Here is a 115,343-nt window from a genome sequence, read left to right as displayed (position 1 = left end):
CACGAATTGGTGCCGATGTGATCATCGCAGATCCTGCGCGACGCGCAGGAGGCACCCGTATTGTTAAACCTGAAGATTTATTGCCTTCGCTGCCAGATTTACTTACCCAATATCAAGATGCAGAACTGGCGATTAAATGCGCACCCGGGTTGGATTTTTCCAAGTGGGAGGGACTTGTCAGCGTTGTCAGTGTTGCCGGTGGAGTCAAAGAGGCGTGTTTATATACGCCAGGGTTAGCGCAAGGTGTGCGTCGAGAAGCAGTGGTCATCGGCAACGCCAATGGCCAAGAAATCATTGATGTGATCACCGATGCAACAGATGCATCGGTCGAAAGTGGCGAACCTGGGCGCTATATTCTGGATCCTGATGGAGCGATTGTGCGCGCCGGGTTGGTGCAGCATTATGCAGCACGTGAAGGATTATGGATGTTGGATCCACGAATTGCCTACCTCACAGGCGAGCGATTGCCGGCGCATACCAGCGGGTTTGAATATCGCGAGACGGTGCCAATTAAGCGGTTGAAGGCAGCATTACGTAATCATGATGCTGGCAGCATTGAAATTTTAGTTCGGGGTGTGCAATATGATCCTGACCAATTACGCAAGAAACTCGCGCTTAAGGGGAGTCAGGCATGTACGGTGGTGCTCACGCGCATTGGAAGCCAAGGGGTGGCGATGATTTGTGGGCCACGTGTTCAGAGTCAAGCGTAAGGTGACAATTGCAGGTACAGAGATGATAAAAGTACATGCTTCAGGTTAAACTGGGATGTTTGAACGATCTGCATGACATCTGTATGTATAGGTGTAAAGCAAAAATATAGGTAACACACTTCTGAAGCTAAGGGATGATACGGTATGCCAGCAATTGTTGTGTTGGTGAAAAATGTTCCTGATACGTGGTCAGTGAAAACACTTGATGAGGATTTCACCCTGGATCGACACACGGTCGATAACGTATTAGATGAAATTAATGAGTTTGCAGTTGAGCAGGCGTTGCGTCTCAAAGAGCAAGCAGACCAGCAGATGAGCGTCATTGCCCTCTCGGCCAGCCCAGCTGGTGGTGACCAAGCATTGCGGAAAGCATTGGCGATGGGTGCCGATGCGGCGTACGCATTACAAGATGAGGCACTTGCAGGTTCTGATCTGCTTGGTACTGCATGGGCGTTATCGCAAGCCATCCGCACTATTGAGGATGTACAACTGGTTATTACTGGTGTCGCATCCTCTGATGGTGCTACCGGTGCTTTGCCTGGCATGATCGCGGAGTATTTGACATTACCAGCGTTGACGTCGGTCAAATCAGTCTCGTTAGAGGGAACCACTGTTCGTGCGGTTCGTGAAACCCATGATGGTGATTATGATCTACGTGCGGCATTACCAGCATTAATTTCGGTAAATGATAAAGCTGATAAGCCACGCTACCCGAATTTCAAGGGCATTATGGCTGCGAAGAAGGCTGAATTGCAGATTCTTGATTTAGCAACAATTGGTGTGGCTCCAGAACAAGTTGGGTTAGCACATTCTGCAACGCAAGTTGTGGCGACAACCACGCATCCTGCGCGTAGCCAAGGTGAAATGGTGTATGGCGATGTGGATTCTCAAGCTCAAGCAATTGTCGATTTCCTGGTAGCCGAGAAACTCGTCTAAGACTTATCGAAGAAGGAACAAACGTTTATGTCACATGCATATGTTTTAGTTGAGTATTCTGGCCAGCAGGTACAACCAGCCACAGCTGAGCTGATTACTGCTGCAAAAGTCTTCGGTGCCGTGTACACCATTGTGGTTGGCCCACAAGGAGTACATGAAGCATTAGTGCCGCAACTGACTGCACTTGGTGCAGATGCTATTTATGCAGCGTATGGTGAAGATATCGCACAACGAATGATTCTTCCGGCAGTTGATGCACTTTCCTTGTTAGCGGCACAAACACCTGGCCCAATTTTGATTGGTGCAGGTATCGAAGGCAACGAGATCGCTGGCCGTTTGGCAGCCCGATTGGCATCAGGTGTGCTGTGCAACGTGGTCGCTATACATGCCGATCGTAGTGCTGAGCATTCCATTTTTGGCGATGCTGTCACAGCAACTGCTGTAGTTGGTGGTACATCACCGATTTACACGCTCCGACCTGGTATGGTGACTGCCGCTCAGTTCCCAGAGAATGCGCAAGTACCAGTACAAAGTTTTGAACTTCCAGCGGCAACTGTTAAAGATGTGGTCGTTGAAAATGTCATTCCGGGAGTCAAAGGTGATCGTCCTGATCTGATCCAAGCAAAGGTTGTTGTTGCTGGTGGTCGTGGTGTCGAAAGTGCGGAAAACTTCGCAACACTTGTAGAACCTTTGGCAGATCGTTTTGGTGGTGCTGTTGGTGCCACTCGCGATGTGGTTGATCTCGGCTGGTACGCACCGCAATACCAAGTTGGGCAAACTGGTGTATCAGTAAGCCCAGATCTGTATATCGGTCTTGGTATTTCTGGTGCCATTCAGCACACAAGTGGCATGCAAACCGCACGTCGGATCATTGTGATTAATAATGATGAAGATGCACCATTTTTCCAGATTGCTGATCTCGGTGTGGTTGCAGATATTCACCAGATCGTACCAAAGGTGCTCGAAAAGTTAGAGCAATTAGGCTAGAGGTTCATGAAAGATTCCTTGAGGCGCGCAAAACAGTGCCTCGAGGATTTTTCTTCCCTCAAGACCAACCTTATTGCAGCCTGCCAAGTGGCAGAGGTGAGAGGAACCAAAGCGATGTTGTATTTTGATCATGCGGCAACCACACCAATGCGCGAGATCACCAAGCAAACCTGGCTGGAAATGAGCAGCCACTATAATCCTGCGGGGCAATATGGCTTAGGCCGTCGGGCACGCTCAGTGCTTGACGACGCTCGCGAGCAGGTTGCAGCCTTACTTGGCTGTGAACCAATCGAAGTGATTTTCACCTCTAGCGGTACCGAAGCAGATAATATTGCAATCCGCGGACTGTATCACAGCCGAGAATCCTATCAGCGAGTCATTACCACCAGTATTGAACATGCTGCAGTGTACGAAACTGCCAAAAGCTTGCGTGCTTTCGGGGCAGACGTGCAGTTTTTACCGGTCACCGACAACGGTATTGTCCATGATCCAGCAGGACTGCTGAGCCAACCTGCGGCAGTGATAAGTTGCATGTGGGCAAATAATGAAACCGGCGCACTCCAACCATTGGAGGAAATTATTGCACCAGCAACCGCAACTGGGACACCAGTGCATGTTGATGCAGTCCAAGTAGCCGGTAAACTCGCAATTGATTTTGCGGCACTGGGTGCAACAACGTTAGCAATTAGTGGTCATAAGTTCGGCGGCCCACGTGGGGTCGGTGTACTTATTGCTAAGCGAAGTCCAGCACCAGCAGCAGTGCTCACAGGTGGTGGCCAAGAACGCGGTATTCGACCAGGTACGGTTGATGTTGCAGGCGCTGCAGCTTTTGCTGCCGCATTAGCCGAAGCTGATACTCAGCGTGAAGCAGAGCAAGCACGTCTTGGTCAATTGAAAGAACTGCTACGATCGGCCATTTTGGCAACCATTGATGATGTGCGGATTAATACTCCAGAACATTCGTTGGCAACGCATTTGAATGTATCGTTTCCAGGCTGCGAAGGCGATAGCTTGATTATGCTGCTTGATTCCTTCGGGTTTGCAACCGCAACTGGTTCTGCCTGCGCAAATGGTGTAAACCGGGCATCACGTGTGTTATTGTCCCAAGGTGTTCCAGAAGCTGTCGCACGTGGCACCTTGCGGTTAACCATGGGGTATACCACCACCCAGGCAGACGTCGAAAAGCTTGTAGAAGTACTGCCAAAAGCTGTTGCCTTAGCACGCCAAGCTGGAATGGCCTCACACACGCTGTAGGAATTGCCAACACAAAATTATTGGCGTGCCAGTATGAACACTTGCACGCCAATAGTTGAAATTACTGTTGCGTTTCGTAAGGCAGTTGGTGCAGTTTTTCTTCTGGCACTACTAGCGGAGTTTCGGCTGCGCGCGAGCCAATCGTTGGCTGCTCATCGGCAATACCAAAACCTTTGGCATACACTGGCCAAGAATCCTTCATATCCTGTTCCCAATATTGCCAGGTATGCACGCCATGATTCCGGAAATTAAAGGTGGCCGGAATATCCAGACGCGCCAATTTCACCTGCAAATCATGCGTGCAAGAATTCGTGGCAGCCTCAATTGCGCCACCTCCAATTAGTACATTGCTCGAACTGTCAAACGCCTCTGAAGATTGACGATTACCATTCAACAAAGCCGAATACATCTCGGTATCACCAACAAAACCCGAACCGTTGGAAATATATACAGTCTTGCCACGCAACCCCTCAGCTTGCACGAGAGCATCATGAGCCAGATTCGTCTCAGAACCTAGCGGACCCCATATCATCGCAGGAGTAGCATCGTCACGCTCGACAGTCAGTTTTGCAAACATTGACGGGAGCAACCGGCTTGTCGAAGCACACCCTGAATACGAACCGACAACCGAATAAAAATCACCATTGCGCTCAGCCAACAGCAATGAGGAAGTAGCTGACATACTCAAACCAACAATGCCGCGTTTGGAAGTATCAGCATGCAAAATTTCAGTTTCTAATACTTGCGGTAATTCCCTGGTTAAGAAGGTTTCCCACTTTTGAGGGCCTTTCAAATACTTACCAGTTCCAGGTGGCTCTTCCAACCAGTCCACATAATAGGAATATGCACCACGCATTGGAATCACAACGTTAATATTCTTCTTCCAATAAAAATCCAAAACGGAAGTATTCGTCGGCCAGGTGACAGTTTCTTCGCCACCACCTGCACCATTGAGTAAATACAGGGTTGGACGATTTTCATCACGAGCACGAATGACCACTAATGGAATTTCACGATTATTCATCGCAGGAGAAGTCGCCCAATACTCTTGAATACGATCATCGCCATGATAGGCATTTGTCGTATCCACATAATTGCGCCATAGCGTGTCATTAAATTGAACTGTTTGCTCCCGATCAGCAGGTAACACTCGACGAATCACTGATTGTGGTACTGCTCCAGCTGCAGTTGCCATTGGCGCTGGCTCTGCATGAAGCGTAATAGCATCAGTTGATGAGGGAGTACTTGAGACCGTGCTTGTTGATGGTAGTGCAGTGCTTGGTTCGAGCGAATCAGATAACTGTACTGATGATGCTGCAGCGGTCTGATTTGCGGTTGTCGTTGCAGCAGCAGTGGTGGTCGGCATCGTTGGTGAAGTGGTTGTATGTTCTGCTTCCACAGCTACCACCAATGGATATGCCAGTGTACAACTTGCAGCACACGCAGCAATGACAACTCCAGTTAAATGTTTGCGCATATTCGTCTTCAAATCCTTCTACACCAATGTGCTCGTTGATTGAATATTAATAGCTAGCGTACCAAAGACTGTTAAGGTGCGATCGGAATCGCAGAAAACAAGCAGTAATGCGCATGAAGATGTGATGATGTAATTAGGAAGGTGAGCAATCGGCGTCGAAAAGCACGCGACCAGAGCTTGCAAAACGACGCACCCACATATCATCTTTGTAGTGAGCTGGCACAGCGCCATGCAGTAATGCTCGAGTACACGCTGCAGCATATGCATCGACCGGCAGTTGTGATTTCGCTCCGAACAAAATGATATTGCCATAGCGACGACCTTTGAGCATCGGCGGATCGGCAATAACCGCCAAATACGGAAATACCTCAGCCATTGTCGCTAATTCATTTTTCGCCAATTGTAAATCAGAATGATCTCCACAATTGGCAATATAGAGACCATGCTCAGACAAACTTGTGGCAACCTGACGACAAAACTCAACAGTCGTGAGATTCGCTGGCGTAACAGCTCCGGCAAAAACATCACGAATCACAATATCGCGACTGTGTGGCACAAAACTGTCTGTAACTGTACGAGCATCCCCAACACGAATTTTTAACTGCGGAGCACGTGGTAAATCAAACCAACGACGCACCAATGTTGCTAATTCAGCATCAAGTTCTACAACTGTATTGCGTGAATGTGGATATTTTGCCACCATGTAGCGCGCCAAGGTGCATGCGCCACCACCTAAATGCGTGATGCGAAGCTTAGTCGGATCAAGATGTTGATCAATATAAGTATTCGCACCTACTGTAATCCAGCGCATATATTCATAGGCTAGCTCCAATGGATCTGCTGAAATATGGCTCGAGGGAACCCCATTGACATACACCTCATAACTATGGGCTTGAAAAGGGTCAATGCGCAGCTCTACGTTTCCCGTTGAAGAAGGATAAATACCTGCGAGTGGACCATGAGCATCAGTTGGTTGATCCGCACCACGAATCCGGCCACGTTTGCGTCCCACAGCAATCAGCACTCCTTGCAAAATGTCAGAGCAGCCGGCAATACTGCTGTTGATCGTTGTCTGAGCCGTACATCAACAAATAGTGGAAAATGCGAACATGCGCAATTACCACAATAGGTTTAGAATGAAAGTTTCGAGAATAAGCCAGAAATAGGTAAGGGTTGAATCGTGAGAGTACTTGCAGCAATGAGTGGTGGCGTTGATTCCGCCGTCGCAGCAGCACGCGCTGTCGCTGCCGGACACGAAGTTATTGGCGTGCACCTTGCGTTAAGTCGTGATCCACAGTCCGTGCGCGAGTCTTCCCGTGGCTGCTGTTCCTTAGAAGACTCAGCCGACGCGCGCCGGGTATGCGACAAACTTGGAATCCCATTTTATGTGTGGGATTTTTCGGATCGTTTTCAAGCAGATGTCATTGATGATTTCGTGGATTCCTACGCGCGCGGAGAAACCCCAAATCCGTGCCTACGGTGTAATGAAAAAATTAAATTCGAAGCCTTGCTCGAACGCGGCATTGCACTTGGTTTCGACGCGGTTGTAACAGGGCACTATGCGCAATTAACCCAGGTTGCCGATGGTGGCGATGGGTATTTGCGCCGCGGTATTGATCCTGAAAAAGACCAATCCTATGTGCTTGGTGTGTTGGGGGCACATGAAATTGCTCATTGCATGTTCCCAGTGGGGGATACACTCAAGCCAGAGATTCGGAAAGAAGCTGCAGAGATGGGATTTTCTGTGGCAACGAAACCTGATTCTTATGATATTTGTTTTATCCCAGACGGTAATACTCAAGCCTTTTTGGGCAAACGCATTGGATTGCGCCCGGGCATGATTGTCGATACCAAAGGTACTGTGCTCAAAGAACATGATGGTGCCTGGAATTATACGATCGGGCAACGCAAAGGGCTTGATATTAAGCAACCAGCTGCTGATGGCCGGCCGCGATATGTCACAGATATTGATGCTGCATCAGGGACGGTAACCGTTGGATCGAGAGAAGATCTTGACGTACACCGCATTGAAGCTGACCGCTTAAAATATTTACACCCAGCGATGCAGGCAAGTTTTGCCGCTGAAGTCCAAGTACGCGCCCACGGTGAAGCCGTTCCATGTCAGGTTACTGTTGATCAAGCATCTGATCGGATGGAAATTGTATTAGCAACACCGTTATATGGTGTTGCTCGTGGTCAGGCAGCAGTTATTTATCTGCCAGATGCTGCAGGCGATATCGTGGCAGGTTCAGGAACTATCATCGGAACCGCCTAATGGTTGCCTATTTATCTGGCAGTCTGCCAGGTCAAGACCTTGTGGCTGCTGCGGATGTGATTGCCAGTGAAACTGGCAATCTTCGCACTATCGCGCATTTGCCTGCACGTGGGCTTCTCGACGATGCCTATGCAGCCTCATTGCGCATGATTCCAGATCTTGCAGTTGAACAAGGACCACGAAGCTGGCGAATCTCGACTCGTCCGCAACTGATCAGCCGGCGCATGTGGGATGTCTATGAACGTGATCTCGACGTGTATGAGCAACTGTGGGGAAGCTCGAATCTCTCTGTGTGTATCAGTATGCACGGTCCGTGGTCCATCGCAACTGCTTTAGAATTACAATCTGGGCATCGAGCAGTGACTGATAATGGTGCGCGGAACGATATTTTTGAAATTATTGCAGGCAGTATGCGAGAGCATTGTCAGTATCTGCGCAAGCGATTTGGCGGTGAAGTTGTACTCGATTTGTACGAACCTGCATTAGCACATCTGATTGCTGGAACGGTGCAAGGGACCAGCCAATTTGATACGATCGCGGCGATTCCTGTGCAAAATATTGGCGAAAAGCTGCATACCTTGATTCGCGAGATTGACACTGCAACAGTTGTACTCAGCGGTGAACGCAATGCGCATCTTTTGGCAGCATCGATTGCCCAACCTGCATATACCACCGTGGCAGTACAATCACAGCAGTCAGTAGCAGTATTGGATACTCTCGGTGCTTTAGTTGAATCTGGTGTGGGACTTTCATGGGCGGCAGCCGCACTTGGCGATTTTGTTGATGGTGATCGAAACCGTCCACGAGCATTAGCGCGCGAAATTATCCAGCATTATGATCTCATCGGTTTATCTCGGCAGCACGTTCACCAGAATCTACATGTCACCACCACTCGAACCTTGGCAGGTGGCAGTCTGCTTCAAGCAGCCCATGCTTTAGGCTGTGCCAGAGTTATTGGCGAGATTCTGGAACGAGACGCAGGAGATTTATAGCGGCACATCACAGCCAGAAACTTCCGATGCCACTATGGCTGGTTGAAGTGCAGCTGCAGAAGTACAGTTGTTTGAAACTTTTAGATGAACAATGTCGTGCCGATAGTTTTTGGGGAATGCGGGCAGATGCGAACGTTACATCAGTGCATGTCAAGATGTACCTGAAGCTGGGAACTCAAGCAGCACTTCATTCTTAGTTATCACATACGAGTGCACAGGTTAGCGTTGGGTTTGCATTGGCCACGAAGTATTGACTGTAGCAGCGTTATCTGCACGTCCTGCTTGTTGCAAATGGCTGCGGAATCCTGCTTGCACCTCGTAGTAGCCAACTGCTTGGCGTTCCATAAGTTCAGCAAGCGTGAGCTGGTTAATGGTGCTATGGAATGTGTGTGTTGCTTGCTTCCATGCAATTCGAGCTGCGGCTAAGGCATCGGCAGAGGCATTATGCGCTTGTTCAAGTTTGACCGCGTAATGCTCAGAAAGTGCGGTTAATGTGCGTTTTCCTTTACGGTAGCGATCGAGAATTTTGTCGATGACATATGGATCGTATACCGGACCTTCCACCAAGAAACTCGGGTCTAGTTGGTGCAGTACCGTGAGATCATAAGCAGCGTTATAAACAACTAAGGTATAACCTTGTTTCCACGCAGTACGAATAGTTTCAATGGTTTCAGCTAACACATCTTCATGTGGCCTGCCATGTTCACGTGCGTACTCAGTGGTAATTCCGTGAACTTCTTGAGCTTCGAGTGGAATCTCCACACCAGGATCAGCCATGATCTCATGTGGATGTGATCCTGAACTATCAATCCGCACTAATGCAGAGGTAACAATGCGTGCCTCAAAAGGGTTGACAGAAGTAGTTTCTAAGTCAAAGCTCAACACACGCAATGGGTTAAAAGATTCTTGGTAGATCTCTGGAGAAGAAGTCATAGCTCTAACAGTAGTATTTTGTTTTTCCATTCGGCGAAAACGTGTGCAAGCACTCAAGATAATCGCATGTAGTAAAGAAAATTTGACTATGTTCGTCGAGAAGCAGCACAGCGGAACAAGTTCTGCTTTGTGACGATAAGTTGGCATAACAGTGTGCGAGAGTGCTGAAACAGGGTAAATGTGCGTTGAGATAGCTTGAAGTTCACCCTATTGACTAAGCTGTGAATCTATGAACACGACGCCGGAGTCTTATGATCGCGAACCTTCGAAAACTTGGCAGGAACTTGTTGCGCAGATCCGACACCATAATGATCTGTACTACAACGCTATGCCAGTCATCAGTGATGCAGAATTCGATCAGTTGATGCTCCAACTACGGCATCTCGAAGCACAATATCCTGATTTGGTGCAACCAGAAAGTCCAACTCAGGTTGTTGGTATACCGATGGGACAATCGAGTTTTGCCAATGTGGAACATTTGGAAAAAATGTTGAGTTTGGACAACGTGTTTAGCGGACAAGAGCTGGCTGAATGGTTGGAAAAAACTCCAGCTGAGCAATATCTCACTGAGTTGAAAATTGATGGTGTCTCGTTGTCGTTGGTGTATCGCAATGGTGTGTTAGAACGGGCAGCTACTCGTGGTAGCGGCGTCATTGGTGAAGATGTGACCGAAAATGCCAAAGTTATTCACGGCATTCCGATTGAGCTCCAACACAGTCATGATCATCCAATTCCACCTGTGATTGAAATTCGTGGTGAGGTGTTCATTGCTGTGGAAGATTTCAGCTTGGTCAATGAACAACGCCAATTAGAAGGTGGAAAGCCTTTTGCCAATCCACGAAATGCTGCTTCGGGGTCATTACGACAAAAAGATGTAGCTGCCGTAGCCAAGCGTCGATTGCAGATCTTGTGTCATGGTATTGGCTATAGCGAAGGATTTGAGGCCGTTTCTCAATCGCAAGCCTATGAAGCACTCCAGGCTTGGGGATTACCAGTGTCGCCATATAATACAGTGGTCGATTCTGCGGAAAATGTTCATACTCAGGTGCAACATTGGGAAAAGCATCGCGCTGAGCCACCATTTGAGACCGATGGGTTGGTTATTAAAGTCGATCATCGAAGTGCACAGAAAGCATATGGGGCAACGTCACGCGCACCGCGCTGGGCGATTGCGTATAAGTACCCACCAGAAGAAGTCACGACGAAACTGTTGGATATTCAAGTCGGAGTGGGTCGAACTGGTCGAGTGACTCCGTATGCAGTGATGGAACCAGTGTATGTTGCAGGTACGACGGTAGAAATGGCTACCTTGCACAACCAAACTGAGGTCAAGCGCAAAGGCGTGCTCATTGGCGATACAGTGGTGGTGCGCAAAGCTGGTGAGATTATTCCGGAAGTTCTTGGCCCGGTTGCGGAACTGCGCGATGGTACAGAACGGGCATTCGTATTTCCAAAAGAATGTCCATCGTGTGGTTCGATACTCGCGCCGCAAAAAGAAGATGATGCCGATTGGCGCTGCCCAAATACGCGTTCGTGTGCTGCACAATTAGCTGCTCGACTAAGTTATATCGCAGGTCGTGGTGCATTTGATATTGAGGCTTTGGGTGAAAAAGCTGCTATTGATTTAATTTCCTCAGGTGTGCTTGTCGACGAAGCTGAGTTATTTAATCTCACCGAAGAAGATTTGCTTAAGACCTCGGTCTATACCACGAAAAAAGGTACCTTGAATCGTACTGGCAGCAAGTTGCTTCAGAATCTGCAACGTGCAAAGCAGACTGATTTATGGCGAGTGATTGTGGCACTTTCGATTCGTCATGTTGGTCCAATTGCAGCACGTGCGCTGGCGAAACGATATCAAAGTTTAGAAGCCGCAATGGCTGCTGATATTGCTGATATTGCAGAAACTGAAGGCGTGGGGCTGGTTATTGCTGAAAGCTTTAAGCAATGGTTTAGCGTGGATTGGCATCGCAATATTGTGCAAACCTGGGCTGCAAGTGGTGTCACGATGGAAGAAGTTCCAACTGAGCAACTTGAACAAACCTTGGCGGGCAAAACTGTGGTGGTTACAGGCACGTTGGAGCATTATTCCCGTGATGCTGCCAAAGAGGCGATTGTGGCACGCGGCGGTAAAGCATCTGGATCTGTGTCAAAGAAGACCGATGTGGTTGTTGTTGGCGCACAAGCCGGTTCAAAAGAAGCTAAAGCACGAGAATTAGGCTTGGTCATCATACAAGAAGCCGAATTTACGAAACTTTTAGAAACTGGTAGCTGGGAGTAACACGTTAGCGTGTGAAGTAAGTTCAGCTTGATATACGCATGTGGGCCACACTTTTCGAGGGAAAGTATGGCCCACATGTTGAGAAGAGGATTACGAGTTTTGTAGTGAACATTATTGGCAGGAGAGTTGCTCGATCGCTGGTGAAATTCGATAACCTTGGTGCGTCACTGCCAGTGAGCAGGCCTTAGACAGCGCGTAGCTCCTTGCCGGCTGATTAGTCGCGTAGCATCCTGGATAAAACCGTACCGAAGTGTCCCAAGTGATCAACTTCGCTCGGTAAATAATCAGGACCGCCAACGCGTCCAAGAATCAACACCATGCCTGTTTTCCCAAGCGGTGCTGCTGCCAAGGAAGAATCTAAAATTGTCCACGACTCAGGCAACCATGCATCGTTTTCTGGCGATAGAATTCGTGCGGCATCAATATCGAGTGCTGCTGGGTGTGATCCATCATCTGCAGGGGCTGCATCTGAGGCAGTTACACGTTGCACCGGTACATCAGTGCGCAATAAAATTGCCCAAGTAGATGTCAGTGTATATGGAATGGTGTCGATGAGCTTGGCGATGGCATCAGAATTTGATGAAGCGCCAGCGACTTTTGCCAACATTTCGATTTGGCCACGACGATCAACCGTGCCGGAAAATGGTCGCACAGAATCTACCAGGACGCCGTCAATGGTCTGTGCTGCGGTGAGTAATGAATCAACCATTACACCTTTGGGAATCGAAACCACCATGTCGTCCATAACCGTACCATCGGTAAAAGTTTGGACAACATCAACGGAACGGATATCTGCACCAATTCCGCCAATTGCGTCCGCCAGTCTGCCAAGACTACCAGGGGTATCAGGGAGGAGGACACGAAGGAGAAACGCCATCGGAAGTCACATCCTTTCGGTCAATCACATAAGGTGTGATGGTGGGTGAGAAGTGACACACTCAACTACAAGTCTCGTATGTGTCACTGATTTTATCGGCACTGGATTTTTCCTGCAGCCTATATATTACTCATAGTAGGTATAATTTTCACGTTTTCGATATTATGCAGTCTGTAGTATTTCACCTCTTTGAAGCGATGGAAATGCGAGGCTACTCATAAGTGGCATAGATTTTGAGTGCTATTGTTGCAGTTGCGAGCGTGAATATTTAATAAATAACCTGCTGTGAACGGGGTATTTTGAAAGGGTGGATGCGGTCATTTTTACCTAAAAATAGGATATGTTGCACACTAGTCAAGTAATAAAAATGGAATAATATATACCTATTTATAGGTTGACCCAAACTAAATAATTTTATTCACTTACATATGAGCAATTGACTATGAAGTGCTGACGTAAGGATGGCAACACTATGTCGCTTGCGTTGGTTGTTGGAGAAGTATGTCATGGGAACCTATAAACGTGAGTCAGTTGAGACGTATCGGCATCTGGTTGGGGTATGTCACCTCGTAGCAGCTAGTAATCGACGTGCTATGTCATATACCTGGCAAGTATGTGTGCATGTAGATTGTGAGATGTAGATAATTTGCAAAGATTTTGGCTGTACAATACGCAACAGTGATGGACTTGCAATGTTTATCCCTCGAATGTTTACCAATCTTGCTAAAGTAAGACAGTTAGAACACCTGAACCGACTTCACTTTAAGGATACGACGAAAGTGCCTGAAATTTCGCGCGACGAGGTCGCCCACTTGGCTAAGCTTGCACGCTTAACATTTACCGATGCTGAACTCGATCAATTTGCTGAGCAGATTGACGGAATTATTCGCAATGTTTCGGCTGTGCAGAAAGTTGCCACCGAAGGCGTAGTAGCAATGAGCCATCCGCATGCAATTCAAACTACGATGCGAGAAGACGTCGAAGAAAAGACCTTGACCGCTGAGCAGGCTTTGGATCAAGCACCTGCAGTAGCTGAACAACGCTTTGTTGTTCCACAGATTTTGGGAGAATAAACCATGACAAATAAATATCTGGTTGGTGCGCAAGAAGCTCCTGAACTTACCAGCATGACTGCAGCTGAACTTGCTGCAAAAATTCATGCTCGCGAAGTAAGCTCAGTTGAAGTTACGCAAGCACACTTGGATCGTATTGCTGCAATTGATACCGAGCTGCATGCCTTCTTACATGTTGGTGCCGAGAATGCACTTGCTGCTGCTCGTCAAGTTGATGAAAGCTTAGACAAAGGTGAAGCCCCAGCGTCACCGTTGGCAGGCGTGCCATTGGCATTAAAAGACGTCTTTACCACAACCGATGCTCCTACTACCTGTGCTTCGAAGATCTTGGAAGGCTATATGTCGCCATATGATGCGACAGTTACCCGCAAGATCCGCGAAGCAGGCATTCCAATTTTGGGTAAAACCAATATGGACGAGTTCGCAATGGGCTCATCCACAGAAAACTCTGCATATGGCCCAACCCGTAACCCATGGGATTTGGAGCGCACTGCAGGTGGCTCTGGTGGTGGTTCTTCGGCTGCCTTGGCATCTGGTGAAGCACCACTTGCCATTGGTACCGATACCGGCGGTTCGATTCGTCAGCCTGCTGCACTCACCAACACTGTCGGCGTGAAGCCAACCTATGGCACGGTTTCTCGTTATGGCTTGGTTGCGTGTGCATCCTCATTGGATCAAGGTGGCCCAACTGCGCGTACTGTTCTTGATACCGCTTTGCTGCATGAAGTTATTGCTGGACACGATCATTTCGATGCAACCAGCGTGAACCGTCCAGTAGCGCCAGTGGTTGCAGCTGCACGTGAAGGTGCCAATGGTGAACTCCGCGGGGTAAAGGTGGGCGTCGTCAAGCAATTCGACCGTGAAGGCTACCAGCCAGGCGTGCTTGAGCAATTCCACAAGGCTGTGGCACAGCTGCAATCTCAAGGTGCAGAAGTTGTTGAAGTTGATTGCCCGCACTTTGATGATGCGTTGGCAGCATACTACTTGATTCTGCCATGTGAGGTTTCTTCAAACCTGGCACGTTTCGATGGCATGCGATATGGCTTGCGTGTTGGTGATGACGGCACGCATTCAGCTGAAGAAGTTATGGCAATGACCCGTGCGGCTGGCTTCGGCCCTGAGGTCAAGCGTCGTATTATCTTGGGCACCTATGCGTTGTCTGTTGGCTACTACGACGCTTATTACCTGCAAGCCCAGCGTGTACGAACCTTGATTGCACAAGATTTCGCAAAGGCTTATGAACAGTGTGATGTCTTGGTTTCCCCAACGACTCCAACAACTGCCTTCAAGCTTGGCGAAAAGGTGTCCGATCCGTTGGCAATGTACAACTTCGATCTGTGCACCTTGCCGCTGAACCTTGCTGGTCTTTGTGGTATGTCACTGCCTGCAGGATTGGCAAGTGACACGAATTTGCCAGTCGGTTTGCAAATCATGGCACCAGCGTTTGCCGATGATCGTTTGTACCGTGTAGGCGCAGCGTTCGAAGCTGGTCAGCGCGGCTAAAACATTTGTCAATATAAACTTCCTTGTTTTGTTCCCAAAGGTGCAAGGCAGGGAAGTTTTACTTTTTCCGATGCTGCTTTACGACGCGCCCGTTCACGCGTGAATCTCTGCGTTGAAATGTTCGCGATGGCATAGTATCGCGTGCATGCGATGTGGCGGATAAACGGCGATGCAACGGATGCAAAAACCTGCACGTTTGTGAATAAAACGTACAGGTTTTGTAATTTCGTGTGATCTACGGAATTAGTCGCGCAGGTCAGAAAGCAGGCAAGCAGCGCCAGAAGCAACAGAGGTTACAACTGCGACAGCAGGCCAAGGACCAATCTTTTTAGCCAATGGGTGCGACAAGCCAAACGCGCCAACATAGGTTGCAGTAAGACCAGCAGCCAATGGGATTCCACCCTTGGCATACCAGGAACGAGCTGCCCAGATGCCAGCAGCACCTAAAATGACGCCACCAATTGGACGAACACCAGTTTCCCGAGCCGTTAACCAACCGCCAACTAAACCAGTAATCACAACAGAAGCAGTGCTGACCTTGTCAGCTTTTTTTAAAGAACAATTCATGGACACAAGGCTACGCTAAAAATTGTTGTTATGGGAGCGGTAATGCAAAATATCCCCAATTAGCACATGTATAACTCGAGGTTGTTTTAATTGTGTGCATGCTCAAAAGAAGTTGTGATGGTAAAAGTGTGTCACGGCATATATTACGGTATGTGCCTATTTACCCACAGGCGTTTGAATATGCAGCACGCTCATGCACGAGAACAATGAATGTATCAAAAGCAATGGCAGGCGGTCGTGAGTTCTTTTTTTTGAAAGGCAGGGGATGGATGGGATTCACCTAGATCAAAAGATTGCAATAGCCTCAGGCTTAGGCATATAGAACTGGCATGCAACCGAGAGTCAGATGAAACTCATTGATAATAACCATGCATCTGCAAAGGTGTACTATCGTTTCAGTGACGAACCAAGATAGACAGCATACTCAAGCACCAATCAACGCGCCTGCGATGATTCCTGAGTCACAGGCATGGCGCGCATTGGCAACGTTGTGCATTGGATTTTTTATGATCTTGTTAGATCAAACCGTCGTTGCTGTTGCCACTGTGCAATTTCAAATCCAATTGCAGGCATCACTGAATCAAGTGGTGTGGATTACAAGTATCTATTTACTGTTTTTCGCAGTGCCGCTATTAGTCACTGGACGTCTCGGAGACCGATTCGGGCAGCGAAATGTTTATATCGCTGGCATGGTACTGTTTGTGGTGAGTTCTTTATTATGTGGGCTTGCTCCAAGCATTGAATATTTAATTGCTGCTCGTGCATTGCAAGGCTTAGGTGCTGCGATTTTATCCCCGCAGCCGATGAGCGTGATTAACCGCATTTTTGTTCGCGAACGCCGCGGTGCTGCAATGGGTGTGTGGGGAGCTGTTGCAGGTTTAGCAACCTTAGTTGGTCCTATTCTTGGTGCTGTCCTGGTACACCATGCAGGTTGGCGCTGGATTTTCTTTATTAATGTGCCACTGGGGTTACTATCCATTGCGTTGGTTTTTCTGTGGGTGCCACGTATGCCACATATGGTGCGATCGTTGGATCTGACAGGTGTATGGATCTCAATTGTGGCAATGTCCGCACTTGTCTTTGCTATTCAGCAAGGCCCAGAATTGCAATGGCCATGGTGGCTGTGGTCAGTATTTGGCTGCGGCATTGTAGCAACCGGCATATTCTTCAAGCATCAAGCTCAATTGCATGCCAAAGGCGAAGAACCACTGGTGCCATTGAATATTTTTCGCCATCGGAATTTTTCACTGGGCACATTTTCAATTGCAACCATGAGCTTTGCAGTTGCAAGCCTGTTTTTACCCATGATGATCTTTTTGCAGCAAGGTCATGGGCTCAACCCGCAACAAGCCGGTTTATTCTTAACACCAATGGCAATTATCGCTGGAGTGCTAGCTCCTTTTGTTGGACGATTATCCGATAAACTCGCGCCACGAATCTTATCGACGATCGGATTTAGCGCGATGGTCGTTGCCACATTCTTCTTAGTTGGCGTGATGCGTGAAGGTATCAGCTACTGGTGGATTATTGTGCCAGTGATATTACTCGGGTTTGGTAATGGATTCGTGTGGTCGCCAAACTCTGCAACCAGTCTACGAGATATGCCAATGACTGATATTGGTGCTGCCAGTGGTGTATATGCGGCTGCACGTCAGTTAGGATCCGTGCTTGGTACAGCAGTAGTTGGGGCTGCGATGCAACATGGTCTTTTGATTGGTTTACCAGTGACAACGGCAATGGGAATGTCGCTCATTGTGGCCGGTATCGCTTTGATTTTTGGTTTAGTTGCGGTGACTCGGTTTACCGAGCATCAGTTTATGCGAGAAAACTCACAAAAATAAGTATTGCCAGCTCAGCATAGAAATGCTCATTTTCCCCGATCGGACATTTCTGCCAACTTGGACTAGGATAAGTTACATGCGAATTGCTACTCTGACCTCCGGCGGCGACTGCCCCGGACTGAATGCTGTTATCCGTGGTATCGTGCGTACCGCAACTGAGTACGGATCTACCGTCGTTGGCTACCAAGATGGGTGGGTCGGCTTGATGGAAGATCGTCGTGTCCAGTTATATGACGACGAGAGCATCGACCGTATCTTGCTACGTGGCGGTACTATCCTAGGTACGGGCCGTTTACACCCAGATCGTTTTAAAAATGGTTTGGACCAAATCAAAGCTAACCTTGAAGATGCCGGTATTGACGCTCTGATTCCAATCGGTGGTGAAGGTACCCTCAAGGGCGCAAAATGGCTCTCTGATAATGGTATTCCAGTCGTTGGCGTGCCAAAGACCATTGATAATGACGTCAATGGCACCGACTACACATTCGGTTTCGACACAGCTGTCTCGGTTGCAACTGATGCAATTGACCGTCTGCATACTACTGCTGAATCACACAACCGCGTGATGATTGTGGAAGTTATGGGTCGCCATGTTGGTTGGATTGCACTACATGCCGGTATGGCTGGTGGTGCCCACTACATCGTGATTCCAGAAGCACCATTCGATATTGCCGAGATTTGTAAAGCCATGGAACGTCGATTCCAGATGGGCGAGAAGTACGGCATTATCGTGGTTGCTGAAGGTGCATTGCCAAAGCCTGGCACCATGGACTTTGCCGAAGGCGAAGTTGACCAATTCGGACACCAAACCTTCACAGGTATCGGACAAGTTATTGGCGATGAAATTAAAAAGCGCTTAGGCCATGACGTTCGTACCTCTGTATTGGGTCATATTCAACGTGGTGGCACTCCAACTTCTTTCGACCGCGTGCTTGCAACCCGCTATGGTGTGCATGCTGCACGTGCCTGCCATACTGATAATTTCGGTAAGTGTGTTGCACTGCGTGGCGAACACATTGAACTTATGGACCTTGAAGAGGCTGTTGGACAGCTGAAGACGGTTTCGTTGTCACGCTACCGTACTGCACAGTCACTGTTCGGATAATTCACTGTAATAACTCGAATAGTTTCTGAACCTAAGATCTACAACCACCTTGAGCGTAGGTGCTGATTTCCAATCTTTTGATCGGGAATTACGGCACTCAAGGTGGTTGTGCTGTATCACGAGCAGTTTTGTGAGCAGGTGAGCGTCGAAAAGCAATGTGAAAAAGGACACTCCAGTTCATCTGATAAAACCAGTGGTGCTTGGTCACAATCATGGGTGAGTTGAGGTGTTTGCTGCGCTAATTTTGGAGAAAAACGGTATAGTTTTACGGTATGACTGCAGCATATGACGAATTGATGGATTACGACGAGGTTCTTGAAAAGTTTGAGCCGGTAATGGGCATGGAAGTGCACGTTGAGCTGGCCACGGAAACGAAAATGTTTTCGGCTTCTTCTGCACACTTTGGTGCAGATCCAAACACTCACGTAGATCCGGTTTCTTTGGGTTTGCCTGGTGCTCTTCCAGTGGTAAACGCTAAGGGCGTGGAATGGGCAATTAAGATTGGTTTGGCGCTGAATTGCAAGATTGCCGAGTCCTCTCGCTTTGCGCGTAAAAACTACTTCTATCCTGATCAGCCAAAAAATTATCAAATTTCTCAGTACGACGAGCCAATCGCATATGACGGTTATCTTGATGTCGTGCTCGAAGACGGCACTCCATGGCGCATTGAAATCGAACGTGCGCATATGGAAGAAGACACCGGTAAATTGACCCACCTAGGTGGCGCTGATGGTCGTATTCACGGTGCAACAAGTTCCTTGGTTGACTGCAACCGTGCAGGTATTCCGTTGATTGAGATCGTGACAAAACCAATTGTTGGCGCTGGCGAGCGTGCTCCAGAAGTTGCAAAAGCATATGTTTCTGCATTGCGTGACTTGGTGAAGTCTCTTGGTGTTTCTGATGCACGTATGGATCAAGGTTCTATGCGCGTTGACTCCAACGTGTCACTGAATCGCAAAGGTGCACAAGAATTTGGTACGCGTACAGAAACGAAGAATATTAACTCGTTGAAGTCTGTGGAGCAGGCTGTACGGTTTGAAATGATGCGTCAAGCAGCAGTAATTGAAGCAGGCGGTGAGATTTTGCAAGAAACTCGCCACTATCAAGAAACTGATGGCACGACCACCTCCGGCCGTATTAAGGAAACTGCCGAGGATTATCGTTACTTCAACGATCCAGACTTGCCTCCAGTGATTGCACCACGCGAGTGGGTTGAAGAAATCCGTGCAACCTTGCCAGAACTGCCATGGGTACGCAAGGCACGTATTCAACAAGAATGGGAGCTTTCCGACGCTGAGATGCGCGATCTGGTGAATGCTGGCGCACTCGAGCTAATTATTGCAACCGTTGAAGCTGGTGCAACCTCCGGTGAAGCTCGTTCTTGGTGGGTTTCCTACTTGGCTCAAAAAGCTAAGGAAGCCGGCGTTGAACTTGAGCAGCTTGCGATTACTCCGGCACAGGTCGCACGTGTGGTTGTGCTGATTAACGAAGGCAAGCTCACTAACAAGTTGGCACGTCAAGCTGTTGATGGTGTGTTGGCAGGCGAAGGCGATGTTGATGCAGTGGTTGCTGCTCGTGGCTTGGAAGTTGTTCGCGATGATGGAGCTATTGAAAAGGCTGTGGATGAAGCACTTGCTGCAAATCCAGACATCGTTGAAAAGTATAAAGCTGGTAATACCAAGGTGGTTGGTGCCATTGTTGGTCAGGTTATGAAAGCAACTCGCGGTAAGGCTGATCCTGGTCAAGTGAACCAGTTGATTGCAAAGAAGCTGAACGGCTAATTGCAAGCTCAGACTCGCAGCTGATAGCTGAGCGTTATTGAGCATACGAACAGCGGTAGGGTAGTTTGATTCCTACCGCTGTTTGCATTCTTTATAGAACGTTCACGCGAACACGAATTTTGGCACATGGTATTGCAACAACATTTCTGCATGATAGCTGGCAAGGCGTGTGCCAGTGATAAGCACATGAGCTGCACTGCGGCCAACCTTGGTTACCGTATACCAGTTATCCGCGTATGAAGTGGAAATACCAGCAACGGTGGCTGCGTCGTCAAGCATTTAGAAGCTAGATACCCGTAAAACGTGGTACTTGGTGGCAGTGTTAGTGAATAATAACGCGAACACACATTACTGCCATGATGATTCCAATAGCGAAGTTGATCACTCGCCAAGCTTGTGGGCGGGCAAGAATATGGGAGAATCTTGCGGCACCATAGCCAAGCAGCGGGAACCACAATAATGAGGCAAGTAACGCACCGGCTGCAAAATACCAGCGACCTGTAGAGCCATGTTGATTTGCCATGCCACCAAGCATGACCAATGCATCAATATAGGCAGCTGGATTTAACCAAGTAAATGCTAGTGCTGCCAAGACAGGTTTTTTCCAAGTCTTCGTAACCGTGCTTTGCTGGACTTGAGGTTTAGTAGCAATAGAGGTGGTAGCAGAACCTGATCCAGAGGACGTATATGCCTGTAGATCGTCGTTATGCTGCTGAATCACAATGGAATCGCCAGAGCGCTTGAATGCGTCTTTGAAACATAACAATCCGAACCACGCAAGATAAGCAGCCCCTGCCCATTTCAGGATCGTAAGGATTATCGGAGCTTGCTCAATGAGTACGCCAACACCTGCGGTGCCACCGAGAATCAGAAAAACATCGCTGATTAAGCACACTGCAACAACTGCAGTAATGGCTTCGCGTTTAATGCCTTGGCGGATAATGAGGGCATTCTGCGGACCGATTGCCACAATTAAGGAAATTCCGAGTAGAAATCCTGCTACCACAATACTCATAGAAAATAGTTTCCACTTTCGGCTATATTAAGTAAAATTACATTTTTTAAACTTAGATTAGGAATGCTTCATGAAGCCGATTCACCTGCAAACCTTATTAACCATTATTGATGAAGGAAGCTTTGAACACGCTGCTTTAAGTTTGGGGATTTCACCTTCAGCAGTGAGCCAGCGTATTCGAGCGTTAGAAAAAGAAGCCGGTCGAGTGGTGGTTCGGCGAACCAGCCCAGTGACAGCTACCAGCGCAGGGGAAGTGTTGGTGCAAGCAGCTCGGCAAATGGCTTTGTTGGAAGCTGAAACGATGGCGGCGTTAAGTGGTAGAATCGAAAAGGTTCCATTAAGCGTTGCGGTGAATGCTGACTCTTTAGCAACCTGGTTTCAACCTGTGCTTGCAGATGTTGCGTCGTGGGAAAATACGACATTGCATCTTCGGATTGAAGATGAAGCGCACTCATTGAATCTTCTGCGTCGTGGTGATGTATTAGGCGTGGTTACGCGCGAGTCGCATCCAGTACCTGGATGTGACTCGGTGAGTTTAGGAACCATGCAATATGTTTCTGTCGCCAATCCGCAGCTTCTTGCCCGTTATACGTTTAATGGCGTTGTTGATTGGGAAAAGATGCCAGCGCTTCGATTTGGCCCACGAGATGCACTGCAACATGAAGATTTAAAAAATCGCGTGCAACAGCTACCAAGTACGCGACGTGTTTCGCAAATTCCTTCAGCGGCTGCATTTGTGGAAGCCACCCGCGTTGGTTTGGGTTGGTCATTGCTACCGATTCAAGATGCACAGCCATTATTAGATCGCAACGAGATTGTGCTTCTCGACGATCGTGTGCTCGATGTTGCACTTTATTGGCAACGTTGGCGTTTGGAATCGCCGTCATTATTGAAGCTTACTGAGTCGGTCTACAATGCGGCTGAACAGCTCCGGAAAAATGTTAAAGCGATTGTTTAGAATACACAATCGTGAAAAATATTGTAGTGACGTTTGGAAATGTGAACCGTGCTTGGATGCGCATGTCTATATTCGTTGTGATTGCGGTGTGGGGACTAAACGCATGTAGTTGGGGTGAGCCGCTGGCATCTGATGAAGCAACACTTGAGATCCTGGCGTCAACTTCGCAGCTGCCGGTTGCCACGCCGGAAGCTGCTGTTGCAGTGCCGGATCAGCCGGTTGTAACGCCGGAGGATTCACAGGCAACGCCAGATGCCGACGAGTCAGGTGCTGAGGAGCCGGAACAACCGGTAGACAGTGCTTTGCAAAACGTCTCTGAGCAACTTGCAGCGTTAGAGAGTCTGCCTATTCGCGAGTGGGAGACCACCGTACCAAAATATCACCGTGATGCTTTTGGGCAACGGTGGAGTGATGATGTTGATGCACCACTTGGGCATAATGGCTGTGATACGCGCAATGATATTCTCAATCGAGATCTTAAAGATGTGGTTTACAAGCCTAAAACGCATAACTGTGTGGTCCTGAGCGGTGTGCTGAATGATCCTTATACTGGTGAAACCCATCAATTCGTGCGTGGCCAAGGTACGAGTGAACTGGTACCAATCGATCATGTTGTCGCCCTTGCGGATGCGTGGTATGCCGGAGCATGGAAATGGGATGCTGTAACGCGTCAAAAGTTTGCAAATGATCCATTGAATTTGCAAGCAACCACGCGCGCTGCCAATACAGACAAGAGTGCTAAGGCGGCTGATAGGTGGATGCCTCCAGCGTCAAATTATCGCTGTGAGTATGCGCGTCGTCAGGTGCAGATTAAATATATCTATGGTCTAGCCGTCTTGCCACAAGAAAAAGACACACTTGTTCAAGTACTTTCAAAGTGCTAAATACTGCGAGTCGTCCACAGAATTGTGCTGCTGTAGCATAGTCTTAATTAGTATGAGTGAGAATTTAACCCCTGATCGCGCGACTGACTTTGATGAGGTACCAGCCTATACAAAGCCTTCGATGAATGAGATTTATCAGCGAGCTGGTCGTGCAGCGCCTCAAGCAATACCAAATGGTGCTATCACCCAACCTGCTGGAGTGGCCACACCGCCTATCGCTGTGCCAGAACCTACGGAGACACTGGCACAGCAACCAGGAGTTGGAAACGTGGCTACCCCGCAAGTTCAGGCATCTGAAACCTTGGTACATGCATCACAAGGTGCAGCAACGGAGATCTTGCAAACAGTGGTACCAACTACCGTATTAGCGTCTGATGCGCCGACCACTGCGTATGATCAACCTCCAATGCCTGAAGCTCCAACTCAGGTCTTTGATTTTGCACCACTTGATTCTTCACTGCCACCAGCAGAATCTTCATCGCAAATGGCACAAGTTGGAGTAGCAGGAGAGACTGCGGCAGGTGAATTCGCGGCAGCTGCATTACCAGTGGCAGGATCTGCAGATACCGCATTCGTTGAACAAGCAAAGCGCGGCACCATTGATGTTGGTTTGTTGTTGCTACGCCTTGTTGTAGGTGGGTTCTTAATTGCAGATTCTGTGATTAACCTCTTTAAAGTTGATGGTGGTTCGTTAATAGAACTTGAGCAATCTTTCCAGACTTTCGGATACGCCTACCCACATGTTCTCAGCGTGGCTCTTCCTTCAATGGAATTAGCTGCGGGTGTGTTTATTCTCTTTGGTTTAGTTACTCCGGTGGCAGCTGCATTGGCGGTAGCATCACTGAGCTTTATGGCGGTGCATGCCTATGTGACAACCGCTTCTGACTGGTCCTTGGGCTATATTTGGAAGTCAGTTATCCCAACACTTGGATTCCCACTGATGATGGCGCTGATCTTGCAGTTTACCGGTCCTGGTTATTATTCCTTCGATACTTCTCGTAGCTGGGCAAAGCGACCATTGATTTCAAGTTGGTTGTTCTTATTCGTCGGCATTGGCATTGCCGTTGCAATGTGGCTGTTCGGTGTAGCCGTGAATCCACTTCATGCACCAGCAGTTGTGCCTGCAGCTTAGTAGTACAACCATACATATTTAGTACACAACAAAAATAGTCGCTATTCCCAGTTGTAATGTGGGGATAGCGACTTTTGTTAGTGTGAGGCAGCCGTTGGTCGAAATAGTGATTCTCGTAATGTGGTCATCGTTCCAATATGAATCACCATCATTATGACTAATCCAAGAGCCCAGAAGAAATAGTCATTCATTAGCATTTTCATGTAGAAAATTTGGTCGAAGGCTTGATTACTTTTCCCTTTTCCAAGCCACCAGTGTGGTGGAACAGTAAGCATTAAGAACGTCATAATTTCACCAGTGATCACCATTGCTTGATTGTGTAGTGCCCGAGAATAGTAGAACAGTACTGCTAACCAGATTGGCCACCATACCCAGTGATGTGACCATGAAATTGGCGAAATAAGCAGCATTAGGGCTGTATTTACTAAGGCTGCTTCGAAGAATAAGCCGTGCTGTAAAATCACTCGAATAATGACAAAAAATATGCCGACAAGCAGTACCGAGCCAAGCAACCATAAGAGCGTAATCGTACTTGTTGCTGCTTGTGCTGCTTCATGAGAGCTCCACAACCGAGTTAAAACCCCCTTCAGTGACTGATTTGTCACGTAGCCAATATTGACGCCAATTTTGGAATTATCATTCAGTACAAAAATCGCATTGGTATAAAAGTCGCGGGTCTGGCTTGGATTATGAATCGTTCCAATCAACGTTGCTGAAGTTGCGCCGATAACTGCCATCAGTAATGCTCGCAAATCACGTCGGATCAAGAAAACCAAGAGCATGACAGCAGGAGTGAGCTTGATAGCAGCAGCAATGCCAATCAGCCAGCCTTGTGGGATTCGCCGACTTCTTGGCACGATATCTAAAAACACCAAAAAGGCAACCACCATATTAATCTGCCCAAAATTGGCATTATTTCGCAACGGTTCTAATACAAGCGCAACGCCCCATGCCCAAGAAGTAAACAGTAAGGCGTCGGCATCGTTGACAAACAAATATCGTGCAGTGAACCACAGCGCAATTGCTAAGAGCACTGCTGATAGAACCATGATGATAAGACCTGCAGTATATCCATCAACGAGAGTGAATGGGCTTAGCAGAAGCGCTGCAAATGGTGGATAAATAAATGGCAAGCGGATTCCTGCTACCTCAAAAGGCTGATCGTACAACGAGCCGCCAGCAAGATACTCTCGTGCACCAGCCTGATACACGAGCATGTCAATTGGCGTAGGTGCGAGCCACATCGTGCCAATTAAAATCGTAATTGACACAAGAAAGCCTAAATAGGTAAGTGGTCGTTGAAAACGCAAGAACACGGTGTGATCCCTTATATAAAAAACTCCGCAGTGTTCAATAGTGCTGATACAGCCTGCGGAGCTTATGCGAAATGTCAATTAAATTTGTCGTACAGCACCTTTATCCGCTGACGTTGCCATCTTAGCGTAGGCCTGCAGTGCTTTGGAAACCTTGCGGTCACGGCTAATCGGGGTCCATGGATGCGGACGGGCTTCTTGTGCTTGTCGACGCTTTTCAATTTCTTCATCAGAAATATTGAGCGTCAAGGCACGGTTCTGGACGGAAATCGTAATGCTATCGCCATCTTCAATCAAGCCGATCAGACCTTTATGGGCTGCTTCTGGCGACATATGTCCAATGGACAAGCCACTGGTGCCACCAGAAAAGCGACCATCGGTAATCAACGCACATTTCTTGCCAAGGCCGGCACCTTTTAAGAATGAGGTCGGGTGGAGCATTTCTTGCATGCCTGGACCACCGGATGGGCCTTCATAGCGAATCACCACGACCTCACCAGGTTGTACTTCGCCTTTTAAGATGGTTGATACTGCATCTTCTTGAGACTCACAGACCCTCGCTGGACCAGTGAATTCCCAGAGTTCTTGTTCGACACCAGCGGTTTTTAATACGGCGCCATCTGGAGCTAAGTTGCCTCGCAGGATGACCAAACCGCCATCAATGGAATATGCATGTTCAATATCGTGGATACAACCATGCTCGACATCAAGATCTAAAGATTCCCAGCGCGTATTCTGGCTAAATGGTTCAGTGGTACGCACGCCGCCAGGAGCAGCGTGGAAAAGCTCAATTGCCTGATCAATGGTTTTACCACTGCGAATATCCCAATCATTGAGCCACCCATCGACAGTGTCATACGCAATGGTATGCACGGATTCGTCGAGAAGCCCTGCTCGACGCAGCTCACCTAAGATTGCTGGAATTCCGCCTGCTCGGTGGACGTCCTCAATATGATAGGTACCATTTGGTGCCACTTTGGAAATACACGGGATACGGTGGGAGAGCTCGTCGATATCAGCGAGTGTGAAATCAACTTCACCTTCTTGTGCAGCCGCTAAGGTGTGCAAGATGGTATTGGTAGATCCGCCCATTGCCATATCAAGTGCCATTGCATTGCGGAAAGCAGCTTTGGTGGCAACACTACGAGGCAAGACGGAATCGTCTTCTTCGCCGTAATAGCGTTGGCACATGTCTACAATCATTTCACCAGCTTGCTCAAAGAGCTGTTTACGTGCAACATGTGTCGCGAGTGTCGTGCCGTTACCTGGTAGCGACAGTCCAAGTGCTTCGGTGAGGCAGTTCATAGAGTTTGCAGTGAACATGCCAGAGCATGAACCGCATGTCGGGCAAGCAGATTCTTCAATACGTGTGAGATCTGCATCGGAAATTGCAGAATTTGCTGAAGCTGTAATTGCTGTAATTAAGTCTGTTGGTGCATGCGCGATGCCGTCAACTGCAACTACTTTGCCGGCTTCCATTGGGCCACCGGAGACAAAGATTGCTGGAATATTTAAGCGAAGTGCTGCATTGAGCATGCCTGGGGTAATTTTGTCGCAGTTCGAGATGCAAACCATGGCATCGGCCGTGTGAGCGTTGACCATGTATTCCACTGAGTCTGCGATGATTTCGCGAGATGGCAGGGAATAGAGCATGCCGCCGTGACCCATTGCAATACCGTCATCGACTGCGATGGTATGAAATTCTTTTGGTACACCGCCTGCTTTACGCACTGCGTCTGCAACGATGTCACCGACGTTTTTAAGGTGCACATGGCCAGGGACAAACTGCGTATAAGAATTGACGATGGCAACAATTGGCTTGCCAAATTCGTGTTCTTGTGTGCCAGTTGCACGCCAGAGTGCACGAGCACCGGATGCATTACGCCCAATGGTGGTGATACGGGAACGAAGTGGATACATAGTGTTTAGTCCTTATGTTGAGCGTCAAATTCTTCCTTGGACATCAGCACTTGGTGGCCGTCTTTGTGTACGACCAGTACTTTCCCGTCTGCAGCTTTGTGAGCTTGCGTAAGAGCGTCTGGAATACGGCCCTGGGAAGCTTCTTCGAGCTTGGGTAAAGAATTAAAGCTTACGCCAGGCAATGTGTACGTTTTCTCATCAGTGGTGGCAATAAAACTGCGTGAGCGCTGAAAACCAATTCCTTGGAACTGCTCCCAAGGAATTGAAACTGGTGCCCGAAACGCATATTGAATTGTAATGCCCTGAGCATCAACGATGGTTTTGGAACGTAACACCCACACAATGAAAATAATCGGCACCAGTGGTAGCCAGAATAGTTGCAGTGGGGCAGCTCCCATCACAAGAAGCAAAATACATACCATAATGCCAGCGCCTAACAGATGTGTGCGGTCAGGAGTCAACACTGCTGGTGTGGATGCTTGTGATGGTTGTTGAGTACTCATTCGCCCAATCTTATTAGATTTCTTTGACAAACGCGGAATTTCTGGCTACGGGTATGCCCGCGAGGTAAAAACATTCACCTGCCGAAGGGTGCACATTCAACAAGGCTATCGCCAGCATTTGCTATCTATGTTGCGTAGCATATGCCACCATGTATGGGTCGTACATGCTACTAAGGTGTTTGCGTGGAGGAAGATTCTTGAAGAGTCGTAGGGGCAAGGATTCCATTTGAGTATTCTGCGGAAGTATCCAAGCTCACGGCTTTTAAGAGTGTGAGAGCACATAAACTTGCAATTAAAATCGTGGTGGATATTCTGGTGCGACCTCCAATAGAAAAGAGACGTTCCCAACCTTGAGGCTTTACCGGAATCAACGTTTCTGCGGTGGTGTTTGGAATCGCAGGATCATCACTGTCTAATAAGCCGCGTTCGGTTTGATCAGTAACATCTGCACCAGCAAGAGCATCGGCGTCGACGGCTAGTGCATCAGTATCGGGCAATTCAGTAGGTTCGTGGCCTTCGAGTGATTGAATGGCGATGCTGCGACCATCTGGAGTAGAGGCAGAGCCATATTCTTGCCAGAATTCTTCAATAATTCGCACCCGCATGGCGCGTTCAACTTTCCACTGCGCACCTGGGGTGACTTGCGCTAAGAAACGCATGTCCACTGTCCAGGGTAAGCCGACGGTGGCTGGTTCACGAATCTCGACTGCTTCATGCACTGTTAATGGGCCTAATACCACTGGGCGAATATCAGGACTGTACAGCGCGCGGTTGGCAGCGGTACTTGCACGTTCGATTGCTTGGTGTATGGAATGCGAACTATGCAACGGAATTGGCATCGTTACTAATGCTGAAGACCAGTGGTTGGAATTATTAATAGCAACACCAGCTTTGGAATTAGGGATGATCACGGTTTCTTCAGCTAGGGTGCGAATCCGAGTTGAGCGCATGGTGATTTGAATAACGGTGCCTTCGACAACTGTTGCACCGCCTTCAAAACGTACCCAGTCACCAACGCCATATTGTTTTTCCGAGAGAATGAAAAAACCTGCGAGGAAATCAGCGATGATCGATTGGGCGCCAAGACCAATGGCAGCAGATGCAGCAGTAGCAGGAATTGCGGCTCCTGCTAAGGAGAAGCCAATGGCTTGCAAGAATAAGACAAAGACTAAGAAATAGGCCAAAATCTGCACAATATACACAGCTGCTCCAGTGAGAGCGAGCTGAGTCTTGTGCTGGTCTTGTGTATCTGTAATGAGTTTATTGGCAATGATGTACATCGCTAGGCGGCCAGCACGTGGAATAAGGAAGGCCGCGATGATGATTATTCCTAAAGTTGAACCGGTGGTGGCGATCCACGTCCAGATTTGTAAGGCGATATAACTCAAAGGCATGCCTTTGAGACTAGTCTAAAGCTGGGTGCAAAGGTTTCGGGTGTTAGGAATGTTGTTTATCGTGGACAAACACTGAATGGTTCACGTATGCACTTGGGAATGGGGGTAGTGATGGGGGTGTGAACTATGGAGTCGTCAGATGACCTTGTAAGCTGTACCACTATGAACATTATTGGACTTGTGGTAGTACTTCCCGGTGCGGCGTTTGCCCACGCGGCTTGCTAACAAGTCCCGAATTCAAGCGCCCTCGATACAAGCACCATAAGTGCAATGTACCGAGGGTTTTGGTTTAATGGCTCATTTTTATCGCGGTTTTGTCGTCGTCAAGCATCGCACCCTGGATGCTTTCGATGCTGAAAGTGCGTGAAACGATACCCTAGCTAACTAATTCCTACCAAGGAGTATGAAGTCGTGGTAGTTTCCTCGCAACACACACCTGCTACGGTTGCGCAACGCAATCGGCAGGCCCAGCCTGAGCGAATCACAGGAGCTGACGCTATTGTTCGTTCGCTGGAGCTACTCGGTACAGAGGTTGTTTTCGGCCTTCCAGGTGGGGCAGTGCTTCCGCTTTATGACGCCTTGTATAAGGCGAAATATTTGCGACATGTGCTCGTACGACATGAACAAGGTGCAGGACACGCAGCTACCGGCTACGCCCAAGTGTCTGGCAAAGTCGGTGTCTGTATTGCAACTTCGGGCCCAGGTGCTACGAACTTGGTCACACCTTTAGCTGATGCTCATCTTGACTCGGTGCCAGTGGTGGCAATTACAGGGCAAGTGGGTCGGCAGATGCTTGGCACTGATGCATTCCAAGAAGCTGATATTCGTGGTATTACGCTGCCGGTAACGAAGCATAATTTTATGATTACCGAGCCGGAGCAGATTCCGCGAGTAATCGCTGAAGCCTTCCATCTCGCGGCAACTGGACGTCCAGGGCCGGTCTTGATCGACGTGCCTAAAGATATTCAAGCCATGGAGCTTGACTTTATCTGGCCGCCGGTGGTTGACTTACCAGGATATAAGCCAGTGACTACACCACATAGCCGCTCAATTGATCAAGCAATTAAATTAATTTCTCAATCAAAGCGCCCTGTGCTGTATATCGGTGGCGGTGTCATTAAGGCCAATGCCACAGCAGAATTGCGTGCCTTTGCTGAAGCCACTGGTATTCCAGTGGTGACGACCCTCATGGCACGTGGTGCGTTCCCAGATTCACACCCACTGCATTTGGGTATGCCTGGTATGCACGGCACCGTTTCTGCTGTTGGAGCGATGCAAGGTTCTGATTTGTTAATCACCATTGGTGCACGATTCGATGACCGTGTCACAGGTCGAACCGATTTGTTCGCTCCAGATGCAAAGGTTATTCACGCAGATATTGATCCTGCCGAGATCGGCAAGATTCGTGCTGCAGATGTTCCAATCGTCGGTGATGCACGAGAAGTTTTGCAGTGCTTGTTAGAGCAGTTCCAACGCCAAGTTCCACAAGGTATAGACATCCAACAGTGGATGAAACATGTGGTCTCGCTTCGAGAGCGATTCCCACGTGGTTACGAACGCACTGATGATGGGCTCTTGGAACCACAGCGTGTGATCGAAACACTTTCACGCATTGTTGGCCCAGATGCCATCTATTGTGCAGGTGTGGGTCAGCACCAGATGTGGTCTGCTCAGTTTATTGATTTTGAACAGCCACGTACCTGGCTGAACTCTGGTGGCTTGGGCACTATGGGCTACGCTATTCCGGCTGCTCTTGGTGCAAAAGCTGCAGCACCTGAAAAAGAAGTGTGGGCTATTGATGGTGATGGCTGTTTCCAGATGACCAATCAGGAATTAACAACCGCTGCAGTTGAAGGCTTCCCAATTAAAGTTGCATTAATTAATAATGGCAATTTGGGCATGGTTCGCCAGTGGCAGACACTGTTTTATGAAGGCAATTATTCACATACGAAATTACGTGAACAGCATCAGTACATGCCAGATTTTGTGGGTCTGGCACAAGCACAAGGCTGTGTTGCATTCCGTGTGACAAATGAAGACGAATTAGAAGAAGCAATCCATAAAGCGCGTGAAATTAATGATCGTCCAGTGGTCATTGACTTTATCGTGGGACAAGATGCACAAGTTTGGCCAATGGTTGCAGTAGGACATTCGAATTCCGATATTGAATACGCACGTGGTCTGCGACCATTTTTCGAGTCCGATCCATCTGTGATTGACACGGATGACACTGATGAACAACCACACGAAGGGTAAGGGAGCACCGATGACGCAACCACAAATCTCTCGACATGTTTTAAGTGTTTTAGTTGTCGATGCAGATAGTATCTTGTCGCGTGTGGCAGGCATGTTCACCAGGCGTAGCTTTACGTTGGTCTCAGTGGTCTCAGCTACCACCGAGACCAAAGGCATTAACCGTTTGACGATCAGCGTTGATGCTGACGAAGTGGCAATTGAGCAGATCATCAAGCAGTTGAACAAACTGGTTCCAGTGTTAAAAGTGGTACGTTTTGATCAAGAAACCATGATTTCACGTGTCATGATGCTGGTGAAGGTTTCTGCTGATGCGACAAACCGACCACAAGTTGTCGATGCTGCCAATATTTTCCGGGCGCGCATTGTTGACGTTGCACCAGAATCTGTTGTGATTGAAGCAACTGGTCCGGAAGCAAAGCTACGTGCATTACTCGACATCCTGGAACCATTTGGTATTCGCGAGGTCATGACCTCTGGTCAAATTGCTTTGGGTCGTGGTCCGAAGACCATGCTTCCGAACAACCGTTTTTAACCTGCATAAACAGGTTGTAACATTTTTATATTCGTGCGTTTGAGCGACGTACGTGAGAAAAACTGTTCAATATTTTCTTCTGTGGTTTCCACTGTGCATCCTTCATACAGGTGCGTTTGGAACAAGAAACGATATTGACAGAAAAAGATTTTTGAAAGGCACACATATTATGGCTATTGAACTTTTGTATGATGCAGACGCAGATCTGTCTTTGATCCAAGACCGCAAGGTTGCTGTTTTAGGTTACGGCTCCCAGGGGCACGCACACGCACAAAACTTGCGTGATTCCGGCGTTGAGGTCGTCGTGGGTCTGCGCGAAGGCTCGAAGTCTGCAGTGAAGGCAGAAGAAGCTGGCTTCCAAGTGTTATCCAATGCTGAGGCTGTGGCTTGGGCAGACGTCGTGATGATTCTGGTGCCAGATACCACTGCACCAAAACTGTACGCTGAGGAAATTGCACCGAATTTGAAAGATGGCGCGACGATTCTGTTCGGTCATGGCTTAAATATTCATTTCGGCCTGATTCAGCCAGCGGAAAACATCACTGTTGGTATGGTTGCACCAAAAGGCCCTGGCCACTTGGTGCGCCGTCAATTCGTAGATGGCAAAGGTGTGCCATGTTTGATCGCTGTTGACCAAGATCCAAAGGGTGAAGGTAAGGCATTGTGCCTGTCCTATGCCGCAGCACTTGGTGGTGCTCGCGCTGGCGTGATCCCAACGACTTTTGAAGCAGAAACTGTCACTGACCTCTTCGGCGAGCAGGCAGTGCTGTGTGGCGGCACTGAAGAACTGGTGAAGGTTGGCTTCGAGGTTCTTGTTGAAGCAGGTTACGAGCCGGAAATGGCGTATTTCGAATGCCTGCATGAGTTGAAGTTGATCGTCGACTTGATGTTTGAGGGCGGCATTGCCAATATGAACTACTCGGTTTCTGATACCGCAGAGTTCGGTGGCTACCTTTCTGGCCCACGTGTCATCGATGCTGCAACCAAGCAGCGCATGAAGGATATCCTCAACGATATTCAAGATGGCACCTTCACCAAGCGTTTGATTGCCAATGTGGAAGGCGGCAACAAGGAACTCGAGCAACTTCGCGCTTCCTACGCCACCCATCAGATCGAAGAAACTGGCACCAAGCTGCGCGATTTGATGAGCTGGGTGAAAAACCCACTCGATGCAACTGCATAAGCAGGATTAGCGTTTGCTTCTAGGCTCTACTGCACTCCCTATCACAGCTTTTGTGGTGGGGAGTTTCGCATCTCAAGCCTAGTTCTTATTACCGCGAACTATAAGCAGTGGCTGAACACGATAGCAAACGCGCGATTTCATCTGAATGCGTTTTGTGTATGAGCTTGACGACGCTTGTCACACTGGTCACGTTGAGTTTCAAGTGTCCGCCCGCGTTGCTGGAAATACTGGTAGATGGACTGCCAATGATTGTAGACAGTGCAGGTTATGGTGTTGTATGTGATGGGAAACTGCGTCGTCAAGCAAGCTTGCACGAGTAGTTGTGATCGTGGCGAGGAGATGGGGAATACAATAAGATGTGACCATATCGCAGCATGAAATATAGGTATGCGTAGCAGGTATATATTTTCAATAACTAGGCTTTAATGAAAATGTAGGTTAGGGTAAAGAGATCATGACCGCTCAGCAGAATCACAAGCACCATCGGGAATCTATGGCGTCACTGCAAGCACGCTTGAATACCGCAGATGCGCATACGCATAATCGCAAGCGCTCCTATGAGCATGAGTGGGAAGCATATCAACATATACGGCTTCGTCCATCTACTCCAGTACCTGTCACACGTGTAGAAAATCCTGTTCAGCAAGCTCAACGTCGTTTGAAGGCAACTCGTACACTTATGCCAAGAGACAATATTTTGACCACTGCAGCTACTCATTCGGCGAACGCACAACACGGCGAACATCAAGGTTGTCACGAGCATTCCCACGGCGGGCATCAGCACTCGGCACATGCGCATGCTGATGGTCGTGGTCATGACCATACAGATAACCACGATCATGACCATAAGCATGTCCCGAATAGCTTAAAAGCGTTGTTTACGGTTTTGACTTTTACCGCGACCATCTTTTTTGCTGAGATCATTGGCGGCTACTATTCCGGCTCATTGGCATTGATTTCTGATGCTATGCATATGCTTTCGGATACCACAGGCCTGGTGGTTGCAGCCGTCGCGATCGTGTTTGGACGCAAAGCCGCATCACGCACAGCCACCTACGGGTATAAGCGCATTGAAGTTATTGCCGCACTCGCTAATGCTTTAAGCGTGTCGATCATTTCTGTCTGGATTCTGTTTGAAGCAGTCGAACGTTTTTCAAATGGCCAAGTTGTCAATTCCACAACGATGTTGGTCGTAGGCGTGATTGGTTTTATTGCCAACTTATTCGGCGCGTTTATTTTGCATCAACATTCCCACGAAAATCTGAATATGAAAGGTGCATACCTTCATGTTCTTGTCGATTTATTCGGTTCAGTTGCCGTAATTATTGCCGCAGTGGTGATGAAACAATTTAATATTATGTGGGCGGATACGGTTGCCTCCTTATTAATCGCAAGTTTGATTTTGCCGCGGTCTCTGAAACTCGCGTGGGAATCATTACGAGTGTTGTTAGAACAAGCGCCAAGTAAGGCTAATACCCAAGAGATTTTGCAAGCATTACGCAAACTTGATGAAGTCGTGGCTGTTCATGATCTGCATGTGTGGTCGCTTGATGGTAGCGAGTTGATTGCAACCTGTCATATGGTTGTGGATATGCAAGTCCCAGCAGCCGGATGTGACGTACTTGACCGCGTGCAAAAAGAGCTGCGTAAGTTCGGTATTGAACATTCTACAGTCCAGTTGGAAACCCCACATCATCACACGCATGAGACGACTTGTTAGGTTGTAGTCTAGACTGGATCCATGGGCTTTTCGACTCCAAGTTATGATCTTTTAGACCTATTTAACCGCGTTGATCGTGGTGACCTTCAATTACCAGACTTTCAGCGTGAGTTCTGCTGGGACGTCGACCGAATCCGCTCCTTAGTGATCACGGTCTTACGTGGCTATCCAATTGGCTCCATTATGGCGTTAGATACCCGTAATGAACCAGTGCGATTCCGTCCACGTCCATTATCGGGCGCGCCACTGACAACTGAGCCACCTGGGTTATTGCTACTTGATGGCCAGCAGCGCATGACGACCTTGTATCACTGTTTGAAAGGTACGGGTCTGGTCGAAAGTGTTGATTTTCGCCAGAAAAAAGTCAAGCGACGTTTCTTTGTTGACGTTCAAAAAGCTATCTCAGCTGATGTTTTACCAGATGAGGCGGTCATCGCTGTTGATGAGCGTGGTGTGATTCAGTCTCACTTCGCACCTCAGATTGATTTGAGCTCTCGCGAAGCCGCCTTGCAAAATGGCTATATTCCAGTTTCTGATCTGCTTTTCGACGCCGGTACTGACTTGCTCTTTGATATTGCAGCATCCAGTTCTCACGATATTGCAAAGAAGTTTTATACCCGAGTGGTCAAACCATTGGTTCGCTACAGTGTGCCAATGATCCGACTTGATCGTACGACGTCGCGTGCAGGTATCGGTTCGATCTTTGCATCAGTGAACACGTTGGGCCTGCAAATGGATGTCTTTGAATTGCTCACAGCCGTCTTTGCAGTGGAAGACCCAGATTTCCGATTGCAAGATGATTGGGAAAAAACAGCAGCAACCTTACGCGAGCATCCAGCATTGGCACATATCACTCGCACTGATTTCTTAAGCGCAGTTGCACTGTACGTCACGCATAAAAAAGGCCATGCCTCCGGTTTCCGTGAGACTGTGCTTGATCTTACACTTGCAGAATATATTCCAGCAGCTGAGAAGATCCGCGCGGGATTCGTAGAAGTCGCTACCTTCTTGCATACGCGCTATATTCACTCTGCTGAACAAATCCCATATGTTGCACAGCTCGTACCACTAGCAGTGATTATTACTGTCCTGACTGAAGATGGCGTGAGCTTAGAACATCAAAGTGCGTGGGATCGTATCAATCGTTGGTTCTGGTGTGGTGTATTTGGCGAACTCTATGGCTCACCAGCCGTGATGGCACGAACTGGTAGTGACGTTGATGAAGTCACCGCATGGGTACGAGATATCCATGGACATGCAGGTGTTCCAATACCACGATCAATTTCACAAGCTCGCTTTGTGGAATCTCGTCTGCACACTGCCTTGCCTAATTCTGGTTTGTACAAAGGCATTTATGCCTTACTCATGGCGCGTGGCGCACAAGATTGGCGCACAGGTTTACGCTTTGATGCGCAAACCTTCTTTGAACTTGGCACGAAAGTTCGCAAAATCTTCCCAGCATCGTGGTGCGAAGATAATAATATCGAGCCATTCTTAGAAGAATCCGTGTTGAATCAAACGCCAATGTCGCGTCGCACATACGTCATGGTAGAAGGAAGTTCGCCAGCGCGTTATCTGCATCGCATCCAATCAAAGAGTTTGCTTGACGACGAAGAATTCGATCAAATCTTGCACACGCACTTAATCGAACCATCATTGTTGCTCAGTGCCCGTGCTCAAGAATTCTTCACGGATCGCCGCCGCAAGTTCGTCGAAATTATCGAACAAGCAATGGGACAACCAGCGGTTCATGACGTCGATGAATCCAACTTGTTTGGTGGCGAAGAAGGGCCAAGCGCATTCGTTCGTTCTTAACACAATGCTGTGGGTGGGGAGTAGTTGTCGCCCTGAGCATCAGCGGCTGCAGCACTCCACCACACTCACCACAAGTATCTTCGCAAGTCGCGAAAGATTTGAAGCAAGCACGCAGCAATAACCGCAATCGACATGTCGCAATTCGTTTTGACGATCATCCGAGCGTGCTTGACGACGATGGCACTGGCATTGTAGCTACGCAAAAATTCTTCGAAGCGTCAGAAACCGTCGTTATTGCAGATGACCAACTCGACCATCAACTTCGAGCCGCATCAATTGCTGTCGTCAGTCATGCCCCAATGCTGATCATGCTGCCAGGCACACGTGATGCAATTATCCAAGAAATCACACGGCTGAATGCGCGATATATACTGCTTGTCGGTGATGTGAGTCTTGCCACCACAACTGGTACGACTACAGTGCTGCATGATCCACTTTCCTATGAAGCAATAGGAGAGATGACGGCCTTTCAATTCGCGCCTAAGCGCATCTCACGACCAGAGTTCGTCAAGTCTGCAGTTACTGCACTGAGTAGTGAACGCCCAACGCTCTTAATACCAGACTGGATACCTGCGACCGAAGCACTCCAAGATGAACCAGCACGAGCGTTTCCAGCCCAATCAAAACGCGATGCTTCCACGGCACCGATTGTGATTGCTTCTCAAGGCTCAAGTATTGCAGCGATTGCGTCAGCACGATCATTCGGCGCTGAAGTTCGCTTTTTGGAGTATCCAGATCCGCGTGATACGCGAAACTCACTTGAGGCAGTTGCCGGTCTTGGTGAACAACCTCTCATCGCACTTGGTGCAGAATTTGGCACGGATGCTCAACTTCAACACCGTATTGAACTGGGTGAACATGCCAGTCTTTACCAACCAGGTAATCGAGTACGCGGCTTGATCTTCCCGAAACGACGACTGCTTGCCACCACAATTGATATGAGCACAACAGCGCATAATCTTGAAACTACTTTCGACGAGATGAAAGCACTCGTGTCTGAGCATACCCGGCGCGAAGATCTCCAAATCACACCAGTGATGATGCTTCAACATGCTGATGCTGACCGAGTCCAAACGCGTGCATGGTTAACTGCGTGCCAAGAACATGAAGCTTATTGTGTAATAGTTGTCGACAGTCTTGCGCAAGCACAGACGCTTGAGCACCTTCTGAAAATGGCGCATACAGGCGTGTTTGTGACTGCCGATGCTGCTGAAACTGGCAGAGTCGCCAAGTGGTTAGCAGAGTTCGTCGCAAAGCAAAAACTAGCGCAAACCCTCTTTATCAGCACCACGGTCGCTGGAGGACATGCCTATGACGAACTTGCCTATGTGCTGCTTGCCGCTGGGCAAGAGGAGTATCAGAGACAAGTGGAGATGGTGCCAGAACATTATTATTTGGGTCTGAATCTAGCATCGAATCCTACAATGAGCATTGAAGATGTCCTGCAATTAGAGCCGCGACCATGGTTGATTCACCGTGGGGAACATCGGCTACAGGTACCAACTTCATGAGTAGTTTTCTTATGAAAATGGGCGTTTAAGAAAATTGGTCTAAACTAATAAATAGTCATGTGCCAGCGAAAGACAAGGTACGGACACGGGCTTGAAGGTGACGCGGTCGTGCCACTTCAAGAACGGACATCCTTTGGTAAAACCAGGAGTAAGTAACGTGAGCCGAAATGGCCTTCCTGTAGTTCTTATTGCAGATAAACTCGCCCAGTCTACAGTCGACGCACTTGGTGACGCTGTGGAAGTACGTTGGGTTGATGGGCCAAATCGCCCAGAACTTCTTGCCGCAGTGGCTGAAGCAGACGCCCTGCTGGTACGTTCAGCAACCACCGTTGATCGTGAAGTATTAGAAGCAGCCCCACACTTAAAGATCGTTGGGCGCGCCGGGGTTGGCCTTGATAATGTCGATATTGCTGCTGCAACTGAGCGTGGTGTGATGGTTGCAAATGCTCCGACTTCAAATATTCACTCTGCGTGTGAACACGCAATTTCCTTGCTGCTATCGACTGCTCGTCAAATTCCTGCCGCTGATAAAACGTTGCGTGAAGCCACGTGGAAGCGTTCATCCTTTAATGGTGTAGAAATTTTTGGCAAGACAGTTGGCATTATTGGCTTTGGCCATATTGGACAGTTGTTTGCGCAGCGCCTCGCTGCATTTGAAACCAAGATTATTGCGTTTGACCCATATGCGAACCCAGCAAAAGCTGCGCAGCTTGGTGTTGAGCTCACTGATCTTGAATCCTTGATGGCACGTGCTGATTTTGTGACTATTCACTTGCCAAAGACCAAAGAAACAGCTGGCATGATTAATGCGAAGTTGTTGGCAAAGGCAAAGAAGGGTCAGATTATTATCAATGCGGCTCGTGGTGGGCTGGTTGATGAGCAAGCCTTGGCAGATGCTATTACCGCTGGTCATATTCGTGGTGCTGGTTTTGACGTCTTTGAAACTGAGCCTTGCACGGATTCGCCATTATTTGCACTCGATCAGGTTGTTGTCACACCTCACTTGGGTGCTTCGACAGAAGAAGCACAAGATCGTGCGGGTACTGACGTTGCAGCTTCTGTTTTAAAGGCGCTCGCTGGTGAATTTGTTGCAGATGCAGTCAATGTTTCTGGCGGCAAGGTTGATGAAGAAGTAGCTTTGTGGCTTGAACTTGCACGCAAGCTTGGCCTGGTAGCTGGTCATATGCTGGCACAGGCACCGGTTCGATTGGAAGTTGAAGCACGCGGTGAACTTTCAACTGAAGCTGTGGACGTATTAGGGCTTTCTGCAGTGCGTGGTCTGTACTCGGGCATTATCGACGAGCCTGTGACTTTCGTGAATGCTCCACAGATTGCAGCTGATCGTGGCCTAGCGTATGAAGTTACGACTGCTTCTGAATCGGTATCACATCGCTCGGTCTTGGAAGTTGTTGCAATTGCTGCTGATGGCACCCGTGCGTCTGTAATCGGTGCATTGACTGGCTTGGATCGTGTGGAAAAAATTGTGCGTATGAATGGCCGAGGCTTGGATTTGCGTGCGACTGGTCGGAATGTGTTCTTCCATTATGCTGACATTCCAGGTGCATTAGGCAAGGTTGGTACTGCAATGGGTGCGCGTGGCATTAATATTGATGCTGCTGCATTGACGCAGGACAATGATGGTGAAACCGCGAATCTGGTCATCCGTGTGGATCATGAAGTACCGCAGGATCTGCTCGAGAATCTCAAGGTTGAGATGCAAGCAGAAGTTTTCCAGCTTGATTTGAGCTAAAGTATCCAGTTTGCTGTAAGCATGAAGCTCTTGGTTTTGACGAAAGCATATTCGTCAAAACCAAGAGCATTTTTGTTGAGAGCGTCTCGAGTTCAGTGCAGACTATTCGCTATGCGACGCAGCTTGAGAGATGCTGCGCAGCATTTCGACACGTTCTTCCAAGCTAGATTCAGCAGGAACAGTGATCTTTGCGCCTAAGAAGCTCACACCGGTTGCTGCTTGCGCATCACGTGCAATACGTTCCATGGTCATGCCTGAAGTTGGCTCATGCACAGCGCTTGGAAGATGGCCATCCCCCCATGGGCCAGCATAAATTGTTTGCGATGGGGAAGCGCCGGAGAAAATTACACCAGCCAAGAGCCCTTCAGCGCTTGCCTGGGTGATCTGTTCAAACGGTAGGTCAAAATCACGTGCCTCAAGTGCCGAACGACCCCAGTTTACGACGAGTTTCAAGTCTAATTCTTTGGCGATTGAAAGTTCCTCGGCAAAACTTAAAAACCCTTTTTCTGGTGCATGGTCATTACTGTAAACATCGCAGTGTTCAATCAGAATCGTCAGATCTCCCCACGAGCATACTTCTTGCAATGACTCGACAAATGCTTCGCGTTGCGCAAATTTCGTTGGAGCCGAGTGCACTTCAAGCGCATCAGCGCCAATAGCCTCAGCGGCACGATAGATTGCTTTGGTATATTCCAATGCTGCTTGACGACCCTCTTCATTTGGACTTGCCAAGCCAAAGTATGGATTTTGTCCAATATTGCCCATTGTGCCAGGAATCGCGGTGACCACCACGAACGGGAAACGCTTGGTTTGAGTTGCTAAAAATTCACGTTCGGTTTCGTCTGCGAGTTGGCCAGGATATGGCACTTCGAGGCCTGAAACAAACCCAGAATTCAGCAGTAAATCATAGTATTGTTGCTGGCCGGCGTGGTCGGCAGGCATAGATGCATATGCGCCAATAATAAAAGGTAAAGTCATGGCGAGCCTTTCAGTGCAGAGAACTTGTCTGATGTCTGTTAGTCTAGTCTCTTTTTTCGTATTTGTCGGTAGGAAAAAACTGTGAACTAGTGCTAGACTTCCAAATCGTAGATGTTTCACTATGTGGAAAGGTAGTTCCGTGGCATGAAATTAGCAGTTATTGGTGGCGACGGTATTGGTCCCGAAGTTACAGCAGAAGCGCTGAAAGTCTTACAGGCTGTACGCAGCGATATTACTGTTACTGACTATGATTTAGGCGCACGTCGATACCTAAAAACACAAGAATTGCTGACTGAAGACGATTTAGCCTCCTTGCGCGAGCATGACGCGATTCTCTTAGGCGCAATTGGAGCACCTGATCAGGTAGCGCCAGGTGTACTCGAACGCGGCTTGCTGCTCAAGATGCGTTTTGCACTCGATCATCACGTGAATTTACGCCCTGCAAAGCTGTATCCAAGCGCAAGCTCACCACTGGCAAACCCAGGCGAAATCGATTTCGTTGTGGTTCGTGAAGGCACTGAAGGTTTGTACTGTGGCAACGGTGGTGTGCTCCGCGAGAATACACCACACGAGGTAGCCTCTGAAGTGTCTCAAAATACTCGATTCGGAGTAGAGCGCGTTGTCCGCGATGCATTTGCTCGAGCAGCGGCTCGCAAGCAACATCTCACCTTGGTGCACAAAACAAATGTGTTAGTGTTTGCTGGCTCCTTGTGGCAGCGCACTGTAGCGGAGGTATCCAAGGAATATCCGCAGGTTCGCGTGGACTACCAGCATATTGATGCCGCAACGATTTATATGGTGACGAATCCAAGCCAGTATGACGTCATTGTCACCGATAATCTTTTTGGCGATATTCTCACCGATCTTGCAGGTGCGGTGACAGGTGGCATTGGTCTTGCCGCAAGTGGCAATATCGACGCAACTGGTACCAATCCATCCATGTTTGAACCAGTGCATGGTTCCGCTCCTGATATCGCAGGAAAAGGCATTGCTGATCCAACAGCAGCAATCTTGTCCGCAGCAATGCTGTTGCGCCATCTTGGTGATACCGAAAATGCCGATCGCATTGAAGCTGCCGTGGCAGAAGATGTCAATAACCGCGGCGATGAACCGATTGTGACCACAGCAATTGGTGATCGTATCGCTGCTGCTTTGCGACGCTAACCGCATGCAACGCAATCGTTTGTAAACAACAATCTTTTATCTCGAAAAGCCACGATCAGTTTGGTTCTGATCGTGGCTTTTCGGGTTGCTACAACTTAGCCTTGGTAGGTGCGCTTAACGCAAACGAGGCAGTTTAATACGTGAATGCTTGAACATTTCTGTGACCGTTGGAATCAAACCAGCAAGCACGCCCAGGACAAAGGTCACAATGCCAATAATGATTGTGAACGGGGATGAACCTTGCGCGTTATTGCTTGACAGCGATGCTGGTGCTGGGGCAGTGGTGGTGACTGTCACTGCTGGTTTTGGTTGAGCAGTTGCCGTTACGGTCACGGTTGGTTTTGGTGTTGCTAACTGCTTATTTAACTGTGCACGAGCTTGTGCTAAAGCTGCTTGCAATATGTGAATCTTTTGCTGTGCTGCGTTTAAGTCAGCGATAGTTTGTTGCAAACGCGCAGCGTCCACGGCATTTCGCATCAATTCTGCGATTTTTGCATGAGCTGCAGTGAGCTCCTGATCACGTTGGGCTAGCATGGCCTTTGTGTCACGCAGCTCGGTTTGAGCCGCTGCAAGATCTGTTTGTAATCCTTGCTTTTCACCTTCAAGTTGTTGAATACGCGTGGTATTTGTTGCTGTATCTTGACGTAACCGAGCAATTTCAGTTTCGAGATCATTAATCTGTGTTGCAAGCTTAGTTGCACGCGTTTCAGCTGCTAGGCGTTGTTGGTTTGCTGTCTCAGCAGCTTCACGAAGTGTCGTGATGCGTTGCGTGAGCGCCGTGGCGGCATCGGTAGTGGTGGTATTTTCCAAAGCCGTGTTCACAGCTGCTTCAAGTTCAGCCAGCTGCTTTTGTGCTTCTTCTAATTCCTCAGTCTTTTCTGCAATCTGACGCTTTGCTTCAGCTTCTTGCTGTTTTTGCTTTTCAAGAAGAGTTTCGTATTCAGCAGGAGATGGGAGATTTGCACCAAAGGTTGTTGCAGATAACGTCTCACTTTGGACTCGCTTGTCGAATAATGCTGCAAGTGGGACATCTTTAACCACATAGTGCTCATTGGACGGATATTCAACGGTATTTGCGTTGACATCGTGACGATACACTTTGACTACCGAATACTCTTCCCCGAGGAAAGTGCGAATATCAGCGCCGAGCGTTTGTCCGATATAGCCTTTACCCGGTACCCAGTTTGGACCGCCAGAGTCGCCAAAATCTGATGCAGTATCGGAGGTTTGAATAATACGTTCATCAAGCCGCATTACCTCACCGCAGTACACGAGGCGATTATTTCCTAACTCAGCACCGGTTGTATCACCATAGCGGCATACCCGATCACCAACAACTGGATCATAGACACGATCACCCGAGAAAACGTTTTCTCCAGTTACTTCAGGATGCGCGGAAAAATCGACATAGGCAAGGTCATATGTACGGTAATAGTCGACGCTAGCATTCTCATCGGGCAGCGGAACCCCAGCGTTATCCAGGGTTACTGAGAACTTATGCTTCAGCGTTCCGATTGGTACGACGTTCTCAGCACTTGATTGTGGATCTTTGATGGAAAAGAATACTGTGGCATTGTTATCACCGCAGTGTCCGGCTGTCCAAATGCGTTTGGCTACCTTATCAATAAACCCTGCAGTGCACTTCGATGCTGTGGATTCTGAGGCTTGAATTAATATCGGATCACCTTGATTGACAACAACACTTGAGGTTTGTGCCGAAACTACCTGGGTCAGGCTTTGAGTAGCGCACAGTGCTAGAGACGTGCATACTAATGCGGTTTTTTTCAATCGATTCATGGAATGATGTCCTTTTCATTTATTTATAATTTCTATAATAAATACAAGATTGTTGAACACGCTAATTATTCCAAGCATTGTGGTGTATCTCTCTATGGATTGCGAAATATGAACATGAGTATGCAGAGACCAGCGTCGACAAGCAAAATATGCAAGGTTACCCCTGGGGTGAGCGTCACATGACAACTCTGCAGACGTATTCAGGGGCAATTGACATCATGTAAGAGTGGTTGCGTGTAAGATGCCAAGGTATGCGTTTTGGACGAATAGCAACCCCAGATGGAATGTTTTTTTGCACTGTCGAAGAGCATGACGGTGCAGATATTTGTAAAGTGATTGAAGGAACTCCGTTTACTGAGCCAGTATTTATCGGGAAACAGTACCCACTTGAACAAGTGCGCTTACTTGCACCAATGTTGCCAAGTAAGATTGTGGCCATTGGTCGTAACTATGCCGATCACGTCGCAGAAGTGTTCCAGCAATCAGCTGAACACTTACCACCAACACTGTTTTTAAAGCCACCGACTGCAGTTGTCGGCCCAGGTGCTGCGATTAAAATTCCTGATTTTGCCACCAAAGTGGAATTCGAAGGTGAACTTGCCCTGGTAATTTCGCGACCATGTAAAAAGGTTAAGGCAGCCGACTGGAAGTCAGTAGTCTTGGGCTACACCATTATTAATGATGTTTCGTCACGTGATCTGCAATTTGCTGATGGTCAGTGGGCACGTGCGAAAGGTATTGATACTTTTGCGCCACTAGGTCCGTGGATTGAAACTGACCTTGACGCAATTGATATTACGAATTTGCCAATTAAAGCACACTTAACTCATGAAGGCGTGACTGAAACCAAGCAGGATTCCAACTCGAATCAAATGATTATGAGCATTGGTGAAATCTTGGAGTTTATTACCGCCTCTATGACGTTGCTGCCAGGTGACATTATTTGTACTGGTTCTCCAGCCGGAACTGCAGCGATGTTCCCAGGAGATTTTATTGAAATTGAGATTCCAGGCATTGGTAGATTAGGTAATCCAGTCGAACGCGCATAAGACAGCGTCAGACAACGAAGGATTGTTAGCAAGGAAATTATAGTAAAGCCCGTGATCATCAAGATATGATCACGGGCTTTACTATCTGTAAGTAGCAGTAAAATTATTCCGTTGGGTCGGCTTGTACCTGGACGGTCTGTGTTTGTCGCTGGAATTGGGAAGCATTATTTGCCAATTTAATGCTGATACGCCAGAGCAGGATAACCGTAAATATTCCAAATACGTATAAAGCCATCAGCAAGAACAAACGAATGTCTTCGGGACTTTCGTAGTTCCACGCAAAGTGAATACCAAAGCCTAGACCGAAACCGCTGAATGCGGCGAATATTCGTTTAATAAGCGACAATCCTGGAGTTGAGATTGCGTAGCTGAGGCCGAAACCAACAATTGCAGAAAAGATCATATGTAAACCGCCACCAATGATGAGACGATTCATCCATGATCCAGCAACGCCTAAAAGATCGCTATTGCCGTGTTCAATCGCGCCGAAGAATCCATATTGGATATTCTCGATCAACTCAAACCCAAGACCAACAAATAATCCTAAGAAAAGACCATCCCATGGGCGGTTGAAACGATTACGGGCCATGACGATGATCAGCAAGATGCCGACACCTTTGCCAGTTTCTTCTGGCCATGCACCAGCAAATGATGAATATGCTGCTTCCCAATTCAAATCTAGAATGACTTCAGTAATAGCGTCACTGGTGAAAACTGCGAACATAATAGGAGCAGTCATTCCCCAAACGATTGCAGCAACTGCCCACCATGGTGAAGCTTGCCAAAGCTTTGAATATGAAAGCACAAGATAGATAATGCTAGCTAACAGCAACGCAATGCCGACACCGATCACAAACGCAATTGGTGAAATGGTGGCGAGAAAGAACAGGTCAGGAAATGACCACACGGCACCCATCGCAACAAATACAGCAAAGACCAGTGCAGCAGAATAATTCAAACGAGTATCAACATGACTCATGATGCATCATCTCCAGCTGGATGTTTCTCAAAGCTCAACGTATCAGTGATAGTGGTAGTTACTTGCTGCAATTGTGCAACCTCAGCGTCGTAGTTATCGCTGTCCTCGAATTTCCGCCGCACACTCATTGCGATGCCAAAAACATCTTCATCAGTTGCTGGAATATTATCCGTTAATGGAATCGATGGATCGAGCACGATAATGGTTTGTGTCACTGAACATCCACTTATGTCATCGCATGTCCCAAGATCTTGAACATCAGAGACAAACATATGCGGATGACTACCAGCGGTTGAAGCAATGAGCATGCCGTTGTCAGTGACTTCATTGGAGAACAAAAATGCTCGAGTTGCTCGGAAACTCGCGAGTTTCAGATCAGTGAGATAATCAATGTCACGAGCATCAATCGTGGTGTCATCACATTTAAAAATGGTGTGTGACGGATCGTCGGCAAGCTCGCGGGTACAGCCTTGTGCTTCCCAAACGATCGTGTCTCCATCAATAGTGGTGATCTTTGGATGTTCCACCTCTTCGAGGGTGGTTTCAAGCTCGTTGGTATTTTGATCAGCGTGTGTTGTAGCAACTGGCGAATCACCAAGGAGATGGGCAAGCGAAATCGGGCCAAAAATAACAGCGAGAATCACGAGGATCACGCTTGCTGTGGCGCGAAGATCGCGAAGAATATGTGTTTGTTTCATTGTGTCTTAAGCCTAACACTATTTGCACAGCAGGCGGCGAGTCTTGTGGCAAAGAATAGTTATACTGGCGGTTATGAAACCTGAACATGACATGTACCACGGCCATAACGGTCGCATTTGGAGCGGAAATCCAAATGATGCGCTGATGAAATACGCAACTGATGTCGTAGGAAATACTGCTCTTGATATCGGTGCAGGAGAAGGTGCTGATAGTGCGTGGTTACTGACACATGATTTTGCTGTCACGGCGGTCGAACCATCACCGATTGCGGCTGCAGTGTTACGAGAACAAGCACCAACGGCACATGTTCTGCAAACTACATTTGAACAAGCAGAACTTGCAACCTATGATCTGGTGACTGCCTTTTATACGCCGTTATTAGATACCGCCACAACAGTGACGAAACTGCTTGAGGCGGTTGCTCGTGGTGGCACCTTGCTTGTGGTGCATCATGACGATATTTCTAAAATGGCTGCTCATTTCGGACGCAGTATTGATGAGTTTTTATTGCCACCAGTGTTGGCAAAGCATTTGGAACAACGCGATGATTTCGAAATTCTTGCCAACGAACAATCCTCGCGTGAAGTCACAACAGGCCAAGGAGCTGCATACCGAATTGATCTAGTGCTCAAGGCCAAGCGCACGTAGGATTGTGCGCAGCTTTGCAGTAGTTTCTGCAACTTCTTCGTCTGGATCGGAGCTGGCTACCAGTCCACCTCCGGCCCAGGTACGCAAGTGGGTATCGTGTACTTCAGCGCACCGAATGGCAACCATATATTCGCCATCGCCAAACGCATCGCACCAGCCAACTGCACCTGCATAAAAACCACGGTCAACTGGTTCAGCTTCTTCAATCACCGTACGTGCCAAATACGCAGGAGTACCGCAAATCGCAGGAGTTGGATGCAACTTCATCGCCAAATCCAAAGCATTAATTGCCGCAGGATCTTTTAATGTGCCAGTAATAGGAGTAGCTAGATGCCACATTTCGGCAGTGCTGGTTAATTCAGGCGTATCAGGTGCAGACACGCTGACGCACAGGGGACGTAAAATATCCAGAATATGATTCACGACGAATTGATGTTCGTGTAAGTTTTTCGCACTCGCTAATAGATCTTGGCTGACAACATGATCCCGCGCCTGGTTCTGCTGCCGTGGAGCAGAACCTGCCAATGGGTAGCACGTGACCGTTGAGCCTTGACGACGCACTAATACTTCTGGTGAGGAACCAACGAGCCAGTGAGACATTTCTGGTACGTCAGCTTGCGTGATATCGGCCAAGAACCCATTGAAATCAGGGGAAAGCATAATTAATTTTGCAGCGATGGCGCGTGGATCGACAGCTGCGTCGAAAAGAATATCGAGACTGCGAGCTAAGACAATTTTGTCTACTTTTCCGGTTGCAATCGTGGCAATTGCGGCAGCAACATTATTGCGATGCTGTGCTTCACTGGGATTTTCTGCGGTAACTTGAGCAAAGGGGAGTTGCGCTAGGCGATAATACGCTGGTGGTTCAAGGGGGCCATCGGTTCGGGTAATGGTCTTTGGTACACGCAATGCAGCTGGTAATGCAGGATCAAACGGTAATGCGCCAACTACCATAGGAACGAGGTTGTGTTTTAACGCATGCGAGGCAATATAGGGATCGCGAAAAGTCTGAACGACTCCTTGGGTGTGAACAGAACCATGTGCTCGTGAGAGTAGAAAATCAGGAGCTGTTGCTGGGCGTGCATGCATAAGTTGCAAGTTTAGTAGCCTGTTGGGAAAACCATAAACCCTCGATGTATTAAGATGAGTAACCATGTCTGAAATTCGTGTACGTTTTTGTCCATCACCAACCGGAACTCCCCATGTGGGAATGGTGCGTACTGCCTTATTTAACTGGGCACATGCGCGTCATACCGGCGGTAAATTAGTATTCCGCATCGAAGATACCGATGCGGCGCGTGACTCCGAAGAGTCCTACCAAGCAATTATCGATTCCCTCAAGTGGTTGGGAATGGATTGGGACGAAGGCGTTGTGACTGGCGGTCCGCATGAGCCATATCGTCAATCGCAGCGAATGGATATTTATGCCGATGTGCTAGAAAAGCTCAAAGCTGCAGGGTATGTCTACCCAGCGTATTCCACTGCTGAAGAAGTTGAAGAGCGTCATAAGGCAGCAGGTCGAGATCCAAAACTAGGATATGACAATTACGATCGCGATCTCACCCCAGAACAAATTGCAGCATTTGAAGCTGAAGGTCGTCAGCCAGTATGGCGTTTGCGCATGCCAGATCAAGACTGGAAGTGGAATGACTTGGTTCGTGGTGAGATGGAATTTAAATCCTTCACGCAGCCTGACTATGTGGTGGCACGTTCAAATGGTGCACCGTTGTATACGTTAGTGAATCCAGTTGATGATGCGCTGATGGGTATTACGCACGTCTTGCGTGGCGAAGATCTTTTGCCGTCGACACCACGCCAGCTGGCACTGTATGAAGCATTAAAAGCAATTGGTATTGCCAAGCAGACACCAGTATTTGCACACCTGCCATTTGTGATGGGTGAAGGCAATAAGAAACTCTCGAAGCGTGATCCGCAGTCGAATCTGTTTAATCACCGCGATAACGGCATTATTCCAGAAGGCATGCTGAACTACTTGGCATTGCTTGGCTGGTCCTTAGCAGCTGATAAGGATATTTTCTCGGTTGAAGAGTTGGTTGCAAACTTCGATGTTGCAAATGTACTGCGTAATCCAGCACGTTTTGATCAAAAGAAGCTAGAAGCTATCAATGCAGATCATATTCGTTTGCTTGAACCAGCTGATTTCGCCGCTCGTTTGCGCAGCTACTTGGCTGAATATTTTGAGTTTCCAGCTGACTATCCAGCCGATAAGTTCAACTTTGCAGCTGAGTTAGTACAAACTCGCATTAAGACGTTGTCGGAAGCTTGGGATCTGTTGCGTTTCTTAGTAACCGCCGATGAGGATCTGGTGCTGGATGAAAAGTCCGCAAAGAAGAACCTCAAAGAAACCGCAATTGTGCCACTCGATGCCGGCATTGCTGCATTAGAAGCTGTGACTGAATGGGACACTGCACATATTGAAGAGGCATTGAGCACTGCGCTGATTGAAAAGTTGGAATTGAAGCCGCGTATTGCATACGGTGCACTGCGAGTTGCTATCTCTGGTGCAGCAGTTTCGCCACCATTATTTGAATCAATGGAGCTGCTTGGCAAAGAATCAACCTTGGTACGTTTGCGTGCCGCTCGGAGCCAAACCCCATTTGTGCCAACCGAAGCATAATGTTGGTTGCATAACGCAGCGTTTGAGCTTCAGTAAAGAAGCGTGAAAAAGGCTTGAGAAGTAAAATACTTCCCAAGTCTTTTTCACTATTGAAATTATGTAGCTTGCACTGCAGCTTCACGCTGGATTTTCAGCCATACGAAGAAACCCCACAGCACGAATACTCCATAGACGATGTATAACACTGCAGAAGGGTAGTAACCAGCTTTTAATAGCAGTGGGACACCGACAATATCAACGCCGATCCAAATCAACCAGAACTCGGTCCAGCCACGTGCCATGCCATAGGTTGCAAGCATGGAACCGGTGAAGATCCATGCGTCGGCAAGCGGGCCCCACGAGCCAAGACTTGTGAAAATAATTGCGAACAGTGCAGTGCCACCAATGGCTGCGATGATAATGCCAATGCGTTCTTGACGAGTCGCCCAGCGTGGTTGCACAGCTGCGGTATCTTCATGCGGTTCAGTCACAATCGAACGAGAAGGATCAGTATGATTTGGTTCGCTTATGCCGCGACGATGCGCGCGTGACCACGACCACCAACCGTAACTGCTGACGATTAAGAACATGACCTGACGACCGGCTTGACCGTATAAGTCGAGATTTTGTGGCGTATGGAACACGCCACCAAGGAATACGGTAAACAGTAAGAGGTTGCCGATGATACCAATTGGCCAAGCCCAAACGACGCGACGCATGCCGCCGATCGCTGAGGCAAGACCGAAGGCGTTACCGATAATTTCACGCCAGAGAATAGGTACGCCACTGATAATCAGGGTGGCATCGAGAAGTTTGGTGAGAAAATCCACTGTGAGAGCTCCTTTAAGAAGACAGCGTTTGTGTCGACAGAGATATTCTCAAGGGCTATTGTACGGATTTTCAGTGTGATACTGATCAGCCAGAAAACGCAAAAGAACTAGCAGGTACATACTGCTAGTTCTCAAGAACACGTCATAGTTTCTGGACGATCATACTTTCAGGTGTACTTTCCAACGGTTTGTGAAAACACACCTTCAACAATGAAATATCCAGCTCTCTTGCATCCGGACTATACCGTCGGCTCTGGAATCGCACCAAAATCTGCTTGACCTGTCATTGTCGTGTAGAACAATCACAGCGCTCGCGGGCTAAAATATTTGATGGCAAATATTTATTACCGCCGGTGGGGAATTTCACCCCGCCCTGAGAACGTACTGTCAAATTGTAGTCCTGTTGCTGCAGGTATACCAAGTTTGAGAGTAAGGATGACAGGAGCTGCTGAGAATTTTTTAGGATTGGTTGCGTCGTGGCGTCAACCGCTCTTGGCAGGTATTACACTACATTACGATGAGAAAACACAGGTCTACACGAGTTCACCAGCGTCGCAGGCTGCGCCGGAGTTATCCTTTGGCGATCCTGAACGCGGTCTTGTTTGGCGTGGTGATCTTGGTAACTTTGCAAGTTGCAGGGGAGTTATATAGCCACCCACAAGTATTGTCTGGAACAGTTGGGCGACAGGTGGAGCCAGAAGTATCTCAAGAGGTTGAACCGGCATCTCCAACGCCAGCAGAGTATGTGCCGCAAACGCCGTTTGTGGCAGCAGGGGAGACTCAAACACTTCAGCTGGTGGATGCAAGCGGGCAGCAGCGAGAATATGTGTTGCATGTTGGTACACATTACGACGTGAATAATCCACAACCGATGCCGGTAATGTTTGCGTTTCATGGGTGGAAAGTACAAGCGCGTCAATTTGCTGGCGACTCGGGCTTTGATCGCACGGCTGCTTGGGATGAGGCAATGGTGGTATTTCCGCAAGGTTTGGAACAGTCTTGGCCAGGTGCGCCGTATTCGGTGACATCGTTTGAGAATGAAGATGCATTTGTGCATACCATCTTGGCGGAATTAGATGCTCATTATGCTATTGATCGTGCGCGTGTGTATCTGACGGGGATGAGCAATGGCGGCGGCTATGCCTACTCGCTTGGATGTCGACAACCGCATACCTTTGCTGCAATGGCACTTGTCTCAGGTGCGTATTATTTGCCGGTGACGCACAATTGTGAGGATTATCAGTTGCCTACGCTGCTGGTTCATGGCGAACAAGATCAAATTATTCACTATGAAGGTGGACAGCGTCATGAGGCTGAATATGTTGCTCCACGTGCTGCTGCTGATATGCAAGCGATGCGCAATCGTTGTGTAGCAGTTGATCCGCAGCCACTTGAAGAAGATGGCATGCAGCGGTTTATCTATCCTCATTGTGTAGTTGAAATGGAACACTGGAAGTTTATCGGCAAGCGCCATGTGTGGTTGTTGCAGGATGAAATGCCTGCAGAGATTTGGGATTTCTTGCAAAGACAATTTAACCCAGAGCAGATTGTATAAGGCGTTGTTTTTGAATAGCGATGTAGGGGCATAGCCTGCGGATTTGCCTTTTGTGCGGAAAGCTGGTTATATATCTCTCGTTGCAAGGTAATAAACCTGCTTGTAACAATGGCCTATGGTGTAATTGGCAACACAAGGGTTTCTGGTACCCTCATTCTAGGTTCGAGTCCTGGTAGGCCAGCTGGTGGAACTTTCCACTATACCGTATGCCCCGTTCGTCTAGCGGCCTAGGACGTCGGCCTCTCACGCCGGTAACACGGGTTCAAATCCCGTACGGGGTACAAATGAAAACCTCCAAGATACGAAATCTTGGAGGTTTTCGCATTTGTGCGAACGCATAGAAAACGACGCAGCGGAAAGAAACCACTCTTGAGAATGTGATCTCTAGGATGTAAATGGCATCTTGGAAAACGCCAACCGTACAACAACGCCGTCACTATATCTTCAGGTGAATAACCTCAACAGAGCAGGGTAGTCGAGGAAAACAACAATGCTCAAGAAGCTCACGCAGTTTTCTCGTTGATGTTGTACCCTGCAATGAGCTGATTGTTATCAAAAATTACTGATCGGCCATAGTCCACCCCTGCACCCTCATCGTAGGTAGCGCTAAGGTAAGTACCAATTTGCTCAAGAGAGGCAAATTTCAAGGCCTGATACGGTTGATCAAAGGCAAGCTTTTCGACGAACAGCCAGCCATTGCCGTCTGGTACCGCTACACCTGCATGCCCAACAAATAATGCAGCTGGATCTTCTAGCGTATCGTGCATAAATACCGTGATCATATGGACGTTTGGATTCGTGAACCTAATGCCTTGTGCTTGGAAGAACTCGGCAATATCTGCAACGTGAGTGCCAGTTTCAAGTGCTTTGGTTGTTGGAACTTTACTAAACAACCTATGGAATAATTCATGTTCGTCTGCAGGAAACAGCGGCGGCTGCTTCTGCGTGATTGCGTCATCGTCGATAAACAGCAAACTTGGATCTGCAAGACGGTGCTTCGTATCAAAATTCAGGAGAGATTTTAACAATGTAAACGTCGTAATCCTGCAGTTCGTGCCAGGATAGGTGGGATAAGTGTTGAGCCAGCTTTGGATGATACCTGCAGAATCGTAATGAACTTCTCCCGGTGTGTAAGGAACAAAACCAGCTTGCACTAGAGAATCGTGTGGCACGTGTTGGTTAAAATCATCGACTTGGGCAATGAAATTACGAATATCGGCATCGGGAATGCCTGCTGCCGCAAACAAGGTATGTATTTCTGCTTGTGAATCTTGATCGACAAGATTTGAATACTGTATGCCGGTAAGTGCGTTGCTCAAGTCATTCTGCGTTGACGTTGTCGAGTCTTGCTGCGAACTGTTTGTGCTGTCCTGAGATGAAGTCGTCGGCGTTACTGTCGTTGAGATGAAAGCGGGCTGATCCGTAGTTCCACAGCTGGTAAGCCCGGCGCTGCATGCGATGCAAAGCAGAAGAGTTGAGGTTCGCTTCATGATTGTAAGTTTACGCTTTCATCATAACTTCGACTATCGCTGTTTGTGTACTAAGAACAGCGTATTTGTATTTTTATGAATATCTCGATTATAGTTGCAACACGTACCAAGTGTTACATACGCCCCGTTCGTCTAGCGGCCTAGGACGTCGGCCTCTCACGCCGGTAACACGGGTTCAAATCCCGTACGGGGTACAAATCATAACCTCCAAGATTGTATATCTTGGAGGTTTTTTCACGTTCGCCAAAAGTTTCCTCTGTTTTCCAGCCACGCGCCATGCTTGACGACGCGTATCGCGGGAATAATGCTCTCTTTCATACCTGATATCAACTGATATATATCGCATGTATGGTGATCAGCGAATACGTGCGCTCGTATACGCAATGCATGTTCAACAGGTATCACGAGTGTTCTATAGTAGAAAAACCTTTTCGTAGTGGATGGCTGCAGTGGTAATGCGGCAGAGTACTTTTGAAAGAAAAGAGGAGCAAAGAAGTTTCATGATGGTTTCGCAACGAGTACTCGCCGCGTTAAATTTTGCTAGCTGGGCGCATCGTCATCAATATCGAAAAGGCACGCAGATTCCGTATATCAGCCATCCTGTAGCTGTGATGCTGATTGTGGAAACTATGACCGATGATGAAGACGTGCGAATTGCAGCGTTATTGCATGACGTGTTAGAAGATGCGGCTGATGAAGTATCGACTGAGCTGTTGACGCAGAAGTTTGGTGAAACTGTGACGCTTTTGGTACAAGCTGTGACGAAACGACGTGATCTACACTCGTGGGAGCAACGCGCGCAGGACTATCTAACACGCCTTGCACAAGCAGAACCAGAAGTCGCAATGATTGTGTTAGCCGATAAGCTGCATAATCTTCAATCGACATTGGACGATTACGATGCGATGGGCGATGAAGTGTGGCATCGCTTCCGTACAGGCTACAACGGGCAACTCTGGTGGTATGAGCGTATTTGTGAACATCTATCGCAACAGCTGCCAGATCTTGAACACATGAAATCCTTCACTGCGATGGTGGCACGTTTGAAAAATCTATAACCATCGCAGGATCTGCATCTGTCGCAAAAGAATAGCGACGCGGTGTGCTAGAGGCGTTCTGACAACGCGCTTGCGGCTTGCGTTAAAACATCAGCCCACTTTTTCGGTGATGGTTTGAATCGTTCAGCAGGACCTGAGATTGATAGTGCTGCTAATAATAGACCTTCTTTGTGAAACACCGGTGCAGTAATAGAGGCTAATCCCACTTCACGTTCGGCAATTGATTCCGCCCAACCTTGTTCTTTCACAAGGTGGAGATCTTCAATGGTGAATTGGGTGTCATCTTTTTCTAAAATCGAGTCACGTAAGTTCGGAGAGGAATAGGCCAAGAATACTTTTGCGGCACTGCCAGCGGAAAGCGGAAGGCGAGAGCCGACTGGCACAGTATTTTGAAGTCCAAATGGTGGTTCTTGTGCTGCAATGCATACGCGAGTAGTACCTGCGAGTTGATACAGCTGAATGGATTCGCCGGTTGTTTCCATCAAATTGGCCATAATCGGCGCGGCGGCGTCGATAAGCTGTGTGGAACTTCCAGCACCGAGGCTGGATAGCACAGTTCCAATCGCCCACTTGCCATCAGAGGTACGAGTCAAAATATTATGTGCTTCTAAAGCCGTTGCGAGTCGATGAGCGGTTGCACGTGGGAGAGCAGTGGCCTCACAAAGTTCGCTTAATGATCGTGGCTGTTTCGCAACTGTGAGCAGAATATGCACTGCACGATCAAGTACTTTAATGCCACTAGAGTGTGAAGATTCTGAATTTATCTGTCCCATGCTATGATACTAACATTCCAATTGGTGAGATGGTAAATGGTATTTAAGAAGAAGTAGGTGAAGATAATTCATGACCAGCCCCGTGGATCGTCCGCAGAAACTGACATTGGCCGAAAAAGTTTGGCGTGATCATGTTGTTTCCCAAGGAAAAAATGGCGAACCGGACCTGATTTTCATTGATCTTCAGCTGTTGCATGAAGTCACCAGCCCACAGGCGTTTGATGGTCTGCGTTTAGCTGGACGTCGTATGCGACACCCCGAACTTCACCTTGCCACAGAAGATCATAACGTACCAACTGCGGGAATTCAGACTGGTTCCCTGTTAGAAATCAATGACATGATTTCACGTACCCAGGTGGCGACGTTGCGTAAAAATTGTGAAGAATTCGGCGTTCGTTTGCACGCTATGGGTGATGTGCAGCAAGGTATTGTGCACCAGGTAGGACCGCAACTTGGCGTCACTCAGCCTGGCATGACCATTGTGTGTGGTGATTCGCATACTTCCACGCACGGTGCTTTTGGTGCAATGGCATTTGGTATTGGAACTTCTGAGGTCGAACATGTCATGGCAACGCAGACATTGTCGTTAAAGCCATTTAAGACTATGGCCATTGAAGTAAGTGGTACTTTGCAGCCTGGTGTGACTGCCAAAGATTTGATCTTGGCGATTATTGCAAAAATTGGTACCGGCGGCGGTCAAGGACATGTGATTGAATACCGTGGTGAAGCAATCTCGGCATTGAGCATGGAAGCTCGTATGACGATTTGTAATATGTCGATCGAAGCTGGTGCCCGTGCTGGCATGATTGCACCAGATCAAACAACGTTTGACTATATTTATGGTCGAGAATTGGCACCAAAAGGCCAAGACTGGGAAGATGCAGTAGCGTACTGGAAGACGTTGCCAACCGATGAAGGTGCAACATTTGATACCGTTGTCGAAATTGATGGCTCAGCACTCCGACCATTTGTAACATGGGGAACAAATCCTGGTCAGGGTGTCACGCTTGATGCAGCTGTGCCATTCCCTGAGGAATTCACCAACGACAATGATCGCATTGCTGCAGAACAAGCATTGCAATATATGGATTTAACGCCGGGTACCAAACTGAAAGACATTAAGATTGACACTGTCTTTTTAGGATCCTGTACAAATGCTCGTTTGGAAGACTTGCGTGAAGCAGCAGCTGTGTTACGGGATCGTAAAATTGCTGAATCCGTGCGCATGATGGTGGTGCCAGCAACTGCGTTGGTCAAGCGATTGGCAGAAGAAGAAGGGCTGCATGAAGTGTTCATGGCAGCTGGTGCGGAATGGCGTTCTGCAGGATGTTCGATGTGTCTGGGCATGAACCCAGATCAATTGCGCCCAGGTGAGCGTTCTGCTTCTACTTCCAATCGAAACTTTGAAGGTCGGCAAGGCCCAGGTGGGCGCACTCACTTGGTGTCGCCACAGGTAGCAGCGGCAACTGCGGTACTCGGTACGCTTGCGGATCCAAGTGATTTACCTGCAGTAGGCGCGTGCTGATCAGGTTGACGACTAAGCAAAAGGTAGCAAGGGGTTAATATGGAAAAATTTCACACGCATACAGGTGTAGCTGTCCCATTGACACGATCAAATGTTGATACTGATCAAATCATTCCAGCTGTATATCTCAAGCGCGTCACACGTACTGGATTTGAAGATGGCTTGTTTCATAACTGGCGCACTCAAGAAGCAGACTTCGTTTTGAATCGTCCAGAGTATGCCAATGGTTCTGTTTTGGTTGCCGGACCAGATTTTGGAACTGGTTCCTCGCGCGAACACGCAGTGTGGGCGCTGATGGATTATGGATTCAAAGTGGTATTTTCCTCGCGATTTGCCGATATTTTCCGTGGCAACTCTGGGAAATCTGGCTTGCTTGCAGCAATTATGGAACAAGAAGATATCGAGCTGCTGTGGAAACAACTGCAACAGAATCCAGGCGTGGCTGTTACCGTTGATCTTGAGCACAAACGTGTTACCTGTGAGGCGAATACGTATAGCTTCGAGGTTGATGATTACACTCGATGGCGCTTAATGGAAGGTTTGGACGATATTGGTTTAACACTTCGCAAAGAGGCTGAGATTACGAGCTTTGAAGCGAAACGACCAAGTTTTAAACCACGCGTGCAATAACTGATCTGGCTGATAAACAACCGATAGATCATCCATAACTTGAGGTAATTGCGCTAAAAAGCGTGAGCGTCGATTGGAGTAGAAATATCTCATACTTCCGTCACGCTCACGCTTTTTATGTTCTGCAGCGTTTGGTCCAGCTGTCGTGCAGGTTCGCGCTATGCCAGGTCCAGCTGCCGTGTTTGACCCAGCCATTTCATGTTGCGCTCGCTTGCGCTATTTCACCGGCAAAACAGATGCGTAATAATCAGCACCAACGAATGCGTCACCGGCAAACGAAAGTACCCAGATCGACCCTTTTTTCGCTGGTGTTGCTTCCAGTACATGATCCATTTGTCGTGAGAGATGCTCGACAACAGCTTTGACCACTGGCCCTTCTGCAACCACAATATGCGTACCTGGAATCTGCCTATGTGCGAGAATGTGCTCGATACAAGCAGTTGGATCTGTGTTCAAACAATCACTCTCAAGTGCTGGATCTTCAACCATTGATACGCCAATCGCCGCAGCCAGTGGCTCAGCGGTTCGTACACAGCGACGAATTGGAGTACTCGTGACTGTTGTGGCATGAAACGGCGGCAGAGTTTCTGCAAGCAATTCCACTTGCCGCAAACCTTTGCGATCAAGCGGGCGCTTCTTGTCGTCGCCAAGCCATGTTGCTCGTTGCTTCGCGCGAGCATGTCGAATCAGAACAATCCTACTGGTTACGTTTCGCTGTATTGCAGCATCTGCTGTGGCCAACACCGCATGATCAACTTCATACGTGAGTAGTTCCAAAGCGTCTTGTATTGGTAACCAGCGAATTTCATCAACTTCATTATTCGGAAGAAAATCACCACCTATGACGTTGGCAAGCCAGTAGTACACAACTTTGGTGCGATCATGAATCGGGTAGTACACGTGCCCAAGTAAGCGTTGGAGTTGAATCTGATACCCAGTTTCCTCAGTGATCTCGCGTGCTGCAGTCATTATGAGGTTTTCGTTTGGATCCAGTTTGCCTTTGGCAAGTGACCAGTCATCATAATGAGGGCGGTGAATACATGCGTATTCCACAGTTCCGACGTCACTTAGCCGCCACAGCACAGCGCCAGCAGCAAGCACCGTCCGCGGAAACTCGTGAGCAGGATCTTTGACAATCTCCTGAAATAATTTTCCTAAACGATCATGGCCATGTGTACCGTGAGCAGGTACGAATGTGTGAGAAGAATTCATAGTACTGACGAGTTTAGAGCCATACGCCCATTTCCTGCTTGTCATTATTCACAAGTCGGAAAAGTTTTTTCACCCTCGTGTCGCATCTGAGCGCAACGTCGCTAAGCATGCCAAATGATGAACATACTTGCGTGATCGTTGCTTGACGACGCTTGAGCGCCAACCATTTGCGAGACAATGATTGTGAGACATCGCAGGTGCGTTGGCACTATTAGCTGTTGCAATCATAGCGTACGGCATGAAAATTTCTATTCATGTGATTGCCATCGGTGGTATGGTAAACACCAAGGTAAACTCACCAATGATGGGCAATTGGCAAGCAATGCTGGTGTGCATCGGTATCGCTGCGGATGCAGTTCGCAGTACACTGAGTTGGCACATTGTCATTGGCCAATGTGGGCTTCTTTTGGGAGATAGAAGAAAGAATAGCGGGACACGTTGCAATGAAAATAGCAGTAATGGGTGCAGGTAGCTGGGGGACCACCTTAGCGAAAGTATGCGCTGATGCAGGAAACTCAGTTTCGCTATGGGCTAGGCGTCCAGAAGTCGCCAGTTTTATTAATAGTCATCACCGTAATCCAGACTATTTAAGTGACATTCAGCTGCCGGATTCTATTGTGGCAACGGCATCAGCTGCTGAGGCTCTTGATGGCGTTGATACGGTGGTCTTAGCTGTTCCGAGTCAAACCTTACGCTCCAATCTGACTGCCTGGGCTGAAGTATTTCCTGCTGATTGCACATTAGTGTCATTGGCAAAAGGTGTGGAGCAAGGCTCTTTTTTGCGTATGAGTCAGGTCATTGCAGAAGTCACCGGAATCTCTGAAGATCGCATCGCTGTGCTCACTGGCCCTAATTTGGCTCGAGAAATTGCGTTAGAACAACCAGCTGCCACAGTGATCGCCTGTGTAGATGAACAACGCGCGCAGCGAGTACAAGATGCGTTTGCAACATCGTATTTTCGCCCGTATACCAATACCGATGTAGTCGGCTGTGAAATTTCTGGCGCATGTAAAAATGTCATTGCGCTGGCTTGTGGTATGGCAGCTGGTCGTGGTCTGGGGGAAAATACCGTCGCAAGTCTTATCACTCGTGGTCTTGCTGAAATTAGCCGATTAGGTATCGCCTTGGGAGCAAATCCGTTATCATTTGCCGGATTAGCAGGCTTAGGAGATCTCGTGGCTACTTGTTCTTCACCATTATCGCGTAACCGTTCCTTTGGTGCTCGTTTAGGTCAAGGCGGCACGCTAGAGCAAGCTCGTGAAGCAACACATGGGCAAGTTGCAGAGGGGGTAATTTCATCTGCTTCTATTTTCGCACTTTCACAGCAACTTGGTGTGGAGATGCCACTGACACATGCAGTGTATGCAGTTTGCCATCAGGGAATGGCTGTGAGTGATATGGTGGCAGCACTGATGGGCCGGTCCAAAAAATCTGAACAAGAAATAATAAGGTAGGATATCTTTTCATGGCTTCTTCTGACACACGTATTACTATTGCTGTAATTTATGGTGGACAAAGTTCGGAACACTCAGTTTCTTGTGTTTCAGCTGGTGAAATTATGTCGCACCTTGACCCACAACGATACAAAGTTATCCCAATTGGCATTACTGTCGATGGCACGTGGACAGTTGGTGAATCAGATCCGACTCAGCTACGAACAATCGATCGCGTCATGCCAACAGTAACATTGACACAAGAAGTGTCATTAAGCGTTGATCCGGCACGTCGTGGTGAATTCCGCTTAAACGACGGCACGTTGTTCGCCAAGGCTGATGTTATTTTCCCAGTCCTGCACGGTATGTATGGCGAAGATGGCACGATCCAAGGACTCTTCGAGCTTTCAGGTATTCCATATGTTGGTACCGGTGTTCTGTCATCTGCCTGCGGCATGGATAAAGAATATACGAAGAAACTTCTAGCAGCAGAGGATTTACCAGTTGGGAAAGAAGTCATTCTTCGCGGGCATCGTGCGATCACCGATGCGGAGAAGCACTATCTGGGACTGCCAGTATTTGTGAAACCTGCACGTGGTGGATCTTCCATTGGTATTTCAAAAGTCACTTCGTGGGATGACTTCCCTGAAGCCTACGAATTGGCATATTCGCATGACACTAAGGTTATTGTGGAATCTGAAATCATCGGTGCAGAAGTGGAATGCGGTGTCCTGCAATACCCTGATGGTTCGATTGACGTCTCTGTACCAGCACAATTGCTCGATATCGAAGAATCTACCGAAGGCTTCTATGGATTCGATACGAAATACTTAGACAATGTCGTATCTGCGAAAATCCCAGCTCCTTTGGGAGATTCCACGATCCAGACTATCCAAGCATTGTCCAAGCGTGCGTTCAGAGCATTAAATTGTGAAGGACTTGCTCGAGTGGATTTCTTCGTGACAGAAGAAGGTCCACTTATTAACGAAATCAATACCATGCCTGGTTTCACTTCGATTTCTATGTATCCGCAGGTATTCCAAGCAAGTGGGGTTGCCTACGAGGAACTGCTGAGCATTCTCGTCGACACTGCATTGGCACACGCTCGCGCCTAAGGAAACGATGTTCTTCGTTACGAAGATTGCACTACCTCGGTACAGGTAAGCATGTGGTAATCATGGAAAAAGGCCGTTGGTAAAAACACTGAATGTTTTTACCAACGGCCTTTTTCCATCACTCCTGCGATAATTGCGTGTTATCTGCTGGAAAATGCTGTGTCAAGATCTTGCCAAGTGATACCAGCGCAACCGCACTGCTGTCTTGTGGAGCAGAAATTACTCCAATATGTGTACGCCCTAATCCATACCAGTAACTTGCCGTAGTTCCATTGCCTAAGAGCGTATCTTCGAACCACACCATCTCATCTACTTGATGCAATCTCGCACCTGGCTGATAATGCTGTGGAAACTCTACTCCACACCGTAACACAATAGGCTCATAGCCTTGTGCTACCCATGCGGCCATCAAAGGTTGATCGGCAATATCACGGCGAGTATAGGAAACGGAATCACCAAGGGTTGCTGGTAAATGCTGCATGACTTGCTTGCAAGCAGCCGCACTGGCTGGATCTTCCGGAAGATCTGCTAATGGTAATGGATACGGCTGTGGTTGGGTCAGATCGAGTTTCGATAAGGCCTCTCCAAGCTGTGCGACAGGAAACTTTTCTTTCGCAAAGCCTTGGTCGTCAGTGGTAACAGCCACCACTTTTGCAAGATTTACTGTATACCACGTCTGTAACGTCGAGCTTGGTGTGGTATCCATTACTGGCAACCATTGCACTCCATTGACATCGATAGTCTCGCTTAATGCTGAATACTGCAACGGTAATTGCACGCCACAGCGCAACGTAATTTGCTCTGTCGATGACTTTCGCCAGACAGCAGTTCCAGGAGGTACTGGCGCCACAATTTCAGCTCGCGGAAAACCCTCGAGAGTATCCGGTAGATGTTTCACCAACGTAGCGCATTGTTCGCTGGCTGCCTCTGGTGTATCTAAAGCTGCAAGCGCGACTGGCTGTTGTGCAACTCGATCATAAACTGCCTTGGCGCCGATAAGGACCCCAATGACTAAACACAACGCTAATCCAAGAGCAATGAAAATTGGTACTTTGGCAAATTCAATACCAGAACCAAGAGATTCGGAAGGATCAGAATCATGAGAATATACGGCAGCATCAGACATAGCCCAATAGTCTAATACAGCTTGAGAAAACCTACTCGCACGTAGTTCTGTAACTATAAGAACCATCTCTGACAACTGATACGACTAGCTTCGACAATGACCGTGGTATCTCCAGCACTGTTATAAATCTTGAATTGTGGAACTTCCCCGAAACGCTTGATGGAGCATACGAAAAACGACAACGTGAGACTCGGTAATTCTGTTCCATATGTTCTGCATGTTCAGTATGGAAAATCCGCGCTAGAATACACATACTTGCTTGCCGTCACATAGATTCAAGGATGCTACCGTGGAAGACTTTCCCCCAAACCGCACGCTCGCCGAACTCGGTGAACACACAGTCATTCAAGAAATCATGCGTCATGCGCCAAGCAAGCTTAACGGCGATGATGCTGCAGTGTTAAATCATACAGCGCCGAACTCACGCTGCGTGGTGACAACCGATGCATTGGTACACAACCGTCATTTTCGACTCGACTGGTCCACACCAGCTGAAATTGGCAACAAAGTCGTCACCCAAAACTTTGCAGATATCGAAGCAATGGGTGCGCGACCAACTGCAGGATTGCTCGCACTTTCTATCCCACATACCATGCCCATTGGCTTTGTTAGTGACTTAAGCAAGGGCATTCATCAACGACTCAAAGCCTACGGAGCTGAACTTGTTGGTGGCGATATCACTGATTCCGACACGCTTGTGATTAGCTTTACCGCGATTGGACAACTTGGCGGTAACTTGCCACCTTTGTATCTCGATCAGGTCCGCCCTGGACAACATCTCATTGCTAGTGGTGATATTGGTGCATCAGCAGCCGGACTTGCACTCTTACAACGCATGCCGCGTGCTGACATTCCAGCGGTCTTTGACCCCCTCATCCAAGCACACTGTGCAACAACTATGCCGCCAGGACGTGGATTTGTTGCACGTGCAGCAGGTGTAACAGCAATGACCGACAACTCCGATGGATTAATCGCAGATTTACTCACACTTGCTCGCCGCTCACGAGTTGCGATCGAACTATTCCCGCATGCACTCGAGCCAAGCCCTCTTATTACGCAAGCCGCAGCCTATGTTGGAGACGACCCTTGGCAATACGTCCTCGCCGGTGGGGAAGACCACACACTGCTTGCAAGCACCTACCAACCAACCCCAACAGGCTTTCGAGTCATTGGAATGGTAAGTAAAAATCATTGTGATTCAACAGTCACAGTCGGTGGGAAAACACCAGCCTATACCCACGGATGGACAAGCTTTTAACACAATAATATAGAGAGAACTGTGTGTTTTCTCAACATCTACGTATTCAGACATGGCTTGAACAACGCCTGCCGAATCACTACTGCTCAATACCGAACAACAATTCTTACTTGATCACCAACATCGATACCATAACCACCCATGACATACTTTGACACCTTACCCATCCACCCTAAATGGAAAACCGCGTTGCTACCAGTAGCAACCACCATTAACACCATCGGTGAATATCTCACCGCTCAACGCACCCAAGGCTGCACAATTTTGCCAGCACCAGAACATATCTGGCGTGCATTTACTACCGACCCAGACACCATCACCGTCTTAATTGTTGGGCAAGATCCATACCCAACCCCAGGCCATGCCACTGGTTTAGCATTTAGTCTCAACCCAGAGGTTCGCCCGCTGGCACGCAGCTTAGTAAATATCTACACAGAGCTTCACGACGACCTCGGCATCACACCACCAACACATGGTGATCTCACAGCTTGGACACACCAAGGAGTCATGCTCTTAAACAAAGTACTCACCGTCGAAGCCGGACAAGCTGGCAGCCACCGTAATATCGGCTGGGAAATCGTCACAGCACAAGCAATTACTACTTTGACGCAACGTAAAACCACACCACTTGTTGCAATCCTATGGGGCAAAGATGCACAAAAACTGCGCCCTCAACTTGAACAATCCCCACACACCCAGATCATTGCCTCCGCACACCCATCGCCGCTCTCGGCACGACGCGGATTCTTTGGTTCTCGCCCATTTAGCAAAACTAACACCTATCTCACCCAAACAGGGTTCGCGCCAATCTCATGGCAACTGTAGAATAAAAAATCTCATGGCTTCTTTAACCTCGCACTCAAACGCTTCTGCAATCACAGGCACCACCCTCGTCGAATGGGTACGCCGTGCAGTGCGAGAACTTCATGCGCGCCGGGTTGAAATCAATGCGTTAAATGTGTTTCCAGTTCCTGATGCTGATACTGGCTCAAATCTTGCGCATACGATGGACGCTGCACTTCAAGCAATCGAACAACTTCCGGTCGCTGAACAAGCGTCTACGAAAGCAGTTGCCGCAGCACTGGCCTTAGGATCCGCTAAGGGAGCAAGAGGTAATTCAGGTGTAGTCTTAAGTCAAGTTTTGCGCGGTATTGCGCAGCATCTTGATGGTGCTGAAGCAGATGGTGCATTAATTCAACGTAGTTTACGCACAGGTTATGACTACGTCATGAAGGCATTGACTGAGCCAGTTGAAGGTACAGTCGTCACGGTACTCCGATCCGCAGCGATTGCAGCCGAACAAGATCCACGAGAAAGTATGATCGATGTGCTAACCAGTGCAACTGAGGCAGCACGCACCGCATTAGCGCATACTCCTTCGCAGTTGCCAGTGTTACGCGAAGCCGGTGTGGTCGATGCTGGCGGTCGTGGATTGGTGATTTTGTTGGAGACCTTGCTCGCACAGTTGCAGGACCAGCAAGCACTTCGGCCAGCGCATCATGTTGGGATTACCGATTTAGGTTCACTGGTCGGTGCCACGATTGTGGGGCAGCAGCGCGTACCTGCACGCGAATCATTTGGGCATCCGATGAATCTTGCGCAGTTGGCGAAAGTCTATGATGATGCATCAACGCACGATGATACTTCTGCGCCAGCACCAGAGCACTCCGCTCCAATTACAACATCAGCTGCAATGACTACGGATTATGAAGCTGCAGCAACGACAGCATTGTCTGTGGACACTGAAGCTACGCTGGCAAAGTGTGGTTCCGCTGATGCTCAGGTTTGTGCTCATACCCAGCCATGTCATGAACATGAATCTCACACCAGCGATCGTCGCGATTACCTTGAGGTGATGTTTTTTATTGCCGACGCAGATCTGGATGCGCTGCGTACACAATTACAACATTTAGGTGATAGCTTAATTGTCGCAGAAGTAATGCCAGGCGCGGCAACAGTTCATATCCATTCGCATCAAGCAGCGACTGTTATTGAAACTGCCTACGCTAATGGTTCGGTGACGGACTTGAGACTTGAAATATTACCTGCTGCTGAAGAACATGTAATACCGCAAGGCCGGACGATCATTGCAGTGACCCCGCCTGGTAGTCTTGCAAAACTGTATCAACAAGCAGGTGCGACAGTTGTAGCGTATGATCCCGCACAAACACATGATGTGGTCTTAGATGTTGTCACTGCGGCTCGCGAGACTCACGCTGCAGAGATTATTTTGTTGCCCAATGGCATGCTCACACGCTCTGAATTAGCAAGTGTGGAACGATCCACGCAAGCGTTTGATCAATCTGTCACCATATTACCAACTGGTTGTTTGGTCAACGGCCTAGCTGCAATTGCCGTGCATGATGAGCAGCAGTCGTTAGCTGTCGATGCCTATGCCATGTCTGAAGCAGTCAGCGCGATGCGCTATGCTCGGATTATTCCAGCACAAAAAGCTCGATTAACTCATGCAGGGCCATGTGCAAAAGATGATGTGTTGGTGATAACGCATGAGGAAGTTATCGCGGTGACTGACTCTGTTCTGACTGCATGTATTCAATGCGTTCGCGCCTTATTTAAACCTGGCGATGAGCAAATTACCGTGTTACTTGATCCCGATTATGTCACTGATATCCAATCTGAGCAGATTGCTGCTGGATTACCACCGCATGTCCAGGTGGATATTTCGATCTATCCTGCAACACAGTTGGGATCCTTTGCAGAAATTGGAGTGGAGTAGGAACCATGTTGCTGGGATGGCATGATTCGCGTGCATTATCTACAATCTTGCCGGCAAAAGAATCGCGTGCTCTTGCCCAACACTTTGGATACAAAACTGTCGCCCAACTACTCGGACATTTTCCGCGCAAGCTTGTGAATCATCGTTGCTCTGAAGCACTCGATAGCTTAGAAGAAGGCGAGATTGTCACCTGTATCGGTGAGGTCGTGCAGGTAGAACAACGCGATACAGGTCAAACATTCATTGTAACGGTCACCATTTATGACGGTGTGCAATATATCAAAGCAGCATTTTTTCGTGCTCGCTGGTTGACGAAAATTCTGACCAAGGGAACTTGGGCAATGTTCACCGGAAAATTGAAGTATTTTCGCAATGAACCACAGTTGCAACATCCGGATTATATTGTGTTGCCAACAGCCGAGAATACGCAGCGTATGCGCGGGAATGCAGGATTAGTTGCAGCTACTTTGTATGGGGAACCAGAAGCCTTCACGCAGTTTCTCACGAGTTTAGACAAGCTTCCGATCTATCCTGCCACAAAAGCTGTACCTACCTGGAGAATCCTTGCTGCAGTAGCGGAAACATTGAAACGTACTCCTGTTATTCCTGATCCATTGGGGGACTTTGCCCCAGCCGATCTTCCCAGTTTTGATGCCGCGCTGCGTGGGATGCATCAGCAAGACTGCAGCGAGGAAAGTCCGTATCGTGCGCGGTTTATCTATGACGAAGCGTTAGCATTACAGCTGGTTATGGCTTTACGACGCCGTGAAGCCAAGCGTCGTCAAGCATATGCATTGCAAGCACATCAAACTGGGTATGTGGCAACCTTGATCGAGCGTTTGCCTTATACCTTAACAAGCGGCCAGCAACAGGTTGTTGCAGATATTGCTGCTGATATGGCACATGAATACCCGATGCAACGGCTGCTGCAAGGCGAAGTTGGAAGTGGTAAAACGATTGTCAGTGTTATCGCGATGTTGCAAGCAATTGATAATAACAAGCAAGCTGCATTACTCGCGCCTACGGAAGTACTGGCACAGCAACATGGCCGGTCGGTAACGGAAGTGCTCCATGCTGTAGGGTTACGTGATATTCGTGTTGTTGTACTGACTGGCAGTATGTCAGTTGCTGCGAAAAAGCAGGCATTATTGGATATTATTTCCGGCGAAGCCGATATCGTCATCGGTACCCATGCACTGTTGCAAGCGTCAGTTGATTTCTTTGATCTTGCGCTATGCGTTGTCGATGAGCAGCATCGTTTTGGCGTGGAACAACGTGATGCATTGCGTACAAAAGGTCGCGATGGTACAACTCCACACGTCTTAGTGATGACAGCCACACCGATCCCACGGACCGTTGCAATGACATATTTCGGTGATCTTGAACAATCTCAACTCACAGAATTGCCAGGTGGGCGCAAACCGATTACCAGCTATTGCGTTCCTGCGATGCGTCCGACATGGTTTCAACGCGTCTGGCAAGTCGTACGCGAACATGTTGCAAATGGCCAGCAAGCATATGTGGTGTGCCCTCGGATTCAACAAGACGGTGGCGTTGAAGCAGTATTTGCCCGCTTAGAAGCCTATGAACTGCAAGGCCTTCGTCTTGGAATGTTACATGGGCAGATGCATGCGGATGATAAAGAAGCTGTGATTCAAGCGTATTCGCAAGGTGAACTTGATGTGCTCGTGTCGACAACTGTGATCGAGGTTGGCATTGATGTTGCGAATGCTTCGGTGATGGTTGTGCTTGAAGCCGAAAAATTTGGTGCCTCCCAGCTGCATCAGCTCCGTGGACGTGTTGGCCGTGGCAGTATTGCGTCGTTATGCTTTTTTGTCACCAATGCGGAGGAAGCATCGCCAAGTTTTACGCGAATTTCGCAATTAGCTGCAACAACGGATGGATTTGAAGTTGCTGCGCTCGATTTAGCGATTCGCAAAGAAGGCGATGTGCTCGGAGCACAGCAATCAGGCGCAACGCGCAATATCCAGTTCTTAGATGTCGTCAAACATAGTGAGATCATTCAACGTGCGCATCATGATGCAGCGGTGTTGGTTGCAGAGCATAATTTGCTTGCCCAGCATCTCGTGGCCGATTTTGATGAGACGCAGCAAGAATTTTTGACCAAAACCTAATGGTTGCCAGCTGCTCTCAATGTAGGAAACGGTTAATGCTAGAGTAGGACGCATGGAAATTTACGCGCCATTTGCTGGCATCGTCCACTACAAAGTTGCAGTGGGAGATACTGTTGTTGCAGGTCAAGAGCTTGCAAGTGTAGAAGCAGTGAAATTGGAAGTTGCAGTTGTTGCGCCCGGACCTGGCGTGGTGGACAGCGTAGCAAAATCTGAATTCAGTGATGTCGTTGGTGGCGAACTGCTACTGGTTGTGCGAAAGGGATAAGAAGATGGGAATGACGCGTATTATTTCAGGCGATGCACGTGGTCGTAAAATCAAAGTACCACCAGAAGGTACTCGGCCAACTTCTGATCGTGCACGTGAAGGGCTTTTTTCTTCATTGCAAGTTCGATTCGGTTTTCAACAAGCTGTTGTGCTTGACCTCTTTGCAGGTTCTGGAGCACTGGGTCTAGAAGCTGCCAGTCGTGGTGCAGTTGAAGTCGTGCTTGTTGAAAATAACCCCAAAGCATGTGCCATTATTCGCGACAACATAGCAGTTGTTGGACATGCGAATTGCAAGGTTGCAGAAATGAAAGCATCAACCTATCTCGCAACCGCCCCGCGCGAATATTTTGATATGGTCATTGCAGATCCCCCATATGATTTAGCTGATGAAGCAATTCAAGAAATGCTCGCAGCCTTAGTACCAACGCTTGTCGACGGCGCTGCAGTGGTCATCGAACGGCATAAAGATTCCGCTCCAACGCAATGGCCTGCTGGTTTTAGTCCAACACCACAGAAATTGAAAAAGCGCACCTTCGGTATTGCGCGGATGGATATGGCTGTGTTTTGGAAAGATGATCAGGTAGAACAGGAAACTGTCGCATGATGAACGGCGCACTGCATAAAGCAGTCTGCCCGGGTTCTTTTGACCCCGTGACATTGGGGCATCTGGATGTGTTTACCCGTGTGGCGCAACAATTCGATGAAGTTGTTGTATTGGTGACCGGTAATCCGAATAAACCTTCTGGTTTGTTTAGTATTGCTGAGCGTGTGGAATTGATTCGGAAAGCAGTTGCCGGTATTGATAATATTTCAGTTGATTGGTGGTCCGGCTTGCTGGTGGATTACACCACCAAACATGATATTGGTGTAATTGCCAAAGGGCTGCGTTCTTCGTTGGATTATGAATATGAACTGCCGATGGCACAAATGAATCGCAAATTAAGTGGTGTGGACACGATCTTTTTAATGACCAGTCCAGCGTATTCCCATATTTCTTCTACGCTCTGTAAAGAAGTTGTGCGTCTTGGCGGTCGGGTAGATGATGCCCTGCCGGCCCATGTTGTTGATGCGTTGGTTGAAAAATACCAGCAATGATTGCATCAAGGGCGTTGGTATGGCAATGCTCTTGCGTATTGCATAAAGTGGGGGAGTCGTTGATGCCTTCGCGATTCCTCAGTGGGCAGGTTGTAGGGTATCAATGGTATTTATCGTGAGTGTCGCGTGTACCTCAACGCATTGCTAAGAAGGGAAAGAAAGGTGAAAAGCATGACAGTTCTCGGTGACTTCTTAGTGTTTTTTGGCGCTTTAGGAATTCCTGCAGCGATCGCAGTTGGCCTGTGGCTGGCAGTCAAGCATTTTCATGCCTATGACGATGAAGGCAATAAACTTCACTGACGAGTTAAAAAGGAGTGTGGCGCTGAGACAAACTCTCAGCGCCACACTCCTTGTAACTGGTAAAACCTATAAAATACTCGAGAGGAATTCTTGGGTACGAGGCTGCTGTGGATTATCCAATACTTGCGCTGGTGTACCAGATTCGATTGCGACACCGCCGTCCATGAATACCACCTGATCAGAGACTTCGCGCGCAAAGCCCATCTCGTGAGTCACAACCAGCATGGTCATGCCAGCATGTGCGAGATCACGCATTACGCGCAAAACTTCTCCGACTAATTCAGGATCGAGCGCTGAAGTTGGCTCGTCGAAAAGCATAAGTTTTGGTTCCATCGCAACTGCGCGAGCAATTGCCACACGCTGCTGCTGGCCGCCGGAAAGCTGACTTGGATAGGCATCTGCTTTATGCGCTAAGCCGACCTGCGTGAGAAGTTCATGGGCCTTTTCACGCGCAGCTTCAGGGGCGACACCTTTGACATGGATCGGTGCTTCAATAATATTTTCCAACACAGTGCGATGCGGGAAAAGATTGAAGTTTTGAAAGACCATACCAATATCAGAGCGCTGTTGCGCTGCCTGCTTTTCGGAGATCTCGTAGAGCACACCATTTTTTTCACGGTAGCCAATAAGATCACCATCAACATAGAGCCTGCCAGCAGAAATTTTTTCGAGATGATTCACACACCGCAAAAACGTTGACTTGCCCGAACCAGAAGGCCCAATTAAACAAGTGACAGAACCTTTGGGAACTTGCAGATTAATGCCTTTGAGTACCTGTAGACCAGAGTACGACTTATAAACTTCCTGAGCATCGACCATCAGGGGAATAGAGTGTGACATGTGATGATCTTCTTTCTAGTCAGTTGGACGTTTCTTGGGAGGTTCCGGAACAATATGAACATTCTTTGGCAAGGTGCCTTCTGCATCAGCTAACGCAACGAGCTGTCGTTGCGTTAATTCACGCGTAGCGCCTTTATCGAAGTACTTTTCTAAGTAGTACTGGCCGATCATAAATAATGAGGTAATAACCAAATACCAGGTGGCTGCAACCAGTAATAATGGAATCGGCTTAAATAACGCATTCGCAATATCGATTGAGCGTCCATACAGTTCGTGTGAATATGGAATCGCAACAACCAACGAAGTTGTTTTCAGTAGGGAAATAAACTCATTGCCAGTTGGTGGAATGATAATGCGCATCGCCTGTGGCAAGATGGTGCGACGGATCGTCATCCACCAGCTCATGCCTAGGGCTTTCGACGCTTCAGTCTGCCCTTCAGGAACAGCTTGAATACCAGATCGCACGATTTCGGCCATATAAGCGGCTTCGTTTAAGCCTAAGCCGATAACTGCGAGTACGAAGGTATTTTTCAACATTTCTTGTAGATCAATTTGCGCAAAACCAACGTTAATGGATTGAAACAACGTGCCGGCAAGTCCCCAGAATACCAGCTGAACATATACTGGCGTACCACGGAAAATCCATAAATAACCCCATGCGAAACCACGCATGACCGGATTAGGGGACATACGTAAAATTGCCATGGTTGAACCCAACACCACACCAATGAGCATGGCAAGTGCTGTCAGTGCAATAGTGTGGAGAGACGCCATGGCGATACGGGTATCAAAAAGATATTGGAAATACGTTTCCCATCCAAAAGCTGGGTTCTGGCTCGCAGAATACACAAACCAGATGACGATCATCAACAGTAAAGTGGCGGCGATCCAGCGGCCAGGATGTTTGAGTGACTTCGCCTCAATAAGGTTTGGAGTGGAGGTGCTATGCATAGTTGTTCTTCCATATGAAAGAGCTTTTCTTAAGACCATGTGATTGGCAGATACCAGAAAGGTCTCAGGAAAAGCTCATACGTGTGTAAAGCAGGTACGTGTGCAGTCTAGTTGATCGATGCACCATTAATCAGTGCGGCTTCGACTTTACCGTTCGTTAAACCCCACTGTGCCAGAATCTTGTCATAATCGCCGGAGTCGATCAGATGCTGGAGTGCTTTTGCCAGCACAGGGGCTAGCTCGGAGCCTTTTGGTACCGGCCAACCATAATGGGCTGCGTCGAAAACGTCTCCAGTCAAGATCATCTTGCCTTGTGAACGCTCGACTGCCCAAGCACTAATTGGTGAATCGCCAGAAAACGCATCGGCTTGACCTAAAATCACAGCGTTTGCTGCAGTATCAGAGGTATCGAAGGCCAATTTATTAATTGGTTCTTTGCCTTCAGCAACGCATTTTGCAGAACGATTATCAACATCGACGGTGTCAGAAACTGTTGTGCGCTGCACGGCTACTGTGGCACCACATGCATTATCTGGGTCGATCTTTTTCTCTGGGGTGGTTGCCCACTGAATGCCAGCGTTGAAATAGTTCACAAAGTCGAAACTCTTGCGACGTTCTTCATTATCGGTGAAACCAGAAGCACCAAAATCAACGGTACCGGCATCGACCTGTGGCAGGATTAAGGAGAAGTCTAGATCTTGAACTTCAAGTTCCAAGCCAAGTACAGCAGCAACTGCACGTGCTAAGTCAATATCGAAACCAATCACATTGCCTTGTGCGTCTTTAAACTCAACAGGAGCAAAAGGTGGATTCGTGCCGATGGAAATCTTGCCATCTGCTGCAATTTCTGCTGGCACGAGGGCCGCAAGTTCATCTACTTTAGCTGGCTTAATCTCAGTCCAGCCAGCCGGCAAGCCGCTTTCTGCACCTGGCAGAGTTTCGCCAGAAGCATTGGTGGTGCCGCCTTCAGTATTCGTGACGCAACCAGTCAGCAGAGTAGCAGAAGCGGTTGCAAGAAGTGCGACGCGGTAACGGTGTGAAATCTTTTTGTATAAAGTCATGAAGTGACTATAACACGATGGTTGAATATTTACAACTGGGCGAAAATATTTATCAGCGGTGTGGGTTGTAGTATTAGGTGTTCTGAATGTATCTAGCTGGCCATTTATGGGCGGTTGTACTACGAAAACTAAAAGTTTTACATTAATATTATGAACAAGTTTACCGCACTTCTATGCATAATTTATGCGCTACTGTGCAGGTTATGTAATCAAAAAATGTGCCTCACACATATGGTGAGGCACATTCGAAATATTTCAGTACTGCAGTTTGCTTGAAGTTGCGAAAAACTACTGGTTTGAGAATTTTTCTATGAAAATAAAACCAGTCGCAATGACGCCGCCTAAAATTATCATGCCGCCAAGCCACAGTAGATCGCCCTGAGGTGCGAGTAATCCAGCTTGCTCTGTTTGCCAAGGCCATAATGCACGTAAGGAACCCAGCATAAATCCAGCCATAGTTGCCATCGTAATGGTGTGGTGGTTGTTCATGAGGTATTTCAGCACACGAATAAACAGCGCTAATCCAGTGAGGGCGCCTGCAACAAACACTGCGATGACCAGCATATTACGATCGCTCACTGCACCGAGCACACTTTGGTACAGGCCCATTGCGAGGAGCATGAATGAACCTGAAACACCTGGAAGAATAAGTGCGCACACAGCAATTGCAGCGGCGGCAAAAATCATAATCAATGGTGGTTCAGTTTTTTCGGCGGCAGTGTAGCCGGTAATGATGAAAATAAAGATCGCGGAGAGACAGAAACTCAGAATCGCAGCTATACGATGTTTTTGGAAATTTTGCAGACCAATCATCCGAATTGGCACAGCCAGTGAAACGACAATCATGCCTAAAAATAGCGCACGTGCGGTTTGTGGTGAGTCTGCCACAAAGGTATGCATGACTTCCGAAAGTGCAAATACAGTTGCAATCATTCCGAAGCCGACACTGAGTAAGAATGGCCACTCTACGCGTCGAAAAGCAGCTGCTAGTTGGCTGCGATCGCGAAGCAAGCAGCGCACGACGTTGAGTAGTGCATCGCCGTTGGCAATCGCGCGTTCATAAATGCCAGTTGCCAGCGCAACAGTGCCGCCTGAAACACCTGGTACTAATTCTGCCAGGCCAATGCCTGCGCCGATGAAGGCATGCAGAAGATATGTCAAAGGATTCTTATGAGACACACGAGGGTTTGCCATAATCTTGCTTTCGTTTGGTTGGTAAATGCGTTACTCACACTACCGCGTATCTATGAGGCGGTGGTGGATCCCACTGTCGGAACGAGAAGGTATTTCGGTTGCAGGGCGCCGAGACGGTGTATGCGCATAGCAAAAACCGCCAATCTTGTGGTGATCATGATCGGCGGTTTGAAATTGTGCCCCAGGTGAGACTCGAACTCACACTGGACGGGTTTTGAATCCGTTGCCTCTGCCAATTGGGCTACTGGGGCGCAAGAAGAAATATTAGTACAGTTTTGCCGGATAGTGAAATTATGGCTTTGACCTGCGTAGATTGGAAGATTTTGGAAAGGCTTATGATCGATCTCCAAGCTATATGCATTCTCGGCTACACTTAAAAACGTGACTGAAACAAAGAAAAGACTTATGCTTATCGACGGCCATTCCTTGGCGTTTCGTGCGTTTTTTGCATTACCAGCGGATAATTTTGCAACCGCCAGTGGGCAGCATACCAACGCTGTTTATGGATTCTTATCCATGCTCGCGAACTTGTTGAAAGAGGAACAGCCTTCGCATATTGCAGTCGCGTTCGATGTTGGACGTCATACGTTCCGTTCTGAAATATTTCCGGAGTACAAGGCTCAGCGTGCTGCAACGCCTGAAGAGTTCAAAGGCCAGGTGCCACTGATACAAAAAGTTCTCACAACTTTAGGTATCACTACTTTGGAAAAGCCAGAGTTTGAAGCAGACGATATTATTGCAACCTTGGCAACTGCTGCGCGTCCGTTGGGCTTTGAAACGCTCATTGTGACCGGCGATCGAGATTCTTTCCAGTTGGTCAACGACACCACAACGGTGTTGTACCCAATGAAGGGCGTTTCGGTTTTGCATCGGTTTACTCCACAGGCAGTGGAGGAAAAATATGGTCTTGCGCCGCAACAGTATCCAGACTTTGCGGCACTGCGTGGGGATCCTTCTGATAATTTGCCATCGGTGCCAAAAGTTGGTGAAAAAACTGCGACCAAATGGATTCAGCAATACGGCAGTTTAGAAGCACTACTCGAGCATGCGGATGAGCTTAAAGGTGTGGTTGGTAATAATTTGCGCGAGCGTATTGATCAAGTTCGGTTGAACCGGACGCTCACGCAAATGATTCTGGATGTGGAATTGCCAGTCACCCCAGATCAACTAGAGTTCAAGCCTGCTAACTTGACTGAGTTATTAACTCAATTTAAAGAGTTGGAATTTGGTCGCACATTGCGTGAACGAATTTTCACTGCGATGCAGCTCGAACAACAAACACAGTCTTCTGTTTCGGTTGAGACTCCAGACTTAGTTGTTGCAACGGATACACATATTGGAGACTGGCTCAACGCGCGTCGCGCACAATGGTCGCAAGGTTTTGCAGTTGTGGTCACTGGCACAGCAACGCCAGGATTTGGTGATGCTGTTGCAATTGGCATCGTCGATGATCAATACCATGGTGTCACCGCGAGTTTTGAAAATTTCACCCCAGCAGATGAAGCCGTCGTGGCGGAATATTTATCATCCACTGCGCCGAAGTTCTTCCACCAAGCCAAAGCTGTCTACCATATGCTGGCTGGTCGCGGTATTCAGTTGCGGGGAGTTGCACATGACACTGCCATTGCTGCGTATGTGCTCAATCCTGGTCAACGTAGCTATGAGCTTAACGACGTGGTCCAGCGGTATTGTTCTCGAGAACTCCAGACCGCCGATACTGGTCAATTGAGCTTGCTAGATGAAGTCAATGGCCAAGAACTTGTGGAACAAGCAGGTGCTATTCGTGAACTCGTAGCGATACTGACTGAGCAGTTGCAACAGATTGAATCCTATGAGCTCTATCAAGACTTAGAACTGCCGCTAACAACTGTATTGGCCAAGATGGAACATATTGGTATTGCAGTTGACGTCGAAAAGCTTGAGCAACAATGCAATGAATTTCAAGCATTGGTGCAGCAAGAAGAATTTGCTGCACGTGAGCTCGCAGGAGATCCGGAGTTATTGCTGACATCGCCAAAACAGTTGCAAGTGGTGCTATTTGAAACGCTGGGTCTGCCGAAAACCAAAAAGACTAAGACGGGATATTCGACTGCGGCAAAAGAAATTGAAACACTTGCGATCACGCATCCACATCCGTTCTTGGATCATTTGTTGGCGCATCGTGAGTATCAAAAAATGAAAACGACGCTCGAAGGGCTGATCAAAGCCGTTGCTGATGATGGGCGTATTCATACTACGTTCCATCAGACGGTGACTTCGACCGGTCGCTTATCGTCTGCTGATCCGAACTTGCAAAATATTCCAGTGCGCACGATGCATGGACAAAAGATTCGAGCTGCTTTTGTCGTTGGAGATGGCTACGAAGCCCTTTTGACGGCGGATTATTCCCAGATTGAAATGCGTGTGATGGCGCATCTTTCTGGTGATGCAGGTTTGATTCAGGCCTATAACGATGGGGAAGACTTACATAATTATGTGGGTTCTCGCGTGTTTGATGTGCCGGTATCGGAAGTGACGCCAGAATTGCGTCGTCGGGTCAAGGCAATGTCCTATGGTTTGGTTTATGGTCTTTCAGCGTTTGGTTTATCCCAGCAATTAAGTATTTCGCCTGGGGAAGCCAAGGTGATTATGGAAAACTACTTCAAACGCTTTGGTGGAGTGAAGCACTATCTTGATTCGGTTGTTGCACAAGCGCGCCAAGATGGTTTTACCCAAACCCTTTTTGGACGTCGACGCTACTTGCCAGAGTTAGGTTCCACCAACCGAATCATGCGAGAGAATGCAGAACGAGCTGCGTTAAATGCCCCAATTCAAGGAACCGCGGCCGATATTATCAAAGTGGCCATGTTGCGCGTCGATAAGCGTTTAACGCAAGCACAGGTACAGTCTCGAGTTTTACTGCAGGTCCATGATGAACTTGTGGTGGAAATTGCACCAGGTGAAGCTGAGATGGTGGCCAAGATTGTGGAACAAGAAATGGATGCCGCAATCAAACTTTCCGTGCCATTAGAAGTTTCTGCGGGTATTGGTTCGAACTGGCAAGAAGCTGCACACTAGCCAGGTACACGTAGGGTATCGATACGCGCTCACAACTTCTATGCAGCGAGTGCTTCTTGCTTAAGCGCTAGCAGTAGTTGTGGGCGCTATCGGTAGTTGTGGGTGCTATCGGTGTGCCTGTTTTTGTGCGATGAAAATAGCAGTGCCTGGGAAAATCTTGCCACGCAATGGTGACCATTGTCCCCAGGTTTGGGTTAATTCCGGTGGCCAGATTGGTTCGATCATACGCTCGAGGTGGAAACCAGCTGCGTGTAATGCATTGATATGATCGCTCATGGTGTGCTGGTATTCCGCGTATTGTAATTCGCCAGTGGTTTCATCGAATTCTGTATAGCTGGATTCGAAATAGGAATTTGCTGCAAATAGACCCAGTTGACCAGGATCGTCGAGAAACACCCAGCGCATTGGATGGTTTGTGGCATAGATGAAACGACCGTTTGGCTGTAATAATTCTGCGCAATTCTGGAAAAGACTTGTGAGATCTTCAATAAAAGGTATTGCACCAAAAGCAGAAAAGATTGTGTCGAATGACGCTGGTGCAAATGGAAGAGCTAATGCATCTGCTTGTACTAAAGGTGTTGATCCCGTGCTGTGACGCAGCATAGAAAGAGATAAATCGCATCCAATAACAGTGGCATCAGGATAAGTAGTGCGTAACCAATTTGCACATGGTGCTGAACCGCAGCCAATTTCTAGGACTCGTTGGCTGGAAATATCGCCAAGGAGTTGTGCATCTGATTCGTGCAGCATTTCTGGGCACCAGTAGAAACTGGATAGATATTCAGGATGTGTCTCATGATAATCCGCTGCATCGCTATCCCAGTATTTTCGGTTTGCGTGGGAGGCGGGTGTAGCTGTAAACGATTGTGCAGTTGTGACAGGTGTGGTTGGAGTTATTGTTGCTGGCAGTGGGGTAGAAGGATTCTCAGACACAAGCGGTAGTATATTTGATCTTGCTGGTCAAATCGTGTATTATGGGCAAAGCGTGTCTATGTTTGATGCATTATCTTTTTTATGTAGGAGATTCAGATAATGCGTGAAATGAGATTAAATATGCCGTTATACAGCATATTTGAAAGATACGAGTTACTGTCCATCAACGATTCCTACGTATTTCGGAGCACTTTTACATATGACCTCCAATAATGTACCTCAGGTTGCCATCAACGATATTGGCACCGCTGAGGATTTCCTCGCAGCTGTCGATGCCACCATCAAGTACTTCAACGATGGCGACATCGTTGAAGGTACCGTGGTGAAGGTTGACCACGATGAGGTTTTGCTCGATATCGGATATAAGACCGAAGGTGTTATTCCAGTTCGCGAGCTTTCCATCAAGCATGACGTTGACCCAGACCAGGTTGTCGAGGTTGGCGATCAAATTGACGCTCTTGTTCTCACCAAAGAGGACAAGGAAGGTCGTTTGATCCTTTCCAAGAAGCGTGCTCAGTACGAGCGTGCTTGGGGCGCAATCGAAGAACTCAAGGAGAAGGACGAGCCAGTTACTGGTACCGTCATCGAAGTTGTCAAGGGTGGTCTCATCCTCGACATCGGTCTGCGTGGCTTCCTGCCAGCATCCTTGGTTGAGATGCGTCGCGTTCGTGAGCTCGACCCATACATCGGTCAGCAGATCGAAGCAAAGATCATCGAGCTCGACAAGCAGCGCAACAACGTTGTTTTGTCCCGCCGCGCATGGCTTGAGCAGAACCAGTCTGAGGTTCGCTCTGAGTTCCTGCACCAGCTCCAAAAGGGCCAGGTTCGCAAGGGTCACGTTTCCTCCATCGTCAACTTCGGTGCATTCGTTGATCTCGGTGGTGTAGACGGTCTCGTACACGTTTCTGAGCTTTCTTGGAAGCACATCGATCACCCATCTGAGGTTGTTACCGTTGGCGACGAAGTCACCGTTGAGGTTCTCGACGTTGATCTCGACCGCGAGCGCGTTTCCCTTTCCTTGAAGGCAACTCAGGAAGATCCATGGCGTGTATTCGCTCGTACCCACGCTGTTGGCCAGATCGTTCCTGGTAAGGTCACCAAGCTGGTTCCATTCGGCGCATTCGTTCGCGTTGAAGAGGGCATCGAGGGTCTGGTACACATCTCTGAGTTGGCTCAGCGCCACGTAGAGGTTCCTGATCAGGTTGTGAAGGTTGGCGAAGAGGCAATGGTTAAGGTCATCGACATTGACCTTGAGCGTCGTCGTATCTCCCTTTCCCTCAAGCAAGCTGATGAGGACTACACCGAAGAGTTCGATCCATCCAAGTACGGTATGGCTGACTCCTACGATGAGCAGGGTAACTACATCTTCCCAGAAGGTTTCGATTCCGAGACCAACGAATGGCTCGAGGGCTTCGATGCTCAGCGCCAGGAGTGGGAAGCACGTTACGCTGAGTCCGAGCGTCGCTTCAACCTGCACACCGCTCAAATCGAGCGTAACCGTGCAGCAGCCGCTGAAGCTGCAGCTGCTGGTGAATCTGCAAACAACTACTCTTCTGAAACCGCTGAGGCAGCTCCGGCCGCAGCTGAGGAAGCAGCTGTTGAGGGCGGTTCCTTGGCTTCCGACGAGCAGCTTGCTGCTCTGCGCGAGAAGCTCGCTGGTAACTAAGCTTTAGTTTGTTAGCATTGTAAAACGTCCCATGTGGTCATGAAGATGATCGCATGGGACGTTTGCTGTATTCTGCCTTTGCAGTATAGAGAGCATCGATAGAGGCTTGAGTGCGTCTTCTTCATGTGACTATTCGTTGACAGTGTGACAACAGTAGTAAACAACGTCGAATAGATGGATGATTATTTTCAGCGATGTTCGTAGGATTCTTCTTGTAACCAATATATTCCAATAAATACCCGATAGATTTTTCTGAAATATGAATATAAACCTCTGAATAACACCTTCAATGGTATATACTACGTACATTATGAAGAAACTTATTGCTACGACAGTCACGTGCGTATTGTGTGTATGTTCTACGAATTCAGCTGTAGCTGCACCGAGTTCGAGCGCTTCTGAAACCGATATTGTCTCGTCAGTACAAGAAGTGTTTAAGGTACCTGATGGAGAGCTTTTCCAGCCGCTTCCTACCGGTGTGTATCCTATCCCTGCTGACCAGCTGGAAAGTTTTCGCCAGGGCGAATGGGTGCATACGCAACGTCGTCAAGCAAAATTAAGCTTTGGTGCGTATTTAGAAGGTGGGCATCCGATTCGCGAAGCTCTGGAGTCTGTGACTTCCTCAGGGTACGGTAGCTATTTGCAATATCTGGACTATTCGGGCGGATGCCATCCACATCGGATTGTGACAACGGAATCATATAACCGTCTTGTTGCAATTGGATTTAATGCTGTGATGCCAGTGTGCCCAGCGGGTCGGCAGCAATCTGATAACGAAATGAACTTGTTGCTCTTTCATTTTCCAAGGTTTTATACAGATGCTGAAGGACATTTGATTCTCGTTGGCAAAAAGGGTGCTGCGGTCTTTGAACGCCGCATATAAACTTTGCTGCTAACTTGAGGTAGGAAAGTCTTGCAAATATTGAGGCATAAGAAAGGGCCTGTTCTCGAACTAATATCGAGAACAGGCCCTAGGTATACGAGTGAAAATCGTTTACAAGAAGAGAACGGTCAACAGAATCTGTGCGGCCAAAATCTTAGCGATCATAGCCATTGGATATACCGAGGTATAACCCATTGACGGTAGCTCATTCTTCGTTTGATCCGAAACATAGGACAACACTGCAGGGTGCGTTTGCAGGCCTGAGATAATACCCGCAACTTGGCCAAATGGAATCTTCAAGAACTTATAACCAATAATCAAGGTCAAGACAGAGAACGCGATTGTTACCAGCGCACCCATTGCAATAATTTTCAGCGATTGTGGGTCACGCAGTGCCTCACTGAAACCAGCACCTGCAGTGGTACCGATACCAGCTAAGAACAAGGTGATACCAAACTGACGAAGTGCCAAGTTTGCACCGTAAGGTACCTGCCACACAATCGGGCCAGTACGACCCATATACCCTAAAATCAGAGCGACGATCAGTGGACCACCAGCAGAACCCAGCTTCAGGTCACCGCCGCCTGGTAGTGGCATTGGGATAGAACCGAGCAGCACACCAATGGTCATACCGAGCAGCAGCGGCAGCAAATTAAAATCTGAGATTCGCTTGTAGGAGTCGCCAAACAGACGGGTAGCGGAGTCAATGCGATCATGAGTGGAGACGACACGAACGCGGTCGCCTAATTGCAGCACCGTATCTGGCTTTGCGACGAAGTCACGGTCACCGCGACGCACACGAGTCACGAGTATTCCTTGCAAGCGCGGACGCAACTTGCGCAGTGGAATACCAACCAAGCCGGTAGAAGATACAAAGATACGACGGAAGTCGAGACGCTCGTCGTGGGTTGGATCACCTGGCAAGAACTCACCAAGATGTTCAACAGCTTTATCGAGCTCTTCAGCGGTACCTACAACCGACAAAATATCGCCTGGATCAACGCGATCGCCTGGTTCTGGAAGAAAAAGCTGGCCGTGATGTTCGATACGAGAGACAATAATATCGACATCGAACGCGTGAGGCATGATTGTCACCGATGGCAAGTTTTCGTGAGTCACACGGATGCGACGGGTTTCAAGTTGACGTACAGCAACACCTGCCTTCCGCGCTTCTTCATTGTGGTCAATGCGGAAAACCTTTGCCAAGATGGCGATAGACATGATCACACCCAAAACACCAATTGGGTATGCCAAGGAGTATGCAACAACTGGGAACTTCAATAGCTCTTGCTGATCCGGTCCGATTAACGATGGCAGAGTATTGACAACAGCGGCCATTGCTGGCGTGTTTGTGACTGCACCGGTAAACATGCCAGCACCAGTTGCTGCATCAAAGCCGCTCAACCGCACCGCATAGTACGCGATGATGGTGGCGACGGTGATCATAAGCAAACCAAAGAGATTATGCTTCAGACCAGTGGTTTTCATGGATGCGAAGAACCCTGGTCCAGCTTCTAGGCCAATCGTATAGACGAAGAGCGAGAGGCCGATGATGAATAGGATTTTTGGTAACGCAATTTGAGGTTCCACTGCGGAAAAACCGAGGCCAACGAACAAGACGGCCGCAACACCGAGGCGGAATCCGCCAATTTTGATGCGTCCGACTGCAAGACCTATCGCCATAATGACGATCAGTGCGAGTAGTTGATTTTCGACTAGTAAATGCACAGTACTAATGCAACCACTTAAAAAAACAACATTCAACTAGTGATCTGGTTCGCAACAAGGGGCCATTTTTTGTGTGATCTGTGTATATCGTCATGTGACGCGTTGGACATTTTACCAACATACCCCTTTAAGGGGGTATTTGATGATCGGGAAATCGTCAATTAGTTTGAAAAATATGGTCTGATGCGTGCATGGGAGACAGTAGAACGGGGCGGGGGGTACATGGTGTTCTTGTACTAATCAGTGCAAAATTGTGACCAATGTATCATTGATCTATTGCCTAAATCACATTAATAGCGTGTGCTTTTTGAAGAGTGACGCGACAATCTTGATGGTTGCTTGAGGTATTGATGAAACTGTGGTTCGCGCTTGCTGCTATTGGCAAGATATTTGAATTGAATGATGTGCGAATAATCAGAATTTCGACGATGTGGTAATGGTGATGGGGTTAGAATGTGATGCCGATGCTGAAATTTCGGTAGACGGGCCCTTGTTTCTGGTTTTTGCCAGTGGCGTGTGAGTGTAAGCGATACATAAGGAAAAGTGCTTGCCGCTGAAGTTTATTTTCGAGGTCCTGTTGAGCATTTGTTGGATAGTAATAATAGGTATGTCATTAACTGATGTTGTGGGGCTTTGTGACAGGCGTTCCTACGGTTGTAGTGATTTGTAACGAATCGTATGGTTGTGAAGCGTTGTGAAGACATAGAACGAAAACGCACTCAACACTGCATGCTTGTTAGCGTTATAGGGATCTGAGTGACAACAGACGCTCGGAGTGACAAATGTCATAGGCGTGAAAAATGATTGAAATCTACAAAAATCTATCACGTTTACCGAATGGAAAATCGTATTCAATGCAAAAAGATGATCAGTTTATGACGCTTATAAACTTCGCTAGCCAGCATGTATTGTTGTGACATTGTCTATTTATAACAATTTATTGTTAAAAATTGTATGTTGGTTTTCCCTTCCGAACGGTTGGATTTATATGTGTTTGCTTGAAAAGTTTTCTGAATGTGTGAGACATTCCTAATTTTTGATTGATTGTGTGGTACTTCATGCCGTAGGATTGTGGGTATTGTTCTGAATTTTCATAAAAAGATTTGGGAACAGACACACGGCTCGTGTGGAATTGTTATATTTTTTCTATTGAAAGGTTCGAGATGGCTCCGACTACTAAGTCGACCTCCGAGATGATCCTCGAGAAGGTTGGCGGTGCAGAAAACGTCGCTTCCCTAACCCACTGTGCGACGCGTCTTCGTTTTCAGTTGCATGACCAGTCTAAGGCTGACCAGGCTGCACTCGACGCAAACCCTGATGTGCTAGGTGTAGTTCCACAAGGAACCACCGGCATCCAGGTTGTTATGGGTGGCGATGTTGCCAATTTCTACCAGGAGATTATTCAGCTTCCTGGTATGAGCTCAGAAGGCGGCAACTCCGGTAAGAAACAGTATGGTGGCGTGCGTGCGAAATCTTCTGCCGTAGACTTCGCATTCGAATTCCTTTCAGATACTTTCCGTCCAATTCTGTGGGCCCTGCTGGGTGCATCCCTGATTATTACCCTCTTGGTATTGTTCGATACCTTCGGTATTCAGGACTTCCGACAAGATCTCGCAGAGCAGCCTGCAGGCTTCCGTTTGCTGCATGCTATGTGGTCCTCTGTTTTCCACTTCCTTCCAATTATGATCGGCGCAACTGCTGCTCGTAAACTCGGCGCAAACGAGTGGGTTGGTGCTGCTATTCCAGCTGCCTTCCTGACTCCTGCATTCGCAGCCATGGGTGAAGTTGGCGACACCGTTGATATTTTCGGCCTGCCATTGGTCATCAATGGTTATGGCGGACAGGTATTCCCACCACTGATCGCTGCTATCGGTCTGTTCTGGGTCGAAAAGGGCCTGAAGAAGATCATCCCTGGTTCTGTACAGATGGTGTTCGTCCCATTCTTCTCCTTGATGATTCTGATTCCATTGACTGCATTCGTGTTCGGCCCATTCGGTATCGGTATCGGTAATGGTATTACTGCTGTCTTGACTGCAGTGAACAGCTTCAGCCCATTCATTCTTGCAATCATCATTCCTGTTCTGTACCCATTCTTGGTTCCACTTGGTCTGCACTGGCCACTGAACGCAATTATGGTTTCGAACTTGGCAACTCTGGGCTATGACTTCATCCAGGGCCCAATGGGTGCATGGAACTTCGCATGTTTCGGTGTTGTGACCGGTGTGATGATTGTTTCCGCTCGCGAGGGAAATACTGCAATGCGTCAGGTTTCGATCGGTGGCATGATGGCAGGTCTGCTCGGTGGTATTTCCGAGCCGTCCCTCTACGGCGTGCTCTTGCGTTTCCGTAAGTCCTACATGCGTCTGCTGCCAGGCTGTGTGGCCGGCGGTATCGTTATGGGCTTCTTCGATGTTAAGGCACACGCGTTCGTGTTCACCTCCTTGCTGACCATCCCAGCGATGGATCCAATGGGCGGTTATGCAATCGGTTTGGCAGTGGCATTCTTCACCTCGATGTTCTTGGTTATCTTCTTCGATTACCGCACCGCATCCGAGAAGGAAGAAGTACTTGCTGAATTGGCTGCTACACGTCAGACCCCAGTTGAACAAGCTCCAGTTGTTGCTCCAGTGGCAGCTGCTGCAGCAGCAACTACCGGTGGTGGCGTTGCAACTGCAACCAAAACTGAAGTAAAGCCAGCATTAGTTGCTGGTGCGGTCACCGAGTTCTCAGCTCCACTCGAAGGTGAACTTGTGGAACTCTCCGCTGTGCCAGATCCAATCTTCGCAGCAGCAAAGCTCGGTAAGGGCGTTGCAATTCAACCAACCGGTAACACCGTTGTTGCGCCAGCTGATGGAACTGTTATCGCAGTTCAAAAGTCTGGTCACGCAGTTGGCCTGAAGTTGGATAGCGGCATCGAACTGCTGATTCACGTGGGTATCGATACTGTACAGCTCAACGGCGAAGGCTTCGAAGTTCATGTTGAGCGCAAGCAGCGTGTCTTGGCCGGCGAACCACTGATCACGTTCGATCAGCAGTTCATTGAATCCAAGGGCTACAACATGATCACCCCAGTGCTTGTGACGAATACTCACAAGTTTGCAAACGTGGAAGCAATTGCAACTGGTAAGGCAGATTTCCATACTGCTGTTGTTCGTACCACTGCGTAAATTCTCGCAGGTAGGTTGAACTCAACCAACAAAAAGTTTTCTACCGCTGTAAGCATGGCAACTATGCTTACAGCGGTATTTTTCTATGCTAAAGATTATGAAAAAGATCGGACTGACTGGCGGAATGGGCTCTGGGAAATCTACAGTCGCTCAGATGCTGCGTGAGTATGGGTTTGTGGTGATCGATGCCGATGCCGTAGCGCGAGAAGTGGTACATCCGGGTTCTTACGTCCTCGAACGTCTTGCAAAAGCCTTTGGGGCGGATATTCTGCAGCATTCTGGTGAGCTAAATCGCGGTTTGCTGGCACAGCGAGCATTTGCTTCGCCTGCGGCTATTGAAACACTGAACGCAATCACGCATCCTGCCATCGAACAGCGTACTGCTGAACTCTTTGCACAGGCAGCAGGCGCAGGTGCACAGCTGGTGATCTGGGACATGCCACTGCTGATTGAAAAAGGGTATCACCGAGATATGGATGCAGTGATTGTGGTAGATGTGGCAGCCGCAGAGCGCATCCGACGTCTTGTCACGTATCGCGGTATGGATGCAGCCGACGCGGCTGCTCGCATTGGCGCTCAAGTTTCTGATGAGCAACGTCGTGCTGTTGCAGATTATCTCATCGATAACAACACCACGAAAGAAGCACTGCACGCCAACGTTGCCAAAGTGGCACGCCACCTTCACACGTTCATTGAAACGACGCCATAGGCCTGCAGCATCTGTAATGCGTAGGTACCCTAATGGCGTCGTCAAGCTTTATCGCGGTTGTGGAACGGCGGTGACCCTCACACCCTGTGGGATACTACCTTCAAGGTGCTCAGTTATGTGATCGGTTGCATCTGGAGCATAATCCAGATAACCGACCAACTTCACACCGGTTGTTGCACGCGGATCTGAGGCGCGTGAGGTGATCGTGCGTGGTTGCAGCACTCCATCAACGTCTGTGAGCTCGGTTTTCATCAGCATGACGTTATAGGCATCCCACGTAGTTGCGACCCAATATAATGACGTCCCGCTTTGGTGAGGAAGCATAAAACCGCCATATAAATCTGCAATGATATCCGTCGAAATGAGCGAGATTCGCGACGACCAAGGGCCAGTAATCGAATCTGCGACGCGAATATCTCCACCATGTAACGCCAACCATTTTTGAATGCCTGGATGATACATCACCGAAGTTTCTGGGACAGGGGAGCGTAAAACAATCGCAGCATCTGTTGGTTGATCGGTCCACTTTTGACCATCCCAATACTGCCAAGCCGATTCAGCAGGGAACTGTGCATGCTCAGCTCGTGCCAAGACTGCTCCATGCTGGCGCCCCTGGCCGGTACTAAACCGATACACATATGTGTCATCTTTGACGAAACTGCTGATCTGGAGATTTTCATTTCCTGGTTGATATTCCGCCAGAGGGGTATCAGTTGGGGTATGCGCTGACGTGCGGTTCATACGCACAGACTCTGGAACAATCTTCCACTGCACGCCATCAGCACTTTGCAACGTTGCAGCAAAATTGGTGGTCCAATTTCCAGGTTCCAACCATGAACGTACGCTCATCACATCAACATAGTGAGAGCCATTAACATAAATGCCAGCTGTCGGAATAGTGGTGTGTTCAGTGCCTGGAATCTTTAAAGAAGGCGCAAACTGTTGAGCATAGCCCGATTTCTGCCATCCGTCAGTGGTCAAGGCCTCTTCAATTTGTAAGAAATCTTGATAGTTATGGTCAGTTGTTCGCATGATGACATTACTACGCCACCCGTCAGCTTCGCTGCGACAATCCATGGTATCGCCAAAGGCCAAATAGGTTGTGCCGGCGTCGTCAAGCCATGAAATGCCAAGATCACTGCCGGAAACCCCAAAACGACGATCTAAACGTTGCGGCGAACCAGGCCCTGTGATCAAATGGAGTGCCTTGGTATGGCCTTCAAGTATTGGAATTTGCCCAGGATAACGTCGCTGTGAAGCTGTACTCGTGGAACCAGAGCTGGTAGAAGAACCAGAGGATCCGCTGCTCAATGAACTGACGGCACTGAGCATTTCGTTGACAATCTCACCTTCCTGCGGCACCTTCGTATACGAGCATGGTTTAGCAGCAGCCTCTGGGGCAAGCGTAATTACGGTACTACACGCAAGCGTTGCGACGACAAGGGCTGTCGGAAGTCGTTTATAAGCATACATCTTTTACACTCTAATATGGGGAGTATGACTTCACCTCACGACATGCAGCCAGATCATCGTCCAGTCAGTGAGCTACAACGAGCTCCAGGCCGGTTCGAAGTGATCTCCGAGTTTGAACCGAGCGGTGACCAGCCGCAGGCCATCAAAGAACTCGATGAGCGGCTCAATCGTGGCGAGCAGGATATTGTGCTCCTCGGTGCCACTGGTACCGGAAAATCTGCTACAGCCGCATGGTTGATTGAGCAACAACAACGTCCAACCTTGGTGATGGCACCGAATAAAACTCTGGCTGCACAGCTGGCACATGAACTGCGTCAGCTGTTGCCGAATAATGCAGTTGAGTATTTCGTGAGTTATTACGACTACTACCAGCCAGAAGCGTATATCGCACAAACGGATACCTATATTGAAAAAGATTCGTCCATCAATGATGACGTCGAAAGGCTGCGACATCGCGCAACATCATCGCTGCTTTCACGTCGTGACGTGGTGGTTGTCTCTTCTGTTTCGTGTATTTATGGCCTGGGTACGCCACAAGAATATCTCGACCGATCGGTGTGGCTGACCGTCGGAGAAGAAGTAGAACGCGATAAGTTCCTGCGCGTATTAGTCGATATTCAATATGATCGCAACGATGTCGGTTTTACGCGCGGAACGTTTCGAGTCAAAGGCGACACGGTCGATATTATTCCCGCCTATGAAGAAACCGCCGTGCGTGTGGAATTTTTTGGCGACGAGATCGATGCGCTATATTTCATCCACCCACTCACTGGTGCAATTTTGCATGAGGTACCAGAGATCCGTATTTTCCCTGCAACGCACTATGTTGCTGGGCCAGAACGGATGGCGCGGGCGATTGAAGATATTAAAGAAGAGCTCGCACAGCGCTTAGATGATTTGGAAAATCGTGGCAAATTGCTCGAAGCTCAGCGACTTCGGATGCGTACAGAATATGATCTGGAGATGATCGAACAAGTAGGGTTCTGCTCTGGTATTGAGAACTACTCACGGCATCTTGATGGTCGTGCTGCAGGCACAGCGCCAGCAACGTTACTGGATTATTTCCCAGAAGACTTTTTAACTATTATCGATGAGTCGCACGTAACAGTTCCACAAATTGGCGGCATGTTTGAAGGCGATATGTCCCGCAAGCGCAATCTCGTGGAATTCGGATTCCGCCTGCCATCAGCACTGGATAACCGACCTTTGACCTGGGAAGAATTTCAGCATCGCGTTGGCCAAACTGTGTACCTTTCAGCCACGCCAGGTAATTATGAAATGGCTGCAGCTGGAGGCGAATTTGTTGAACAAGTGATTCGTCCGACAGGTTTGGTTGATCCAAGCATTGAAGTGCGCCCAACAAAGGGACAAATTGATGACTTAATCCATGAAATTCGTGAGCGAACTGCCCAAGACGAGCGTGTTCTGGTGACCACCTTGACGAAGAAGATGGCCGAAGACCTCACCGATTACCTATTAGAACATGGGATTCGAGTCCGCTATTTGCACTCAGATATTGATACCTTGCAGCGTGTTGAGCTCTTGCGTCAGCTGCGACTAGGTGAATATGACGTGTTGGTGGGTATTAACTTGCTGCGTGAAGGTCTCGATTTGCCAGAAGTCTCTTTGGTGGCAATCTTGGACGCTGACAAGGAAGGATTCTTGCGTTCAACACGATCGTTGATTCAAACGATTGGTCGTGCTGCTCGTAACGTGTCAGGCAAGGTGTTGATGTACGCTGATAAGATCACAGATTCTATGGCACAAGCCATTGATGAAACTGAGCGACGTCGGGAAAAGCAATTGGCGTATAACGCTGAGCATGGCATTGATCCGCAGCCGTTACGGAAAAAGATCGCAGATATTTTGGATCAAGTGCAAGACTCGCAGGCTCAGCAGACATCGAGTGCTGATGCTGATGCATTATTGGCTGATGCGAAAGAACCTTCGTCGATGGCAGAAAGCGAATTGGAAAAGTATATTGCAGAATTAACTGCGCAAATGGGAGATGCTGCACGAGAGCTGAAATTTGAGTTAGCGGGTCGCTTACGTGATGAGATTCTTGATTTAAAGAAGGAATTACGTGGGATAAAAGAAGCGGGCATTTAAGAAATTGCATCTCTGTTTTCACATTTCCCTCATGAAGTGACTTCTATCTCAAAAATTTGGATTACGTGATACTGCTTAAGAGTTCATCGAAATGAAAATGATATTTGTTAAACTTTTCTTTGATACTAATTTTCATTATTGACTTGAACGGAAAGTGTGTTTTACAGATGAGTAATTACACCGCGATTGTTGTTGGTACTGACGGATCGAAGTCCTCTATGTTGGCGGTCGAGCGGGCAGCGCAAATGGCGTTAGCGTTTGATGCAACACTCATTATTGGTTGTGCGTATTATGAGTCGAAAGAGCAGGCATCAAAGACCTTGCGTCAAGACTCAGTTACGGTTTTGGGAACTGATCCGGCTCGCGCCAATTTGGAAAAAGCTGCAGAATTTGCGCGTAGCTTAGGTGATATAAAGATTGAAACAGTGGTACGGCCTGGTACTCCTGTGGAAGCGTTGATGGTGATTGTGAATGAATTCCAGGCAGACTTGCTTGTAGTTGGTAACCGCGGCATCAATTCCTTAACGGGTCGTTTATTGGGGTCAGTTCCGGCTGATGTGGCACGCCAATCGGACTGCGATGTAATGATTGTTCATACGATTAATTAACAAATAATCATTTATTTAAAGTTTTTAAAGCCTTATTATTTCTGGTGGGATAATAAGGCTCCTTTCTATAGTTACTGCGTAAATAACTCGCCGCATTCACCAATAATGGTTAAGGTTTGCGTCGCACGCGTTAAGGCAACAAATAAATCTTGATAACCTTGCGGTGAATCTTCGAAAAATTGCAGCGGCTGCCAGACAATCACATGGTCGAATTCCAAGCCTTTGGCTTGGCTGATGCCAATAATCTCGCCTTGCCCTAAGGAATCTGCGCTGATAATAGCGGTTAAGCGCTCTGGTTCTGCATCGCGTAATGTGCGGGCATAGATGATCGGATCATGTGAATCATCCAAAAATGTTACTGCCGCATCGGTGACGCGCAATGAAGTGCTGTGCAATGTTTCAGGAGAAAACTGCTCAAGTAACTCATGAGCAACGTCCATAATTGCTTTCGGTGTGCGATAGTTAATCGTTAAGAGATGTTTGCGGAATCGCTTTTCGACGAACGGTTGTAACGTTTCTTCCCAGGAATCCACGCCAGCTGGTGAACCAGTCTGGCTGGTATCACCGACGAGTGTCATCCAGCGGGATGGGATTTTCCGCATCACCATCCGCCATTCCATGGCGGAGAGTTCCTGGGCTTCATCAATAATCACATGGCCATATGCCCATTGGAGATCCTGTGCGGCACGCTGAGCCGTGGATCGATGATCACTTCGTTCCTGTCGGCTTGCCAATTGTTGAGCATCAATCACATCAAAAGCAGACAAAATCTCAGCATCAGTTTCATCATCTAAATCTGAGTTTGCAGAAGATGAAAGTCCTTCGAGTGTATTTTCCGCTGCGGTGAATTCTGCATTCCAATCACGATCGATATCTTCTTGTTCATCGATACCGATCAACTGGGCTAATTCGTCGAGAAGCGCGGCATCGGCAGCACTCCATGCTCCTGTATGCTCTCGATATAACGCTTGTTGAGTCGTTTCGTCGTAATCGTACGCAATGCTGGCAATTTGATCACAATCGGCGAAGAAATCAGCAAGGATGTTTAACGGCTGTAAGCGTGGCCAATAGCGTTCTACTAACTCGGCAATAATTGGTTCTTCAGTAATGTCATCATGAATTTGCGCTTGATCAGCATTCGACAATAAATTCGCGCCGTGCAACGGATCGGTACCAATAATATTGACCATCTGCTGTGCAATCTGGTCGATTAAAGCTTCAGTAAAAATACCTTGAGCATGGTTATGTGGTTTGCGAGAGCGTCGTGCCCGAGTACGTGCTGTTTTTACCATTTTGGCAGTGAGTGTGAGTGTAATACCATCGAGAATAAACGTATGTGGCGCTTCGGGTACACGTTGGTAGTCTTTGACCAAGCGCTGCAAAATCGTCACCATCTCAATTGAACCTTTGACCTCACGCACCAGCAATGAATCTTCATACACAGGGGTGATGCCAGGGTAGAGGTCGCCGACAGTTGCTAAGACCACGCCGGTTTCACCGAGTTCTGGTAACACTCGCGAAATATATTCCAAAAAGGTTTGATTAGGGCCAATGATTAGCACACCCGTTCGAGCAAGCTGCTCGCGCCAGGTATAAAGCAAATACGCAACACGGTGCAAGGCAACAGCGGTTTTCCCAGTGCCTGGACCTCCTTCGACAACCATGACGCCACGATAATTATCGCGAATAATTTCATCTTGTTCACGCTGAATCGTCTCGACAATGCTGGACATATGTCCAGAACGCGCTGCCTGCAATGCAGCAAACAGAGCTGATTCACTGCCCACTCCTTGGGCTAAGACCTCAGAATGTGAAAACTGCTGGCCACTTAAAACTTCATCAGTCACTGCCGTGACGTTTCTACCATGCGTGCGAATATGGCGTCGCAATTCAACGCCTTCTGGCTGAGCTGTTGTCGCAAGATAAAACGGTCGAGCTTGAGGAGCTCGCCAGTCCAAAAGCAATGTGCGATAGTCGTCATCGCGATCATCTAAGCCCATGCGCCCAACATAGCGTCGATCGAGATTATCGCGCCCGGAAACTGGATTATCAATAAACTCAGGGTTCTCGACTTGCACATCAATGCGACCGAAAACCAATCCAAGCTGAGCAATATTCAACGCATCAATGCGAGCATTTAAGCTGTGATATTCGGTTTCGCGGTCGATAAGTGCCTCTGGATCCGCATCATGCGGATCAATTCGCAACTGAACTTCAGCGAGTTTTTCTTGTGCAGCTTGTACTTCACGATCAAGACGAGCGAACAAGCCGGTAACGTAGTGCTGTTCGTACTCGAGCTCAGTAGACGCGGAAACCTGATTATTCATATCGTAATGCTCTTCTTCGCTTTCCGAGATAGGGAAATGACAACGATTGCAACTTAGAATTTGTGAAGCTTGGATTCAGTGAACACCGCATTCGCAAAACAACCAGCATACACAAAAACCTCATGTCATACAGGTTTGCACGACATGAGGGTATGAATAGTGTGAAGTTAGAAGCGACCTTCGAACTTAGCCTGTGCTCGTTTGAGTGCTTTTTCGGCATCTGCCTGTAGACGCTCAGCTTGCTTGGCTGCCTTACGGGCAGCTTTTCCGGATACAGCCTGAGCTTCGGCATATGCTTCAGTAGCACGTTCTTGAGCCGCAACAGCAGCCTTGATGGCACGCTTGCGAGCAATCTTAGAATTTTGCTGCGCTGACGCCAACCATTCGTGAACGGTATGTGCCCACTCGTCTTTGTTGTCATCGACGTAGGTAGTTACTTTTTCGGAAGCATCATCCAGATACGCAACAACTTTGTCTGATGTGTCTCCAAGCCATTCGGAAGCCTGTCCCACAAACTTTGAGGATTCTTGCTTGGCATCATCAAGCCAAGCCGCAGCGGAATCTGTCAAGGTTGGTGTATTGACTTTCGCGATTGGGAGTGCTGATTGTAGCTGCTGATTTGCAGATTTTGCAGCGCGGCGTGCACGCCATTTCAGACCAGGCTTGCCTGCAGTGTCACCCGAAGTGATAAGCAGGCCACCAAGAAGTGCAACATCTGCCATGAAACCTTGGCGAAGTGTAAGTTTCTCCTCTTTGTCTTGGGTCTCCCAAAAAGCGTGACGCGACAAGAGGCTAGGAATGCTCAACGTTGCAAGTACGAAAGCAGCAGTGCGAGGCATTTTGCCGAACGCTAAAGCGGTGCCAGCAACAATTTTCTTGCCACCAGTGACTTTGGTGATTAAAGCGTAATCTTGTGGGATTTTCTTGTAATACCGGCGTGGGAGAAGTGCTCGCAGCTGGCGGATAAAAGTTTCTGTTTCTTGTGTATGGTCATCGGTATTGATGATCATATCGGCGCCATCGGCGATATATACCGAAGCAATCATTGGTCGAGCTAGTTTGCGTAGCATGGAGTTCTCCTTACAGATTATTATTGGGGCAACCTACCACTGAGTACTGATGCTTTTGATATGCAAAAATTCATAAGGAATGTGTCAGCGGAACGTCACTCTCTTTTATGATAGTCAATCCTTGAGCATTGTGGTGTGGATACTAAAAGGCGTCTATCTTAATGATGTGGCAACTGGGATATGCGTTGTGTCACCATCCACGTTCCTGCCAAGACTGAAGATATGGGCGTTGTTCCCCAAGAGTTGTATGACGCCCATGTCCGGGCCAAATAATTGTAGTATCCGGATACTTCGCAAATATTCGGCTGGTGACATCACTGAACAACTGTTGAAAGTCTGCTGAGTTTTCAGTTTTGCCAACACCGCCGGGGAACAGGCTGTCGCCTGTGAAAATATTGGTCACTCCATCAACTGTTCCGGCTACTGCGACACCTTCTGGCGTATGTCCACGCAAAATAAGAATATCGAGCGGTGTATCTCCCAGCAGGATTTGATCACCGTGGTGCAATACTTGATCCACTGGAGCGGGTAAAAACGGTGCATCTCCTGCTGATGCGTAATGATGTGCCTGCGTGCTCGCTAAAATTTCCGGCAATGCTTGAACATGATCGGCATGGTGATGTGTTGTGATGACCGCTGTGAGTGAGGCCTGGAGTTGATCCAGAAGTGTAAGGATCTCATTGGCATTGTTTGCGGCGTCGATAAGCAGTGCTTCGTTATTGTTGACGAGCAAATAGCAATTATTATCCATTGGTGGGACTGCTAGGTGATGAAGTCTCATGAGGTTTAGAGTAGCGCGAAATCTGTTTCGATGCTATGTTCGAATACATATTTCTGTTCTAAGGTGAAGGGTCCGACTGCTGTGGTAGATCGTCTCATTGTTCGTGGTGCGCGAGAGCATAATCTCAAAGGTATTGATATCGATGTGCCACGTGATTCCCTCGTGGTCTTTACTGGATTGTCGGGTTCGGGTAAATCTTCTTTGGCTTTTGATACGATCTTTGCTGAAGGTCAGCGGCGTTATGTGGAATCACTGAGTGCTTATGCGCGCCAGTTCTTGGGACAAATGGATAAACCAGATGTTGATTTTATCGAAGGGCTATCGCCCGCGGTGTCGATCGATCAGAAGTCCACGAACCGTAATCCGCGTTCTACCGTCGGTACAATCACTGAAGTCTATGACTATCTTCGTTTGCTTTTTGCGCGAGCAGGTGTGGCACATTGCCCAATTTGTGATGCGAAAATCGAGCGTCAAACGCCGCAGCAAATCGTCGATCAAGTCTTGGAGATGGAAGAAGGCTTAAAATTCCAAGTCTTAGCCCCTGTGGTGCGTACGCGGAAGGGTGAATTTGTTGATCTTTTCGAAGAACTTGCGGCCCAAGGTTTTGCCCGTGTTCGAGTTGACGGTGAAGTTTACCCATTAAGCAATCCGCCAGAGCTTAAGAAGCAAGTCAAGCACGATATTGATGTCATTGTTGACCGTCTGCAGGTCAAGTCTTCGCAAAAACAGCGCTTGACGGACTCTGTTGAAACCGCATTGAACTTAGCAAATGGTGTGGTGGAGTTTGATTTTCTGACGCTTGACGACGCTGACCCGTATCGAGTGCGCCGGTTTAGCGAAAAAATGGCGTGTCCGAATAACCATGCCATCGGAATTGATGAGCTTGAACCGCGTTCGTTCTCATTTAACTCACCGTATGGAGCTTGTACCAAGTGTGATGGTTTGGGCACGAAATTAGAAGTTGATCTGGATTTGGTTATTCCAGATAAAGATGCGCCGTTTATCCACGCATTTCACCCGTTCAATGTCACTGGAAATACCCGAGGCTACTACAGTAAGTTGCTCGAAGCACTTGCTGAAAATATGGAGATTGATCCATTAACGCCATATAGCCAGTTGACGAAACAGCAACAAAAAATGGTGTTGCATGGTAATCATGAGCAGATAACGGTGCAATATAAAAACCGTTTTGGTCGTGCTCGGAAATGGTCTTCTACATTTGAAGGCGTTTTAACTACGTTGCACCGGCGTATTGAAAATGCCGAATCGGAAGCTGCCAGCCATCGCATGATGCAGTATATGCGTGAGATTCCGTGTCCTTCTTGTAAGGGTGCACGATTGCGCCCAGAGATTTTGTCGGTGCGTTTGGCAACCAGCAATGGTATTGAAGCTTCCATTGCTGATATTACGGCGATGAGTGTGCAAGAAGCAGCACAATTTTTGAATGAATTATCGTTAAACCAACGGCAGGCGATGATCGCAGGTGCTGTGTTGAAAGAGATTCAAGCACGCTTGAAATTCTTAGTAGATGTGGGATTGACCTATCTGACACTCAATCGTGCTGCAGGTACGCTCTCTGGTGGTGAAGCACAGCGCATTCGCTTGGCTACCCAAATTGGTTCAGGCTTGGCGGGCGTGTTGTACGTGCTTGATGAGCCATCGATTGGTTTGCATCAACGCGACAACCAACGTTTGATTGCGACCTTGGAACGCCTGCGAGATATTGGTAATACGCTCATTGTGGTTGAACACGACGAAGATACGATTCGTACTGCTGACTGGCTGATTGATATTGGGCCAAAAGCAGGTGAATACGGTGGTGAAGTGGTGTATCAAGGTAAGCCAGAAGGCATTCTTGACTGCGAAGCCTCCATTACCGGAGCGTATCTCTCTGGTCGTATGGCACTTGGAGTACCGGATCAACGCCGTGCAATCGATCCGGCACGTCAACTAAAAATTATTGGTGCGCACGAAAACAATCTGCAACATATTGATGTAGCAATTCCACTTGGTGTGCTGGTTTGCATTACAGGTGTATCCGGCTCTGGTAAATCAACAGTGATTAATCAGATCCTTGCGAAGCATTTGGCCAACACTTTAAATAAGGCGCAGCAAGTGCCAGGACGTGCGGTACGCGTTGAAGGTACCGAACACCTGGATAAATTAGTGCAGGTGGATCAAAGTCCAATTGGACGTACGCCGCGATCGAACCCTGCAACATACACAGGCGTGTTTGATAAAATCCGCAGTCTGTTTGCGGAAACTACTGAGGCGAAAGTACGAGGCTATAAGCCTGGACGTTTCTCCTTTAATATCAAAGGCGGACGCTGCGAAAACTGCCAAGGCGATGGCACAATCAAAATTGAAATGAACTTCCTGCCGGATGTCTATGTGCCTTGCGAAGTCTGCCATGGTGCTCGCTATAACCGAGAAACATTAGAAGTGAAATACAAAGGCAAAACCATTGCTGAAGTATTGGATATGCCGATTTCCGAAGCTGCTGATTTCTTCGAGCCAATTACTGCAATTCACAGGTATCTCAAGACGCTGACAGAAGTTGGCTTAGGCTATGTCCGTCTTGGACAGTCTGCTACCACTCTTTCTGGTGGTGAAGCGCAACGCGTGAAGCTTGCAGCGGAATTGCAAAAACGATCAAATGGTCGCACTGTCTATATCCTTGATGAGCCAACCACCGGATTGCATTTTGAGGATATCCGCAAACTCATGCTCGTGATCCAAGGATTGGTCGAAAAAGGTAACTCGGTGATTGTCATCGAGCACAATCTCGATGTGATCAAAGCTGCTGACTGGATTATCGATATGGGACCAGAAGGCGGTTCTGGCGGCGGCCAAGTGGTCGCAGAAGGCACACCGGAGCAGGTCGCTAAGGTGGCAGGATCACACACAGGTAAATTCTTGCAGACATTGCTGCCTGTCACCGCAGTCTAAAGCGTCAGTTATGGTCTGGCGTGACTGGCAGCTTGCCGTTCGTGACTATGTGAGCAAGCTAGACGATGCATGAGTGATGGATGTCTGATCTACGATCAGAGGCTGCAAACTCACGTAAGGAGACTTACGTGAGTCAATTGCTTACTGGTAGCAGATTGGCGCACGTGTGAATGCCTCGTGTGAATGCCGAAGCATGCGCATAGTGTAACTGTGAAATGCTCGGGTGTTCAGTACTAGTGCTGGTAGTCATCAGTAAGCAAGCCTGAGTATGCCAATTGTGAGCGTGATGTTTCATCGATCGAGAAAAATTTGGAATTACATCAGCAGTATGTTAGGGTAGGGAAGCTACCGCCTAGAGTTTCCTCTAGGTCGCAAGAGGAGATCTTCCCACCTGAAGCCACAGGAATGTAGGCACAAGGTAAAAGTGTACGTCAGTAACTTAATTGTGGTTGCTGCTGTATGGACTCACAAAGGTCTCCCGTTTACACAACATGTAAACGGGTTTTTGTTGTGTTCAGGGGATAGAAGCCAAAGCGATTAACGGTAGATCACGAAAAGTTCCACTTTGCTACTTGAGGAGTACCCCATCAGCGCTGAAGCTCGCATTAATGAGCGCATCCGAGTTCCCGAGGTCCGTCTAGTCGGTCCTAATGGAGAGCAAGTCGGTATTGTCCGCATTGACGATGCCCGTAAACTTGCATACGATGCAGACCTTGACCTTGTTGAGGTCGCACCTACCGCTAAGCCGCCAGTCTGCAAGATCATGGACTATGGCAAGTTCAAATATGAACAGGCCCAGAAGGCACGTGAAGCTCGCAAGAATCAGCAGCAGACGGTGGTGAAGGAGCAAAAGTTCCGTCCCAAGATCGATGATCACGATTATGAGACGAAGAAGAGCAATGTGATCCGTTTCCTTGAAAAGGGTTCGAAAGTAAAGGTCACCATTATGTTCCGCGGACGTGAGCAGTCTCGTCCAGAACTTGGTACCCGCCTCTTAGAGCGTCTCGCCGAGGATGTCGCCGATTATGGCGTAGTGGAAGCGAAGCCAAAGCAAGACGGTCGTAATATGACCATGGTTCTCGGTCCAATACGTAAGGGCAAGAAGTAAAGACTACAGTTAAAGGACATTAATCCCATGAAGCAGAAGACCCACAAGGGTACCGCTAAGCGAATCAAAGTCACCGGTTCCGGCAAGCTGCGTCGTGAGCAGGCTAACCGCCGCCACCTCCTTGAAGGCAAGCCATCCCGTCGCACCCGTCGTTTGAAGGGCACTGAGGATGTTGCTCCAGCCGATGTAAAGCGCATCAAGCGCCTCTTGGGCAAGGCATAGTTCGTCTTCCCGCAATAACCATACAGCTACAAGAACCACATTAAGTAAGGAAGTTTGAACAGTGGCACGTGTTAAGCGCTCACTCAACGCGAAGAAGAAGCGTCGCGAAATACTGAATTCAGCAAAGGGCTACCGCGGTCAACGTTCCCGCCTCTACCGTAAGGCTAAGGAACAATGGTTGCACTCTATGACCTATGCGTACCGCGATCGTCGCGCTCGCAAGTCTGAGTTCCGCAAGCTTTGGATTACTCGTATCAACGCTGCAGCGCGTTTGAACGACATGACCTACAACCGTCTTATCCAGGGTCTGCGTTTGGCTGAAATCGAAGTTGACCGCAAGATCCTTGCTGAGTTGGCTGTTAATGATTTCGCTGCATTCTCCGCAATTTGCGAAGCTGCAAAGGCTGCTCTGCCAGCAGACGTTAACGCTCCAAAGGCTTAAGCTCATACCGCGCGTTCGGTATAGCGATCTGATTGCAAAAAACCTCCAACAGTTTTGTTGGAGGTTTTTTGCATACTTGAAAACGCTCACACTGCCAGAAACATTACGAAGACTTGAATAAGATGCGCCAACATTTTCTGCCATCAGCGTTCTGCTGCAGGGAGGTGTCGTCTCGCTCTACATCTGGTGTGTAGAGCGCAAAACATATCGATGCATAAATCAAGGCAAAGCTGTAGATCAAATCTAAGCTAGCGTTCTATCGCTTTGTACGTATCGCCACAGGCTGGTATAAGAAAACGGTGGTTCTCTCAAAGCAAATGAGACAACCACCGTTAATTAGACTCTACGAGACTCTAAAATCCCTAGCTCAGACTTAAAAATAGTTTTTCAAGCTTGGCAAGGTCCACTTCGGAATCTTGACTCTCAGTCAGGCATTTTTTCAAACCCGAAGATATGATAGTAAAGCCAGCTTTGTCAATAGCCTTTGAAACCGCTGCAAGCTGGGTAATCGCAGCGTCACACTGTTCGCCTTCCTCAAGCATCCGGATGACTGCAGCGAGTTGTCCTTGCGCACGCTTCAGACGAGTAATCGACTTCGTGATTTCTTCTGGTTTAAGATGCATAGCACTTATAGTAACTGTGAATGGTTGTAAGTAACATATCCACCGTCGAGATTAGTAACCTTGCGACCGTATTGGCTCAGCAATGTTGTAGCAACATGGCCACGCAACCCAACTTGGCAGAAGACCACAACTTCGGCAGGAATTTCGTCAATACGCTGGCGTAATTCATCCACCGGTATATTAATCGCACCTGGAATTGAACCATTGGAAAATTCTTCTGGACTCCGTACATCAATCAACGGCAACGTGTTATCAGCAAGTTCATGCCATTGAATACTTGGTTCCGAAGTACGACGGTTATCAGCAACCATGCCAGCGATATTTACTGGATCCTTCGCTGAACCATATTGTGGCGAATATGCCAGTTCCAGATCCGCTAAATCAGTCGCAGTGAAGCCTGCTTGCATAGCTGTTGCAATAACATCAATACGCTTATCGGCGCCATTACGTCCAACTGCCTGCGCACCAAGAATCTGGTCAGTCTCTGCATCAATAATTAATTTCAGATGCAGTTGTGTTGCTCCAGGATAATAGCCCGCATGATCGCCCGGGTGAACATGCACGACACGAAGCTTTTTACCAGCTGCCCGTGCGCGTTTTTCGGTCCAGCCTACAGTTGCTGCAGCGAGACCAAAAACACCAATAATTGCTGTGCCATAGGTACGTTTGCGAGCAGTGTCGCGTCCTGTAATAATATCGGCCACGAGACGACCATGTCGGTTGGCAGTTTGGGCTAATGGAATGAGAACATCTTCGCCTGAAACCGCATCCTGTTTCTCGACTGCGTCGCCAAGTGCAAAAATCGCAGGATCAGTGGTGCGAAGCTGCGCATCCACCTTAATGCCGCCCCGTTCGCCGAGCGCTAAGCCAGCTTGTGCTGCCAAAGAGCTCTCTGGTCGCACACCGATCGCTGCAATGACAAGATCAGCGGCAATGACTTCACCATTGGCAAGTTCAACAGTATTGCTCCCGATCGTGGTGGTTTCAGCATTGGTACGAACATCAATACCGTGAATCCGTAGATGGTTCATGACAATTGCAGCCATCTCAGGATCAAATGGGGCCAAAATGTGGTCGCCACGTTCAATAAGCGTGACCTGCTTGCCTTTTTCACGGAAGTTTTCTGCAAGTTCTACGCCAATAAAACCGCCGCCAATGATGGCAACTGAGTTCATATCATCTGTCAGCTGAGCGACAATATTATCGACATCTTCGACAGTGCGCAGCGTAAGTGCGCGTTCAATACCTGGAATCTCCGGCACAAATGGTGAAGCACCAGGGGAGAGCACCAAATAATCATAGGATTGCTTGATTTGATGACCATGGCGATCGACGGTGACTGTTTTCGCCTCACGATCAATATTGAGTACCCGATGGCCGACTCGCACATCGATATTAAAGCGCTGGAGCAACGATTCAGGTGTTTGTAGCAATAAGGAATCGCGCTGTGGAATAACACCGCCAATATAATATGGCAAACCGCAGTTGGCGAAAGAGACGTGTTGCGATGCTTCGAACACGATAATCTCCATGGATTCGTCTCTTCTTCGCAAGCGTGCTGCGGTAGACATGCCACCTGCAACGCCGCCGACGATGACTGTCGTGGTCATTTATTTGCCCCCAAACAATTTCTGAAGCAGACCACCTGTTTGCGGCTCGCGAGTGCACGTGCACCATTGGTTTGCTGGAACTTGGCTCTTGACCTGATCGATATGCTGACCACAGCCAGCCCAAGTGGTTTTTCCGCATGTCTGACAAGTAACTGGGCGACACATATTATTGTCCTCCTAAAAAGTAATGGATCATTCTTTCTTGTTTATACCCCCTAGGGTATTGAAATTCAAGTGTATATGCCCTATAGCAGGGGGAGAACCTGCATATATCAGCGGTATTTCATATAAGGCAGTGTTGGATGTTTGAGCACGTAGCAACTGCACACCTCGACCAGTCACACTCCGTATTTCATATATTCGGTTAGGCTGCATCTCTATCAGTAATCAGTGATAAACTTTGACGAATGAATCTCGACTTTGCTTTAGCGTTTACTGAACGTACTCCTCGAATTGTGAATGCAGCGAAATTGCATCGCAGCGCAGCGCGACGGAAACTCAAAGCGTTTCTTGTCGAAGGTGAAAACTCCGTTGAAGCAGCGGTAGCGACTGGTGCAGCAACTGACGTGTTTGTCACGGAAGCTGCAGCAGCCCGATTTGCCGAAATTCTGCAAACCGCTGGTTATATGGGGGTTTATGTTCATCCCATTACTGAAAAAGCCGCAAAGCATTTAAGTGACACTGTGCATTCAACGGGTATTTTCGCAGTGTGTACGCCAGTTTTATGGTCGGTCGGTAAAGCCCTGCATGGTACACCGCAGCTAGTAAGCGTGCCGGTTGAAACCAACGATCCTGGCAATGCGGGTACGCTCATTCGAGTTTCTGATGCAGTCGGTGCCGACGCGGTAGTCTTTGCAGGTGAAACGGTTGATCCGCAAGCAAATAAGGCAGTGCGCTCTTCGGCAGGTTCGTTATTCCATCTACCAGTTGCACGAGAAACCAATATTCAAGATGTGCTTGGTCAACTTCGTGCCTCTGGTTTGCAAATTCTTGCCACCGCCGCCGATGGCGAAGTGAATCTCGATGAAGCCGATGAACTTTTGCAACAACCGACCGCTTGGTTATTTGGTAACGAAGCACATGGATTGGGTGCAGAACTACTTGCTGCAGCAGACCATCGTGTGCGGATTCCGATTCGTGGCCGTGCAGAATCGTTGAATTTGGCAACCGCTGCCTCGATTTGTCTGTATGAATCGGCAAAAGCATTACATCGCGACTGACTCCAATCGAATGCATAAAAATATTTACGCGCATGTGCACAACTTCGTCGTCAAAGCAGCTTGACGACGTTAAAACAGTAATCAGATCAGCGAAACTAGCGCGCTGACGACAAGCGTGATGGAGTTTGAGTGTGGGATTCATTTGGCGCGGCAATGCAGTGCGCTAGTATGGAGGGGTTAATACTATACGAACACTGGCTGTGAAGGAGACTAACCACAGTGACTGAGCTTTCTGAAGCAAGCTTGAATCAAGCAGCATTAGCTGCGGAGCAAGCATTCAAAGCCGCAGCAAATCTAGAGGAATTAGCGGAGGTCCGTCGCGATCACTTAGGCGATGAGGCCCCAGTTCCACAAGCACGACGTGCCCTTGGTTCTTTACCGAAAGAAGAACGTAAAGAGGCTGGTCGTATTGTGAATATGGCCCGTGGTCGAGTGGAAAAAGCTTTTGCTGAGGCAAAGGTTGTACTTGAAGAAAAACGCAACCAAGAAGTACTGAAAGCAGAACGCGTTGACGTTACAGTTGCAACCACGCGTACCCAAGTTGGCGCGCTGCACCCAATTACCACGTTGAGTGAAAATATTGCCGATATTTTCGTGGCCATGGGCTACGAGGTCGCAGATGGTCCAGAAGTTGAAGCAGAGTACTTTAACTTTGACTCGTTGAACTTCATTCCAGATCATCCAGCGCGTACATTGCAAGATACCTTCCACGTATCGACGCCAGGTTCCAAGCAAGTGTTGCGCACGCACACGTCTCCTGTGCAAATGCGCACCATGCTTTCCCGTGACGTCCCAATTTATGTGGTCTGTCCAGGACGTGTGTTCCGCACTGATGAACTTGATGCAACGCATACTCCAGTGTTCCATCAGATTGAAGGTTTAGCCGTCGACAAAGGCCTAACAATGGCACATCTGCGCGGTACCTTAGATCACTTGGCAAAGACCCTCTTTGGTCCAGAGACAAAAACGCGTATGCGTACCAACTATTTCCCATTCACCGAGCCTTCAGCCGAAGTTGATGTTTGGTTCCCGAACAAAAAAGGTGGCGCAGGCTGGATCGAATGGGGAGGTTGTGGCATGGTGAACCCGAATGTGCTGCGTGCAGCCGGTATTGATCCAAAGGTCTACACTGGTTTCGCATTTGGCATGGGCTTAGAACGTACTTTGCAGTTCCGCAATGGGCTCAATGATATGCGTGACATGGTTGAAGGCGATGTTCGTTTCACGATGCCGTTCGGTATTCAGGCTTAAGAAGGAGAAGAATTTAGATGCTTATTTCACAAAGTTGGGTAACGAATCTCCTTCAGCAGGCTAACCCATCCTTTGCTGGTGTGAATGCAGCAGAACTTGATGCTGCCTATGTGCGCGTTGGTTTTGAAACTGAAGGTTATGCTCCAATCCCTGAGACCACGGGTCCACTGGTAATTGGTCGAGTTGAATCTATTGAAGAACTCACCGGATTTAAGAAGCCGATTCGCCACTGCATGGTCAACGTCGGCCACGCAAATGGCACTGGCGAATTGCAATCTATTGTCTGTGGTGCCCGAAACTTCGAAGTCGGTTCGACAGTCGTGGTTTCCTTGCCAGGTGCAGTATTACCGAGAAATTTCCAAATTGCGGCACGGGAAACCTATGGGCGTATGTCTGCCGGCATGATGTGTTCTGCTGCAGAACTCGGGCTGGTGGAAAAGTCTGAAGGTATTTTGACGATCGATCCATCCCTTGGCGAGATTGGTTCCGATGCACGTCCAGCGTTGGGCTTGGAAGACACCGTTTTTGATGTCAATATCACCCCAGATCGTGGATACGCATTATCGGCTCGTGGTTTGACTCGTGAGTTGGCTTCGGCGTTCAAACTGAACTTTGCTGATCCTGCAGAAGCTACCTATGACTCAGTCCCTGCACCAGCAGGCGAGCTGTTGTCAATCCGTCTAGATGCTGACACCAAGGCACGCCGCTTTGGATTGCGAAAGGTTACCAATATCGATCCAACTGCCAAGACGCCTTGGTGGATTGCGCGTGAATTGCTCCTTTCAGGACAGCGTTTGGTCAATGTTCCAACCGATATTACAAATTACGTCATGTTGCTGCTTGGCCAACCAATGCACGCATTTGATGCCGACAAGATCACCGGTAACCTGGTTGTTCGTTGTGCTCAACAGGGCGAAGCATTTGAAACCCTTGATCACGTCAAACGTACCCTTGATAGCGAAGACGTTGTGATCTGCGACGATGCTGGCATTCAATCACTTGCTGGCGTCATGGGTGGTACCACCTCGGAAGTTTCTGATTCAACCACGAATGTGTATTTTGAAGCAGCAAACTGGGATCAAATCACAACTGCACGCACCTCGCGTCGTCATAAGCTCAGCTCTGAAGCTTCACGACGCTTCGAGCGCGGTGTTGATCCAGCATTGGTAGAAGTTGCCCTCGACATGGCATGCGCCTTGCTTTCCGAGATCGCCGGCGGCAATATTGATGCTGCTCGTAGCCTTGTCGGTGAGATTCCAACGATGCCTGTAATCGAAATGGATGTGAATCGTCCAGCCGCAATTGCCGGTGTGGAATATTCCCGTGAAACAGTGATCGGCCGCTTGGAAGAAGTTGGATGCGCGGTTCACGTCAACGATGAGCTTTTGCAGGTCACACCACCAACCTGGCGTCCTGACTTAGGCGAAGAGTGCGATTTGGTTGAAGAAATCTTGCGCCTGGAAGGCCTCCAAGATATTCCTTCTATCGTGCCATCTGCACCTGTCGGTCGCGGTTTGACTCCACAACAAAAGCGTCGTCGCGCTATTGGCCATGCACTTGCGTACAACGGCTATGTTGAAATTTTGCCAACACCATTTATCCGCCAAGATACTTTCGATACTTGGGATCTTGATGCTGATGATCCACGACGCAATGCGGTGACTGTGCAAAACCCATTGGATGCAGACTACGCAGTGTTGGGAACCACGTTGTTGCCATCAATGCTTGAGGCATTGACTCGCAATGTTGCTCGTGGATTGCAAGATCTGTATTTATTTGGCCAGCAGCAAGTCAGCTTCGTTCGTGGTGATGGAACCTCACCAATGCTTGATGTAAAACAACGTCCAGCAGCTGATGAAGTCCAGCAGCTTTTGGATTCACTGCCATATCAGCCACTGCATGTCGCAACTGTTGGCGTGGGTGCATTTGAATTTGCTGGCCCATGGGGCAGTGGTCGCGGATACACCTATGCCGATGCTCTTGAATCTGCCAAGATTGTTGCACGTGCAGCGGGTGTTGAGCTTGAATTGCGGAATGCAGAAGTCTTGCCATGGCATCCAGGTCGTTGCGCGGAATTGCTCGTTGATGGTGAAGTTGTTGGCTACGCTGGCGAATTGCATCCACAGGTAGTTGAGCGTCTTGGTTTGCCAAAGCGTACCTGTGCAATGGAATTGAATGTTTCAGCATTACCAGTTACCGAAGTACTGCCGGCACCGGTGCTTTCAGCATTCCCAACGTTGAAGCAAGACCTTGCATTAGTTGTGGATGAGGAAGTTCCAGCAGAAGCCGTTCGCCAGGTGATTATTGAAGCAGCAGGTTCACTTTTAGAAAAAGTTGAACTATTCGATATATATCGCTCTGAGGCGTTGGGCGAAAACCGCAAGTCATTGGCTTTCGCATTAACATTCCGCGCGCAAGATCGTACGCTGACCGATGACGAATGCTCAGTCGGACGTTTGCGTGCTGTTGAATTAGCGCGTGAACGTTTCAACGCGGAGATGCGCGGCTAAATGCTTGTGCTGTAAGAATCATACGATTGCGCCACTGAACCTGCCGAAAGGTATGTGTTTAGTGGCGTTTTTGTATAGGTATTGCCCAAAAGCGCATGAACCGTAGTGATTTACAAGAGGGAAATACGAATCAGCATGGTCTAGACGATGGTGCATCATATTCGTTGTTTGTGCAATCCTGTGATAGTTGTGTGGGTACTTGCACAGTGATGCAGCGGTCATACGCGTGTGGTGGAGTCGTCATAGTGCAGCACTTTAGCAGTCGCGATAAATCTAATCGGTCGCTATGCACTCGCGGAACAATAAAATTATGCGAATCTCCACATATATTATTAAAATTGTGTTACACTAGGGTTTCTTAATTTTATTTGAAATATATAGGCATACGTGCAGGAATTGCGATCTTGTCGTGGCTGTATCAAAGGCGCAATGTGGCCTAAAGGAGTGACTTTTATATGGATATTATTAATCCTATTGTGGATCAAGTGCGACACTTTTTAGCAGATGATCATTTAAGTCCACATGAACAAGCAGAAGTGCTTACTCTGGCATTAGCAATGAAGGATAAGCCCTCATACTACCAGCCATATGCTGGCCCATTATCGGTAGCAGTGTTATTTGATAAGCCATCCACTCGTACACGATTCTCGTTTGATGCAGGTATTGCGCAGCTAGGAGGGCATCCAATTATTGTCGAAACTGCAAAAACTCAGATGGGTAAAGGCGAGTCGTTTGCAGATACTGCAGCAGTATTGTCGCGAATGGTCGCCACGATCGTGTGGCGTACCAGTGCTCATCAAAATTTGTGGGAAATGGCGAAAACTTCGCGAGTGCCAATTGTTAATGCGCTGTGCGATGATTTTCATCCTTGTCAGATCCTGGCGGATTTGCTGACAATCGTCGAAAAGCTAAGTAAAGATGGCACGCCTGATGGTATCAAGGGGTTACGAGCTGTCTATTTAGGTGATGGTAGTAATAATATGGCGAATTCCTACATGTTGGGATTTGCGACTGCCGGTGTGAATATTTCCATTGTGTCACCGAAAGAATTTCAACCCCGTTTGGAATTTATTTCACGTGCCCGACAACGAGCCGAACTCACGGGGGCAACGGTAACAGTCACTGATAATATTCAAGAAGTTGCAGGTGCAGACGTTGTAATGACTGATACGTGGGTGTCAATGGGGATGGAAACGGACGGTTTAGATCGACGAACACCGTTCTTGCCGTATCAAATTAGTGCAGAAACTATGCAAATGGCTAATAAAAATGCTATCTTTATGCATTGTCTACCTGCTTATCGTGGTAACGAAGTTACAGCTGATGTCATTGATGGTCCACAATCTGTCGTCTTTGATGAAGCTGAGAATCGCCTTCATGTCCAAAAAGCACTTTTGACCTGGTTACTCAATCACCAGCCAAGTCAACTCTCATTGAATTAAGGAGTATCGACCGCACGTGAGTAATGCACCTATTACACGAACAGTTCGACAAGCGCTGATCCTGGACCTTCTGGAACAAAATTTGGTTTCAAGCCAAATACAACTATCTGAATTGCTTAAAGATCGAGGAGTTGAGATCACGCAAGGTACACTCTCACGAGATCTCGACGAACTAGGTGCAAAAAAGGTTCGACCAGAAAACGGCCGTGCATTTTATTCAGTCTGTGGTGCAGATGAGCCATCTGTGCCAACAACTGCAGGTACACGTGAAAAACTGCGGAAAATGTTAGATGATCTCCTAGTGTCTTCCGATCATTCTGGCAATATTGCAGTTTTGCGTACTCCGCCTGGTGCGGCTGCATTTTTGGCAAGTTTTATAGATCGCGTAGGAATGGATGAGATCGTTGGCACCATCGCAGGCGATGATACCGTATTCGTACTTGCGCGCGATCCACTAACGGGTAAAGATCTTGCAACGATCCTGAGCAATCGATAATCAATATTTTCACCTCGGTCATGAGTCTCGATTCTTTCATATTGCAATGTGACGTCAATCCTTAGATTTCTATAGAGAACAGCATTGATGATGAAACGCAAGCAGTTTCAATGAACCAGAGACTCAAGAATCCATTCTTCGTCAACCAAGTTGGCAGTACAAATATTCTGAGCAGGAATCCTGCTGCATAATTTTCATAAGGAGCATGTGCACCATGACAAATCGCGTCGTTTTGGCCTATTCTGGTGGCCTTGATACCTCAGTTGCAATCCCATATTTGGCAAAAATGACCGGTGGGGAAGTCGTTGCTGTCTCTCTTGATTTAGGTCAAGGCGGCGAAGACATGGAGTCTGTACGCCAGCGTGCCCTTGACTGCGGCGCAGTTGAGTCTGTTGTCATTGATGCCAAAGACGAGTTCGCAGAGCAATACTGCTTGCCGACGATCAAGGCAAACGGCATGTACATGAAACAGTACCCACTGCTGTCTGCTATTTCCCGCCCATTGATTGTCAAGCACTTGGTTGAAGCAGCCAAAACCTACGGCGGCACACATGTTTCTCATGGTTGCACTGGTAAAGGCAACGATCAAGTTCGCTTTGAAGTAGGTTTCCGTTCCCTCGCACCAGAACTCGAAATCATTGCACCAGCACGTGATTATGCCTGGACCCGAGATAAGGCAATTGCGTTCGCAGAAGAAATCAATCTGCCAATTGAGCAGTCGAAGAAATCCCCATTCTCCATTGACCAAAATGTTTGGGGCCGTGCAATTGAAACTGGTTTCTTGGAAGATCTGTGGAATCCACCAACAAAGGATCTCTACGCATATACCGAGGATCCAAGCTTGGGTAATGCACCAGATGAGGTCATTATTTCCTTCAAGTCTGGCGTACCAGTTGCAATCGATGGCAAGCCAGTAACTGTTTTGGAAGCTATTGAAGAAATGAACCGACGTGCCGGTGCACAAGGTGTGGGCCGATTGGACATGGTTGAAGATCGCCTGGTTGGTATTAAATCGCGTGAAGTGTATGAAGCTCCAGGTGCAATCGCCTTAATCAAAGCTCACGAAGCCTTAGAAGATGTGACCGTTGAGCGTGAACTGGCTCGTTATAAGCGTTTGATTGACGCACGTTGGTCGGAAGAAGTGTATGACGGTTTGTGGTATGGCCCATTAAAGCGTTCCTTGGATGCGTTTATCGAATCAACTCAAGAAAATGTCACTGGCGATATCCGCATGGTGTTGCATGCTGGTTCTTGCGTTGTTAATGGCCGTCGTTCCGAGAAGTCTTTGTATGACTTCAACCTGGCAACCTACGATACCGGTGACACCTTCGATCAGACCTTGGCGAAGGGCTTTGTTGAGCTGCACGGTTTATCGTCAAAGATCGCTAATCGCCGTGATCGTGAAGCTTAAAATATCAAGTATTAAACCTTGATTTTTGATACGCAAAGGCCTGGGTGGATTATGGAAATCATCGTTCTAGGCCTTTTCAACTCTCAAGATCTCGTGACCAATCCCCGGCGCGACATGCGGCGGTGCGACACACGCAGCGTCGTCAAGCAACAAACATGAACTGTGGAGCAGGGCAGTTCTTAACAGTTCATCATATATATGAATGGTTTTGGCGTACACAGTGCTACGCCATACTTTGAGGAAGTAAGGATTTCCCATGCAGCAGCACGGTACCAATCAAGGCGCACTCTGGGGCGGACGTTTTTCTGGCGGCCCTTCAGAGGCAATGTTTGCCCTTTCGGTTTCCACTCATTTTGACTGGGTGTTGGCTCCATACGATGTGCTTGCATCCAAAGCGCACGCAAAAGTCCTGCATAAAGCTGGTTTACTGAGCGATGCTGATTTGGAAACCATGTTAGCTGGATTAACCAGCCTTGGAAACTCGGTTGCTGATGGTAGCTTCTTGCCGCAGCCAACGGACGAAGACGTTCACGGCGCCATGGAACGTGGACTTATTGAAATCGTTGGTTCTGAAGTTGGTGGCCGGTTGCGGGCTGGTCGTTCTCGGAATGATCAAGTTGCCACACTGTTTCGCATGTGGGTACGCGACGCAATTCGTGACATCGCGCTGCATGTAACAGAACTGGTGCAGGCACTGGCTACTCAAGCTGCAGCCAATCCAGATGTTATTATGCCTGGTAAAACCCATTTTCAGGCAGCGCAGCCAATTCTGCTAGCCCATGCGTTGCTTGCGCATGCACATCCACTGGTGCGCGATGTACAGCGCTTGCAAGATCTTGATAAGCGTCTGGCAATTTCCCCATATGGTTCTGGTGCACTGGCCGGTTCTTCTTTGCGCCTTGATCCGGAAGCAATTGCTGCTGAACTCGGCTTTGACGACGCCGCTGATAATTCTCTCGATGCAACCGCATCGCGCGATTTTGCATCAGAAACAGCCTTCGTCTTGGCACAGATCGGTGTGGATATGTCGCGTTTGGCAGAAGAAATTATTGCGTGGTCGACTCCAGAATTCGGTTATATTACGCTTGACGACGCTTGGTCGACTGGTTCGTCGATCATGCCACAAAAGAAAAACCCAGATGTTGCTGAGCTGACCCGTGGCAAGTCAGGACGTTTGATTGGTAATCTCGCTGGCCTTTTGGCAACTTTAAAAGCCATGCCACTTGCATATAACCGCGATTTGCAAGAAGACAAAGAACCGATTGTTGATTCCGTTACACAATTAAACCTGTTATTACCTGCCATGACTGGCTTGGTAGAAACCTTAGTCTTCCACCCTGATCGACTTCTTGAGCTGGCTCCTGCAGGGTATACGTTGGCAACTGATTTGGCTGAGTGGATGGTGCGCGAAGGTGTCCCATTCCGTGAAGCGCATGAAGCATCCGGTGCGTGTGTTCGTCTGGCAGAAGCTCGTGGAGTAGGCCTTGATGAACTCACGGATGAAGAATTCTTGAGCATTGATCCACGTTTGCATGCAAGTGTTCGTGAAGTATTGACCGTTGAAGGTGCTGTTGCATCCCGTACGACACGCGGTGGTACAGCGAAAGTCCGTGTGGAAGAACAGCGTGCGCGACTTGAGCAAACTCTTGCCGATCTTCAGTCTTGGGCTAACACTCAGGTACGTCCTCAGGCATAGGAAGATGGGATTTGTACTGATTGCAGCGCTCAACAGTGGCGTAGTATTGAACAACTCCGAAGAAACGGTACAGTAAGTGGTTATGCATATTGATCCCCAGTTACTCGAAATTCTGGTGTGCCCGCAAGATAAAGGTCCACTGGAATATCTCGAAACAGAACAAGTGTTAGTCAATCCACGTCTTGGTATTGCCTATCGTATCGACGACGGTATCCCAGTCATGCTTGTCGATGAAGCTACGCCATGGCCTGCGAACTAAGCGACTGATACCACCATCCGCTCCTGTCAGGGGAGCAGTCCAGTCAGATACGTTTTGCTAGTGTGAGCAGAAAGAACACCAAATATTATGAATATTATCGATGAACTATCGTGGCGTGGATTGATTAATCAATCCACCGAACTTGACGATCTCCGTGAAGCTTGCGAATCCCCAATCACGTTATATTGCGGATTCGACCCAACTGGTGCTTCTTTGCACGCTGGACACTTAGTGCCACTGGTGATGTTAAAGCGCTTCCAAACTGCAGGTCACCGCGTATTAACACTTGCCGGTGGTGTAACTGGCATGATCGGTGATCCACGCGATCAAGGCGAGCGTTCCATGCTCAGCGATGCAGAAGTTGCCGCCAATGTGGAATCCATCAAGTCGCAAATCCAAAAGTTCATCGATTACTCTGACGACCAAGGCATTATGGTCAATAATGCCGACTGGCTTGGAACGATGAGCGTGGTTGAGTTTTTGCGTGATCTCGGCAAGAACTTTTCCCTGAACACCATGCTGGATCGCGAAACTGTGAAACGTCGTCTTGATAATGATGGCATTTCCTACACCGAGTTTTCCTACATGATCCTGCAAGCATATGATTTTGTGCATCTCAACCGTGAATTCGATTGTGTGCTGCAAATCGGCGGTGGCGATCAGTGGGGCAATATTATTTCCGGTGTGGATCTCAACCGCCGCATGAACCAGAAAAAGGTGCATGCCTTGACCGTGCCACTGGTTACCGATGCTTCCGGTGAAAAATTCGGTAAATCCACCGGTGGCGGCAAGTTATGGCTCGACCCAACACTGACAAGTCCATACGCTTGGTACCAGTACTTCTTAAACGCTGGCGACTCTGTGGTTATCGATTACTTGCGCTGGTTTACCTTCTTGAGCAAAGAAGAAATCGCCGAATACGAAATTTCTGTAGCAGAACACGCCTACAAGCGTGAAGCCCAGCGTCGTCTAGCTCAAGAAATGACCAACTTGGTGCACGGCAAGGCTGCTACACGCGCAGTTGAACTTGCTGCAGAAGCACTGTTTGGTAAGGCTGAACTGCAAGAACTCGACGAACTCACCCTCCAAGGCGCATTGGCCGAAACCAAGATTGCTGAATTTACAGCAACTGATGAGATCACCATTGTTGACCTTTTGTTGGGTGCTGGCCTTGCAGATTCTCGTGGTGCGGCACGACGTACCATTAAAGAAGGCGGCGCTTATGTCAACAACGTACGCATTGAAGACGAAGCTTGGACACCTGCAGCAACCGATCTGCTCCACGGTAGCTGGCTAGTATTGCGTCGCGGCAAAAAGAACTTCGCCGGTGCACGCATCCTGCCGGTAGCCTAACCCTCGCGAACATTTCCCCTGTAACGTTTCTGGACGTTACAGGGGATTTCGACGTCTTTGCCATGTCTTATCGAAGGCTTTACGACGCTTTTCGCTATTGTCATATTCTATGAACAAAATTTTTAATGCCGCTGCCTTCTATGCGGTTTTGGGACTTCTTGCAGGTGTTTTTTATCGTGAATACACACGCACACTCGGTTTTGCGGGTGAAACACATTTGTCCACCTTGCATACGCACCTTTTGGTCCTGGGCCTGTTGTTCTTTTTAGTCTTACTTGCGTTGGGTGCAACGTTGCGAGTCTATGAGCATAAACAATTTAACCTATTTTTCTGGATCTACAATGCAGGTGTTCTGTGGACGACATCGATGATGGCCTATAAAGGTGTTGCGGAAGTGCAAGATCCGAACTTCAAGCTCAGCCCAATAATGTCAGGACTTTCTGGCATTGGACATATTCTCATTACCGTTGGATTGTTCTTGTTGTTCGTTGTGTTGAAAAAACAAATCAAAAAACTTGGATAATTCTGTTGATGGGCATACGGTATGTCCTGAAGCATAGTTCTTTCGGTGTCATCTCTATATATGGGATGGCACCATTTTTTAAGTGCACAAAACCATGCAGATCTGCGGTCTGGATAACTCTGGGGTTCCTTGGCATTTGCTTAATGTAGATTTTCAAAAGGTTTAGTTACGGCCTGTTGTAGGAGATGCGAATTTGAAGAGCAGATCAATGATGCATTGATTAAGGGCGGTAGGAGCGATACATGGGAACACACGCGGTTGTCTAGCAAGAATAGTCACGAGATTTCGTGTGAAGAACGGTCAAGAAGTATGTGTCGCATGTGCGGATTTACAGTGGTGATTGTGTGTCATAACCATCAAACCAAGCGTTGCTCGGACGATATTGGAGTTACATTCGTTGAGTGGTTGTGAATGTTGGTACGAAATAATGTTGTTACCTGCGGATTTGTGTAGTTGTGCAAAGGTGTGTAACTTTATGTGAGTCGCCGCGACCGACAGCGCCCCTCGAAAGAGAGATTGGCGAGAGGAAAACAAGCGGGACGAATAATCACCAGTTTTCAACAGTTGGTTTTTTATTGCTGATTGTTGCAAGGTTGTGTGGATGTTGTTTGAGAACTCAATAGTGTGCCAATGTACTTTTTATTTTTTTCAAAGTGTTATTGGGATTGTTTTACTGTTATGTGCTTTTGATTGTGGCCGGCAAGTTTTTGCTTGGCTTGTAAAATCTT

General features: G+C 48.2%; 94 protein-coding genes, 4 tRNA genes and 1 riboswitch (1 of these 99 running past the window's edge). Of the genes, 64 read left to right on the top strand and 34 right to left on the bottom strand.

Going from position 1 to position 115,343, the window contains the following annotated elements:
* The 4 genes from NXS99_RS00490 to NXS99_RS00475 all read left to right on the top strand — a co-directional run.
* Nucleotides 1–710, top strand: partial view of a class I SAM-dependent methyltransferase gene (locus NXS99_RS00490; protein ID WP_259286708.1) — the 3' portion only. The gene continues 451 nt to the left of window position 1, outside the view; 710 of the gene's 1,161 nt are visible here — the last part of the coding sequence; the start codon falls outside the window, past its left edge; it ends in the stop codon at nucleotides 708–710.
* A 144-nt stretch (nucleotides 711–854) separates the two neighbouring features.
* Entirely contained in the window at nucleotides 855–1,646 is a 792-nt protein-coding gene (locus NXS99_RS00485) for an electron transfer flavoprotein subunit beta/FixA family protein (protein WP_259286707.1), read from the top strand.
* 27 nt (nucleotides 1,647–1,673) lie between these two features.
* Nucleotides 1,674–2,633, top strand: coding sequence for an electron transfer flavoprotein subunit alpha/FixB family protein (locus NXS99_RS00480; protein WP_259286706.1), 960 nt, complete (start codon nucleotides 1,674–1,676; stop codon nucleotides 2,631–2,633).
* A gap of 114 nt (nucleotides 2,634–2,747) precedes the next feature.
* Nucleotides 2,748–3,887 carry a cysteine desulfurase family protein gene (locus NXS99_RS00475; protein ID WP_259286877.1) on the top strand — a complete coding sequence of 380 codons (1,140 nt, stop codon included), beginning with the start codon at nucleotides 2,748–2,750 and terminating at the stop codon, nucleotides 3,885–3,887.
* Between the two features lie 61 nt (nucleotides 3,888–3,948).
* Here the strand turns inward: NXS99_RS00475 and NXS99_RS00470 are convergent, their stop codons facing one another.
* Nucleotides 3,949–5,364: an alpha/beta hydrolase family protein gene (locus NXS99_RS00470; protein WP_259286705.1), complete on the bottom strand. Its 1,416-nt coding sequence runs from the start codon at nucleotides 5,362–5,364 to the stop codon at nucleotides 3,949–3,951.
* A gap of 133 nt (nucleotides 5,365–5,497) precedes the next feature.
* Nucleotides 5,498–6,376, bottom strand: coding sequence for a spermidine synthase (locus NXS99_RS00465; RefSeq protein ID WP_259286704.1), 879 nt, complete (start codon nucleotides 6,374–6,376; stop codon nucleotides 5,498–5,500).
* Nucleotides 6,377–6,544: 168 nt separating this feature from the next.
* Between NXS99_RS00465 and mnmA the strand changes: the two genes are divergently transcribed.
* Together mnmA and NXS99_RS00455 are read left to right on the top strand one after the other, a co-directional pair.
* Entirely contained in the window at nucleotides 6,545–7,639 is a 1,095-nt protein-coding gene (gene mnmA / locus NXS99_RS00460) for a tRNA 2-thiouridine(34) synthase MnmA (protein ID WP_259286703.1), read from the top strand.
* Nucleotides 7,639–8,631 carry a hypothetical protein gene (locus tag NXS99_RS00455; protein WP_259286702.1) on the top strand — a complete coding sequence of 331 codons (993 nt, stop codon included), beginning with the start codon at nucleotides 7,639–7,641 and terminating at the stop codon, nucleotides 8,629–8,631. Before mnmA ends, NXS99_RS00455 begins: the two co-directional genes overlap by 1 nt.
* A 219-nt stretch (nucleotides 8,632–8,850) precedes the next feature.
* Here the strand turns inward: NXS99_RS00455 and NXS99_RS00450 are convergent, their stop codons facing one another.
* The gene (locus tag NXS99_RS00450; protein WP_259286701.1) at nucleotides 8,851–9,564 is read right to left on the bottom strand and encodes a 3'-5' exonuclease; all 714 of its coding nucleotides are present in this window, start codon (nucleotides 9,562–9,564) and stop codon (nucleotides 8,851–8,853) included.
* 229 nt (nucleotides 9,565–9,793) lie between these two features.
* Between NXS99_RS00450 and ligA the strand changes: the two genes are divergently transcribed.
* Nucleotides 9,794–11,842: an NAD-dependent DNA ligase LigA gene (ligA, locus tag NXS99_RS00445; protein WP_259286700.1), complete on the top strand. Its 2,049-nt coding sequence runs from the start codon at nucleotides 9,794–9,796 to the stop codon at nucleotides 11,840–11,842.
* 214 nt (nucleotides 11,843–12,056) lie between these two features.
* On the opposite strand, the gene NXS99_RS00440 is transcribed toward ligA, so the two are convergent.
* The gene (locus tag NXS99_RS00440) at nucleotides 12,057–12,719 is read right to left on the bottom strand and encodes an amino acid-binding ACT domain protein (protein ID WP_259286699.1); all 663 of its coding nucleotides are present in this window, start codon (nucleotides 12,717–12,719) and stop codon (nucleotides 12,057–12,059) included.
* A 779-nt stretch (nucleotides 12,720–13,498) separates the two neighbouring features.
* Between NXS99_RS00440 and gatC the strand changes: the two genes are divergently transcribed.
* Complete coding sequence (gatC, locus tag NXS99_RS00435; RefSeq protein ID WP_259286698.1) at nucleotides 13,499–13,792, top strand: Asp-tRNA(Asn)/Glu-tRNA(Gln) amidotransferase subunit GatC; 294 nt, start codon at nucleotides 13,499–13,501, stop codon at nucleotides 13,790–13,792.
* A 3-nt stretch (nucleotides 13,793–13,795) separates the two neighbouring features.
* A complete protein-coding gene (gene gatA, locus NXS99_RS00430) occupies nucleotides 13,796–15,295 on the top strand; it encodes an Asp-tRNA(Asn)/Glu-tRNA(Gln) amidotransferase subunit GatA (protein ID WP_259286697.1) in 1,500 nt (499 codons plus the stop codon).
* Between the two features lie 243 nt (nucleotides 15,296–15,538).
* Here gatA and NXS99_RS00425 read toward each other — a convergent pair whose 3' ends face one another.
* A complete protein-coding gene (locus tag NXS99_RS00425) occupies nucleotides 15,539–15,862 on the bottom strand; it encodes a hypothetical protein (protein ID WP_259286696.1) in 324 nt (107 codons plus the stop codon).
* Nucleotides 15,863–16,260: 398 nt separating this feature from the next.
* On the opposite strand from NXS99_RS00425, the gene NXS99_RS00420 reads away from it, so the two are divergent.
* The 3 genes from NXS99_RS00420 to gatB all read left to right on the top strand — a co-directional run bounded on the left by NXS99_RS00420 (nucleotide 16,261) and on the right by gatB (nucleotide 20,589).
* Complete coding sequence (locus tag NXS99_RS00420) at nucleotides 16,261–17,703, top strand: MFS transporter (protein WP_259286695.1); 1,443 nt, start codon at nucleotides 16,261–16,263, stop codon at nucleotides 17,701–17,703.
* Between the two features lie 76 nt (nucleotides 17,704–17,779).
* On the top strand, nucleotides 17,780–18,808 hold the full coding sequence (locus NXS99_RS00415) for an ATP-dependent 6-phosphofructokinase (RefSeq protein WP_259286694.1): 1,029 nt from the start codon (nucleotides 17,780–17,782) through the stop codon (nucleotides 18,806–18,808).
* Between the two features lie 272 nt (nucleotides 18,809–19,080).
* On the top strand, nucleotides 19,081–20,589 hold the full coding sequence (gene gatB / locus NXS99_RS00410; protein ID WP_259286693.1) for an Asp-tRNA(Asn)/Glu-tRNA(Gln) amidotransferase subunit GatB: 1,509 nt from the start codon (nucleotides 19,081–19,083) through the stop codon (nucleotides 20,587–20,589).
* A 102-nt stretch (nucleotides 20,590–20,691) separates the two neighbouring features.
* Here gatB and NXS99_RS00405 read toward each other — a convergent pair whose 3' ends face one another.
* Both NXS99_RS00405 and NXS99_RS00400 read right to left on the bottom strand, forming a co-directional pair.
* Nucleotides 20,692–20,868, bottom strand: coding sequence for a hypothetical protein (locus NXS99_RS00405; RefSeq protein WP_259286692.1), 177 nt, complete (start codon nucleotides 20,866–20,868; stop codon nucleotides 20,692–20,694).
* A gap of 43 nt (nucleotides 20,869–20,911) precedes the next feature.
* Entirely contained in the window at nucleotides 20,912–21,604 is a 693-nt protein-coding gene (locus tag NXS99_RS00400; protein WP_259286691.1) for a LysE/ArgO family amino acid transporter, read from the bottom strand.
* A gap of 70 nt (nucleotides 21,605–21,674) precedes the next feature.
* Here NXS99_RS00400 and NXS99_RS00395 point away from each other — a divergent pair, with 70 nt between their 5' ends.
* From NXS99_RS00395 to NXS99_RS00385, 3 genes are read left to right on the top strand one after another with little or no spacing between them, the layout of a single operon-like run.
* Nucleotides 21,675–22,562, top strand: a complete 888-nt coding sequence (locus NXS99_RS00395; protein WP_259286690.1) for a LysR family transcriptional regulator ArgP — start codon at nucleotides 21,675–21,677, stop codon at nucleotides 22,560–22,562.
* A gap of 11 nt (nucleotides 22,563–22,573) precedes the next feature.
* Complete coding sequence (locus tag NXS99_RS00390) at nucleotides 22,574–23,446, top strand: HNH endonuclease family protein (RefSeq protein ID WP_259286689.1); 873 nt, start codon at nucleotides 22,574–22,576, stop codon at nucleotides 23,444–23,446.
* A gap of 52 nt (nucleotides 23,447–23,498) precedes the next feature.
* Nucleotides 23,499–24,578, top strand: a complete 1,080-nt coding sequence (locus tag NXS99_RS00385) for a DoxX family membrane protein (RefSeq protein ID WP_259286688.1) — start codon at nucleotides 23,499–23,501, stop codon at nucleotides 24,576–24,578.
* Nucleotides 24,579–24,655: 77 nt separating this feature from the next.
* Here the strand turns inward: NXS99_RS00385 and NXS99_RS00380 are convergent, their stop codons facing one another.
* From NXS99_RS00380 to NXS99_RS00365, 4 genes are all read right to left on the bottom strand, one after another.
* Nucleotides 24,656–25,849, bottom strand: a complete 1,194-nt coding sequence (locus NXS99_RS00380) for a glycosyltransferase family 87 protein (protein WP_259286687.1) — start codon at nucleotides 25,847–25,849, stop codon at nucleotides 24,656–24,658.
* A gap of 123 nt (nucleotides 25,850–25,972) precedes the next feature.
* The gene (gene ilvD, locus NXS99_RS00375; protein WP_259286686.1) at nucleotides 25,973–27,811 is read right to left on the bottom strand and encodes a dihydroxy-acid dehydratase; all 1,839 of its coding nucleotides are present in this window, start codon (nucleotides 27,809–27,811) and stop codon (nucleotides 25,973–25,975) included.
* Between the two features lie 5 nt (nucleotides 27,812–27,816).
* Nucleotides 27,817–28,314, bottom strand: coding sequence for a PH domain-containing protein (locus NXS99_RS00370; protein WP_259286685.1), 498 nt, complete (start codon nucleotides 28,312–28,314; stop codon nucleotides 27,817–27,819).
* Between the two features lie 170 nt (nucleotides 28,315–28,484).
* Nucleotides 28,485–29,708 (bottom strand): mechanosensitive ion channel family protein, encoded by a 1,224-nt coding sequence (locus NXS99_RS00365; protein WP_259286684.1) that lies wholly within the window; start codon nucleotides 29,706–29,708, stop codon nucleotides 28,485–28,487.
* A 411-nt stretch (nucleotides 29,709–30,119) separates the two neighbouring features.
* Here NXS99_RS00365 and NXS99_RS00360 point away from each other — a divergent pair, with 411 nt between their 5' ends.
* From NXS99_RS00360 to serA, 7 genes are all read left to right on the top strand, one after another.
* The gene (locus NXS99_RS00360; protein ID WP_259286683.1) at nucleotides 30,120–31,964 is read left to right on the top strand and encodes an acetolactate synthase large subunit; all 1,845 of its coding nucleotides are present in this window, start codon (nucleotides 30,120–30,122) and stop codon (nucleotides 31,962–31,964) included.
* A 10-nt stretch (nucleotides 31,965–31,974) separates the two neighbouring features.
* Nucleotides 31,975–32,496, top strand: coding sequence for an acetolactate synthase small subunit (gene ilvN / locus NXS99_RS00355; RefSeq protein WP_259286682.1), 522 nt, complete (start codon nucleotides 31,975–31,977; stop codon nucleotides 32,494–32,496).
* Between the two features lie 169 nt (nucleotides 32,497–32,665).
* The gene (gene ilvC, locus NXS99_RS00350) at nucleotides 32,666–33,679 is read left to right on the top strand and encodes a ketol-acid reductoisomerase (RefSeq protein ID WP_259286681.1); all 1,014 of its coding nucleotides are present in this window, start codon (nucleotides 32,666–32,668) and stop codon (nucleotides 33,677–33,679) included.
* Nucleotides 33,680–34,133: 454 nt separating this feature from the next.
* Entirely contained in the window at nucleotides 34,134–35,399 is a 1,266-nt protein-coding gene (locus NXS99_RS00345; RefSeq protein ID WP_310593295.1) for a cation diffusion facilitator family transporter, read from the top strand.
* Nucleotides 35,400–35,420: 21 nt separating this feature from the next.
* Nucleotides 35,421–37,214, top strand: coding sequence for a DUF262 domain-containing protein (locus NXS99_RS00340; RefSeq protein WP_259286680.1), 1,794 nt, complete (start codon nucleotides 35,421–35,423; stop codon nucleotides 37,212–37,214).
* 98 nt (nucleotides 37,215–37,312) lie between these two features.
* Nucleotides 37,313–38,725 (top strand): hypothetical protein, encoded by a 1,413-nt coding sequence (locus tag NXS99_RS00335; protein ID WP_259286679.1) that lies wholly within the window; start codon nucleotides 37,313–37,315, stop codon nucleotides 38,723–38,725.
* Nucleotides 38,726–38,882: 157 nt separating this feature from the next.
* Nucleotides 38,883–40,475: a phosphoglycerate dehydrogenase gene (serA, locus tag NXS99_RS00330; RefSeq protein WP_259286678.1), complete on the top strand. Its 1,593-nt coding sequence runs from the start codon at nucleotides 38,883–38,885 to the stop codon at nucleotides 40,473–40,475.
* Nucleotides 40,476–40,577: 102 nt separating this feature from the next.
* On the opposite strand, the gene NXS99_RS00325 is transcribed toward serA, so the two are convergent.
* Nucleotides 40,578–41,453: a DUF4862 family protein gene (locus NXS99_RS00325; RefSeq protein ID WP_259286677.1), complete on the bottom strand. Its 876-nt coding sequence runs from the start codon at nucleotides 41,451–41,453 to the stop codon at nucleotides 40,578–40,580.
* A 144-nt stretch (nucleotides 41,454–41,597) separates the two neighbouring features.
* Here NXS99_RS00325 and NXS99_RS00320 point away from each other — a divergent pair, with 144 nt between their 5' ends.
* Complete coding sequence (locus NXS99_RS00320; RefSeq protein ID WP_259286676.1) at nucleotides 41,598–42,617, top strand: 3-isopropylmalate dehydrogenase; 1,020 nt, start codon at nucleotides 41,598–41,600, stop codon at nucleotides 42,615–42,617.
* A gap of 114 nt (nucleotides 42,618–42,731) precedes the next feature.
* On the opposite strand, the gene NXS99_RS00315 is transcribed toward NXS99_RS00320, so the two are convergent.
* Entirely contained in the window at nucleotides 42,732–44,414 is a 1,683-nt protein-coding gene (locus NXS99_RS00315) for a hypothetical protein (protein ID WP_259286675.1), read from the bottom strand.
* A gap of 251 nt (nucleotides 44,415–44,665) precedes the next feature.
* Here NXS99_RS00315 and NXS99_RS00310 point away from each other — a divergent pair, with 251 nt between their 5' ends.
* Entirely contained in the window at nucleotides 44,666–45,463 is a 798-nt protein-coding gene (locus NXS99_RS00310) for a fumarylacetoacetate hydrolase family protein (protein ID WP_259286674.1), read from the top strand.
* A 103-nt stretch (nucleotides 45,464–45,566) separates the two neighbouring features.
* Here the strand turns inward: NXS99_RS00310 and NXS99_RS00305 are convergent, their stop codons facing one another.
* On the bottom strand, nucleotides 45,567–46,442 hold the full coding sequence (locus NXS99_RS00305; RefSeq protein WP_259286673.1) for a PrsW family intramembrane metalloprotease: 876 nt from the start codon (nucleotides 46,440–46,442) through the stop codon (nucleotides 45,567–45,569).
* Nucleotides 46,439–47,140 (bottom strand): hypothetical protein, encoded by a 702-nt coding sequence (locus NXS99_RS00300; RefSeq protein WP_259286672.1) that lies wholly within the window; start codon nucleotides 47,138–47,140, stop codon nucleotides 46,439–46,441. Before NXS99_RS00300 ends, NXS99_RS00305 begins: the two co-directional genes overlap by 4 nt.
* 73 nt (nucleotides 47,141–47,213) lie before the next feature.
* On the opposite strand from NXS99_RS00300, the gene NXS99_RS00295 reads away from it, so the two are divergent.
* Nucleotides 47,214–47,789 carry a bifunctional 2-polyprenyl-6-hydroxyphenol methylase/3-demethylubiquinol 3-O-methyltransferase UbiG gene (locus NXS99_RS00295; RefSeq protein ID WP_259286671.1) on the top strand — a complete coding sequence of 192 codons (576 nt, stop codon included), beginning with the start codon at nucleotides 47,214–47,216 and terminating at the stop codon, nucleotides 47,787–47,789.
* On the opposite strand, the gene NXS99_RS00290 is transcribed toward NXS99_RS00295, so the two are convergent.
* Nucleotides 47,763–48,878 carry an isochorismate synthase MenF gene (locus tag NXS99_RS00290; RefSeq protein ID WP_259286670.1) on the bottom strand — a complete coding sequence of 372 codons (1,116 nt, stop codon included), beginning with the start codon at nucleotides 48,876–48,878 and terminating at the stop codon, nucleotides 47,763–47,765. The two genes, NXS99_RS00295 and NXS99_RS00290, sit on opposite strands and share 27 nt — an antisense overlap.
* Before the next feature lie 64 nt (nucleotides 48,879–48,942).
* Here NXS99_RS00290 and gltX point away from each other — a divergent pair, with 64 nt between their 5' ends.
* Nucleotides 48,943–50,427 carry a glutamate--tRNA ligase gene (gltX, locus tag NXS99_RS00285; RefSeq protein WP_259286669.1) on the top strand — a complete coding sequence of 495 codons (1,485 nt, stop codon included), beginning with the start codon at nucleotides 48,943–48,945 and terminating at the stop codon, nucleotides 50,425–50,427.
* Nucleotides 50,428–50,522: 95 nt separating this feature from the next.
* Here gltX and NXS99_RS00280 read toward each other — a convergent pair whose 3' ends face one another.
* Nucleotides 50,523–51,236 carry a nicotinamide riboside transporter PnuC gene (locus NXS99_RS00280; protein WP_259286668.1) on the bottom strand — a complete coding sequence of 238 codons (714 nt, stop codon included), beginning with the start codon at nucleotides 51,234–51,236 and terminating at the stop codon, nucleotides 50,523–50,525.
* Between the two features lie 218 nt (nucleotides 51,237–51,454).
* Nucleotides 51,455–51,621: riboswitch (FMN riboswitch) on the bottom strand.
* A 132-nt stretch (nucleotides 51,622–51,753) separates the two neighbouring features.
* Here NXS99_RS00280 and NXS99_RS00275 point away from each other — a divergent pair.
* The 3 genes from NXS99_RS00275 to NXS99_RS00265 all read left to right on the top strand — a co-directional run bounded on the left by NXS99_RS00275 (nucleotide 51,754) and on the right by NXS99_RS00265 (nucleotide 53,072).
* Complete coding sequence (locus NXS99_RS00275) at nucleotides 51,754–52,791, top strand: PHB depolymerase family esterase (protein ID WP_259286667.1); 1,038 nt, start codon at nucleotides 51,754–51,756, stop codon at nucleotides 52,789–52,791.
* Between the two features lie 109 nt (nucleotides 52,792–52,900).
* Nucleotides 52,901–52,972, top strand: a tRNA-Gln gene (locus tag NXS99_RS00270).
* Between the two features lie 27 nt (nucleotides 52,973–52,999).
* Nucleotides 53,000–53,072: transfer RNA gene (locus NXS99_RS00265), tRNA-Glu, on the top strand.
* Nucleotides 53,073–53,294: 222 nt separating this feature from the next.
* On the opposite strand, the gene NXS99_RS00260 is transcribed toward NXS99_RS00265, so the two are convergent.
* Nucleotides 53,295–54,110, bottom strand: coding sequence for a DUF4300 family protein (locus NXS99_RS00260; protein WP_259286666.1), 816 nt, complete (start codon nucleotides 54,108–54,110; stop codon nucleotides 53,295–53,297).
* A 292-nt stretch (nucleotides 54,111–54,402) separates the two neighbouring features.
* Between NXS99_RS00260 and NXS99_RS00255 the strand changes: the two genes are divergently transcribed.
* Both NXS99_RS00255 and NXS99_RS00250 read left to right on the top strand, forming a co-directional pair.
* Nucleotides 54,403–54,475: transfer RNA gene (locus NXS99_RS00255), tRNA-Glu, on the top strand.
* 306 nt (nucleotides 54,476–54,781) lie between these two features.
* Nucleotides 54,782–55,339 (top strand): HD domain-containing protein, encoded by a 558-nt coding sequence (locus tag NXS99_RS00250; RefSeq protein WP_259286665.1) that lies wholly within the window; start codon nucleotides 54,782–54,784, stop codon nucleotides 55,337–55,339.
* Between the two features lie 47 nt (nucleotides 55,340–55,386).
* On the opposite strand, the gene NXS99_RS00245 is transcribed toward NXS99_RS00250, so the two are convergent.
* Nucleotides 55,387–56,112, bottom strand: coding sequence for an IclR family transcriptional regulator (locus NXS99_RS00245; RefSeq protein WP_259286664.1), 726 nt, complete (start codon nucleotides 56,110–56,112; stop codon nucleotides 55,387–55,389).
* A gap of 70 nt (nucleotides 56,113–56,182) precedes the next feature.
* Here NXS99_RS00245 and leuC point away from each other — a divergent pair, with 70 nt between their 5' ends.
* Together leuC and leuD are read left to right on the top strand one after the other, a co-directional pair.
* Nucleotides 56,183–57,637 (top strand): 3-isopropylmalate dehydratase large subunit, encoded by a 1,455-nt coding sequence (leuC, locus tag NXS99_RS00240; protein ID WP_259286663.1) that lies wholly within the window; start codon nucleotides 56,183–56,185, stop codon nucleotides 57,635–57,637.
* Between the two features lie 39 nt (nucleotides 57,638–57,676).
* Entirely contained in the window at nucleotides 57,677–58,267 is a 591-nt protein-coding gene (gene leuD / locus NXS99_RS00235) for a 3-isopropylmalate dehydratase small subunit (RefSeq protein WP_259286662.1), read from the top strand.
* A gap of 216 nt (nucleotides 58,268–58,483) precedes the next feature.
* Here leuD and NXS99_RS00230 read toward each other — a convergent pair whose 3' ends face one another.
* A complete protein-coding gene (locus NXS99_RS00230) occupies nucleotides 58,484–59,479 on the bottom strand; it encodes an NUDIX hydrolase (protein WP_259286661.1) in 996 nt (331 codons plus the stop codon).
* Between the two features lie 443 nt (nucleotides 59,480–59,922).
* Here NXS99_RS00230 and NXS99_RS00225 point away from each other — a divergent pair, with 443 nt between their 5' ends.
* Both NXS99_RS00225 and NXS99_RS00220 read left to right on the top strand, forming a co-directional pair.
* A complete protein-coding gene (locus NXS99_RS00225; protein WP_259286660.1) occupies nucleotides 59,923–60,933 on the top strand; it encodes an NAD(P)H-dependent glycerol-3-phosphate dehydrogenase in 1,011 nt (336 codons plus the stop codon).
* Between the two features lie 11 nt (nucleotides 60,934–60,944).
* The gene (locus tag NXS99_RS00220; RefSeq protein WP_259286659.1) at nucleotides 60,945–62,027 is read left to right on the top strand and encodes a D-alanine--D-alanine ligase family protein; all 1,083 of its coding nucleotides are present in this window, start codon (nucleotides 60,945–60,947) and stop codon (nucleotides 62,025–62,027) included.
* Between the two features lie 118 nt (nucleotides 62,028–62,145).
* On the opposite strand, the gene NXS99_RS00215 is transcribed toward NXS99_RS00220, so the two are convergent.
* A complete protein-coding gene (locus NXS99_RS00215) occupies nucleotides 62,146–63,153 on the bottom strand; it encodes a DUF3515 domain-containing protein (RefSeq protein WP_259286658.1) in 1,008 nt (335 codons plus the stop codon).
* Between the two features lie 289 nt (nucleotides 63,154–63,442).
* Here NXS99_RS00215 and NXS99_RS00210 point away from each other — a divergent pair, with 289 nt between their 5' ends.
* The 8 genes from NXS99_RS00210 to NXS99_RS00175 all read left to right on the top strand — a co-directional run bounded on the left by NXS99_RS00210 (nucleotide 63,443) and on the right by NXS99_RS00175 (nucleotide 70,943).
* The gene (locus tag NXS99_RS00210) at nucleotides 63,443–64,411 is read left to right on the top strand and encodes a thiamine-phosphate kinase (protein WP_259286657.1); all 969 of its coding nucleotides are present in this window, start codon (nucleotides 63,443–63,445) and stop codon (nucleotides 64,409–64,411) included.
* A 141-nt stretch (nucleotides 64,412–64,552) separates the two neighbouring features.
* The gene (locus NXS99_RS00205) at nucleotides 64,553–65,236 is read left to right on the top strand and encodes a uracil-DNA glycosylase (protein ID WP_259286656.1); all 684 of its coding nucleotides are present in this window, start codon (nucleotides 64,553–64,555) and stop codon (nucleotides 65,234–65,236) included.
* Between the two features lie 13 nt (nucleotides 65,237–65,249).
* Complete coding sequence (locus NXS99_RS00200; RefSeq protein WP_259286655.1) at nucleotides 65,250–67,148, top strand: DAK2 domain-containing protein; 1,899 nt, start codon at nucleotides 65,250–65,252, stop codon at nucleotides 67,146–67,148.
* A gap of 8 nt (nucleotides 67,149–67,156) precedes the next feature.
* The gene (locus NXS99_RS00195; RefSeq protein WP_259286875.1) at nucleotides 67,157–69,283 is read left to right on the top strand and encodes an ATP-dependent DNA helicase RecG; all 2,127 of its coding nucleotides are present in this window, start codon (nucleotides 67,157–67,159) and stop codon (nucleotides 69,281–69,283) included.
* 52 nt (nucleotides 69,284–69,335) lie between these two features.
* A complete protein-coding gene (locus tag NXS99_RS00190; protein ID WP_259286654.1) occupies nucleotides 69,336–69,548 on the top strand; it encodes a biotin/lipoyl-containing protein in 213 nt (70 codons plus the stop codon).
* Between the two features lie 10 nt (nucleotides 69,549–69,558).
* Nucleotides 69,559–70,152, top strand: a complete 594-nt coding sequence (rsmD, locus tag NXS99_RS00185) for a 16S rRNA (guanine(966)-N(2))-methyltransferase RsmD (RefSeq protein WP_259286874.1) — start codon at nucleotides 69,559–69,561, stop codon at nucleotides 70,150–70,152.
* Complete coding sequence (gene coaD / locus NXS99_RS00180; protein WP_396124789.1) at nucleotides 70,152–70,643, top strand: pantetheine-phosphate adenylyltransferase; 492 nt, start codon at nucleotides 70,152–70,154, stop codon at nucleotides 70,641–70,643. Before rsmD ends, coaD begins: the two co-directional genes overlap by 1 nt.
* 171 nt (nucleotides 70,644–70,814) lie before the next feature.
* On the top strand, nucleotides 70,815–70,943 hold the full coding sequence (locus NXS99_RS00175; protein ID WP_259286652.1) for a hypothetical protein: 129 nt from the start codon (nucleotides 70,815–70,817) through the stop codon (nucleotides 70,941–70,943).
* A gap of 66 nt (nucleotides 70,944–71,009) precedes the next feature.
* Here NXS99_RS00175 and NXS99_RS00170 read toward each other — a convergent pair whose 3' ends face one another.
* From NXS99_RS00170 to NXS99_RS00150, 5 genes are all read right to left on the bottom strand, one after another.
* Nucleotides 71,010–71,783 (bottom strand): amino acid ABC transporter ATP-binding protein, encoded by a 774-nt coding sequence (locus tag NXS99_RS00170; protein WP_310593294.1) that lies wholly within the window; start codon nucleotides 71,781–71,783, stop codon nucleotides 71,010–71,012.
* A gap of 15 nt (nucleotides 71,784–71,798) precedes the next feature.
* Nucleotides 71,799–72,734, bottom strand: coding sequence for an amino acid ABC transporter permease (locus NXS99_RS00165; RefSeq protein ID WP_259286651.1), 936 nt, complete (start codon nucleotides 72,732–72,734; stop codon nucleotides 71,799–71,801).
* Nucleotides 72,735–72,841: 107 nt separating this feature from the next.
* Nucleotides 72,842–73,795 (bottom strand): ABC transporter substrate-binding protein, encoded by a 954-nt coding sequence (locus tag NXS99_RS00160; protein ID WP_259286650.1) that lies wholly within the window; start codon nucleotides 73,793–73,795, stop codon nucleotides 72,842–72,844.
* Nucleotides 73,796–74,083: 288 nt separating this feature from the next.
* Complete coding sequence (locus tag NXS99_RS00155) at nucleotides 74,084–74,989, bottom strand: DUF368 domain-containing protein (protein ID WP_259286649.1); 906 nt, start codon at nucleotides 74,987–74,989, stop codon at nucleotides 74,084–74,086.
* Nucleotides 74,990–75,166: 177 nt separating this feature from the next.
* Nucleotides 75,167–75,240 (bottom strand) — tRNA-Leu (locus tag NXS99_RS00150).
* A gap of 154 nt (nucleotides 75,241–75,394) precedes the next feature.
* Here NXS99_RS00150 and polA point away from each other — a divergent pair.
* Nucleotides 75,395–78,046, top strand: coding sequence for a DNA polymerase I (gene polA, locus NXS99_RS00145; protein ID WP_259286872.1), 2,652 nt, complete (start codon nucleotides 75,395–75,397; stop codon nucleotides 78,044–78,046).
* A 105-nt stretch (nucleotides 78,047–78,151) separates the two neighbouring features.
* Here polA and NXS99_RS00140 read toward each other — a convergent pair whose 3' ends face one another.
* Nucleotides 78,152–78,943, bottom strand: a complete 792-nt coding sequence (locus NXS99_RS00140; protein WP_259286871.1) for a class I SAM-dependent methyltransferase — start codon at nucleotides 78,941–78,943, stop codon at nucleotides 78,152–78,154.
* Nucleotides 78,944–79,178: 235 nt separating this feature from the next.
* Between NXS99_RS00140 and rpsA the strand changes: the two genes are divergently transcribed.
* Together rpsA and NXS99_RS00130 are read left to right on the top strand one after the other, a co-directional pair.
* Nucleotides 79,179–80,645, top strand: a complete 1,467-nt coding sequence (gene rpsA / locus NXS99_RS00135) for a 30S ribosomal protein S1 (RefSeq protein ID WP_259286648.1) — start codon at nucleotides 79,179–79,181, stop codon at nucleotides 80,643–80,645.
* 310 nt (nucleotides 80,646–80,955) lie between these two features.
* Nucleotides 80,956–81,528, top strand: a complete 573-nt coding sequence (locus tag NXS99_RS00130; protein ID WP_259286647.1) for a hypothetical protein — start codon at nucleotides 80,956–80,958, stop codon at nucleotides 81,526–81,528.
* A 111-nt stretch (nucleotides 81,529–81,639) separates the two neighbouring features.
* Here the strand turns inward: NXS99_RS00130 and NXS99_RS00125 are convergent, their stop codons facing one another.
* Complete coding sequence (locus NXS99_RS00125) at nucleotides 81,640–83,256, bottom strand: aspartate:alanine exchanger family transporter (RefSeq protein WP_259286646.1); 1,617 nt, start codon at nucleotides 83,254–83,256, stop codon at nucleotides 81,640–81,642.
* 1,163 nt (nucleotides 83,257–84,419) lie between these two features.
* On the opposite strand from NXS99_RS00125, the gene NXS99_RS00120 reads away from it, so the two are divergent.
* The gene (locus NXS99_RS00120) at nucleotides 84,420–86,423 is read left to right on the top strand and encodes a glucose PTS transporter subunit IIA (protein ID WP_259286645.1); all 2,004 of its coding nucleotides are present in this window, start codon (nucleotides 84,420–84,422) and stop codon (nucleotides 86,421–86,423) included.
* Between the two features lie 97 nt (nucleotides 86,424–86,520).
* On the top strand, nucleotides 86,521–87,132 hold the full coding sequence (coaE, locus tag NXS99_RS00115; protein WP_259286644.1) for a dephospho-CoA kinase: 612 nt from the start codon (nucleotides 86,521–86,523) through the stop codon (nucleotides 87,130–87,132).
* Between the two features lie 48 nt (nucleotides 87,133–87,180).
* Here the strand turns inward: coaE and NXS99_RS00110 are convergent, their stop codons facing one another.
* A complete protein-coding gene (locus tag NXS99_RS00110) occupies nucleotides 87,181–88,605 on the bottom strand; it encodes a DUF4185 domain-containing protein (protein WP_259286643.1) in 1,425 nt (474 codons plus the stop codon).
* 24 nt (nucleotides 88,606–88,629) lie between these two features.
* Between NXS99_RS00110 and uvrB the strand changes: the two genes are divergently transcribed.
* Nucleotides 88,630–90,714: an excinuclease ABC subunit UvrB gene (gene uvrB / locus NXS99_RS00105; protein WP_310593293.1), complete on the top strand. Its 2,085-nt coding sequence runs from the start codon at nucleotides 88,630–88,632 to the stop codon at nucleotides 90,712–90,714.
* Nucleotides 90,715–90,881: 167 nt separating this feature from the next.
* Nucleotides 90,882–91,322, top strand: a complete 441-nt coding sequence (locus NXS99_RS00100; RefSeq protein WP_259286642.1) for a universal stress protein — start codon at nucleotides 90,882–90,884, stop codon at nucleotides 91,320–91,322.
* A 71-nt stretch (nucleotides 91,323–91,393) separates the two neighbouring features.
* Here the strand turns inward: NXS99_RS00100 and NXS99_RS00095 are convergent, their stop codons facing one another.
* The 3 genes from NXS99_RS00095 to NXS99_RS00085 form a co-directional block, all read right to left on the bottom strand.
* Nucleotides 91,394–93,649, bottom strand: coding sequence for a UvrD-helicase domain-containing protein (locus NXS99_RS00095; RefSeq protein ID WP_259286641.1), 2,256 nt, complete (start codon nucleotides 93,647–93,649; stop codon nucleotides 91,394–91,396).
* A 167-nt stretch (nucleotides 93,650–93,816) separates the two neighbouring features.
* On the bottom strand, nucleotides 93,817–94,719 hold the full coding sequence (locus tag NXS99_RS00090; RefSeq protein ID WP_259286640.1) for a DoxX family protein: 903 nt from the start codon (nucleotides 94,717–94,719) through the stop codon (nucleotides 93,817–93,819).
* Between the two features lie 190 nt (nucleotides 94,720–94,909).
* A complete protein-coding gene (locus tag NXS99_RS00085) occupies nucleotides 94,910–95,500 on the bottom strand; it encodes an MBL fold metallo-hydrolase (protein ID WP_259286639.1) in 591 nt (196 codons plus the stop codon).
* Nucleotides 95,501–95,581: 81 nt separating this feature from the next.
* Here NXS99_RS00085 and uvrA point away from each other — a divergent pair, with 81 nt between their 5' ends.
* The 4 genes from uvrA (at nucleotide 95,582) to rplT (ending at nucleotide 100,221) form a co-directional block, all read left to right on the top strand.
* Complete coding sequence (gene uvrA / locus NXS99_RS00080) at nucleotides 95,582–98,449, top strand: excinuclease ABC subunit UvrA (RefSeq protein WP_259286638.1); 2,868 nt, start codon at nucleotides 95,582–95,584, stop codon at nucleotides 98,447–98,449.
* 565 nt (nucleotides 98,450–99,014) lie between these two features.
* The gene (infC, locus tag NXS99_RS00075) at nucleotides 99,015–99,557 is read left to right on the top strand and encodes a translation initiation factor IF-3 (protein ID WP_259286637.1); all 543 of its coding nucleotides are present in this window, start codon (nucleotides 99,015–99,017) and stop codon (nucleotides 99,555–99,557) included.
* A gap of 27 nt (nucleotides 99,558–99,584) precedes the next feature.
* The gene (gene rpmI / locus NXS99_RS00070; RefSeq protein ID WP_259286636.1) at nucleotides 99,585–99,779 is read left to right on the top strand and encodes a 50S ribosomal protein L35; all 195 of its coding nucleotides are present in this window, start codon (nucleotides 99,585–99,587) and stop codon (nucleotides 99,777–99,779) included.
* A 61-nt stretch (nucleotides 99,780–99,840) separates the two neighbouring features.
* Nucleotides 99,841–100,221: a 50S ribosomal protein L20 gene (gene rplT, locus NXS99_RS00065; RefSeq protein WP_259286635.1), complete on the top strand. Its 381-nt coding sequence runs from the start codon at nucleotides 99,841–99,843 to the stop codon at nucleotides 100,219–100,221.
* A 362-nt stretch (nucleotides 100,222–100,583) separates the two neighbouring features.
* Here the strand turns inward: rplT and NXS99_RS00060 are convergent, their stop codons facing one another.
* Together NXS99_RS00060 and NXS99_RS00055 are read right to left on the bottom strand one after the other, a co-directional pair.
* Nucleotides 100,584–100,844 carry a metal-sensitive transcriptional regulator gene (locus NXS99_RS00060; RefSeq protein ID WP_259286634.1) on the bottom strand — a complete coding sequence of 87 codons (261 nt, stop codon included), beginning with the start codon at nucleotides 100,842–100,844 and terminating at the stop codon, nucleotides 100,584–100,586.
* A gap of 5 nt (nucleotides 100,845–100,849) precedes the next feature.
* Entirely contained in the window at nucleotides 100,850–102,454 is a 1,605-nt protein-coding gene (locus NXS99_RS00055; protein WP_259286633.1) for an FAD-dependent oxidoreductase, read from the bottom strand.
* Nucleotides 102,455–102,861: 407 nt separating this feature from the next.
* Here NXS99_RS00055 and NXS99_RS00050 point away from each other — a divergent pair, with 407 nt between their 5' ends.
* From NXS99_RS00050 to NXS99_RS00005, 10 genes are all read left to right on the top strand, one after another.
* Nucleotides 102,862–103,674, top strand: coding sequence for an RNA methyltransferase (locus NXS99_RS00050; RefSeq protein WP_259286632.1), 813 nt, complete (start codon nucleotides 102,862–102,864; stop codon nucleotides 103,672–103,674).
* A 219-nt stretch (nucleotides 103,675–103,893) separates the two neighbouring features.
* Nucleotides 103,894–104,925, top strand: a complete 1,032-nt coding sequence (gene pheS / locus NXS99_RS00045; protein ID WP_259286631.1) for a phenylalanine--tRNA ligase subunit alpha — start codon at nucleotides 103,894–103,896, stop codon at nucleotides 104,923–104,925.
* 17 nt (nucleotides 104,926–104,942) lie between these two features.
* On the top strand, nucleotides 104,943–107,435 hold the full coding sequence (gene pheT / locus NXS99_RS00040) for a phenylalanine--tRNA ligase subunit beta (RefSeq protein WP_259286630.1): 2,493 nt from the start codon (nucleotides 104,943–104,945) through the stop codon (nucleotides 107,433–107,435).
* A gap of 455 nt (nucleotides 107,436–107,890) precedes the next feature.
* Nucleotides 107,891–108,877, top strand: coding sequence for an ornithine carbamoyltransferase (argF, locus tag NXS99_RS00035; RefSeq protein ID WP_259286629.1), 987 nt, complete (start codon nucleotides 107,891–107,893; stop codon nucleotides 108,875–108,877).
* A gap of 16 nt (nucleotides 108,878–108,893) precedes the next feature.
* Entirely contained in the window at nucleotides 108,894–109,373 is a 480-nt protein-coding gene (locus NXS99_RS00030) for an arginine repressor (protein WP_259286628.1), read from the top strand.
* 214 nt (nucleotides 109,374–109,587) lie between these two features.
* Nucleotides 109,588–110,784 carry an argininosuccinate synthase gene (locus NXS99_RS00025; protein ID WP_259286627.1) on the top strand — a complete coding sequence of 399 codons (1,197 nt, stop codon included), beginning with the start codon at nucleotides 109,588–109,590 and terminating at the stop codon, nucleotides 110,782–110,784.
* 256 nt (nucleotides 110,785–111,040) lie between these two features.
* On the top strand, nucleotides 111,041–112,480 hold the full coding sequence (gene argH / locus NXS99_RS00020; RefSeq protein WP_259286626.1) for an argininosuccinate lyase: 1,440 nt from the start codon (nucleotides 111,041–111,043) through the stop codon (nucleotides 112,478–112,480).
* An 82-nt stretch (nucleotides 112,481–112,562) separates the two neighbouring features.
* The gene (locus NXS99_RS00015) at nucleotides 112,563–112,739 is read left to right on the top strand and encodes a Trm112 family protein (RefSeq protein WP_259286625.1); all 177 of its coding nucleotides are present in this window, start codon (nucleotides 112,563–112,565) and stop codon (nucleotides 112,737–112,739) included.
* 87 nt (nucleotides 112,740–112,826) lie between these two features.
* Nucleotides 112,827–114,092 carry a tyrosine--tRNA ligase gene (gene tyrS, locus NXS99_RS00010; protein WP_259286624.1) on the top strand — a complete coding sequence of 422 codons (1,266 nt, stop codon included), beginning with the start codon at nucleotides 112,827–112,829 and terminating at the stop codon, nucleotides 114,090–114,092.
* Nucleotides 114,093–114,201: 109 nt separating this feature from the next.
* A complete protein-coding gene (locus tag NXS99_RS00005) occupies nucleotides 114,202–114,615 on the top strand; it encodes a DUF2871 domain-containing protein (protein ID WP_259286623.1) in 414 nt (137 codons plus the stop codon).
* Nucleotides 114,616–115,343: the final 728 nt, after the last annotated feature.

Source organism: Corynebacterium sp. HS2168-gen11 (assembly GCF_024834075.1).
Classification (GTDB): Bacteria; Actinomycetota; Actinomycetes; order Mycobacteriales; family Mycobacteriaceae; genus Corynebacterium.
Note: the sequence above shows the minus strand (reverse complement) of the source record. Positions and strands in the feature narration are given on the sequence as shown.

Bases quoted from the DNA above. Each gene is read 5' to 3' on its own strand.
- NXS99_RS00485 (WP_259286707.1), top strand. From the start codon at position 855: ATGCCAGCAATTGTTGTGTTGGTGAAAAATGTTCCTGATACGTGGTCA.
- NXS99_RS00480 (WP_259286706.1), top strand. From the start codon at position 1,674: ATGTCACATGCATATGTTTTAGTTGAGTATTCTGGCCAGCAGGTACAA.
- NXS99_RS00475 (WP_259286877.1), top strand. From the start codon at position 2,748: ATGTTGTATTTTGATCATGCGGCAACCACACCAATGCGCGAGATCACC.
- NXS99_RS00470 (WP_259286705.1), bottom strand. From the start codon at position 5,364: ATGCGCAAACATTTAACTGGAGTTGTCATTGCTGCGTGTGCTGCAAGT.
- NXS99_RS00455 (WP_259286702.1), top strand. From the start codon at position 7,639: ATGGTTGCCTATTTATCTGGCAGTCTGCCAGGTCAAGACCTTGTGGCT.
- NXS99_RS00450 (WP_259286701.1), bottom strand. From the start codon at position 9,564: ATGACTTCTTCTCCAGAGATCTACCAAGAATCTTTTAACCCATTGCGT.
- ligA (WP_259286700.1), top strand. From the start codon at position 9,794: ATGAACACGACGCCGGAGTCTTATGATCGCGAACCTTCGAAAACTTGG.
- NXS99_RS00440 (WP_259286699.1), bottom strand. From the start codon at position 12,719: ATGGCGTTTCTCCTTCGTGTCCTCCTCCCTGATACCCCTGGTAGTCTT.
- gatA (WP_259286697.1), top strand. From the start codon at position 13,796: ATGACAAATAAATATCTGGTTGGTGCGCAAGAAGCTCCTGAACTTACC.
- NXS99_RS00425 (WP_259286696.1), bottom strand. From the start codon at position 15,862: ATGAATTGTTCTTTAAAAAAAGCTGACAAGGTCAGCACTGCTTCTGTT.
- NXS99_RS00415 (WP_259286694.1), top strand. From the start codon at position 17,780: ATGCGAATTGCTACTCTGACCTCCGGCGGCGACTGCCCCGGACTGAAT.
- gatB (WP_259286693.1), top strand. From the start codon at position 19,081: ATGACTGCAGCATATGACGAATTGATGGATTACGACGAGGTTCTTGAA.
- NXS99_RS00405 (WP_259286692.1), bottom strand. From the start codon at position 20,868: ATGCTTGACGACGCAGCCACCGTTGCTGGTATTTCCACTTCATACGCG.
- NXS99_RS00400 (WP_259286691.1), bottom strand. From the start codon at position 21,604: ATGAGTATTGTGGTAGCAGGATTTCTACTCGGAATTTCCTTAATTGTG.
- NXS99_RS00395 (WP_259286690.1), top strand. From the start codon at position 21,675: ATGAAGCCGATTCACCTGCAAACCTTATTAACCATTATTGATGAAGGA.
- NXS99_RS00385 (WP_259286688.1), top strand. From the start codon at position 23,499: ATGAGTGAGAATTTAACCCCTGATCGCGCGACTGACTTTGATGAGGTA.
- ilvD (WP_259286686.1), bottom strand. From the start codon at position 27,811: ATGTATCCACTTCGTTCCCGTATCACCACCATTGGGCGTAATGCATCC.
- NXS99_RS00370 (WP_259286685.1), bottom strand. From the start codon at position 28,314: ATGAGTACTCAACAACCATCACAAGCATCCACACCAGCAGTGTTGACT.
- NXS99_RS00365 (WP_259286684.1), bottom strand. From the start codon at position 29,708: ATGCCTTTGAGTTATATCGCCTTACAAATCTGGACGTGGATCGCCACC.
- ilvN (WP_259286682.1), top strand. From the start codon at position 31,975: ATGACGCAACCACAAATCTCTCGACATGTTTTAAGTGTTTTAGTTGTC.
- ilvC (WP_259286681.1), top strand. From the start codon at position 32,666: ATGGCTATTGAACTTTTGTATGATGCAGACGCAGATCTGTCTTTGATC.
- NXS99_RS00345 (WP_310593295.1), top strand. From the start codon at position 34,134: ATGACCGCTCAGCAGAATCACAAGCACCATCGGGAATCTATGGCGTCA.
- NXS99_RS00340 (WP_259286680.1), top strand. From the start codon at position 35,421: ATGGGCTTTTCGACTCCAAGTTATGATCTTTTAGACCTATTTAACCGC.
- NXS99_RS00325 (WP_259286677.1), bottom strand. From the start codon at position 41,453: ATGACTTTACCTTTTATTATTGGCGCATATGCATCTATGCCTGCCGAC.
- NXS99_RS00320 (WP_259286676.1), top strand. From the start codon at position 41,598: ATGAAATTAGCAGTTATTGGTGGCGACGGTATTGGTCCCGAAGTTACA.
- NXS99_RS00315 (WP_259286675.1), bottom strand. From the start codon at position 44,414: ATGAATCGATTGAAAAAAACCGCATTAGTATGCACGTCTCTAGCACTG.
- NXS99_RS00310 (WP_259286674.1), top strand. From the start codon at position 44,666: ATGCGTTTTGGACGAATAGCAACCCCAGATGGAATGTTTTTTTGCACT.
- NXS99_RS00305 (WP_259286673.1), bottom strand. From the start codon at position 46,442: ATGAGTCATGTTGATACTCGTTTGAATTATTCTGCTGCACTGGTCTTT.
- NXS99_RS00300 (WP_259286672.1), bottom strand. From the start codon at position 47,140: ATGAAACAAACACATATTCTTCGCGATCTTCGCGCCACAGCAAGCGTG.
- NXS99_RS00295 (WP_259286671.1), top strand. From the start codon at position 47,214: ATGAAACCTGAACATGACATGTACCACGGCCATAACGGTCGCATTTGG.
- NXS99_RS00290 (WP_259286670.1), bottom strand. From the start codon at position 48,878: ATGCATGCACGCCCAGCAACAGCTCCTGATTTTCTACTCTCACGAGCA.
- gltX (WP_259286669.1), top strand. From the start codon at position 48,943: ATGTCTGAAATTCGTGTACGTTTTTGTCCATCACCAACCGGAACTCCC.
- NXS99_RS00275 (WP_259286667.1), top strand. From the start codon at position 51,754: ATGAGAAAACACAGGTCTACACGAGTTCACCAGCGTCGCAGGCTGCGC.
- NXS99_RS00250 (WP_259286665.1), top strand. From the start codon at position 54,782: ATGATGGTTTCGCAACGAGTACTCGCCGCGTTAAATTTTGCTAGCTGG.
- NXS99_RS00245 (WP_259286664.1), bottom strand. From the start codon at position 56,112: ATGGGACAGATAAATTCAGAATCTTCACACTCTAGTGGCATTAAAGTA.
- leuC (WP_259286663.1), top strand. From the start codon at position 56,183: ATGACCAGCCCCGTGGATCGTCCGCAGAAACTGACATTGGCCGAAAAA.
- leuD (WP_259286662.1), top strand. From the start codon at position 57,677: ATGGAAAAATTTCACACGCATACAGGTGTAGCTGTCCCATTGACACGA.
- NXS99_RS00230 (WP_259286661.1), bottom strand. From the start codon at position 59,479: ATGAATTCTTCTCACACATTCGTACCTGCTCACGGTACACATGGCCAT.
- NXS99_RS00225 (WP_259286660.1), top strand. From the start codon at position 59,923: ATGAAAATAGCAGTAATGGGTGCAGGTAGCTGGGGGACCACCTTAGCG.
- NXS99_RS00220 (WP_259286659.1), top strand. From the start codon at position 60,945: ATGGCTTCTTCTGACACACGTATTACTATTGCTGTAATTTATGGTGGA.
- NXS99_RS00215 (WP_259286658.1), bottom strand. From the start codon at position 63,153: ATGTCTGATGCTGCCGTATATTCTCATGATTCTGATCCTTCCGAATCT.
- NXS99_RS00205 (WP_259286656.1), top strand. From the start codon at position 64,553: ATGACATACTTTGACACCTTACCCATCCACCCTAAATGGAAAACCGCG.
- NXS99_RS00200 (WP_259286655.1), top strand. From the start codon at position 65,250: ATGGCTTCTTTAACCTCGCACTCAAACGCTTCTGCAATCACAGGCACC.
- NXS99_RS00190 (WP_259286654.1), top strand. From the start codon at position 69,336: ATGGAAATTTACGCGCCATTTGCTGGCATCGTCCACTACAAAGTTGCA.
- rsmD (WP_259286874.1), top strand. From the start codon at position 69,559: ATGACGCGTATTATTTCAGGCGATGCACGTGGTCGTAAAATCAAAGTA.
- coaD (WP_396124789.1), top strand. From the start codon at position 70,152: ATGAACGGCGCACTGCATAAAGCAGTCTGCCCGGGTTCTTTTGACCCC.
- NXS99_RS00175 (WP_259286652.1), top strand. From the start codon at position 70,815: ATGACAGTTCTCGGTGACTTCTTAGTGTTTTTTGGCGCTTTAGGAATT.
- NXS99_RS00170 (WP_310593294.1), bottom strand. From the start codon at position 71,783: ATGTCACACTCTATTCCCCTGATGGTCGATGCTCAGGAAGTTTATAAG.
- NXS99_RS00165 (WP_259286651.1), bottom strand. From the start codon at position 72,734: ATGCATAGCACCTCCACTCCAAACCTTATTGAGGCGAAGTCACTCAAA.
- NXS99_RS00160 (WP_259286650.1), bottom strand. From the start codon at position 73,795: ATGACTTTATACAAAAAGATTTCACACCGTTACCGCGTCGCACTTCTT.
- NXS99_RS00155 (WP_259286649.1), bottom strand. From the start codon at position 74,989: ATGGCAAACCCTCGTGTGTCTCATAAGAATCCTTTGACATATCTTCTG.
- polA (WP_259286872.1), top strand. From the start codon at position 75,395: ATGCTTATCGACGGCCATTCCTTGGCGTTTCGTGCGTTTTTTGCATTA.
- rpsA (WP_259286648.1), top strand. From the start codon at position 79,179: ATGACCTCCAATAATGTACCTCAGGTTGCCATCAACGATATTGGCACC.
- NXS99_RS00130 (WP_259286647.1), top strand. From the start codon at position 80,956: ATGAAGAAACTTATTGCTACGACAGTCACGTGCGTATTGTGTGTATGT.
- NXS99_RS00120 (WP_259286645.1), top strand. From the start codon at position 84,420: ATGGCTCCGACTACTAAGTCGACCTCCGAGATGATCCTCGAGAAGGTT.
- coaE (WP_259286644.1), top strand. From the start codon at position 86,521: ATGAAAAAGATCGGACTGACTGGCGGAATGGGCTCTGGGAAATCTACA.
- NXS99_RS00110 (WP_259286643.1), bottom strand. From the start codon at position 88,605: ATGTATGCTTATAAACGACTTCCGACAGCCCTTGTCGTCGCAACGCTT.
- uvrB (WP_310593293.1), top strand. From the start codon at position 88,630: ATGACTTCACCTCACGACATGCAGCCAGATCATCGTCCAGTCAGTGAG.
- NXS99_RS00100 (WP_259286642.1), top strand. From the start codon at position 90,882: ATGAGTAATTACACCGCGATTGTTGTTGGTACTGACGGATCGAAGTCC.
- NXS99_RS00095 (WP_259286641.1), bottom strand. From the start codon at position 93,649: ATGAATAATCAGGTTTCCGCGTCTACTGAGCTCGAGTACGAACAGCAC.
- NXS99_RS00090 (WP_259286640.1), bottom strand. From the start codon at position 94,719: ATGCTACGCAAACTAGCTCGACCAATGATTGCTTCGGTATATATCGCC.
- NXS99_RS00085 (WP_259286639.1), bottom strand. From the start codon at position 95,500: ATGAGACTTCATCACCTAGCAGTCCCACCAATGGATAATAATTGCTAT.
- rpmI (WP_259286636.1), top strand. From the start codon at position 99,585: ATGAAGCAGAAGACCCACAAGGGTACCGCTAAGCGAATCAAAGTCACC.
- NXS99_RS00060 (WP_259286634.1), bottom strand. From the start codon at position 100,844: ATGCATCTTAAACCAGAAGAAATCACGAAGTCGATTACTCGTCTGAAG.
- NXS99_RS00055 (WP_259286633.1), bottom strand. From the start codon at position 102,454: ATGACCACGACAGTCATCGTCGGCGGCGTTGCAGGTGGCATGTCTACC.
- NXS99_RS00050 (WP_259286632.1), top strand. From the start codon at position 102,862: ATGAATCTCGACTTTGCTTTAGCGTTTACTGAACGTACTCCTCGAATT.
- pheT (WP_259286630.1), top strand. From the start codon at position 104,943: ATGCTTATTTCACAAAGTTGGGTAACGAATCTCCTTCAGCAGGCTAAC.
- argF (WP_259286629.1), top strand. From the start codon at position 107,891: ATGGATATTATTAATCCTATTGTGGATCAAGTGCGACACTTTTTAGCA.
- NXS99_RS00025 (WP_259286627.1), top strand. From the start codon at position 109,588: ATGACAAATCGCGTCGTTTTGGCCTATTCTGGTGGCCTTGATACCTCA.
- argH (WP_259286626.1), top strand. From the start codon at position 111,041: ATGCAGCAGCACGGTACCAATCAAGGCGCACTCTGGGGCGGACGTTTT.
- NXS99_RS00015 (WP_259286625.1), top strand. From the start codon at position 112,563: ATGCATATTGATCCCCAGTTACTCGAAATTCTGGTGTGCCCGCAAGAT.
- tyrS (WP_259286624.1), top strand. From the start codon at position 112,827: ATGAATATTATCGATGAACTATCGTGGCGTGGATTGATTAATCAATCC.
- NXS99_RS00005 (WP_259286623.1), top strand. From the start codon at position 114,202: ATGAACAAAATTTTTAATGCCGCTGCCTTCTATGCGGTTTTGGGACTT.